This window comes from Allocellulophaga tsushimaensis (assembly GCF_055383085.1).
The window spans coordinates 4,325,355-4,440,697 of record NZ_AP039451.1 but is presented as its reverse complement, the minus strand read 5'-3'; the positions used below and the strand labels follow the sequence as shown (position 1 = coordinate 4,440,697).

Genomic DNA, 115,343 nt, shown 5'->3' with positions numbered 1-115,343 from the left:
TATTTATTTAGATACCAATGGTGCTGGCTATTCCATACACCATAATGTGGTGTGGAATACTGAATGGACAGGAATTCAGATTAATTGGGACGGCGCAGATAATGATATTTTTAACAATACCTTTTATAATAATGAAGGGGGGGTTATGGGAGCTTGGCATAAAGAAGGTACCGCTTTTAGTAATATAAAAGTTTGGAATAATTTAGCCAGTGATACAAATTTTGAACCACAATCTGATAAACGAAATAACTTAACGGTAAACGCATCAGTATATACAAATGTAGCCTTAGGAGATTTTAGATTACAGTCTGGAACATCACCTATAGATCAAGGATTAGAAATACCTGGAATTACAGATGGTTTTGTTGGTGATAATCCAGATGTTGGAGCCTATGAGTTAGGAACAGATTGGGTAGCGGGTATCGATTGGGATCCTCAACTTGGACCAGCTGGTTTAGGATGCTATGGTTTACCAGGAGAAAACTGCATCCGTTTACCACAGAACGATGCCGATAATGACGGGGTAAGTGATGAAAATGATGTATGCCCGGATACTCCAGAAAATACTACAGTGGATGCTACAGGTTGCCCTGTGTATACACTACCAGTAGATAATTTTACACTATTAGGAACAGGAGAAACCTGTAGAAATAGTGATAACGGAACAATAGAGATTTCTGCAAAAGAAAATTTAACCTATACAGCAACTATTGAAGGGGGTGCATCTAAGACTTTTACCAGTACTGAAAATGCTTTGTTTCAAGAGATGGCTTCTGGAACGTATACAGTTTGTATTACAACAACGGCAGATGCTAATTATGAGCAATGTTTTACTATAATTATTGATCAGCCAGAAGACCTATCAGTAACTTCAAAAGTAAACTTATCAGGAAAATCGGTAACATTACAATTAGCAGGAGCTGCTAACGATCTTTATCGTATAGAATTAAATGATGTTGTAACCGTAACAGATCAAAAAGAAATTACCTTAGCATTAAAAGATGGAGCAAATAATTTATTGGTAAAAACAGGTAAAGACTGTCAAGGAATACATGAAGAAAAAATTATTATATCAGATGAATCTGTACTTCATCCAAATCCAGTAAAAGACATTCTAACAATTACTATTCCGAGCATTGTAGCGAAGGAACTAACGTATACAGTGTATACAGTTACTGGCCAATTAGTAACTTCAGAGAAAATTAATTTAAATGGGACTGCGGTATCCTTAGATTTTTCTAATTATACAAGTGGCTTATATATTGTTTCTCTAAGTTCAACAAATTATACACTTAAATCAAAAATTATTAAGGAATGAAAAATATAGTAAAAATTATAGCTTATAGTGTATTAGCAACATTGTTTAGTTGTGGCAGTAAAGGGGGAGATGGTGTTGATATGCCTGGAGTAGACCCTACAGTAGAAGCACCAAATGCAGTTACCTTAGTGTTTCCGTTAAAGGATGCAGAATGTAATGAAGGAACCATACTTTCGGATCAAGAAAGTGATGTGCCTTTTGAATGGAATGCAGCGGAAGGTGCGGAGAGTTATACAGTAGTATTAACGAATTTGAATACCAATGTAGAACAATCTATAAATACAACAGAACTAGTAGAAACTATTAGATTGCTAAGAGGAGTTCCCTATTCATGGAGTGTGATTTCTAAAACGAGCAAAACAACCGAGACGGCTACTAGTGAAACTTGGAATTTATATAATGCTGGACCTGGAGAAGAGCGTTATGCTCCTTTTCCAGCAGATGTAATAAGCCCGGTAATGGGAAGTTCGGTTGATACTTCAACCAATTTAAGATGGGAAGGTGCAGATGCTGATAATGATATTGTAGGTTACGATGTATATGTATCAACCACATCACCTCCAACAGATTTATTGGGGAATACGAGCACTACAGAAATGGCAGCCTCTAATTTAGCTGTAGGTAGTATTTATTATTGGCAAGTAATCACTATTGACGGTCATGAAAATAGAACTGCCTCTCAAATTTTTGAATTCCGAACACAATAAATATAATTTCTAGTTCTGAATGAGCCTTTGTGTTGTTCATTTAGAACTAGAAAATATATGTTACAGCTTTAGAGACAAGCCAAATATAATTTGCGAAGGTCTAGCATCAATTCTTCCGCTGTCTACATTTGTAATATTATTATTGATAAAGGCAGCTTCATTAGAAGTAAAACCTCGTTCATAACGGACATCTAAACCAATATTACCAAGGTTTACAGCAGCACCTAAATGAATACCTAATGTAAAATCATTTTCAATATCGCTTAATACTACATCTTGTAAATCTGTATTGAGTAAATATTGAAAAGAAGGTCCAGCAAAGACACTCAAAGGACCAATAACTTGATAGCCTAATAAAACAGGTAAATCAATTTTAGAGATATCATAATCAGTATTCGTTCCATTAAGGCTATAACTACTATTTGTTTTTGTGTAAACCAACTCAGGTTTTAAATAAATTTTGCCTAAATCTAATTTTCCAAAAAAACCAACATGGAAACCAACTTTACCTTCAGACCCAGCAATAAGGTCTTCAGTAGCTGTTTGTACTTGTCTAAAATTTAAATTACCATTTTGGTTGTAGTTAAGACCAGCTTTAATCCCAAAACCAGAATCATTTTGTGCAAATGCAATACAACTTACTAAAGCTAGTATTGCGGTAAAAATTGTTTTTTTCATATAGTTTCATTTTGTTCGTAGATATGTATCAAAGACAATACCAATTCGCTTTTGTTACATATGTGAAAAACGATTTCATAGAATCTTTATTGTTTTCGGGTATTTTAAATATGATTTATTTAAGTCAACTTTATTTTTTTCTTAAGTAATATCCTTTACTAGTTAACTATATTTGTGCACATTTATATTTTTAAAATTTTGAAGTTTACATTAAAACATACTGATCCAAAAAGCAAAGCAAGAGCAGGAGAAATGCTTACCGATCATGGTAAAATAGAAACCCCTATTTTTATGCCAGTAGGTACTGTAGCATCAGTTAAAGGCGTACATCAAAAAGAATTAAAAGAAGAAATTAACCCCGACATTATATTAGGAAACACCTATCATTTATACTTAAGACCAAAAACAGCTATTATAGAAAAAGCAGGAGGACTTCATAAGTTTATGGGATGGGATCGTAATATTCTTACAGATAGTGGAGGATATCAGGTATATTCCTTGTCTGGTAGAAGAAAAATTAAAGAAGAAGGGGTGAAGTTTAAATCTCATATAGATGGATCCTATCATTTTTTTACTCCAGAAAATGTAATGGAAATACAGAGAGTTATAGGAGCGGATATTATTATGGCTTTTGATGAATGTACGCCCTACCCTTGTGATTATAAATATGCACAACGCTCTATGCATATGACACATAGATGGTTAGAACGTTGTATAAAACACTTAGAAAAAACGCCACTAAAGTACGATTATGCACAAACTTTTTTTCCTATTGTACAAGGCTCTACCTATAAAGATTTAAGAAAGCAATCTGCGGAATATATAGCAGGAGTAGGTGCCGAAGGGAATGCAATAGGCGGACTTTCTGTAGGAGAACCAGCGGACGAAATGTACGCGATGACAGAGGTAGTTTGTAATATCTTACCAGAAGATAAACCAAGGTATTTAATGGGCGTAGGAACACCTATTAATATATTAGAAAATATTGCATTAGGTATTGATATGTTTGATTGTGTTATGCCTACCCGTAATGCTAGAAATGGAATGTTATTTACTGCGCATGGAACCATCAATATAAAGAATAAAAAATGGGAAGATGATTTTTCTCCTTTAGATGAAATGGGAACTACTTTTGTAGATAGAGAATACTCAAAAGCATATTTAAGGCATTTATTTGCTGCAAATGAATATTTAGGAAAACAAATAGCAACCATACATAATTTAGGCTTTTATTTATGGCTCACTAGAGAAGCTAGAAAACATATTTTAGCAGGAGATTTCTACGAATGGAAAAATATAATGGTAAAACAAATGGATAAAAGATTATAGCCTTGACTATTTTAGATAAATATATATTAAAGCGATATTTAGTGACTTTTTCGGTCATGATTGCATTATTTGTTCCAATTGGTATTATGATTCATTTGGCGGAACAACTAGGTAAAATGCAAGACAATGATGCACCTTTAAATGAAATATTAATTTATTTAGGAAACTTTTCTATTTATATCGGAAGTTTATTATTTCCAATTTTTCTTTTTTTATCCGTAATCTTTTTTACCTCTAAACTGGCAAGTAATACAGAAATTGTAGCGATATTAAGTTCAGGTGTTTCTTATCTTAGGTTTTTAAGACCCTATTTTATTGGAGCAACTATAATAGCATTGTTAATGCTTTTAATGGGTATGTTTATTGTACCAGCTGCAAGTAAAGGTTTTAATGAATTTAAATACAAGTATTTAAAAAAGAATAAGAAGGATAGGATAGATAAAAATATCTTTAATCAACTTAATGAAAATGACTTTATGTATGTCAGTAGTTATGAAGCTGCACGTCAATTGGGGCATAATTTTACATTTGAGCATTTTAATGAAGATAATAAACTAGAATATAAAATATCTGCATCAAACATCAGATGGTCTGCTAAAGACAGTACATATAAATTAACGAATTATTTAAAAAGGACGTTACATTCAGATAATACAGAAACCATAGAAACAAAAAGAAATTTAGATACTATTTTTCAATTTAATATAAATGATCTTGCTCCAGTATCCTATATCGCGGAGACTAAAAACCTTTTTGAGTTAGATGAATTTATAACCAATCAAAGGCGTAAAGGTGCCACAAATATTAATTCTTATGTTTTAGTAAAATACCGGCGTTGGTCATTACCAATTACTGCCATTATTTTAACTTTAATAGCAGTGGCGGTATCTTCTCAAAAACGTAGAGGAGGTATAGGTGTAAATTTAGCTTTTGGTATTATGGTAGCATTTATCTACATATTTTTCGATAAAGTTTTTGGCACCCTAGCAGAACAATCTGGGTTTTCACCACTTTTAGCGGTAACCATACCAAATGTAGTTTTTGGCGTATTTGGTGTGTATCTCCTTAACAGGGCAAAACGATAAGTATAATAGCGTGTTTTAGTTATGAATACGAAGTTAAAAAACTACCTACACTTACATTTTTTAGTTTTTATTGCAGGTTTTACAGCTATATTAGGCAAATTAATTAGCATAGAGGCTGTCTCTTTAGTATGGTACAGAATGTTAATAGCTGCTATTTTAATGTATGTATACATTAAAATAAAGAAGGTTGATATTCGTATTTCAAGAAAATCATTTTTAAAATTAGCGTTAGCAGGAATAGTTATAGCATTGCATTGGATTACTTTTTTTGGAGCAATAGATGCTTCTAATGCATCAATAGCCTTAGCAATGTTTTCTACTGGAGCTTTTTTTGCCTCATTTATAGAACCTATTATATTTAAACGAAAGTTAATTTGGTACGAAATTGTTTTTGGAGTAATCGTAGTTTTTGGGATCTATATTATTTTAGAAAGTGAAATACGCTATGTAAAAGGAATGATTTTAGGGGTTTTATCCGCTTTTTTATCTTCCTTATTTGCAGTATTAAACGGAAAATTCTTAGAAAAACATTCCGCTACCAAAATATCATTTTATGAATTTATCAGTGGCGTTTTATTTATAACCCTTTTTCTTTGCTTTTATAATGATGGTTTTACTATAGAATTCTTTCAATTAAAAGCACTAGATCTAGTATACTTATTTATTTTAGCCTCAATATGTACAGCTTATGCTTTTATAGCGTCTACCTATGTAATGAAACAAATTACACCATATACAGTGGTCCTAACGTATAATTTAGAGCCTATTTATGGTATTATTTTAGCATTACTCTTATTTCCTAAGACCGAAAAAATGTCTTCTAATTTCTATTATGGAGTAGCCATTATTTTAGGAGTAGTGGTTTTAAATGGAATATTAAAAAACATGAAATTCCTTAAAAAAAAGGATTAGGAATTAGACGAAGCTATTTTATATTTTATATTTGTCTGTTGATTTAAATAAAAGAACAATACGCATGGAATATTTAGATTTTGAACTTCCCATTAAAGAACTAGAAGAGCAATTAGATAAATGTATGATTATTGGCGAAGAAAGTGATGTTGATGTTACTGAAACCTGTAAGCAAATTGAAAAGAAATTAGCGGACACACGTAAAGATATCTACAAAAACCTTACAGCTTGGCAAAGAGTACAATTATCTAGACATCCAAATAGACCATATACCTTAGACTATATTAATGCTATTTGTGGCGATACGTTTTTAGAATTGCATGGCGATAGAAATGTAAAGGATGATAAAGCTATGATTGGTGGTTTAGGAAAAATAAAAGACCAGAGCTTTATGTTTATTGGGCAGCAAAAAGGCTACAATACAAAAACACGTCAATACCGTAATTTTGGTATGGCAAATCCTGAGGGCTATAGAAAGGCCTTGCGTTTAATGAAATCTGCAGAAAAATTTAATGTTCCAGTAATATGTTTGGTAGACACCCCAGGTGCTTACCCAGGTATTGAAGCAGAAGAACGTGGGCAAGGAGAGGCAATTGCCCGTAATATTTTAGAAATGACGCGTTTAAAAGTGCCCATAATTGTAATGATTATAGGAGAAGGTGCTTCAGGTGGTGCATTAGGTATTGGTGTAGGAGATAAAGTATTAATGTTAGAGAATACATGGTATTCTGTAATATCTCCAGAATCTTGTTCCTCTATTTTATGGAGAAGTTGGGAATATAAAGAAATTGCAGCAGAAGCTTTAAAATTAACCGCTTCAGATATGAAAAAACTGAAGTTAATTGATGAAATTATTAGAGAGCCAGCAGGTGGCGCGCATACCGATAGGGATAAGACATTTACTACAGTAAAAAATAAAATTATGTTGCATTTTGAAGAGCTAAAAAAGTTATCACCAAAAGAATTGGTTAAACAGCGAATGAATAAATATGCAAATATGGGAGTCTATAATGGGTAACACCTAGCTTCAATACATTTATAAAATCTGAAAACTTAAACATTTCAGATTTTTTTTTGTTATCAACATAAATTTGTAACTTATCAACAGTGTAATTGTTGATTACCTGTGGATAGTCAAAATCATAATCTTGATGTTATCTAAAGCTTAATTGCATACATTCGCAAACATGGAGAAACCGAGTCCAACTCTTGGAAGAAAAATAGATAAGACCACAATCATTAATTTAGAGCGAGGAAAAATACCTCCTCAAGCTACTGATTTAGAGGAGGTTGTACTAGGTGCAATGATGATAGATAAAAAAGGTGTAGATGAAGTAATAGACATCCTACATCCAGATGTTTTTTACAAAGATTCACACAGATTAATTTACGAAGCAATTTTCAAATTATTTGAAACTTCTGAACCAGTAGATTTATTAACCGTTTCTTCTCAATTAAAGAAAGATGGAAACCTAGAAGCTTGTGGAGGTGATTTTTACCTTATAAAACTAACCCAAAAGGTAGCTTCTTCCGCACATATTGAGTTCCATGCGCGTATTATTTTACAAAAATTTATTCAGCGTAGTTTAATCAAAATTTCAAACGAAATTATTACAGAAGCTTATGATGATGGAACTGATGTTTTTGATTTATTAGATGCTGCGGAATCTAAGTTATATGACGTAACTCAAGGAAATTTAAAACGTTCCGCAGAAACCGCTCAAAACTTAGTGATACAAGCTAAAAAAAGAATTGAAGAAATTGCTGGTAAAGAAGGTTTAAGTGGCGTTTCGTCTGGTTTTACAAAATTAGATGAATTAACGTCTGGTTGGCAACCCAGTGATTTAATAATTATTGCGGCACGTCCAGGTATGGGAAAAACAGCACTTACCCTATCAATGGCGCGTAATATGGCAGTACAATCTAATACACCGGTAGCCTTCTTTTCATTAGAAATGTCTTCTGTACAACTTATAACCCGTTTAATTTCTTCAGAAACAGGTTTGTCTTCAGAAAAATTAAGAACAGGGAAACTAGAAAAACATGAGTGGGAGCAATTAAATGTAAAAGTAAAATCATTAGAAAGCGCCCCTCTATTTATAGATGATACCCCTTCTTTATCCATTTTTGACCTGAGAGCAAAAGCAAGGAGATTAGCTTCACAACATGGTATAAAAATGATTATGATTGATTACTTGCAGTTAATGACTGCTGGAGGTAGCCAAAAAGGCGGTGGGAATAGAGAGCAAGAAATATCAACAATTTCTAGGAATCTTAAAGCATTAGCAAAAGAATTAAATGTGCCTGTAATAGCACTTTCGCAGCTATCACGTGCTGTAGAAACACGTGGCGGTACAAAAAGACCCATCCTATCAGATTTACGTGAATCTGGAGCTATAGAACAAGATGCCGATATTGTATCATTTATATACAGACCAGAATATTACAAAATAGATGAATGGGATGATGATGAACGTTCACCAACTGCAGGACAAGGGGAGTTTATTGTAGCTAAGCATAGAAATGGTGGCTTAGAGAACATAAGATTAAAATTCGTTGGGCATTTAGGAAAGTTCGATAACCTTGATGATTTTGATTCTCCATTTGAGTTCCAATCTAAAATGAATGATGGAGAAGATAACCCATTTATCACTAAAAATCTTCCAAATGCAAATGAAGCTTTTGGAAGTTCTATGAATACACCAGACGATGATGATGTACCCTTTTAAACACTAAAAAAGTGCTAAATAAACATAAGCGTAAAGTATATTTTAAGATTTAGTTGTAAATTTAGATAGTATATCTAATGCCCTAGCCTTATCAAAACCTAGGGATTGACTTTAAGTTTATGCGTAACACACTTTTTTCATTTCTTTTCTTTCTTTTTTCGACATCTCTTTTTGCTTCATCGATACTAATACCCATGGATGCAGAGAGCCAGCAAGATCATCTAAAAGCATATGGTATAACGTATTGGGTGTTAGCCAAACAGCAAAAAGTGCAGTGGCTGCTGAATTATAGAGGCGGTTCTTTTTTACTGCCCGATGGTGATGCCATCCGTAAAGAGTGCCAAATAAGAGGTGTTTCTTTTGAAGTGCTTTCAGATAGTCAAGCAAATGCTGTTTTAGACCAAATAAGTAGCCCTTCTAAAAACCAAGAAGCCGTAATTTTAGAAAAAGCCCCTAAAATAGCAGTTTATTCCCCAAAAGGCAATCAGCCTTGGGATGATGCTGTAACCATGGTCCTATCCTATGCCGAAATTCCTTATGAAACCATTTATGATGAGGAAGTGCTAGAAGATAAATTGGTTTTATACGATTGGCTGCACTTACATCATGAAGATTTTACAGGGCAATACGGTAAATTCTATGGTGCTTATAAAGCAACCCCTTGGTATATAGAAGGAAAGAAAAATGCAGAAGCTTTAGCAGCTAAATTAGGATATAGTAAAGTATCAGAAGAAAAAAGAGCAGTAGCGCTTAAAATTAGAAATTACGTTATTGGTGGTGGGTTTATGTTTGCTATGTGTTCTGCTACAGATAGTTTTGATATTGCGCTTGCCGCATCGGACGGCGTAGATATTTGTGAACCAATGTTTGATGGAGATGCATCGGATGCCAGTTATCAGTCTAAATTAAATTTTCAAAAAACCTTTGCCTTTTCAAATTTCACCCTAGAACGAAACCCATTGCGCTATGAGTTTTCTTCAATAGATATGACAAATAAAAGAAGAATACCCAAAGAGAATGATTATTTTTCTTTGATGGATTTTTCTGCAAAATGGGATCCCGTGCCCACCATGTTATGCCAAAATCATACGGCTTTAGTAAAAGGTTTTATGGGGCAAACCACATCTTTTTCTAGAAACGAGGTAAAGCCTACAGTTTTGGTTTTAGGAGAAAATAAAGTTAATGGAGAAGCACGTTATATCCATGGGATAAAAGGAAAAGGCTTTTTTACCTTTTATGGCGGTCATGACCCGGAAGACTATCAGCATAGAGTAGGGGATCCAAAAACAGAATTAGAATTGCATCCCTCATCACCAGGCTATCGGTTAATATTAAACAATGTATTGTTTCCTGCAGCAAAGAAAAAGAAACAGAAAACCTAAAGAGAAATATTAATTTTAATTTTCGATTACATTCTTAGCTGCTACCATTTTTTCTAAAATAAGCTCCACTCCATATGCATTATTACTAAGCGTATTAAAATTAGCAGCTTCTTTAACATTAGCATGTGCATTTTCCATAGCAAAACTAAAATAGGCTTTGCTTAGCATTTCAAGATCATTGTTATAATCTCCAAAAACCATAGTTTCGGAAGGTCGTATTCCATATTGTTGCTGAATTTTTTCAATGGCAAAACCTTTGTTCGCATCCATTTCAGAAATATCAACCCAATTTTCACCAGAAACTTTAACCTTTAAGTCATTCTCTAAATGAGCAACAGCAGGATAAATATATTTTTCAGAACTCTCAAAATGATAAATAGCAATTTTTAGAATTTCATCATTATAAGCAGTCAAATCGTCTATAACTTCAAAACCTGCGTAAAACTCTCTTAACATGCCAATAAACTCAGGCGATTCGCCAGTGACATAGGCATTATCCTTGGAGCAAAGAACTGGGTGGATGTTAGGAACATTTTTAATGCTATTTAACACTATTTTTTTAAACTGATTTCGCATAGGAGTGGCTAATAGTTCTTCGTCCTTATGTTTTGCAAAACCACCGTTTTCAGCAACGATAATAATATCATTTTTTATGGTGTGTAATTTTTCTAAAATACTGCTGTATTGCCTTCCACTTGCAGCAACAAATAGAACACCTTGCTTTTTTAAGGCTTTAAAAACGGTAAAGAAACGATCACTAACTTCATGTTTAGAATTTAGTAAAGTCCCATCCATATCAGTGACTACTAATTTTACTTTAGATAAATCCATGCATTGTAATTATATAAAACAAAGGTATAAGAAGTAAAGACAACAAATAAAAATAAAAAGAATAAGTTTGTGTTAGCATTTTATAGGAGCTAATAACAATATTTTATATAAATACAATGCATTTTTACCAATACGAATTACGCTTGCCAAGATTTTCAAGAGGTTTCCATCTCATTACTGAAGAAATAGTAACTATTTCTAAAGACCTCAAACATATTAAAAAAGGAATGTTACAAGTTTTTATAAAACATACTTCGGCAAGCCTAACTATAAATGAGAACGCAGATCCTACGGTACGTTTAGATTTTGAAAGTCATATGAATAAAATGGTACCCGAAAATGCGCCATATTACATTCATACTTACGAAGGTCCAGACGATATGCCGGCACATATAAAGGCTTCTTTAATGGGAGCATCGGTTCAAATACCCATTACCAATGGAAAATTAAATTTAGGGATTTGGCAGGGTATTTATTTATGCGAACACAGAAACCATGCTTCAGGAAGAAATGTGGTCATTAGTTGTTATGGCGTTTAAATGTATTCTTAAGGATACCAATTGTGCATTTAGGCACTATTAATTTTTAGTGTATGAATATTGCTATTAAAAAGGACTTATTAATTGGGCTAAGGCTTTTCATTGGACACGTTGTTATGCATATAGTTATTTATAATATTTAATTTTCCGAATCTTTTTTCTGAAAAGTTTACCATTTTCGATTAACTTTCTTTCAATCCAATTGCCTTTTTCGTCATATACATAATAAACATACTGTTGATGATTTTTCAAAGACCCAAAGGTGTTTTTTTCCTCTATGACATCATGATGTTTATTATACTTAAAAACCCTAATTTCTTTAAGAGAACCATTAGACCATAATGTTTTTTGTTCTATCAAGTTACCAAATTCATCTCTTGTATATTCGTAATCATAAAATATTGATTTGCCATAATTTAATTTGGTCTCTCTGATTTTAAATCCATTTTCATCAAATTCTTCTACAACAGTGTATTTTTTTGTTATTCGTTTCGCTTTATTTTTTTCGTACTCATACTTAAATGTGCCAGTTATTTTACCATTACTTGAATAGTCTATTGCTTTAATTCTTTTGCCTTCATTATTATAAAAATATTTCACATAACTAATAGTAGTTGTATCTCTAACTAGTTTAAATTCAGTCTTAAGGCCTTGTTTATTATAAATTGAAATGTTTTTTACATTAGAACCACCAGATATGAATTGTGTTTCATTTCCATCTTTATTGAAATGTCTTGTCAGTTTATTGTAATCATTAGTCCTTAAATCATTTATATTTCCGTTAAATGGTTGGAATGTATTAATTTCAATTGTTTTTACTTTTCCTTTTAAATTAGATTTTTCCCAATCATTTTTTTGTCCTTGCGCAAATAATACGTTTGAATGTACAATAAGAAATATTAGTATAATTCTATAATGCATAAAATATTGTTGTCAATTTGTTTTTAATTATGCCTAACGGCTGTCTGTCTCAAAACTCATTTTTGACTCCTGAGAATTCGATATTTGGAATTTTTCAAAGACACCTACCCGAATACGATAACTAACTTATTTCCATTTTTAAATTCCGCAGTAAAACTTGGTTTGTTTCCTTCTTCTGAAGCCAAACCATATAGATCACAATTGCAGACTTGTGCCTTAACATTAAAATGAATAAAAATTAAAATTATTGATTTCATTTTTCTCTTTTGTTTAATTATCTACAAAGGCTTGCGCTATGCGTGGTGCAATAAGACAGGGAAACGTTACGTTTTCGCTGTAGTACGAAGCTAAAGCTTTTGGTTTTGATTTGTTTTTTATTTTATCAAAAAACTAAATCCAATAGATTTGGCGACACTATAAATATACACAGGCCTTTGGACTTAGCTCTAAACTCCGCATTAGGTTTAGGCTTTGTTGTGCAACATGATTATTCCACTTTAAATTTCAAAGGGAAAATTAAAGTGTTTTTATATGCTTTTCTATTTTGGTCAACTAATTTAATTCGATTTTGAAATAACAATAATGTTTTTTCCAATTCATTATTCAGCTCTGAATATTCACTTTTTACAGTAACTTTGGAAATTTCGCCATCTTCAGCAATTTTTAGATATATTCTGATTTCATAATTACCATTAGGTAAATTATCTTCTAAAGACCATTTTAAATTTTTGTTGATGAATTGGGTGATTTCCTTACTAACGCATAAATCATTTTCATATGCGTTATCCAAATCAGAACAATTATCCGTTATCCAATGAGTAGATTTTACAATGATATTTTCATTATTCAATTCAGTTTCGTTCTGTCCATAGGACATTTCGAAAATCATTAAAATCATTATGAGGATTAGTTTTTTCATATATTGCGCAACGTTGAGCTACACGTAGTGCGGAAGCAGAAAATCTCTAGTTTCCGGATTAGCACTTAGGCAAAGTTTATATTTTGTTTTTATCTTTTCTAAGATACTAAATTTAATACTTTGGCTATAAAATCAAATAGACAATAACTTTTCGATTAAACCAAAACCCGTATCATCTTATAGGTGTTGTTAGTATATGTTTTTTATTTCCGCTAAATAGGATTTTATTTCAGAATTTTCGTCCAATTCCGCAACACGTTTTTCAAATTCCGATTTATTCAGCATTTCTAAATCAATATTAGTAAAGCCTTGTGGTCCGCGGTTTTCTTCTGTAAAATATGTTCCGTTCTCAAGCTCAATATATGCTTTAGAATCAAAATCTTGTTCATTGTAACAATAACAAAAGTGAATATCCACTATTTTTTGATTTTCAATCCGTTTAGTACAGTCTTTATTCGGTGTTTTTGCTTCATTAAATATTTGATTCCTTTCCGTACTTTCATTAAGTTCCAAATCAGAATACTGTGGGATTTCAATTATCAATTCATTTGAGAGTTTTAGATAAGCATAAAATTCTTGCATATCATATTCATTCTGATAAGTATATGTATATCGAATTTCTGTTATCGTAAGTCCAATAATATCAGATATGTTCATTTAACGTACCAAATGTTTTACAGCGGTCAAGGTATAAAGCGAGTAGGGCGTCTCTCTCTGTTGTGCTTTACCTTTAGTTATTTCATATTTTATAAAAGTATGCTAATTTTTTGGAATAAAACGCACCAAAGTTCTCGGCCATGAGTAGTTGTATGGGGTGCACTTAACTTTGCAAGTATACACCAAACTGAAAACTCTGAAGGATTTTTCAGAAGTAGGAGAGAACAGGCAGTTACTCAGATTCATTGTTGTACAATGTACTTTTTTAGCATATAGTTTCTTCAATTTCGTCTTTGTAAGTTTCCTTATGTCTTGTCGAGCACTTACTTATATACTTTTTGCTCGGTTCAAGCTTAAATTCAAATCCGAGTTGTGCAACGGTTACCGTTATTATGTAAAGTTTTATTAATAATAACCTTAATATACTTTTTTGGATAGACTATTATTTCAGATTTTGTTTAAATGTTTGCCATTGATTCCCGTCATACACCGCAATATCAGATTCTCCAACAGACCAAAACCCACTAGGGCCAACAAACAGATTCATTGTAGTTCTCATGTCTGAACTTAATTTTTTAAACAGAGTAAGTTTATCATCTTTGAGCCTTAAGATTCCATTCACAGTAGCAAAATAGATAGAATCACCATAAGATTGAACAGACCAAATGTCATAATCATTTTCATTGTTTGGAATAATCTCCCATTTGTCATTACGGCCTCTTAATATGGTTCCTGATTGCCCAGCTATATACACATCATTGTTGTGAACATCTCCATCATTTAATATGTATTTTGTTGGAGAAGAACTTTTTTTCCACTCTCCAGAACTATTTGTCCAAATAACACCTTTCCAACCAAAGGCATATAGTTCCTCTTTATGAAAACCAGTGATATTTTCAAAACTCATAGGAGCAGGCTCTTTACGCATAGCATCAATTCCGATTTCGGTCCATTTATTATTTGTAAAGCTAAATATATAGTTATTAGTACCTCCTGCATAAAGAGTGTCGCCAATGAGCTTAATAAATCTAAATGTTAACTCTAAATCAACATAATCTTCCAAAATGCTATTTCTAAGGTACTCTTCGTTAGATTGGTACTCTAAAAACTCGCCTTTTGGGTCAAGGGCAACAACACCATTATTAGTTATACTTCTTGTAATTCCGGAAGTTGCTCTTGTGTTATGTCCTAGATCTATTTCTTCTCCCTTTTTTGTGAAAACTCTATAAACCGTATGCGGATGTGTATTAAAATTAAATTCTTTGTATTGACAACAAATTAATACATTACCATCATGTACTTCTGCACCTGATATATAAGTTAAATTAGTCAAATCAAATTCATTTTCCATATTTCGGTATTTTTATGTAACATTACCCCAACGGTTTTGTATAAGATTAGTGTGGGAGGTAGGCAATCTTTGAATTGTCAGCCGAGCCACAAGCTTATACTTATTTTATGTTTTTATCTTGTCGATTTAAAAATACTCAAATAAGAATAAGCGACAATATAAACATACCTAAAACTTGGGAAACCATAAAACCCCACATTAATTTTATACAGTGTTGCCAACTTTTATTTTATTTTTTCTAACTCAAGAAGTTCTGTAAATAATCTCCCTTTTAGTAATGTTTTTAACTCTGATTTAGTTGGATTTATGTAATAACTTGATGAGAAGACTTGATTAACTTTATTATTATTTATTTCTTTTAATAAAAGCTCAATTTCTCCGTCTCTATCGTTTAATGAAGAGAGTTTCATATCATTACCATTTTTCTGAAGCTTTGCACCAATTGTACTTTTTATTATAAGATTTTTAGACTTATCTCTCTTTATCAAGTAAGTATCCCATTTTCCATCATCCGTTTTTAGATTAAAGAAATAAATATTTTTGTAACATTTAAGAATAGTCTTATCGGACAAATAAATTTTTCTACTAGAATCCAGATAATCCTTAAGTCCAAAAACATCTTCTTTTTCTTTAGAAAATTGCAGAAAATACTTGTCTATAATAATAGTATCATTAAAAAACACATATTCTCCTCTAATTTTTCGAGGAATCTTTTTAATTACTCTTTCTCCAATTGGCTGCGGTGCATCAAATTCTACACTCGTACAAGAGATAAAAGTCAATAAAACTAATAATAGAAAATTTAAGCTTCTCATCTTTAATTGTGGGCAGCGGTCAAGGTATAGAGCGAGTAGGGCGTTCCTTCTTGGTAAGCTTTATCTTGTTTAATTTATTGTTTTATAAAAATATGCTATTTTTTTGGAATAACTAGCTCTGCATACAGCTTTTGGAATGCCTTATTTGTTTTATATTTTGTTGTACACTGTTGTCTTTGGACAGCGAGAATTTAGCGGATTATCAGCTTGTTTGGTAAAGCGTTTCAGACCTTGATCGTTAGTGCTCATTTGGGCGGTGTGGGAATAAAATTAGTGTTTAGCATCCTTTCAGAAATAGGCTTACAGATGTTTTTAATGCTTGCTTTTTCACCTCAGTTTTTTGTTAGCAGATGTTTTTTTTTTTTTATTTAAAATCACTTTCACAATCAAAGCAGTGATGCTTTTTGGATAAAAATGGTAAAGGAATACCAATCAAAAGAATAGCTATTGCCATTGCTCCTCTAGATGGCTTTGGTTTTGAAATTTCTAAAGAACCACATACTGGGCATTTTAATTTTTTCATCGATAATTACCGTATCTTAAAATTGAACAATAAATTGTTAGTGAGTCAGATTTTAAAATTAATTCTCTCTGGTTAATAGTATATTCATATCTACTTTCAAGAAGTAAGTCTAACGTGTCAATTTCAGTGACTTTAATAAAATCGTTTTCTAATTTCCATTTTCCATTTATTCTAGACGAATTAAATCCAGGGAATTGTACATGTCCAGTGCTATCAAAACTTAGGTTTTCCGTACATTGGTCAATAAAGTTGAGCTTAACACCTTTAGCAACTGTATAAGGTACAAACTCTTCATTTTGATATACAAAATAATCTAAACACCAATTCCTTTCAGTTAACAATTCGTATTCAGAAGGTTGATTTAAATATCTATAAACAAACATTGTTAAAGCAAATAAGACTACAGTAGTTATGAGTCCAACAAGGCTATATTTGACTATTCTTTGAAATTTGGGATTACTTATTGTCTTTTCAACACTACTTTGTTTAGACTCACTCTCTTTTTGAACGAACCCATTTTCCTCAAGAATCATCCTAGCTTTTTCTAAATTTGATTTCTCTACTTGAAGTCGAACGCCACCCATTGCGTGTGAAAGAAAATTATGTACTTGAACGGTATGTTCATCAAGAACTTTACATTCAATGCCTTCAGATTCAAGTTTAGATTTGACCACAGCTACCTCTGTAGGGAAAGTGAATGTCATTAAGGTTTTAAAATTTTCCAATATTAAGATTTGTCTAGTTCTAATATGTGCTAACAGTCAAGATATAAAGCAGTAGGGCGTTCCTCTCTGGTAGGCTTTACCTTTTATAATTTCTTGTTCTATAAAAGTATACTAATTTTTTGGAATAACACGCACTACATAGCGCTTTTGGAATGCCTTATTTGTTTTATATTTTGTTGTGTGCTGTTGTCTTTGGATAGCAAGAATTTTGCAGATTGTCAGCTTGTTTGGTAAGGCGTTTCATACCTTTACCGTTGGTGGTTTTATAGTATAAAGTTAACGAATTACAGCTATAAATTATAACCCTTGTTAGCTTTAGTTTTTTCTATTATATGTCAGTTTCAATTCAAATCCATTGACATATTTCGCAAGTAGTACTAACTCATTTTTTGATAGACTATTTATTTTGAATAGGTTTATGAGTGTCGTTTTTTCTTTTGTTGTTAATGTATCTCTTCTTAACTGGTTTTTTGGCCAAGTAGCATCAGGTATTATGATGAGATTATTTTTACCTCCAAGAGTCCATTTTTTAATGGACTTAATATTCCCTCTTTTTATAAGAATACTGTCCTCTCCAATTTGGAGAAAATCCAGATTAGGCCTTTGATAATCATTTGGAAAAGGCATGAGTTCGTTGCCTATTATTGTATCACAAATTTTCAATGTCCAGTCTCCTAGAAGGTCTTTTGGAGTTTCAAGATTTTGCTCTTTAAACGAATAATTAAATTTCATCGCGCCCTGAATCGATAAATGTACTTTGTCATTTGTGAGAGAATCAACAGATAGGGTAATTATATTTAGCTTATCGAAAATCAAGAACAAATTGTCTCTTATATTGAAAGTATTCCAATGTCCAACAGAAACTTCTTCGATTTCAGGAAGATAATCAATATAAAGTCCATTCTCCAAAAACTTGGTTTTGACTATCGTGCTATTGCCTTGGAATTCGTATGATTTGCCACTTGGATTCCAATCAATTTTTGATTTGGGTTGATATTGCTTCTTGAAAACTTCTCTGGTGCTATTTTTAGTATTATAACTTATAAGAAGGCTATCATTTGAAATTTGATGAATAAATATCTTTTGAAAATTTTCATCTTCAGTTTCAATTCCGTCTGTAGTCCAACGGAATTTAGTTTTTATGTTAAGTGGGCTAAAATTCATTTTAGGTTCCCCAGTAGTTCTAAAAAATAGGCTATCTCCGTCTACTCTAATGAATTTTTTATAATCTGCGATTCCCAGATTCGGTTCCGTTTTAATTTGATATGCGCTTACCCAAAGTCCATCAAAATCTGACTCTGAGTTGATACAACTTGAGAAAAGGATTAAACCAAGTGTTAAGGATGTAAGAAATATTCTTTTCAAAATTAAAGCTAAGGTTTAATATATGTGTCGTAGCTGAGCAAATTGTTACCCAGCTTTTCGATTTTTCTGCGTATTGGTTGCTAATTTTTTCATTGTGCAAGCATTAGGCTTTAACAAAAATACAACAGTCATTCGATTCATCACTTAGCTACTATGAGCACGTATATGTTGTTAGCAGCTTTATTTTTTTATGTATTTATCCAAATCCTCAAGTTTTCCGTCAAATGGTTCTTGTTCCGTCAATTGATTCCATAATTCTGAGTTCATCAATTTTTCAGGAAGTCTACCCTTAAATACATAATATGGTTGAAGGCTTTGCCCTTTTTTTACAACTCTTGTATTATAGCCTTTTGTTTTGCTTAAATCCAAAAGTTCAATATATTCGATCTTATTTTTGAGTTTTCGTACTCCATCGAATTCTTGACCACCTATCATAATTAGTTTTTCGTCTCGTTCTATTATATAGTGATTTCCTTCGTCATTATAGCTATTAATCTTGGCATATCTATCTATGCTTATTTCACGAACTCTTGCAATTCCCGTATCAACAATGGCCACCTTTTCTTTTAAGAATTTAGGCAAACTAATTAGATCTTTTACTTCTATTATTAACATCCATATCATAAAGAACGAGATAATTAGTATTGGAATGATTAACCATAGATTTGGAAAATGATAAATAATAATTATGAATCCAAGTAGAATTGGAAGTTTAATAAGAACAGATCTTTTTGTCTTAGGGAAGTAAGATCTAATTTCCTGTACTTCCTTTAATATGATTTTCTTATCCGATTCAGATAACTCTCTTTCGTATTCTTTTATCAAACGCTATGATTTTTTACTTTAATTATTGCTAACGGTTTGGCTAAGTTTCGTTACTCTGATTCGTCTGAAGGACAATCCAGTCGAACCTAAAGATAGCTTTTGCGTGTGATTTCCGTTTAGGAAATCCGCAAGTAATGAATTTTAGGCTTTGTTGGTGGTAGTTTTTATTCTATTCATAAACCTTTTTTTTCGAATCCTTCTTTTTCTCTTTAGTAAAAGGCTTAAGTCACTGATATTTGCAATTCTATCGGGGATTACAATAGATTCCCCTGTTTTTAAAACTATTTCCATATAGGTAAAATCAGTAAAAGGAGGCCCATTGCCGTATGACTCAAATAGTTTTAGATGTCCAATTTCTGAAGGGAGAATTTCTTTTTCACACATTCCATCTTCAACAGTTAGTTTTGGAATCTCTTTGTCCAGAATAATCGTTTTTTTTTCAGCCTCTTTCAGATATTCTTTACGGTAAACAACAATTCTTATTAACGTAATCAAAATAAAGAGAAAAGGAGGAAAGACTAATAATATTTTCCAAAGTTGATATTGATTCCCGATAATTATTTTGGTGAAAATATAAGTTAAACCCCCACCATATATTACGGTAGATATTATCCAAAACCAAGTGTCCGTATGTTTTTTATATTTGAAATATTTGATTTGCATAAAGTACTGCCAATGTCTTGACTATGGTTAGTTGTATAGGCTAGGAACTAAGTTAGTAAAAGAAAACGAGCCTGAGGAAAATCCTTTGGATTTTCCGAGTACTCGCAAACTGAGCAATTAATTATATAAGTTGTTATGAGTAGTTTTGTTGCTAATCTTGATATCCACCAAATCGATATTTATCTTTTTCTATTTTTGTCCATTTAGGATATTTTAAAGAATCCAATCTTTTATTAGCTGGCAATTCTATTTCTACACTTAAGGAGTAGTCTCCTAAAAAATCATCTCTATAATAACTTATTTCAATATTCTTTGCGTTTTGCGGAGACTTTGGTAGCCAACTACTGTTCTTAATTAAATAATTGTATTCTTTTGCGGTGAATTTTTCTGCTTTATAATACCTACCATCATCACTTGATTTATTACAAATTGATTTGATTATCTTTCTTATTTCCTATTTTAATTGAGGGTTATTTTTTAAGAATATGGGTTTTGTCGATATTGTTTTCTTTTTGTTGTACTCTGTAACTTCTCACAGAACCATCGTCATTTAAGTTAAACGTGAAAGTAACTTCAGGTCTGAAACCAATAATTATAAATTTAGTCTTTGAAATTGGTTTTAATTCATACTGACCGCTATCCCACAGTCTTCCGAATTCAAATGTAATTTCAGTTTCTCGTCCGTCCCAAATATAAGTTCCTACATATTTTTTAAGTACTTCTTCAGGTAATGAAAACGGTATTTCGATTGGTTGTTCATATAAAATCTTACGCACATATTTAGCTGGACTTGTTGTGATTTTGTTTTCGATATTTATAAGTTGAATAATTGTTTTATCAGTATCTATATGTCTTTCAATAATTGTCAAATAACCAGCCCAACGACCTGTATGAATAACTCTTTCACCATATAGACTATCGTTTCTAACGAACCAGCCAAATCCATAACCTGTTTCTACACCACTATCTGTAGGATACGATGCGAAAATTAATTTTTTGTCTTCTTCGTTTATAAGTTCGTTGCCATATAGTGCTCTATCCCATTTAAAAAGGTCTATTACATTAGAATTGACCATCCCATCACCAACAATACCGTCTAAATAAATGACTTTACTATCTTCAGGCGATTCATCAGGTACTATATTTCGCTTCAAGCTATCTGAATAAATGTAGCCTAATGCATAATTATTAACCTTCTTCGGATTAAATCTTCTCCTGTAAACAAAGCTATTGTTCATTTCAAGTGGTTCGAATATCTTTTCTTTCAAATAGTCTCCAAATGATTTGCCACTAACTCTTTCTATTATAGTACCAAGTAGTAGATATCCAGTATTACTGTAACTATATTTTTGATTCGGCTCAAATTTCTTCTCAGGTTTTAGTTTTGCAAAAATTTCAATCACATCATCATTTGTAGCTATTTTTGATTTGCTCCAGCGCTCTTCCATAATACTCATATAGTCAGGCAAACCACCGGTGTGTATTAATAAATTCTTTAGGGTAACATTTTCGTAATATTTAAGTTCTGGAATGTACTTACTGATGAGGTCATTATATGAAAGCTTTCCTTCTTTTTGAAGTTGTACGATTCCCATCGCTGTAAATTGTTTTGAAACTGAAGCCAATTCAAAAGAAGTCTCAATATTCAATTTCTCATTGGTTTCTTGGTTAGCAATTCCAAAGCTTTTTTGAAATATAACTTTACCTTTTTCTGCCACAAGTACATTTCCATTAAATTCATTTTTTTCAAAATGGGCAGAATAAACGGAATCTAATCGTTGCGTTTTATCATTTTCTACGACCTTAAACTTATCCGTAGCTATTTCTGTGTTTTCCTTATTCTTACAGGCAATTATGAGAAATAATGCAGTTAAGAGAATTATTAATTTTTTCATTTTTAGATGGTTTTATTGTTTTTGGTGTATTACCTAGTTCAATGAGTAATTGTCTAGAAAACTATTTTTTCTTCAATATATCGCGTATAATCTTAAGGTGATGTTCTGTATGAATAGCAAGAAATTTAATGGTCTCGTCTCTATTCATAGTCCCAAGAATAGGATGATTAAAGTGCTTCTTTTCTGCAAGCGTTGGCAACTTTTCGACTGTAGCAAGCGCCTCATCATAATGCATTTGTAATGTATGGATAGTTATATTTCCTTTTGGTCTTACGGAATCTGGCGCAGTAACTTTTCCTCTAGGCAGCGTATTAGAAGTAAAGACATAGTCGCGTTTCATATTGGATTCCGCTTTGTAATTACTTTCATCAGAATACTTGAGCGCTTTGTGTAATTGATTTACCATTAAATAAATGTGATCCATATGCCACGCAACAGCAGCTTCCGATACTTTAAGGTTTATGGTATCCCTTACAGGAATATAGGATGCTACCTCATTAAGTTTTAATTTGAGATCAGAATTCCTTTTGCCTGACGCTAAACTTGCGGCGCTACTTAATAAAAGGATCCCTGCCATAAAGATGAAGATGATGTGAATACGATTTTTCATAAGTCTATTTTTAAAATTATTTAGCCCAAAAATAGCCTTGAAATCAGTACGTTACATAAAAATGGGATGGGTGTGCTTCTTTTGTGATGAATGGGAACCCTATTTAAAGTCAGCTTTTGAAAAAGATCTAGAAACAGGAATGCTTGTAGCAACTTTATCTAGTTGTATGGTAAGTGATCTCGCATTGCCATCAATAGCTATTATATGTTGGGTATTGATAAGGTAAGAGCGATGACAACGTTTTATTGGAGAAAGATTTTCTAATTGTATTTCAAGCTGTTTTAAAGAAAGTCTAATTAGCTTTCGCGAAAGCGCACTATCGTATAGATAAAATACCGTAACATAATTCCCTTCTGATTGTGCGTATACAAACTCTGATAATGACAATACAATAGGCGATGCCTTTACACTTTCTTCTTGTATTTGAACTGTAATGGCCTCTTCTACCACTGCAGGCGGTAATTGTTTAGAAAGTAATTGTGCTCTCTCGATATTGCGTTTTGAAAGTGTACGCTCTTTAAAAAAGATTAAACCTATGATAGGGAAAATCCCTATTGAAATAGTGATTTTAAGAAAATTAAAAAAGGTTTGATGTAAAACAATATCGGGCCACCAATTGTAATTGTGCAGGGAATTAAAAGCGCTTATTATCAGGATACAACAAGATTGTAATAGAATTTCCTTTCCTATGGTCCATTTTTCTGGGCAAAAAAAATCCCGAAATAGTTTAGGAAGAATAAAATAGGTGGTAGCCACACCAAGAAAAACTGAAACTCCAAAACCCGTCAAGAAAATATATTTATAAGCTATGGACTGTGCTGCGCCAAAAGGTTCAAAAACAATCAAAAATGTAAAAACAAAAAGGCCTGATAATAAAGCAAATAACCACTTGTGTCTAGCGTTTTGCAATAAAGGATATGGTGAGTTGAGCCACTTCATAAGGAACTACAATATATTAGTCTGTTTTTAATTTGTATTTTATTTGAGATTGTTTTTTCGCTTGTTGCCAACAGTTAATATATGTGTCGTAGGAGGGCAAATTGTTAGCTTGCTTTTCGATTTTTCTTGCGCATAGGTTGCTAACTTTTCCTTTCTGCAAGCATTGCGCCTTATCAAAAATACAACAACCATTCGATTTATTACCTAGCTGCTATGATCACATATATGGTGTTACCCACATTTATTTTTCCATTCGACTAAATTCAATTCTTTCCGTTTCGCAATTACCTAAGTTAGTTCTCCCCCAAACGTATTCCGTCAAGTTTTCACAATCAACGTATATTTTTCCGTTTAGGATTTTAAAACTTTTAAGTTTAGGTCTTTTTGATGGTAGAAAATTAGTTTCCAGTTCTGTTATTAAAATTTCATTGTCTTTTATGTTAATCGTTCCATTAACTGACATTTTACGGTTTTTGCTTTCCTCAAGAGTTACTTCAGAATCAGATATTGGCCATTCATTCAGGACAAAGATTTGTATTGAGTCCATTTTAGAATTTATATAAAGTTCATAAAACAAATCATTATTCTCCGCTTTGAAATTCCCTCCGTTTTTGAATTCTGTTTTATTGCAACTTTGAAGTAATAAAATCAGAAATAGTATTGACAATTTTCTTTTCATTCTACGTTTTGTCTAATTGTGGGTAACGATCAAGGTATAAAGTGAGTAGGGCGTTCCTCTCTGGTATGCTTTACCTTTAGGTATTTCTTGTTCTATAAAAGTATGCTAATTTTTTGGAATAACACGCACTACATAGCGCTTTTGGAATGCCTTATTTGTTTTATATTTTGTTGTGTGCTGTTGTCTTTGGATAGCAAGAATTTTGCAGATTGTCAGCTTGTTTGGTAAGGCGTTTTTGTTAATTCAAAAAAGTACGATTCTGTTGCTTTGAAACTTTCATAATCAACCTTTTTTAATTCAATTAATATTGTATTTTCATCAGTCCATCTAACTGCAAAAACGCCATAGTTTTCATTTGGAAAACGACATATTTCGTTTACAGAATTCTCAGTAAGTTCGTATAGGAATAGTTCGTTCTCTTCATATATTGGATGGTCGATGTAGTTAGAATACGTTGCTAACCAGTTTTGTTCGGGCGAAATCTCATATTCTGGACATAAAATCCAGTGCTTGTTTTCATTTAGATTTATCAGAATAGAATGCGCCTCTTCCCAATTTTTCCAGTCAAAAATTAATGTATTCGTTTTTTGTGAAAAACCTTTCAAGGAATATTTTTCGTGATATTCTCCATCGTCAAAGTCACAAAGTGTATCTTTTTCTTTTGAATTTAAAGTCAAATAGTAGCAAGAGTCTTTTCTAATCAAAAATTTGCTAGTGTTATTTTGTTCAAATGATGTAACTACTTGTTCCGTGATTTGAGTTTTAAAGACAAATTGGCTTATTTGTTTGAAAGTCAAATTCCAAGAATTAATAATTGTGTCTTTTGGGAAAATATTAATTGTGTCAAACCCTATTTCTCTTTTTTCTAATTCAACAGTCTTCTTCTTTCCTGTTTCTGTTCCAGTTTTTTTTAGTTCAACTATTTTTTTCGTTTTGACAACCGATTCCACATTCTCCTTCTTTCTCTGTTGACAAGAGAAAAATAAGATTACTAAAAGAATAAATTGGATTATCTTCATTTTTGTCAAATTGAGCACCAACGGTCAAGGTATAAAGCGAGTAGGGCGTTCCTTCCTGCTAAGCTTTATTTTGTTTAATTTATTGTTTTATAAAAGTATGCTATTTTTTGGAATAGCGCGCACTACATAGTGCTTTTGGATTTATATTTATGTTGTGCGCTGTTGTTTTTGGACAGCGAGAATTTTGCGGATTGTCAGCTTGTTTGGTAAAGCGTTTCACACCTTGACCGTTGGTGCTCATTTGAGCGGTGTGGGAATAAAATTAGCGTTTATAGGTTTACGGTATTTTTAAGATATACGCTTAAAATTAGTGTTGTGTAAACTGTTTGTAAAGCAGCCTACATGAAGTTCTTTTTTCTTAGTAATGTTCTTTATGTTATGAATGAAGAGCCTACTTCATGGATTTTATGGAACACTGCGGCTGAAGGCATGATCACTAACGGTTTGTGTATGGTGTAGTAGCATCCCGCAGGTTGCTATTCACTATACACCTCTTAAGTTTGATTTTCTTTAAATTCTTTTTCAATCAATTCTTGAAATTTTTTATCTCTACGAATATCTTCAAATAAAGGCCATTCTATAAAATTAACCTTCATTAGTTTGTCAACAATAATTGCTTGTTTAATTAATGGAATTGTTTCTTTGTGTTCATTTTTCAATAAATGCTTTGCTATTTTAAAAATAGGCGACATTGATCCTGTTCTAATACCTTTGAGTTTATTTGTTAAAATTTCATTTTTTTCTAGTCTTTTTAAGGCAATACAATTATTAATTTTTGCTCTTAAAATATATGATTCTTCGTCATCATTTCTTGGTTTGATATTTTTATCTATGTATTCACATATTTTTAAAACAAGTTCATTCTTATTAGTTAATAAAAGTTCAAATGTTAAATCCATCAGTTCTTTAATAGCTTCAGTAACATTATCTTTGCTCCATTTACCCCAACAGTTCATAATCAAAACAATTCCAGCTAATTTTATTTCTGCAATAGAACTTTTGAGATAATCTGCTTTAACTTCTAATTGATTATCAATCTCAACTTTGAAAGGATTTCCTGTTCTTGAAAGATATTTTTTATTTACAATTGAATTATTATGAACTATTAAATGTCTTCTTTCTCTGATTTCATTTATTAGTTCCCAGTCAATTAGTTTTTCAGAAAGACTTACATCTAATTTTTTAAAATAATTTTTAATTTCTTCAAAAGATAAATCTAATAGTATTTTTTCTACTTCTCTGAACAAGATATCATTATAAGCTTCCTCAACTGTTGAGTAATTTTTTAATTCATTAAGAGAAAAAGAAATGTTTCTTTCTTCTAAAACCTCTTTATTTGTTGTAAAATGAAAGGTTAATAAATCTGCAAATAGATATTCAAAATGATTGTTTAATATTAGAAAAGCTCCATTTGATAATATTTCGAAGTTTTTATCTTGAAGTTTTGGTGTTCTCGTAACTTGATATAAGAAATCTTCTAATTTCTCAACGGGCACTTCATTAGCTTTACTTTCTTCTTCTTTCTTTTCTACTACTTCCGTTTCTTCTTTTTCAATCTCTTTTAGAAATTCCTTAAGTCCTTCTTCTCCAAATGTTTTTAAAATAGCATTTTCTAGATGTGACTTTCTAGACTTTAAAATTGATAAATCTTCTTCTAGAGCTTTTAATTCAAATGTTTCAAAAAAAGCCTCAACACTTTCTATATTTCTGATGAATTGTTCGTAAATATTATTTATTGTTATCTTATCAGAGTGTTTGTCTTCTTCCTTAACTTTCATTTGTTGTTTTTTGTTTTCAAATTTGCCCTAACGGTAACGTATAAGAATAGTAGCGGATTTACAAGCGCTAACTTTTTGGTTTAACACAGACCTTTTCTATATATTATTACTTTCATTTTAGCGATTGAACCGCTATTATTTTATACATTGTTGGCGGTAGTTATTTTAATTCAACTAAATACCCTACTTCGATTTTCTTTTTTGGTTTTCCAGGTCGAGTAGGTTGCTCGATTCTAATTATGTTCGAACGAGTAGAATTTTTTTTTGACCATTTCAAGTTTAGACCTCCTACCAATATACTTATAGCTTTAAAATCCCCTAATGCTTTATCATAATAACCAAGTGATGGGGAAGATTCCAAATTTGGATTTAAAAATGGAATAAATGCTACATATTTGGAATTAACGTAATCATTTAATAACCTTAGTTTTTTGTCAGGTTTTGAGGAAAGTCTAAATTTCCAAAACCATTCAACTTTTATATCTTCAGCACGTTTATCTGGAATAAACCAAAACTCATCTTCTTGCAATATTTCAGGAATTGGAAATTTACTTGACCGAGGTCTTGGCAGTCTGTAAACAATGACATCATCATTTAATTTAGACTCATCTACATATGCTGAAATAATACCTGATTTAAGATTCTGAAAAACATGTTCATACAAGTCAATTGGGTCAGTATTATTTTTTAGAATAAATAACTTAGGTGCCTGGACACGTCTGATATCATTAAGTCGCTCTTCTATAAAATATGTTATATTTTCATCACAAGATTTATTTATTCCGAAATACGGTTCATTATTTTCATCTTCATAAGCTACTGCATAAAAATCAAATAAGTCGTCTATTAAAACTGACAATGTATCTTTAAACTTGTCTTCTTTTAAATCCAGTTCATATGTTAGGTTTATTTCAAAGGCATCTACTCTGTCAACAGAATTAGTTACGACAGTTTCGATATTTGATGTGCGATTTTTAACTTCTTCTAATTTTAATAAAGCATTTTCTGCTCGTAGCTTAAGAATTTCAGATTCTGTTTTTGTCAGTTCAAGTTGTTTTTTAAAATTTTCTTTCTGAATCTCAAAATTTGTGTTTTGAATAGAACTAATTTCGTTCAACGCCTCAATTTGATTTTTATATTTTTCGGCTTCTTTTCTAGCATTTTCTTCTGATTTTACTTTTTCATCATAACTAGAATATAGAGATATTCCGAAAGAGACTATTAATAGCACAAGTAATAGCTTACCAACCTTAGTTAGCTTTTTATTCAATGGCTTTGAAGACTTGCTATCATCTTCAGTATTATAAAGAAGTCCGATTATACCAATTACGGCAGTTATTATTATTGCTATATATGTCATTTTCTTAAATTACCGCCAACATAGTGATAAGCTAACTTAACCAAATAATTAGGAATAAACAACTATTTTATAGCAGTTATACTTACTTTTATATACGAATATCGATAATTTTAAAATAGGAGGTTATCATGATTTTTGTAAGTTTTATTATAAAAACGTTCTAAATGCACAACGGGTTTACGTATAGGAAGTAGTATATCGTAGCTTTTATTTTGTTTTTTATGAGTTGTATGACTAATTTAAAGATAGAAATATAATAAGCTTTACTTTATAAAATTAATCGTTAAAGGGTATTTATATAACTCACCTTTAGCTGCAGTACTACCTCCTAAGATTGGAGCAATAATACTAAGTAATGCCAATGGAATGGCTACTAGAATGAGTACAAAAAGAAGGATAAAGCCAATAAATATAAAAGTGAGGATAAAAGATACAAAGAAAAGAAAAGCAAGAATTAGACTATAAATAAGCAAACTTATTTGATAATTTACAACGTGTTTACCATGCGCATCCATTCCTTTTATCTCATGTTTTTTACCAGACCATAAAATAATGGGAACAATTAAACCAATAGGCCCTAAGAAATTTAGCAATTGCGAATAGTGCATTAAAGAAAGTGTAGAATTATCTTCTCTTAAAATAGGGGTGGTATTGTTTGGTGTAAGATTTGTTTCCATATCAATTAAAGTTAGGAATTAAAAACAAAAAATCCCGATTCTTTTGAATCGGGATTTTTATATAAAACGAGATGAATTATTAATACTATTTTACTTTGTTAACGATAGCTTTAAAAGCTTCTGGGTGGTTCATAGCTAAATCCGCTAAAACCTTACGGTTAAGCTCTATGTTATTAGCTTTTACTTTCCCCATAAACTGAGAATAAGACATTCCTTCTAATCGAGCACCTGCATTAATACGGGTGATCCATAAAGCACGGAAATTTCTTTTCTTATTTCTACGATCTCTATAAGCATATAACATTGCTTTTTCAACCGCATTTTTTGCTACTGTCCAAACGTTTTTACGTCTTCCAAAGTAACCTTTGGCTTGCTTCATCACCTTTTTTCTTCTGGCTCTAGAAGCTACTGAATTTACTGATCTTGGCATACTTTTAAATTGTTTTTGTAGTAGGCGGTTTAAAGTGTTGAGTGTTTAGTATTAAATTTTAAATAGTATTTCTACTTAAAATTTATAACTCATAACTTAAAACTCTTTTTGGCCCAACTCCATGGTGTTAATAAATTAATTTAATGACCTTAAGAATAATTACTTTAAACGCAATTGTTCTTTAATACTGTTAACATCAGACTCATGTACAAGACCTGAGTGTGTTAACGCAAGCTTACGCTTTTTAGATTTTTTCGTCAAAATATGACTCTTAAAAGCGTGCTTTCTTTTAATTTTACCAGAACCTGTAAGCTTAAAACGCTTTTTAGCACTGGATTTTGTCTTCTGTTTAGGCATTTTTCCTATTTTTTAATTATCTCGCTTATTTATGCTGAAACCTGCTTATAAAAATTACAAGCAGGCTTTCAGTATGCTATCTATGCTGAATAATGATCAGCATCAAGGTTTGTCTTCTAAATTACTTTAAAAAATAAACCTTTCTATTTTATTTTTTAGCCGTTTTAGGGGCAATGAACATCGTCATTCTTTTTCCTTCTAATCTTGGCATTTGTTCTACTTTCCCTAAATCTTCCAATTCTGATGCCAAACGAAGCAACAAAATTTCACCTTGATCTTTATAAACTATAGAACGACCTTTAAAGAAAACATAGGCTTTTAATTTAGCTCCATCTCTTAAGAACTTTTCAGCATGCTTCTTTTTAAATTCATAATCATGATCATCGGTCTGAGGACCAAAACGAATTTCTTTAACAACAACTTTAGTCGCTTTGGCTTTCATAACCTTCTCGCGCTTCTTTTGTTCGTATAAGAACTTCTTATAATCAGTAATCTTACAAACTGGTGGATCAGCTTTTGGAGAAATTTCTACCAAATCTAATTCTAGTTCGTTAGATTTATCCAGTGCTTCCCGTATAGGGTAAACACCTACCTCTACATTATCTCCTACCAACCTAACTTTAGGAGAAAGTATTTGCTCGTTGATTTTGTGAGGGTTTTTATTTTCCCTCCTAGGTTGTGGTCTAAATCTTTTACGTATTGCTATGACTTATATATTTTAATTAAACTTAATTTTAAAACGACTTTAAGGTACTATTTATTTCTTTAGTGACCAAGTCTGCAAAATCATTTAGCGAAATTGATCCTAAATCCTCACCGCCATGTCTTCTCACAGCAATAGTATTTTCAGATTCTTCATTCTCTCCAACGATCAACATAAATGGTAATTTATTCATTTCTGCTTCACGTATTTTCTTTCCTATAGTCTCACTTCTCTTATCAACGAGGGCGCGAATTTCGTGTTTTTCTAATGAATTTAAAACTTTTTCAGCATATTTTTCGTGTTTCTCGCTCACAGGCAGTATAATAGCTTGTTCTGGAGTTAGCCATAAAGGGAAATTACCACCAGTATGTTCAAGCAATAAAGCAATAAAACGTTCCATACTACCAAAGGGAGCACGGTGTATCATTACCGGCCTATGCAATTCATTATCACTACCTTTATACGTAAGTTCAAAACGCTCTGGTAAATTGTAGTCTACCTGTATGGTTCCCAATTGCCATTGTCTTCCCAATGCATCCTTAACCATAAAGTCTAGTTTAGGCCCATAAAAAGCAGCTTCACCACTTTCTATAACATAATTTAAGCCTTTTTCCTTAGCAGCATTTATAATTGCATTTTCAGCTTTTTCCCAATTTTCAACGCTGCCAATATATTTTTCAGGTTTGTCTAAATCCCGAACAGAAACTTGAGCCGTAAAATTATCAAAGCCTAAAGAACCTAAAACATATAAAGAAAGATCAATAACATTTTTAAATTCCTGATCTAACTGATCTGGAGTACAAAAAATATGAGCATCATCTTGTGTAAAACCTCTAACCCTAGTTAAACCATGTAATTCACCACTTTGCTCATAACGGTACACCGTACCAAACTCAGCAAAACGTTTTGGTAAATCTTTATAGCTAAAAGGTTTAGCATTGTATATTTCGCAGTGGTGCGGGCAGTTCATTGGTTTTAATAAAAACTCCTCATCCATTTTAGGTGTTTTTATGGGCTGAAAGCTATCCTCACCATATTTTGCATAATGTCCAGAAGTAACATATAATTCTTTCTGTCCAATATGCGGCGTCGCTACCATTTCATAACCAGCTTTTTTCTGTGCTTTTTTCAAAAAGTTTTCCAAACGTTCGCGTAAAGCAGCACCTTTTGGTAACCACAAAGGCAAACCTTGCCCCACTTTTTGCGAAAAAGTAAACAACTCTAATTCTTTCCCTAATTTTCTATGATCTCTTTGTTTTGCCTGTTCAAGCAACTCAAGATATTCTGTTAGCTCTTTTTGTTTCGGAAAAGAAATGCCATAAACACGAGTTAACTGAGGTTTGTTTTCATCACCACGCCAATAAGCACCAGCAACACTTAATATTTTTATAGCCTTAACAATACCAGTATTAGGAATATGTCCGCCACGGCACAAATCAGTAAAACTATCATGATCGCAAAAAGTAATAGTGCCATCTTCAAGGTTTTCAATAAGCTCTACCTTATATTCATTATTTTGTTCCTTATATATCGTTAAAGCTTCATCTTTAGAAATGGCACGCATTTTAAATTCATGCTTACCTCTGGCAATCTCAATCGCTTTTTTCTCTATAGTAGGGAAATCCTTATCAGAAATAGAGCGGTCGCCTAAATCAATATCATAATAAAATCCATTATCAATAGCAGGACCTATAGTTAATTTAACACCAGGGTATAACTCCTCCAAAGCTTGTGCAACAATATGAGAAGAAGAATGCCAAAAAGCTTTCTTACCTTCAGTATCATTCCAAGTATAAAGAATAAGAGATCCATCTTCATGTAAAGGCGTAACCGTTTCTACAATAGTGTCATTAAATTTTGCAGAAATAACATTTCTAGCCAAACCTTCGCTAATTCCTTTAGCAACATCTAAAACAGAGCTGCCTTTTTCATGTTCCTTAATACTACCGTCTGGTAAAGTAATTTTAATCATATCTATATATAAAGGAGGCAAAGATAGTGTCTTGTCGTGATGCAGGCAATAGTAATACCTCATTTTTGGGGCTTCCTCTTTCTTTAACAAGAAGAGGGCGGGCTATCCATTATATCCCAGACTACCGTCTGGGGATGCCATTGCTATCCCTAAGCTAAAAAAATATAAAAAAATCACCTGCTTAAAACACTGTGAATTAGAATGTTAAATAGTCTTTCAAAAAACCTTTAAAAAAAGCTTAAAAAATTCTTGTTGGGATAAAAAAGGTATGTATATTTGCACCCGCTTAGTTAAACAATAGTTTGGTTAGGGGTATTAAAAAGTTCATTGACATATAGAAAAGACAACGCGTATGATAGTTGTTGTTTGGTTTTTTAGGAATCAAATAATGGCCACATATAAGATATAAGATAAAGAGATATTAGGATTTAGAACAAGTTTTAATATAGTTACTGAGTTAGGATGATAATTTGAGTTATTGGTTAGTGAGTATATAATATTTACAAAACAACGATGAAGAGTTTGATCCTGGCTCAGGATGAACGCTAGCGGCAGGCCTAACACATGCAAGTCGAGGGGTAACATGAGTGCTTGCACTTGATGACGACCGGCGCACGGGTGCGCAACGCGTATACAATCTACCTTATACTGAGGGATAGCCTTTGGAAACGAAGATTAACACCTCATGGTATTATAAAGTCGCATGATTATATAATTAAAGGTTACGGTATAAGATGAGTATGCGTCCCATTAGTTAGTTGGTAAGGTAACGGCTTACCAAGACGATGATGGGTAGGGGTCCTGAGAGGGAGATCCCCCACACTGGTACTGAGACACGGACCAGACTCCTACGGGAGGCAGCAGTGAGGAATATTGGACAATGGGCGAGAGCCTGATCCAGCCATGCCGCGTGCAGGAAGACTGCCCTATGGGTTGTAAACTGCTTTTATACAGGAAGAATAAGGTGCTCGTGAGCACTGATGACGGTACTGTAAGAATAAGGACCGGCTAACTCCGTGCCAGCAGCCGCGGTAATACGGAGGGTCCGAGCGTTATCCGGAATTATTGGGTTTAAAGGGTCCGTAGGCGGGCTGTTAAGTCAGAGGTGAAAGTTTGCAGCTCAACTGTAAAATTGCCTTTGATACTGGCGGTCTTGAATTATTGTGAAGTGGTTAGAATAAGTAGTGTAGCGGTGAAATGCATAGATATTACTTAGAATACCGATTGCGAAGGCAGATCACTAACAATATATTGACGCTGATGGACGAAAGCGTGGGTAGCGAACAGGATTAGATACCCTGGTAGTCCACGCCGTAAACGATGGATACTAGCTGTGTGGTTTTCGGACTGCGCGGCCAAGCGAAAGTGATAAGTATCCCACCTGGGGAGTACGTTCGCAAGAATGAAACTCAAAGGAATTGACGGGGGCCCGCACAAGCGGTGGAGCATGTGGTTTAATTCGATGATACGCGAGGAACCTTACCAGGGCTTAAATGTAGTATGACAGCTTTAGAGATAGAGTTTTCTTCGGACATATTACAAGGTGCTGCATGGTTGTCGTCAGCTCGTGCCGTGAGGTGTCAGGTTAAGTCCTATAACGAGCGCAACCCCTGCCGTTAGTTGCCAGCATGTAAAGATGGGGACTCTAACGGGACTGCCGGTGCAAACCGTGAGGAAGGTGGGGATGACGTCAAATCATCACGGCCCTTACGTCCTGGGCCACACACGTGCTACAATGGCCGGTACAGAGAGCAGCCACTTAGTGATAAGGAGCGAATCTACAAAACCGGTCACAGTTCGGATCGGAGTCTGCAACTCGACTCCGTGAAGCTGGAATCGCTAGTAATCGGATATCAGCCATGATCCGGTGAATACGTTCCCGGGCCTTGTACACACCGCCCGTCAAGCCATGGAAGCCGGGAGTGCCTGAAGTCCGTCACCGTAAGGAGCGGCCTAGGGCAAGATCGGTAACTAGGGCTAAGTCGTAACAAGGTAGCCGTACCGGAAGGTGCGGCTGGAACACCTCCTTTCTAGAGAAGTTCACGACCAGTTATGCAGATAATGAGTAATTATTATCTATAGAATTTTTAGCTTAACTCATAGCTTTATTATACTTGTTCTAAATTTTGATAAGATTTTTTATTAAATGTCTAGTTGTCTTTTTTGATATGTTCATTATAAATATTGGAAGTTAGTATTGTTAGTTTTTTAAAAGTGAAGCAATAGTAACAAAAAAGTGAGAGTCTCATAGCTCAGCTGGTTAGAGCGCTACACTGATAATGTAGAGGTCGGCAGTTCGAGTCTGCCTGAGACTACAGCCTAAGGCTGATTTATTATTAGATATATTTAATAATAATTAAGTTTTAGAAATACGTTCATTAGTATAAATTGAAAGGAAATTTTAGAAGTTGAGAGACTTAGTTTTAAGTGTTGAGTGTTAAGTTTTAATTAACCCGGGCATCAACTAAAAACTCATAACTAATAACTCATAACTAAAACATGGGGGATTAGCTCAGCTGGCTAGAGCGCCTGCCTTGCACGCAGGAGGTCATCGGTTCGACTCCGATATTCTCCACGAGTGCTGAACTCGTTTCAGTACCTCTTTAAAGTTTGCGTCAATTTTACATTGGTGCTTTTATAAAGAGATCCTGAACTGAATTCAGGATAAAAAGTTCATTGACATATTGGGATAAAGGTTATATATAGGATCTACAGGATATCTATATATAACAGAATTAAAGAGAAACGAATTAGAGTAAAGAGAAGTACGATAAGTACAAAGATTAGAATTAAAAAAGGACTAGTGACAAGCTAGGAAAGGGCGTATGGGGAATGCCTAGGCTCTCAGAGGCGAAGAAGGACGTGATAAGCTGCGAAAAGCTACGGTGAGGTGCACACAACTTATGATCCGTAGATATCCGAATGGGGCAACCCAGCTGGTTGAAGGCCAGTTATGCCGCAAGGCAAGCAAACCCGGTGAACTGAAACATCTAAGTAGCCGGAGGAGGAGAAAACAATAGTGATTCCGTTAGTAGTGGCGAGCGAACGCGGATTAGCCCAAACCAATTATGTTTCGGCATAATTGGGGTTGTAGGACCACGCTATTTAATGCGCAATGAATTAGAACACTTTGGAAAGAGTGACCACAGAGGGTGATAGTCCCGTATAAGTAAAGAGCGTTATTGATAGTGGTATCCTGAGTAGTGCGGGGCACGTGAAACCTTGTATGAATTTGCCGGGACCATCCGGTAAGGCTAAATACTCCTGAGAGACCGATAGTGAACCAGTACCGTGAGGGAAAGGTGAAAAGAACCCTGAATAAGGGAGTGAAAAAGATCCTGAAACCATACGCTTACAAGCGGTCGGAGCGCATTTATGTGTGACGGCGTGCCTTTTGCATAATGAGCCTACGAGTTACTTTTACTAGCAAGGTTAAGATTTTAAGAATTGGAGCCGTAGCGAAAGCGAGTCTGAATAGGGCGTTTTAGTTAGTAGTAGTAGACGCGAAACCGTGTGATCTACCCATGGGCAGGTTGAAGCTTTGTTAACCCAAAGTGGAGGACCGAACCCGTTGACGTTGAAAAGTCTTGGGATGACCTGTGGGTAGGGGTGAAAGGCCAATCAAACTCGGAAATAGCTCGTACTCCCCGAAATGCATTTAGGTGCAGCGTATACATAGTTTTATAGAGGTAGAGCTACTGATTGGATGCGGGGGCTTCACCGCCTACCAATTCCTGACAAACTCCGAATGCTATAAAATGATTGTATGCAGTGAGGGCATGGGTGCTAAGGTCCATGTCCGAGAGGGAAAGAACCCGGACCATCAGCTAAGGTCCCCAAGTGTATGCTAAGTTGATATAACGCGGTGGAATTGCATAGACAGCCAGGATGTTGGCTTGGAAGCAGCCATTCATTTAAAGAGTGCGTAACAGCTCACTGGTCGAGCGATTCCGCATGGATAATAATCGGGCATAAGTATACCACCGAAGCTATGGCTTCTGTACACGGTACAGAGGGGTAGGGGAGCATTCTATAGGTGTTGAAGGTGTGTTGTAAGACATGCTGGAACGTATAGAAACGAAAATGTAGGCATAAGTAACGATAATGCGGGCGAGAAACCCGCACGCCGAAAGACCAAGGTTTCCCCAGCTATGCTAATCAGCTGGGGGTCAGTCGGGACCTAACGCGAACCCGAAAGGGGTAGTGGATGGACAAGCAGTTAATATTCTGCTACCTGCTCACATTAAAAGTGACGTGGATCTGGAGTTAGTGCGTACAGACGGAATAGTACGTTGAAGGGAGTGGTGACACCCCGATAGTACACTGCGACTTCGGTCAAGGTGATAATCTAGCGTAAGATCTACCGAGAAAAACAAGTGAAGCAGCCCGTACCGTAAACCGACACAGGTGGTTGGGATGAGTATTCTAAGGCGCTCGAGAGATTCATGGCTAAGGAACTAGGCAAAATAGACCCGTAACTTCGGGAGAAGGGTCGCCCACCTTTTAGGTGGGCCGCAGTGAAGAGGTCCAGGCGACTGTTTATCAAAAACACAGGGCTCTGCAAAATCGAGAGATGACGTATAGGGCCTGACACCTGCCCGGTGCTGGAAGGTTAAGAGGAGATGTTAGCTTCGGCGAGGCATTGAATTGAAGCCCCAGTAAACGGCGGCCGTAACTATAACGGTCCTAAGGTAGCGAAATTCCTTGTCGGGTAAGTTCCGACCTGCACGAATGGTGCAACGATCTGGACACTGTCTCGGCCATGAGCTCGGTGAAATTGTAGTATCGGTGAAGATGCCGGTTACCCGCAGTGGGACGAAAAGACCCCGTGCACCTTTACTATAGCTTCGTATTGACCTTGGTCAAGTAATGTGTAGGATAGCTGGGAGACTATGAAGTGGCATCGCTAGGTGTTGTGGAGTCATTGTTGAAATACCAGCCTTTACTTGTCTGAGGCCTAACTCTCTTGTGAGAGAACAGTGCGTGGTGGGTAGTTTGACTGGGGTGGTCGCCTCCAAAAGAGTAACGGAGGCTTCTAAAGGTACCCTCAGCACGCTTGGTAACCGTGCGTAGAGTGCAATGGCACAAGGGTGCTTGACTGAGAGGCATACAGGCCGAACAGGTTGGAAACAAGAGCATAGTGATCCGGTGGTTCCGTATGGAAGGGCCATCGCTCAAAGGATAAAAGGTACGCCGGGGATAACAGGCTGATCTCCCCCAAGAGCTCATATCGACGGGGGGGTTTGGCACCTCGATGTCGGCTCGTCACATCCTGGGGCTGGAGAAGGTCCCAAGGGTTGGGCTGTTCGCCCATTAAAGTGGCACGCGAGCTGGGTTCAGAACGTCGTGAGACAGTTCGGTCTCTATCTACTGCGGGCGTTAGAAATTTGCGTGGATCTGACTCTAGTACGAGAGGACCGAGTTGGACTGACCGCTGGTGCACCAGTTGTTCCGCCAGGAGCATTGCTGGGTAGCTATGTCGGGATTGGATAAGCGCTGAAAGCATATAAGCGCGAAACCAGCCACAAGATGAGATTTCTTTAAAGAGCCGTGGGAGATGACCACGTTGATAGGCCATAGGTAGAAGTGTAGTAATACATGTAGCCGAGTGGTACTAATAGCTCATAGGCTTGCACTCGCTGCTACTTCGAAAAGAGGTAGCAGTGGACACCTTTTTTATGCTGAATTAATTTTCAGTATCTAATACAAGTTAAACTTACTTTTCTTTAATCTACATTCATTACTTCGGCTACGCTTAAGTAACCGACTTCGGCTACTTTTTAAGTAAGCGAGTTTAAATTCTAAACAGTGGTCTTAGACCACCTTTATCCCTTTAATATGTTCACTTCGGCTACGCTCAGTAACCATATAAGTTACACACACTAAAAAAAAGTGATGCTAGTTAGAAGTTATTACAATATTGCCCTTATGATCTTTTCCCTTTGGGAGGATCGAGGGGAGAAAGTTTAAGGTGACCATGGCGATGGGGTTCACCCCTTACCATTCCGAACAGGGAAGTTAAGCCCATCAGCGCCGATGGTACTGCTATACCAAGTGGGAGAGTAGGTCGTTGCCTTTTTTATAAAAGTCCTTCATCATAACGATGAAGGACTTTTTTGTTTATATCTATCTTTCTTTGAAATCAATATTCTGAATCTTCAGTACAACTAAAACTTTATATATAGTAATTAATTTTTTTAATTTAGTTACTATAATATGAGTTTAGAATAGAGTTATATAGCCACAAAAAAATGAAATTATTAGCTAAAACGATATTAAGCCTAAAAATTAGAATTATGTTAGAAAGATTATATAAAAACTTATCAGAAAATGATCTAAAATCAGTTTTTAAAGTTTATTACGGACTTTTAATTGCATCAGTAATGCTCCCAATATTAATTTTGATTGTTGGATATTTTTTGAATGGTAAATTATATATTAATAAAATTCTGATTGTTTTTGTAATTATTTTTTTTTGGATTTTATTTAATATTGAATACTTAAAAAAAAGAATAAGCACAAATGATAAATCAGATTGAATTGATTTTTAAAACAAATGGATATGCTTTTATCATTCTTTTTAATTGATCAATACCAATTAAAATATTTTACTAATAACTCCTTTTTTAATGTAAAAATTGAAAAAATAAATTTTAAATCATCGATGAGTTACATCCTTTAAAAAAATAATTTGCTTTAAAAAGTGTGATACATCGAATTTATGATTTTAATACTATTTTAAAAACCTAGACTTTGTTAAGTATGTAAGGTATTGAAAATTAAATAGTTACATATTTATTTTTTTGAATTTAATAAGTAAAATTTGATTTTTGTATAAATTTAAGTGTAAGTAAAGACTTACTTTACGGTTGGAGCGTATATTTAAATACTATATCTTTGTTGCATATTAGGATGTATTTTACTTTGAATATAGTTACAAAATACCATCTTAATTAAGATAAAACTAAAACCCAAATCTATGAATAATTACTTTTACCTACAAAGTAACAAAAAAACCAATTTTGGTAACTACTTAATACCAAAATCACACAACTTTTCTTTTAGCGAAAAAAATATCCGCAATTTAAACGAAAATTAATACTTAGTTTTCTACGAGGTATTTAGCTTTTTTCTTGATAGTGTGTATTCTTTGTTATTGAATATATACTTTCCTATTGCTGCAATATGTTGATATTACAATCGAATTTAATGCTCTAAATTTTTTGAGTAGTAGTGATAACTATGATCATCTTAAATAGCATTCAAGAGCTGTTTTGTTCATCATATATTTTTATGAAAATAAGAATTAAGTTGTATTCAATACGATTAGCAATTGTGCGTATTATGGTATTTGAACAAATTAGTATAAAACTATAGCTGAGAAACTTTGCTATAATGAAACACGATATATAAGGCATCTATGATATAATCATAATTTGATTAGACCATTAAAATATTTAATGTTGATTGCTGCCAAAAAATCCCTGATAGCTAGTGTGGGTAGCTACAGGGATTTTATTAGTGAAACTTAATTTTGAGAAGTCTTTATTTATGACGTATTCAAAATTGTTAGTTGAACTAATCCCGCTTTTTCAGCGGGATCTTGTTTTAATCAGTATTTGTTAGTTTATTTTACTTCAGCTAACGTGTTATTTATCAAAGTTTTTAAATGTCCTTTGTGTGCTTTAGAGGATACATTACCATTAGTATTAGAAACCATTCTAGAAATAGCCTTTAAATTATAAAACGCCATTGATTTTGTAGCATTATTGTATCTGTTTTTAGATTTGCCTGTTAATATTTCAATTAGCATTTTAGTATATTCTACTTGTAAATTTTGTCTAAAAGAATTTACAGAACCATAAATATCAGAAGTAAATATTCCTTTGTTGAGTGCTGTCATAAATTCTGCTAAATCATAAGCATTGCCATATAACTCAGAATCAGAAATACGTTGTAATGTATTAGGATGTAAAATATGATTTAATACATTTTTTTGAAAACGTAAAACGGTAGCATGTATTTTAGGATCTTCTGATCTAGAAAAGAAATTAAAACCTCTTCGTTGCGGTGCCAGATAGTTATACAAATCATTTGAGATTTTAAAAGCATTTTCACCAAATATATAGGTGTTTATTGCAGTCATTGCTCTTTTCTGATCTTTGTAACTTACAGGAGTATAAGGCTGCGTAGCTCCTTTTTGTCCCGCCATAGCCCTATCTACATAAACACCTCCAATAAAACGAGACATTACATTACCAGATTGCGCATATTGCCCCATTAGAACATAAAAAGATCTTATAAGATCATTATAAAATTCCCCTTCTTTAGGATATCTGCTTTTTAATTTCCCCAACATTTTATTCACTAATTTTATACGATCTATAGAGTAGGTAATTTGATCATTAGACAAATCACCAGTATTTACTCTTGGATCTATAGCCTTCCCAGGCGCACGCATATCATCTGCATCATTACCGAAAATTAAATCAGATTGCGTAGACTTCGCTAATAAAGCTTTCATTTCGGCTTCATTAGAAAAGGGTTGATACCCAAATTGAATTGCCCAAACATCGTATGGGCCAGTTCTTGTGTCATAATAGTATACTTGGTTTTTAGGATCATTAGCAATATGAATGGCTGGATAATCCATTACTGAAGCCGTTAAGGTTTTTCCTTTTATAAAATCTGGATCATTTAATTGTTCAGGACTGTGTAATCGGCTAGCCTTCATATTGTGATTTAATCCCAAAGTATGTCCAACTTCATGCATAATCAGTCTGCGCATAGCTTCTTTTTTTAACCCTTCCATTTTCAAATCACTATTCCCCTCTAACGCTAAAGCAGTTTGTCCAAATTGCGTATTAAATTGCATCATATGTCCATAAGAACATGTAATTTGATGTTTGTTATTCTCCCATCCAAAATGGTTTTCTTTTCCTTCGGCAGTAATATCATCAAATAACTTTTCTATAAAAACTCTATTGGTATGATAAATAAATTCTAACATGATATCTGCTCCTAAAATCTGACCAGTATTTGGATTTACAAAGCTAGGACCATAACCTCCAAAAGGTGGGTTAGGAGAAGAAGTCCATCGTAATACGTTGTATCTAATATCTCCGGCATCCCAATCTGCATCATCTGGTTGTACTTTTACTACCATAGCATTTTTAAATCCAGCTTCTTCAAAAGCCTCATTCCATTTAAGTACTCCTTCCTTTATAGTTTCTCTAAATTCTACAGGAGTAGAATTCTCAATCCACCAAGTTATGGGTTCTACTGGCTCAGATATTTTGGCATTAGGGTCTTTTTTTACTAGGTCCCAACGATGTATCTTATCCCTAAAATTTGTGAAATCAGGTGAAGTCATATCATTAGATTGGGTCATAAAATAGCCTACTCTAGGATCATCATATCGAGGTTTATAATTATTTTTAGGCAGTTCTATAAAACTATGATATACCGTTATAGCTACATTTCTACCATCAGTAACCGCATTACTCCCACCGTTTAATATAGAAGGCTTAGAATACACATATGAAACAGAGATATCTGTATTTTCTGGGTAATTTCTAATTTCATTTATTTTGGTTTTTCCTTTATCTAAATTCCCTAAAGAAAAATCGGTTGGCTTACTACCAGGAAATCTAGGAGGTTTTATTTGTGATAAGGTTTCTTTTAAGAATAAATCGCTAGCTTTTATTAAATACAAGCCTTTTTCTGTATCAGTAGCTTCAATTTTAAAACTAGCTAGTGGTGCTTCACTAACATTTGCATCTTTAGATTTAGAAAGCGCACTTTCTGGATCAAAATAATAAGCTTTGTTTTGGTATGTAAATTCAATTTTATTATAATATTTTTCAATCTTAAAAATTCTTGATCCTCGGTAAGACCCTCTAAAACTAAAGGCATCTGTTACGCCATTAGAAACCTGACTAAAATAAATATATTCTTTATTGAGTTGATCTTCACGAATTAACAACTGAATAGAACCAGTAACAGTATCTCTATAGATATTAAAAAGACCGTCTATTTTTTCACTACTTTTTATAAAATCTGCTATTTTCTTTTTCTTTGATTTTGGTGGTTTTGGAATTTCTGTGCTTTGTTTTTTATTCTTTTTCTTTTTTCTGTTTTGCGCCATAGCATTTGTAGCACTAAGAAGTGTGACACAAATAACCAGAAGCATTGATTTTAGCATGATGGATTTCTTGTTCATTTTTTGAGTAATTTTAATTAAAAAAATAGTTTGCGGGGGATCACTAAATATACTATAAATCTTTATGTTCTAAAAGCTTTAGTGAAGGCTATTTTAAATGTGTATTATTTTATGAATTAGTTGTAATATTTAAGTTGATTTTGCTACTAATAAAAAAGATAAAAAGAAATATGAAAAGTAGTTTAACTAAAATAGTAGATTCTGATACTCCCGTATTAGTTGATTTTTTTGGTGAATGGTGTGGTCCATGTAAAACCTTAGCCCCCATCTTAAAACAGGTAAAAGAAGAGCTAGGTGATGCTGTAAAAATTGTAAAGATTGATATTGATAAAAACCAGCGATTAGCGCAACAATACCAAGTAAGAAGTGTGCCAACAATGATTTTATATAAAAAAGGAAAACCAGTATGGAGACAATCGGGTGTGGTTCAAAAAAATGATATTACCAGAATTATTGAATCCTATAGCTAATTGCTTATTATTTTTAGTAAAATATAATCCTCATTTTTTTAAATTAAGTAATCAAAGCGTTATATTTGTTTGGGAATAACGATAAGCATTCTCATGCAATTTTAAATAGTATGATTACCATAGCGCAAGCACAAGATCTTATAAAAGGAAATGTACTAAAAACGCAAAATGTAAAGCGAGTTTTACTTAGTGATGCTGTGAATTCTGTTTTAGCAGAAACACAATTCGCTGCTATAAATATGCCTCCCTTTAGACAATCTGCTATGGACGGCTATGCCATTTGTAGTAATGGTGCTAATACCTACAGTTTAATAGGTGAAGTACAGGCAGGAGATGCTGATCAACCTAAATTAGAAAAAGGACAAGCTATTCGTATTTTTACAGGAGCACCAGTTCCTGAAACGGCAGATGCGGTTATAATGCAAGAAAAAGTACTGGTTTCTGATGATACCATTACGCTACAGATGGAAATAAAACCACAACTGAATATTAGACCTGTTGGGGAACAAGTAAAAAAGGGTGATGCAGCTTTAAGAGAAGGTGCCGTATTAACACCAGCTGCAATAGGCTACTTGGCAAGTTTAGGGATTGCGGAAGTGCCTGTATATCAAAAACCAACTATAGCAATTGTTACTACTGGAAACGAATTAGAAGAGGCAGGAACTCCTTTAAAATATGGTAAAATTTACGAAAGCAATGCAAAAATGCTAGCAAGTGAATTGTACCGACAAGATTACAAAAACGTTTCGCTTCATAAAGTCATTGATGATTATAACAAAACAAAAGACACTTTAGAAAAACTGATAACAGAATATGATGTTGTATTGGTTTCAGGTGGTATTTCTGTTGGAGATTATGATTTTGTGGGTAAAGCTTTAAAAGAAATAGGAGTTGAGGAGATTTTTTATAAAATAAAACAGAAACCAGGAAAGCCATTATTTTTTGGGAAGAAAAAAAACAAATTTGTCTTTGCTTTACCAGGAAATCCAGCATCTACGCTCACATGCTTTTATATGTATGTATATCCAAGCTTACGAAAAATAGCAGGTTATGAAAAGTATTCTCTTTTACAACTACAAAGTAAATCACTTTCTCATTATATCAATAGAGGAGACAGGCCTGTGTTTTTAAAAGGGAAATTAAGTGAAGATGGTGTGGAAATTTTAGAAGGACAGAGTTCTGCAATGTTACAAACCTATGCATTGGCTAATGCATTAGTTTATGTTCCAGAAACAGTTTCAGAAGTACATAAAAGAACAACATTAACTGTTTATTGTTTGCCAAATTAAAAATAAAAAAATGACAGCATATCATGTAAAAAGTAGAATTTGGATAGAATCTGGTGATAAAGTATTATTAGGGCAGGGTAGGGTGTCCTTATTAAAAGAAATACAAGAAACAGGATCTTTATCTAAAGCAGCAAAGTCTTTAAAAATGTCATACAAAAAAGCATGGACTTTAATAGATGCTGTAAATAAATCTGCTAAAGAACCTGTTGTTATGATGAGTGTTGGAGGAGTAAAAGGAGGCGGCACAGAAGTAACAACTTACGGGAAAAAATTAATTGCTGTTTTTGAAGAAATTAATAGCGAATGTTGGGCGTTTTTAGAAAAACAAGAAGAGAAAATTAAAAATTTATGAGTTTTGATACCTCTTACTTTTGGTGGTTTTTAATGATACTACCTATTGTTTCTTTTCTTTATGCTGGTGTAGGCCATGGAGGAGCTAGTGGTTACTTAGCTTTAATGTCTTTATTTTCATTTGCACCAGAAACAATGAAACCCACTGCTTTAGTATTAAACTTATTTGTTGCAGGCATCTCATTTTATCATTTTTATAAAAGTGGCTATTTTAATAAGAAACTATTCATAGCATTTGCTATCGGATCAATTCCAATGGCATTCGTAGGCGGAATTGTAACCATAGATGCAACTATTTATAAAAAAATTTTAGCGGTTTTATTAGTATTTGCAGTTTTAAAAATGCTGAATGTTTTTGGGAAAGAAAGCAAAAGAGTAAAAGAAGTAAAAATTGTGCAAGGAATAGGTATTGGTGCTGTAATAGGTTTTTTTTCAGGTTTAATAGGTATTGGTGGTGGCATTATACTAAGTCCGGTAATTTTAGTTTTGCACTGGGGTAATATGAAAGAAGCTGCTGCAGTTTCGGCATTATTTATTTGGGTGAATTCAGCAGCTGGTTTATTAGGACAAATAAGCTCTGGAATAAGTTTTAGAGCAGAAGCATTTGTAATGGTGGGTGTTGCCCTAATAGGAGGTTTTGCAGGTGGTTATTATGGGAGCAAAAAAATGAGCAATATGAGATTACGCTATTTACTGGCTTGTGTACTTATTTTGGCGTCCGTTAAATTATTTTTTATTTAGAATGATCGCTAAAGAACATATAACAGGCATTATTCTCGCAGGTGGAAAGAGTAGTAGAATGGGAAGCGATAAAGGCTTTATGAAGTTAGAAAATAAACCTTTTGTTCAACATAGTATAGATGTTTTAAAACCGATAACAAGTAGTATCGTTATTGTTAGTAATAATAAAAATTATGATGCTTTAAAACACAAACGCATAGATGATAAGTTAGAAAATCAAGGACCTTTAGCAGGTTTGTATTCAGGATTAACATATAGCAATACGGAGTATAATTTTGTGCTCAGTTGTGATGTGCCTTTGATGAGTACTGCAGTTTTAGAACAACTAATAAGAGGATATGAAACTAACCTTGATGGTGTAATTGTAGAAGCAAATGGAAAACTAATGCCATTAATAGGCTTTTATAAAAAAAGTTGTGCAGCGCATTGCGATACATTATTAAGGCAAGGAGAAAGAAGAATGATGAAGCTTGTAGAAAAAATGAACACTAGAATAGTAAAATTGGAAAAATCTTTATGGGAAGCCACAAGAAATATAAATACACAAGAACAATTAAAAGCATTAGAGAATGAATATCCAAATTAAATATTTTGGAATGTTAACAGAAGTAACTTCTTGTACAGAAGAATTGCTTAGTTTTTCTAAAGTAACTATTAATGATTTATTAGTAAGTTTATTTGAAAAATATCCAAGTTTAAAAGATAAAGATTTTCAAGTGGCTCAAAATCAAGAAATTGTAACATTAGAAACTGAGGTTTCAGGTGCAGAAATAGCTTTATTGCCACCATTTTCAGGAGGATAGGGTGAAGAGTTTATGAGTTTATGCTGCACTAGTTTATAAGGTTATAAAATGTAATATCCCCTTGAGGGGATTATAGGGGTGTAAAATGAAAAGCATATTAAATTGAAATCAAAACCATAGAATTGAGCAGATATCTAAGACACATATCACTTCCAGAAATTGGAATAAAAGGACAAGAGAAACTCTCCAGTGCTAGAGTATTAGTTATTGGAGCAGGTGGTTTAGGTTGCCCTGTATTACAATATTTGGTTGCTGCGGGTATAGGTACAATAGGAATTGTAGATTTTGATGTGGTGGAAGAATCTAACTTACAACGTCAGGTGCTTTTTGGAGTTTCGGATCTAGGAAAAAGTAAAGTACTAGCTGCAAAAACCAGATTAGAGAATTTAAACCCAACATTACAAATTAATGCATACCAAGAGCAACTGAAAGCCACTAATGCAATGCGTTTTTTTGAAGGCTATGACATTATAGTAGATGGAACCGATAATTTTGGAACACGGTATTTAATTAATGATGCAGCTATACTTACGAATAAACCAGTGGTTTATGGTGCTATTTATAAGTTTGAGGGGCAAGTATCCGTTTTTAATTATAAAAACGGACCTAGTTATCGTTGTTTATTTCCAAAACCACCAGTAGAAGGTGCAATACCTAATTGTGCAGAGATTGGGGTTTTAGGGGTTTTACCCGGAATTATTGGAAGTATGCAAGCTAATGAAGTACTAAAAATAATTTTAGAATTAGGAGACGTATTATCTGGAAAAATGTATTATTTCAATACGCTTAACAATCAATCTAATACCATAAAAATAGCTAGAGTAGCTCAGGAAATTCAAAAAGTGATAGATAGAGGAACTCAATTTGAAATAGTACATCAGACTGCTACTTGTACAACAGAATTGAATACCATTTCTTTTGATGAGATTTTTGATGTCAATCAAGTGCAGTTTATAGATGTAAGAGAATTTGGAGAAATGCCAGAGGTAACCGGTATAGAAACCATTCAGTTGCCTTTAAGCAGTTTAAAAAATCAATTAGATAAAATCGATTTAAAAAAACAAAAAATTATCTTTTGTCAATCTGGTATAAGAAGTAAAAAAGCAGTTGCATTATTAGAAGAACAGCATATAACAAATTGTTATTCTTTAAAAGAAGGTGCTCCTTTTTTAGCAGAAGTGCTAATAGAAAAAGGACATGAATAATGATAACAGAGTTAAATGAATAAAAAGAATATGGATAAAAAAATAAAAAATGTTTTTAGAGAAGGTGCTATAAGTGCAGCATTTATTGGGAACTCAATAGAGAAACATCAGTCTAAAACAAATATAGGGGCGCATAATATTTTTTTAGGACAAGTGCGTGCCGATGAAATAGAAGGGAAGAAGGTAGTAGCAATAGATTATACGGCTCATACAGAAATGGCAAATAAGATGTTCCATGAAATACGTGAAGCTACTTTTGAGAAATATGATTTAACCTGTATGCATATATATCATAGTTTAGGAAGTGTTGCTTCGGGAGAGATTTGCCTTTTCGTTTTTGTATCATCTCCAAGAAGAAAAGTAGTTTTTAAAGCCTTGGAGTATGTTGTGGAACGCATTAAAGCAGAAGTTCCTGTTTACGGAAAAGAAATTTTTGAAGATGCATCACATCAATGGAAAGTGAACTCATGATAGTTATAACTTTGTAGAGTGTTTAATCGTGGAATTGTGTATATGTTAAATTGTCTAGCTGTGTAATTGTTTAGATAATTAAAAAAATCAACGAATCAACACATTAACAAATAAATATAAAAATATGCCATACTTGTTTTCTTTTGAAAAATTAAATGTTTGGGTTGATGCTAAAGAGTTAATTAAGTTGATCTACTCGGTTACTAAGAAGTTTCCTAAAGACGAGCGGTTTGGTTTAACAAGTCAATTACGGAGAGCAATGGTTTCTGTAGCATCAAATATTGCAGAAGGAACATCTAGAAGTACTAATAAAGATAAAGCTCGTTTTATGACTATAGCATATAGTTCTTTAATGGAAGTTTTAAATCAGGTTATTATAGGGTATGAGTTAGATTTTATGAATCAAAAAGAATACGATCAGATAAGAGTAGAAATTGAAAAAATTGCTAACAAATTAAATGCACTTAGAAAATCACAACTAAGAAATTGAATGATGTAACTGTTTAAATATGTTTAATCGTTTAATGGAAGTGATTTTAAAACTGTGTAATCGGTTATTTGTTTAATCATATTTACGTATCAACGAATAAATAATTAAACAATCATATCAATCAATACAGTTAAACATATTGACAAAAAACAGGCACACGAATAAATGATTAAACAAACACACAACAACAACTAAAGAGAACCAAATACAATGGTAGATATCACTCATAAAAATAATACACTACGAGTAGCAACGGCACAAGCAATTGTAAAGGTGAGCTCTGCAGATACTATAAAAGCTATAGAAGAAAAAAAAGTACCTAAAGGTGATGTTTTTTCAATGAGTAAGGCTGCTGGGTTATTGGGGGTTAAAAAAACGCCAGAGTTATTACCAGATTGCCATCCATTGCCTATAGAATATACTGGGATTTCTTATGAAATTAATGGGCTAGAAATTAAAGTTTTAGTCACTATAAAAACCATTTATAAAACAGGAGTAGAAGTAGAAGCAATGCATGGGGCTAGTGTTGTGGTGCTAAATATGTACGATATGCTAAAACCGATAGATAAAGGCATCGAAATTCATCAGATTAAATTGTTGGAGAAAACCGGAGGGAAGTCTAGTTATCAAGATAAATTTAGAAAAGGTTTAAAAGCTGCTGTAATTGTATGTTCAGATTCTATATCCGCAGGAGAAAAAGAAGACAGAGCAGGGAAGGCTATTATGGCGAAACTAGAAGAATGCGAAGTTACGCTTATGGATTATATTATTATTCCGGATGAAGTAGCTACTATTCAAGAAAAGGCAAATTATTATCAAGCTAATGGAGCAGATTTAATTATCTATACAGGAGGAACAGGTTTATCTGGAAGGGATGTTACACCAGAAGCTTTACAACCTTTATTAGACAGAACAATTCCTGGAATAGAAGAGGCAATTCGTAAATACGGACAAGATCGTATGCCCTATGCCATGCTATCTAGAAGTGTAGCAGGAACTATAAAAAACACCTTGGTGTTAGCATTACCAGGCTCTACCAAAGGAGCAAAAGAATCTATGGATGCTATTTTTCCGTCAGTACTCCATGTTTTTAGAATATTAAAAGGCGCAAGACACGACTAATGGAGAAACCAAATAATATATTAACAGACACTTTTGGTAGAGAACATAACTACCTAAGAATTTCGCTCACCGAGCGTTGTAATCTTAGATGTACCTATTGTATGCCAGCCGATGGGATACAATTATCTCCTAAGGCAAATATTATGACCTATGAAGAAATTTTTACGATAGCTAAAGAGTTTGTAGCGCATGGTGTTACTAAAATTAGACTAACAGGAGGTGAGCCATTAGTTCGGAAAGATGCGAAACTGATTATAGAAAAATTAGCAAGCTTGCCAGTTGAACTTACTTTAACAACCAATGGGATTTTAGTAGATAAATTTATTGATGTGTTTAAAGCCTGTGGTATTAAAAAATTAAATGTGAGTTTAGATTCTTTAAGCGAAGCTAAAAATACAAGTATTACCCGCCGTAATTATTTTGAAAGAGTTTACAATAATATTTTATTACTGGTTAAAGAAGGTTTTATTGTTAAAATAAACTGTGTTTTAATGAAAGACTTTAATGATAATGAAATTATAGACTTTATTAAACTTAGTAAGGCGTATCCATTGCATATTCGATTTATAGAATTTATGCCTTTTGATGGCAATAAATGGAATATGGAAAAATTGGTGTCTCTAGAAGAAATTTTAAAAGAAACCTACATAGAATATAAAACTAATGAAGTAGTGCGTTTAACTGATGCACCTAACGATACCGCTAAAAATTATCAAATAAAGGGCTATAAAGGTACTTTTGCAATCATTAGCTCTGTGACCAATCCGTTTTGTGATAGTTGCAATAGAATACGACTTACGGCAAATGGGCAATTAAAAAATTGTTTGTTTTCTACAGGAGAATCGGATTTGCTTACTCCTTTACGAACAGGAAAATCTATTGCTCCAGTAATTCAAAAACTAGTACTTTCTAAAAAGAAAATTAGAAATGGAATGGATACACTGGAAAAGTTTAAAGATACTGATGCACATGATGCTAATAGAAGTATGATTACTATTGGAGGATAGAATAGTTTTTATTGTAGTTTTTTAGAATTAGGATCAATTTAAAAACGATGTATACTTTAATATAAGTAAAATATTAGATTAGTAGTAGTGCCTAGATCATAATAAAACCCAATAAACTAAAAGTATTATAGAAACCCATAAAGTTCCTCCACAGCAAAACCCAATCCGTTTGCAAGACTACGGAATAGGTATTTTTACAACAATTTTAACCAAATCTGCTTTAAAAAAAGCCATCAAGAGAATGCAGATTGAAGTTGATGGAAAACTGACCACAACAGCACAATATATTAAAGGAGGCGAGACCATCATTTATCATCATACTAGGACTAGTATAAAACATAAGCCAATTCATTTAAACTTAGATGTGGTTTATGAGGATGATTATCTCGCTATTATACACAAACCAGCAGGAATTTTAGTAAGTGGTAATTCTTTTAAAACTATAGCGAATGCTTTAAACCAGAATTTAAAACCAAGCCTGCAACCAGATGCAGTACAACCAAGGCCAGTACATCGTTTGGATTATCAGACGACTGGACTTTTAATGATAGGAAAAACAAGTACGAGTATAGTAGCTTTAAATAAGATGTTTGAACATAGAGCAGTTGTGAAAACCTATAAAGCGGTTACTATTGGTAAAATGGAATTAAAAGGAGAAATTGATGAACCTATTGACGGTAAGGACGCAATATCTTTATATGAAGTACAAAAATCGGTAGTTTCTAAACGATTTCAGTATTTAAACCTAGTTAAATTATCCCCACAAACTGGTAGAAGGCATCAGTTGCGTAAGCATTTATATGCGATAGGGAATCCTATATTAGGAGATGCTGATTACGGCAAGGAAGGTCTTGTTTTAAAAGGAAAAGGATTATATCTGCATGCTTTTTCATTAGAGTTTGTACATCCTATAACCAATGAAAGGGTATATGTGGAAAGAGAATTACCCAAAAAGTTTATCCGTTTATTCACTTCGTTAGTTTAGGGGTTTAGTGAAAAATGTTTAATTGCTTAGCTGGTTTAATCGTTTAAGTGTTTATTAGTTTGATTTCTTTAGGGAAATCTAACCGACGATTTAGATTTTTTATAGGGTTTAGGTTTTTTTGCTTTACTGAGTCTATCAGTCTATTTATAAATGAATAACACAAATAAACGAATCAACAAACAAAAAAGAATCAACAATTTTATTCTCCTTCAATTTTAAAAACAAAAGCATGGTTGCCTTTTTTTTCTTTAGGAGGTATAATCAGTAATCCTTCCGAGGTCATTTTAAAATCTAATTGAACATCACTACCTAATAATTGAACAGATTTTACTTTTTTCTGGTATAAGTTTTTATTTGTAGCTAAAGCGGGTAAAATAATTGTGTCTTTTGGCCATCCTAAAACAGTAGCATAAAGCGTTTCTCCTTTAGTAGTATATCTAATATCTTTCTCTGTATTAGGATCATTAAAGCGTTCACTTAAATGGCCTTCTACAACTTTAGCAGGCCCTTCACCATATATTTTCCATGGTCTAGTACCGTAAATAGCTTCTCCATTAATCTTAAGCCAATCACCCATTTCTAATAATCGATCTTTCACCCTTTGCGGTATCTCTCCATTTGCTTTAGGCGTAATGTTTAAGAGTAGGTTTCCATTTTTACTTACAATATCTACCAATGCATCAATAAGGCGGTTGGTAGATTTGTAATCTGGATCTTTTATATCACTCCAAGATTTCCAATCTATAGAATCGTCTGTAAGCCAAGGAAATTCTTTACCTTCACTCATTCTTGCGCGTTCTACGTCTATAACGGCAGAACCAACTGCAAAATCTGTAAACTTATAAGTCGCTACCACTTCTCTATTTTGAGCTACTGCTGCATTATAATAATACGTTAGAAATTCTTTCCGGGATTGCTCATCAATAATATCCATTTTATTATCAAACCATACTAAATCTGGCTCATACTTATCTACTAGTTCTTTTAGCCTGTCTAACCATTCTTTATTAAAAGCTGCGTCTGGCAATGGCTTGGTAGGGATATCTGCCATTACAAAAGTATTTTCGGGAACCTTAGGACCATATAAACCACTATACTGAGGGTTACTGGCGTCTACAGTCTCATCCCAAGTAGGGAACCAAGCGTACATCCAATGTCTGTGATAGGTAGCAATAAATTTTAGGTTTTGCTTACGAAGAGCAACTGCCATTTCACCAACAATATCTCTTTTAGGGCCTTTGTCCATCGCATCCCAAGTCGTTAAATCGCTATCCCACATGGCAAAACCATCTGCATGTTCACTTACAGGGCCTCCAAATTTTGCACCAGCATCTTTAAAGAGCTTGGCCCACTCGTCTGCATTAAACTTCTCCGCTGTAAACATGGGGATAAAGTCTTTGTAACCAAACTCAGATAAATCACCATACGTTTTCTCATGATATGTTCTCTCTTCAGTTCCTTCAATATACATATAGTGCGAATACCATTCATTTTTGTAGGCTGGAACAGAGTATGGCCCCCAATGACAATAAATACCAAACTTTGCATCAAGAAACCAATCTGGAGTTTTATGTTCTTTTAGAGCACTCCAATCTAAGGTAAATGCTTGTTCAGGATTTTTTTGCTCTTCAACCTGTTTTGTATTCCTACAATAAAACAATGCTACTATTAAAATGAATACTAAAAATGTGTTTTTTATTTTAATCATAATTGCGATTCTTAATATGAAACTACAAAGCTATATGGTTTTATAACATAAAAAACGAATCAATATTAGTTTTTTGAATTTTAGCATCACATAAATTTACGATAGTTGACTGAAAATAAAGGTTTTTCGATAAAATAACCATTTGTTCTATTAAAAGGAACATATAGCAAACTTAACGATAAGTAAATTTTAGACATTAGCAATATCATAATATGATCGTGTAACCAACATTTACTTAAATTAACTATAATGCAAAAAACTAAACTCTTATTCGTATTATCATGTTTGCTTTTATCTGTTTCTTGTGGAGAGGAAAAGAAAGTTGAAACAAAAGAAACGCCTCAAATAGCGGCTGTTTACGAACCAAATTGGGAATCTATTCAAAAAAACTATAAAGATCCAGAATGGTTTAATCAAAAGAAATTTGGAATTTTTATTCACTGGGGCGCCTATGCTGTACCGGCTTTTGGTTCAGAATGGTATCCTAGAAACATGTATATGGATGAAAATAGGTTGAGTGCTACTTTAAAAGTAGAAAAACCTGGTGCTACTGTTGAATATTTACACCATATGGAAAACTACGGGAATCCTAAAGAATTTGGTTATAAAGACTTTATCCCTATGTTTAAAGCAGAAAAATTTAATGCGGCTGAGTGGATTGATTTGTTTAAAAAATCAGGTGCAAAATATGTAGTTCCTGTAGCTGATCATCATGATGGTTTTGCAATGTATAAATCTAATACAACAAGATGGAATGCCGCTGATATGGGGCCTAAAGTAGATGTACTAGGGGAACTAATGAAAGAAGGACGTAAAGCAGGTTTAATCATGGGAGCATCTTCTCATTACGCTTTTAACTGGTCTTTCTACAATAAAAAAGATCATTTTGATACTACAGATCCCCAATATGCTGATTTATATTCTAAAAAAGGAAAAGATCCTAAAGAACCTGTGTCAGAAGAATTTAAAGAACAATGGTGGAAAAGGACTAAGGATTTAATAGATAACTATCAACCAGATATTTTATGGTTCGATTTTATGTTAGATATGCCGGCCTTTAAAGAATACAGACCCAAATTAGCTGCTTATTACTACAATAAAGGCCTTGAGTGGGGTAAAGAAGTTGTTTTACAAGATAAAAACTTCGACCATGATGCATTTCCTGAAGGATCGGTAATTTATGATTTAGAAAGAGGTAAATTGCCTGGTATTCGTAAATTACCATGGCAAACAGATACATCAATCGGTAAAAACTCTTGGTGTCATGTTACCAATTGGGAGTCTAAAACGGCAAATCAATTGATTGATGATTTGGTTGATATTGTTTCAAAAAATGGAAACCTTTTATTAAATGTAGGCCCAAAGGCAGATGGTACTATTCCAGATGATCAAAAAGAAATATTATTACAAATAGGGGCTTGGTTAGATGTTAATGGAAAGGCTATTTACGACACTAAATATTGGAATACTTTTGGAGAAGGACCAACAGAAGTAGGAAAAGGACATCACTCAGAAGGAGGAAATAAAGCATTTACAGGTCAAGATATTCGTTTTACTCATAAGGATGATAAACTATATGCTATTATGATGGCTTGGCCAGAAAATGGAGAAGTAGCTATTAAATCTTTAGGTAATGACAGTGAATACGCTGAAGAGATTACAATTAAATCAGCTAAACTTTTAGGTAGTGATGCTACACTTAGCATTAAACAAAATAAAGATGCATTAGTTGTTAGCGGATTAGGAGAAAAATCTGGCGAGCATGCCCACGTCATAGAAATACAATTATAAAAATTATTTAGTTTTCGGTGAAACAATCACATTTGATTCACTCATTGATCAAGTATAAAATTTAAAATACGTGTATCTTTTACAGAGATGCACGTATTTATATTTATAAAATATAGCACGGAATGAAATATATTGTTTGTGAAAAGCCTGGTCTTTTTGAATTAAAGGAAAAAGAACAACCCATTAGAAAAGAAGGAGAAGCGCTTTTAAGAGTAAAAAAAGTGGGTATTTGCGGTACAGATTTACATGCATATTCTGGTAATCAAGCCTTTTTTACCTATCCAAGAATTTTAGGACATGAATTGGCTTCAGAAATTGTAGAAATAGGAACTAACGAAAGAGGGTTAAAAGCTGGAGATAAAGTTGTTATTATGCCCTATATAAGTTGTGGTACTTGTATTGCTTGTAGGTATGGCAAAACAAATTGCTGTTCTAATATTAGTGTATTAGGAGTACATTCGGACGGTGGTATGCAAGAGTATATAACGGTTAGACAAGATTTATTATTACCAGCAAATAATTTATCGTATGACGAAATGGCTATTGTAGAGCCATTAGCTATTGGGGCACATGCTATCCGTAGAGCTAATGTGCAAAAAGGCGAAACAGTAGTTGTAGTTGGTTGCGGCCCTATTGGTATTGGAATGATAAAACTTGCACAAATAGCAGGAGCTAAAGTAATAGCGCTAGATGTAAATGATGGCAGATTAGCTTATGCTAAAGATGAGATAGGTGCCGATTTTGTAATAAATGTAAATGATAATCCTGTTGATAAAGTGGCAGAAATTACAAATGGTGATATGGCTACAGCAGTATTTGATGCTACAGGCTTTAAAGGAGCACTAGAAACAGGGCCAGATTATATGGCGCATGGCGGTAGGTATGTATTAGTAGGACTTTCTAAAGGAGAACTCATCTTTACACATCCTAAAATTCATGCAAAAGAAACTACTATAATGTGTAGCAGAAATGCAACAACTGAAGATTTTGAGCATGTTATAAATGTTTTAAATGAATTTCCAACAGATTCTTTTATTACTCATAATGTACCTTATACAGATATGATTTCTAATTTTGATAGTTGGACAAAGCCAGAAACGGGAGTAATTAAAGCAACCGTAGATTTTTAAAAAGGTGTTATAATTAAAATACAAGCGTAAAAAGCAAGGAAATATGGTTAAACCTTATGCACAAATAGATGCAAAAGACAATATCATTGTAGCAATACAAAAATTAGCGAAAGATACTTTAATTGATGTTGCAGGAGAACATTTTAGTTTGCAAGAAGACATCAAACAAAAGCATAAATTTTCTTTACAAGATTTTAGTGTTGGCGATCCTATTATTATGTACGGGGTATTGGTAGGTAAAGCAGTTCAACCTATAAAAAAAGGAACCGCTATTACTACAGAAAATATTGTACATGCTTCAGCTGCTTATAATCCTGAGCAAGAAGCTTATCATTGGACAGCGCCAGATATATCTAAATATAAGAACAGAACTTTTAATGGGTATCACAGAGCTGATGGGCAAATAGGTACCCGTAATTATTGGCTGGTAATACCTTTAGTTTTTTGTGAAAATAGAAATGTAGATGTAGCACGTGATGCATTGTTAGATGCATTGGGTTATCAAACCAATAAAGATTTTTCTGTAGATACCTTAAAATTAGTTGAAGCCTATAAAAATGGTTCTACTACAGAAGAATTATTAGAAACACCTATAGTACACACTAAAGAAGAAGTTGCGAAAAATAGGCTATTTGCAAATGTAGACGGCATTAAGTTTTTAAAGCACGATGGCGGTTGCGGAGGAATTAGACAAGATGCGGAAACTTTATGCAATTTATTAGCAGGCTATATTACAAATGCCAATGTTGCAGGCGCAACCATATTTAGTTTAGGATGCCAGAATGCACAAATACAAATGCTACAAGATGCCATTGCTAAAAAAGATCCAAATTTTAGCAAACCCATATATTATTTAGAGCAACAAAAAATTGGTAGTGAGCGGAATTTCATAGAAACAGCTGTTAAGCAAACTTTTGTAGGCTTAGTTGAAGCGAATAAAGTAGAAAGAAAACCAGCACCTTTAAGTAAATTAGTTTTAGGACTAGAATGTGGTGGTTCCGATGGCTTTTCTGGAATATCTGCAAACCCGGCTTTAGGCTATGCATCAGATTTATTAACCGCATTAGGTGGCTCCCCAGTATTGGCAGAATTTCCAGAATTAAATGGAGTAGAGCAAGAATTGATTAATAGATGTGTAGAAAAAAACGATGCAGAAAAGTTTGCTACATTAATGAAAACCTATGCACAAAGAGCTGTTGAAGTAGGTTCAGGTTTTGAGAATAACCCATCACCAGGTAATATTAAAGATGGCTTAATAACAGATGCTATAAAATCTGCAGGAGCTGCAAAAAAAGGAGGAACCTCTCCCGTAACTGCTGTTTTAGATTATACAGAAAAAGTAGAAAAACCAGGTTTAAACTTATTATGCACCCCAGGGAATGATGTAGAAAGCACTACAGGTCTGGCAGGAAGCGGTTGTAATTTAATTGTTTTTACAACTGGTTTAGGAACACCAACAGGTAACCCAATCGCCCCAGTACTAAAAATGTCTAGTAACCATATCCTTTCCAAGCGAATGGAAGATATTATTGATATTAATTCTGGTACCGTAATAACAGGAGAAGATTCTATAATTACCATGGGCGAGAAAGTTTTAGAGGAATTAATACAGGTCGCCAGCGGCGAAAAAGTAGCAAAAGCAGAAATAAATAATCAGAACGATTTTATTCCTTGGAAAAGAGGGATTTCTTTATAAGAAAAATAATTTTAAGGGATTATCCTTAATAGCAATAGAACACAGTAAAGCAGAATGCAAAAACTAAATAGAACCACAAGAATAGATAGAAAAGCATTGCCATTAAAAGTAATGCAATTTGGAGGAGGAAATTTTCTGAGAGCCTTTGTAGATTGGATGATTCATGTACTCAATGAAGAAACTAATTTTAATGGAGGTGTAGTAGTAGTAAAGCCTACAGAAAGAGGAGATTATGTAGCATTAAAAGAACAAGAAGGTTTATTTACTGTAGTTCTGGACGGGATAAAAGATGGCGAATTAGTAGCTGAAAAGACTGTTGTAGATTGTGTACAGCAGGTAATACAACCCTATATTGAATGGGATGCCTATTTAAAATTAGCGGAAAACCCAGAGTTACGTTTTATTGTTTCAAATACTACTGAAGCCGGCATTAAATTTAATACTGAAGACAATTTAGAAGATCATCCACCAAAAGAGTTTCCTGCTAAGCTAACGATTTGGTTACACCATCGTTTTAATCATTTTAAAGGAGCTGCTACAAAAGGATGTATTCTATTGCCTTGCGAGTTAATCGAAAATAATGGAGAAGCCTTAAAAACGGCTATTATAGCCTATGCAAAGCAGTGGAATTTAAGTGAGGATTTTATAGCATGGATTCATTCCGCCAATCATTTTTGTAGTACGCTGGTAGATCGTATTGTTTCTGGTTATCCGTCTGATAGAGCAGATGCTATTCAAGGAGAAATGGGCTTTGAAGATCAGCTATTAGTAGCAGGAGAATATTATCATAGTTGGGTGATACAAGGTGCAGATATCGTACAAAAAGAACTTCCTTTTGCACAAACAAACCTAAATGTAGAATTTGTAGATGATTTGGTTTCGTACAGAGAAATGAAAGTTAGAATTCTTAATGGAGCGCATACATCAATGGTTCCTGTAGGCTATTTAGGAGGAATTAGATTAGTAAAAGAAGCGATGAAAGATGAGGTGATTAGTAGCTATGTAGCATCACTTTTGATGAAAGAAACCATAAAAACACTCAATTTTTCTGATGAAATAACGCATAAGTTTGTACAAGACGTTTTAGATAGGTTTAGAAATCCTCAGTTAAAACACCAGCTCATCAGTATTTCATTAAATAGCACTTCTAAATTTGTTGCACGTTTACTACCTACTTTAAAAGATTATTATGCAATTGACGGACAACTCCCAAAACATATTGTTTTTGGACTTTCTGCATTAATTCGTTTTTACAAAGGTTCGTTTAATGGAGAAGAAATCGACTTAAAAGATGATCAATCGGTACTAGATTTCTTTTCATTACAATGGAAAGCAGTAGAGGCAAAAACAATAACTATTCAGGATTTAGTAGAAACGATATTAGCAAACACTTCTATTTGGAAAGAAGATTTAACCCAAATAAATGGACTAGTTGCTAGTGTATCTCAAAATATCTTGAATATTGAAAATAAGGGAATCCATCATTCTCTTAAAGAAACTATTATATAAAGGGACTCGTATGAAAAAATTAAACGCTAAGCTTATTTTATGTCTAGTATTAACTTCTCTATTTCTTAGTTGCGAAGAAAAAAAAGAAGATAAAATTATAGCTGAAAATAATTCAGAAGTAAAAAAAGAAAAAAAATATACAGAAGATTGGGCGTCTTTAGGAAAGCATAACGAATCTCCAGAATGGTTTAAAAATTCAAAATTAGGAATTTACTTTCATTGGGGTCCATATTCAGTTCCAGCATTTTATAGTGAGTGGTATCCTCGTTATATGCATTTTAAGGATAATAAAGTGTATAAACATCATGTAGAAAAATATGGTGAACTATCAGAATTTGGATACCATGATTTTATACCAATGTTTAAGGCAGAAAAGTTTAATGCAGACGAATGGGCACAACTATTTGAGGATGCAGGAGCACAGTTTGCAGGTCCGGTTGCAGAACATCATGATGGTTTTGCTATGTGGGATAGTGATGTAACTCCATGGAATGCTATGGATAAGGGGCCAAAAAGAGATGTTACAGGAGAAATTGCAACAGCTATACGGAAAAGAGGAATGAAATTAATAACCACATTTCATCATTCTAAAAACTTGCAAAGAAGTACAGAATTAGGAAAAGAAGTATCAACAAGTCATTTCCCTAATTTTGAAGGAATGCCTCCAACTTCTGATGATCCAGAATTACAAATGCTTTATGGTAATATGGAACCAGAAAAATGGTACAAAGAAATATGGATGGCTAAGTTGAAAGAAGTAGTAGATAAATACAACCCAGATATTGTTTGGTTCGATTATGTTTTAGGTGATATCCCTGAAAAATATAGAAAAGAATTTGTGGCTTATTATTTAAATGAAGCGGATAAAAAAGGACAAGAAGTTGTTTTAGGAAGAAAACAACACGATTTGCCTTTATCATTAAGTGTTGATGATTTAGAACAAGCACGTAAAAATGTAATAGGCACAAAAACATGGATGACAGATGCTACTATTAGCGATGGGAGTTGGTGTTATACCGAAAATTTGGGGGTAAAACCAGCAGAAGATATTTTGCATATGCTTGTAGATATTACAAGTAAAAATGGGGTTTTATTATTAAATGTATCACCCAAAGCAGATGGGACTATTCCTGAGAACCAGAAAGATGGTTTGTTAAAAATGGGGGGATGGCTTAAAAAATACGGAGAAGCCATCTATGATACAGAAGCTTGGTATACCTTTGGAGAAGGGCCAACAAAAGAACCAAAAGGGCATTTTGGAAACCACAAGGCTTTTATAAAGTTAAAATATTCTAATAAAGATATTAGGTATACTACTAAAGACTATACCATTTATGGAATTGTTTTAGGAGCTGTAGAATCTAACAAAGAGATGCTTTTAGAGTCTTTTGCAAAGAAAAATATTTTGGACGAACCTAGTATAGAAAGTGTTTCTTTTTTAGGAAGTAATGAAAAAATAGATTGGGAATTAACAGAAGAGGGTCTTAAATTAAAAGCGCCATCAAAAACGATAGATGAAATGGCTACAGTAATAAAAGTTAATATATCGCAATAAATATATAATTTAAAAGATAATAGATTGAATATAGATGCACACCAACATTTTTGGCAATACGAACCTGTAAAACATGCATGGATAGATGATGAAATGGCGTTGATACGTAGGGATTTTATGCCAAATGATTTACAAAAAATATACGCTGAAAATAATATAGATGGTTGTGTAGCGGTGCAAGCAGACCAAACTTTAAAGGAAACCGATTTTTTGATAGACTTAGCTGAAAAGTATAGTTTTATTAAAGGTATTGTAGGATGGGTAGATTTACGTGGTGGAAATATAGGATCTGATTTAGAGAAATATAGTGATTATAATATTGTAAAAGGTTTTAGACATGTAGTGCAAGGAGAGCCAGATCATAATTTTTTACTGCGTTCTAATTTTACAAAGGGTATTTCGTATTTAGAAAAATATAACTTTGTGTATGATATTTTAATATTTCCGCATCAGTTGGGGGCTACATTAGAATTCGTAAAACAGTTTCCAAACCAGAAATTTGTTATAGATCATATCGCAAAACCTTATATAAAAGATGGTTATTTTGAAGGCTGGGCAACTTTAATGAAAGAAATAGCAAAACATAAGAATGTATACTGTAAAGTTTCTGGGATGATTACAGAAGCAGATTATAAAAACTGGACTACAGCGCAATTACACCCTTACATGGATTTAGTATTAGAAGCTTTTGGAACGGACCGTTTATTATTTGGTTCTGACTGGCCTGTTTGCAATGTAGCAGGAAATTATGGCCAAGTAAAGGATATTGTAACTACTTTTATAAAAGACTTAAGTGAAACAGAACAAAAAGCAATTATGGGGCAAAATGCCATTGCATTTTATAACTTATAACAGCAAGAATAAAAATATAGATTAAGATGGATTTAGGATTAAAAGATAAAATTGTAATTGTAACAGGAGCTGCAGGTGTAAAAGGGAGTATAGGAGAAACTATAGTACAAGCACTAGCAAACGAAGGAGCTGTTCCTGTAATTGTATGTAGAAATGATAGAGGTATTGGCTATGCAAAAGAACTTCAAGATCGTGGTATTGATTCTATTTTCGTAAAAACAGATTTATCAGATCATGTGCAAATAAAAGCAGCTGCAGAAGTCATTGAAAAAAAATATGGAAGAGTAGATGCGCTTATAAATAATGTAGGCGTAAATGATGGTGCAGGTTTAGATGCCTCTATGGAAGATTTTATGTGGTCTATAAAATTAAATATGGTAAGCTTTTTTGCAATGACAAAATATTGTTTACCCATGCTAAAAAAGGTGAAAGGAAATATTCTTAATATTGGCTCTAAAGTAGGTTTAACAGGGCAAGGAGGTACTTCTGGTTATGCTGCCTCTAAAGGTGGTGTTCTTGGGCTAACTAGAGAGTGGGCAGTAGATCTTATTAAAGATGGAATCCGTAGCAATGCCATTATAATTGCAGAAAGTATGACACCAGCATATCAAACATGGTTAGATACTCTGGAGAATGGAGAGGAAAAAAAGAAAGCCATAGAAAGTAAAATTCCATTAGGGAATAGAATGACAACTCCACAAGAAATAGCAGATCAATGTTTATTTACCATCTCCGATAAATCATCACATACTACAGGACAATTTATCACTGTAGATGGGGGGTATGTTAATCTAGACAGATCATTACTTACTGAATAAAACACATATTTATCCTTCTAACATAAGTATAGAAGGTATTTTTATAACATAATGAAAACCAACTAACTTTAAAATCAATATTTATGGATACTAAGAAAATACCAGTAGTTTCAAAACAACTCTTGGCGCCTTTTATCATTATTACTTCTCTATTTGCTTTATGGGGTATCGCTAATGATTTAACAAACCCAATGGTATCTGCCTTTAAAAAAGTAATGCCAGAGCTATCTAACATGCAAGCATCATTAGTACAGTTTGCTTTTTATATTGGTTATGCCTCTATGGCTATACCTGCAGCTTTATTTATAAGAAAATATAGTTACAAATCTGGAATTATTTTAGGTCTAGTATTATACGCTATTGGAGCTTTTCTTTTCTATCCAGCTGCTGAATATGAAGAATACACCTATTTTTTAGTATCATTATATATTATTACATGTGGTTTAGCTTTTCTAGAAACTACATCAAACCCATTAGTACTAGCTTTAGGAGCTAAAGAAACAGCAACACAAAGATTAAATCTAGCACAAGCATTTAATCCTATTGGGTCTTTAACCGGAATCTTTTTAGCACAATTTATTATTATTGATGCCTTACGATCAGATGACTATACAGCAGAAGCATATGCTGCTTTAACGTCAGAAGAGACTGCAGCTGTTAGGGAAAACGATTTAGGTATTATTAGCTATCCATATATAGGTCTTGGTATTCTTGTGGTAATTATTTTACTGATTATCTTAAAAACTAAAATGCCAAAAACTTCTGATGAAGATAAAATGCCACTTGGTGAAGCAGTGAAGAAATTATTTGCTAATAAAAGATATCCATTAGGAGTTGTTGCACAAGCATTTTATGTTGGTGCACAAATTATGTGTTGGACTTATATTTATCAATATGTAGATAATTTAAATATTGCTTTAGGAACAGAATTAACTGCTTCTTGGTGGCAAGTAGGAGCAATGTGTTCGTTCTTAATAGGAAGATGGATTGGTACTGCTTTAATGAAGAAAGTTAATCCATCTAAACTTTTAATGTATTTTGGTCTTGGTGGTATTATTTGTTGTGCAGGAGCTATGTTTTTACCTGGAATGGCGGGCTTATTTGCTTTAGTGGCAATATCTTTATTTATGTCTATTATGTTCCCAACAATTTACGGAATAGCTTTAAAAGATATGGGAGATGAAGCTAAAATAGGATCTGCAGGTTTGGTAATGGCTATTGTAGGTGGAGCTGTTATGCCGCTATTACAAGCATTGATTTTGGATATAGATGGCCCTGGTTTAGCAGATACTTTAATTGCAGGAGTTCCAGAAGTTAATTTTTCTTATATCCTACCATTAATATGTTTAGGAGTTGTAGCTCTTTATGGATATATTACCTCAAAACCTAATGCTTAAAAAGATGTCTAAAACAAAAAGATTTTGTCTTACCTGTGATTTAAAAGACGATCTAAAACTAATTGCAGAATATAAAGAATACCATGCGCCTGGAAATGCATGGCCCGAAATAACAGCAAGTATTAAAGATGCTGGTATCATAGATATGCAAATTTACCTTTCTGGTAATCGGATGTTTATGATTATGGAATGTGATGAAACTTTTGATCCTAATAAAAAGGCCGAAATGGATGCTAACAATCCTAAAGTCCAAGAATGGGAGCAATTAATGTGGAAATACCAACAAGGGCTCCCTTGGGCAAAAGACGGTGAAAAATGGATTGAAATGGAAAAAGTATTTCAATTATAGAAAATGCTAAAATATTGTGGTGCATTATGTCTTTTCCTAGTCACATTAGCTCTTAGTGCGCAAACCTATAATATTACAGATTATGGAGCTGTTGGTGATGGCAGTACCTTAAATACTACTGCCATACAAAATGCAATTAATACCTGCTTTAAAAATGGAGGAGGCAAGGTTATTATTCCTAGAGGTAATTTTGTTACAGGAACACTTTTATTAAAAGATAAGGTAATCCTGCATATCAAAAAAAGGGGACAGCTTTTAGGAAGCACAAATCCATTAGATTATAAAAGTATAGATACTTTTGTTGATGCAACGGGTCAAGAAAGGGGAAATTGTTTAATTGGCGCTATAGATGCCCACCATATCGGAATTATAGGAAAAGGTACAATTGATGGCAATGGAGCAGCTTTTAGTTATGATGCTATACAAGCTAAAAAGAAAGCTCTAGGTATTGCTGATACAGATACTACATTTGGAACCAACCGTCCTTTCTTATTACGTTTTGTACAAAGCTCAAATATTACACTTAAAGATGTTGTACTGAAACAGCCTGGGGCTTGGACATGTCATTTTTATCAATCTCACGACATAGAAGTGAAAGGTATTACAATTTACAGTCATGCAAATCATAATAACGATGGTATAGATTTAGATTCTAGTTATAATACAAGCATAAAGAATTGTACCATAGATACCGGAGATGATGCTATTTGTTTTAAAACAACAAGTCCATTACCAACGTATGCTATTAGCATTACTAATTGTACACTTAAAAGCGAATGGGGAGCTCTTAAATTTGGAACAGAATCTATGGGCGATTTTTATGATATCCATATAAAAAATTGCAAAATTGAAGATACTAAAGGTGGAGGGATAAAAATACTTAGTGTAGACGGTGCACATATTTATGATATTGAAATTTCTGATATTGAAATAAAAAATACAGATATGCCTATTTTTATTCGCTTGGGAGAACGACTTAGAACATACAGAGGAGCTCCTAAACAAACTACAGGAACTATAAACAATATCTATATCTCTAACATAAAAGCTTCTACTAGGAATTTATCTGAGTCTAGAGTAAATCCACCTTCCGGAATTTTAATCACTGGTACGCCTAATCATCGAATCGGAAAAATTAGTTTGGATAACATACAGCTTACTGTTGCCGGTGGAGGCAATGAAGAAGATACTTTGGTTACTGTGGCAGAAGATGAGGAGAAATATCCAGAGTTTAGTTTTTTTAAAATTTTACCCGCTTATGGAATATTTGCAAGACATATAGATAAATTACAGATCAATACATTAACCATACATACAAGAGAAAATGACAAGCGAAAAGCTTCTGTTTTTGAAGATGTAATCACTAAAAAAATAAGTAATTAAAAAATACTAATCATTCCAATGCGCATCAATTACTTTTTGAATATGCGGATAATTTTTGTCTGTCTCATTTAAATCTTCCCTCATTTTTATAAGCTGCGTTTTTAGCTCAGCTATAGTTTGCTTATAATTAGGATTATTATAGGCATTATTCATTTCTTTAGGATCTTTTTTTAAATCATAAAATTCCCATGCAACAGGAGTATGGTTTGTAAAATCATTTCCCCAACTATTTGTATTCCATTCGGCATCTGGATCATCGGTGTCTACCCAATACTTACCGTAAAAAAATACTAACTTATAGTCTTTGGTACGGATTCCAAAATGAGCAGGGTTTTGATGTTTATGTGCTAAATGCATCCAATATCTGTAATAAGTTGCTTGCTGCCAGTTTTCTGGTTCTTCTCCTGTTTCTAGAATAGTTTTAAAACTTTTCCCTTGCATATAATCTGGAGCGGTACCACCTGCAAGTTCAATTAGAGTAGGAGCAAAGTCAGTGTTATTTATAATAGCATCTGTGCGTGTACCCGCTTTTATTTTTTTTGGATATCGTATAAAAAATGGCATGCGCATGGCTTCATCATACATCCATCTTTTGTCTATATAGTCATGTTCACCAAGCATAAAGCCTTGGTCGCCAGTATATACTATAATGGTATTGTCTAATAAACCTTCAGCATCTAAGTAATCTAACAAACGTTTTACATTATCATCTACCCCTTTTACACATCGCAAATATCTTTTTAAATAATCTTGATAGGTTTTACTGGTGTATTCTTTTTCTTCTGGAGACATTTTCCATTTTACCAATTCATTTGCATTAATATTATTGGCTTCTCTATATTTTTTATAAATACTAGAATCTTTTGTATAGATATTCATTGCCTGATTTCGGATTAAATTTCTATGCGATACAGAAGACCCTAATACACGCGTTAAAGAATCGTTTAGACCTCTGGTAGCGATAGAGCCATTGTTTTGATTGTTGTACAAACTTTCTGGCTCAGGAATAAAAGTGTCTTTTAAATAAGCGTCGTATCGTGGCGCGTTTTCAAAATCATCATGAGGCGCTTTAAAATGATGCATCAAAAAGAAAGGCTTATCTGGATCTCTTTTTGTTTTTAACCAATCTAATGAAATGTCAGTAATCATATCGCTGGAGTGCCCATTGGTTTTGACTATATTTTTGGGCCATGATTTTTCTCCTCTAATTCTAAATTCAGGATTAAAATACTTTCCTTGAACAGGTAATACTTTGTAATAATCAAATTCATCGGGTTCATCGTGTAAATGCCATTTGCCTATTAATGCTGTTTGGTATCCTAGTTTTTTCATTTCTTTAGGTAAGTATTGCTTTTCTGGTGCAATAGCCCCTTCAAGATCTAATACTCCGTTAGTTTGTGCTCGCTGCCCTGTAATGATGGCGGCCCTGCTCGGTACGCAGATGGCGTTATTTACAAAACAATGATCAAATATGATGCCTTCATTTGCTAATTTATCTAAAGTTGGGCTTGGGTTTAAAGATGCCAATCTGCTATTGTATATTCCAAAAGCCTGTGTGGTATGGTCATCTGCCATAATGTATATAATATTTGGTTTTTGTTCAGGTTTTTGAGTTTTAGTACAAGAATTTAAAACTAAAATTGGAATACAAAAGAATTGTATTGCGATAGCTATTTTTAAAATTCTTTTTTTTGATAATTCTATCATGAACATAAGTTGTTTTTTAGGGCACTAATTTGTGCTGTCTAACCTAATATTATCATAAGTAGATTTTAGTTGTGATCAACTAAGTTCTTTGGAGTTGATAGGTACTTTTAATTACACCTTGTTCTTTCTTTTTTCTTCTACATACTCACTAGGCGTAGTGCCAAATTGCTTTTTAAAACATTTTGCAAAATAAGAAGCTGTATTAAACCCAGTCATATACATAATCTCTTTTACCGATAAATCACTCTGATCTAACAATTGTACAGCTCTTTTAAGTCTAATATTTCTAACAAATTCGCTAGATGATAAACCTGTTATTTCTTTTAGTTTTAGATATAAATTACTTCTGCTTAAGCCCATTTCTTTTACAAGCTGTTCTACACTGAAATCGGTGTTCATCATATTTTTTTCTACGACTGCCATAGCTTGTTGAAGAAATTTTTCATCTGTTGAGGTTACCGTAACTTCTTCTGGCTGAAGGAAAATATCTCTATTGAAACGTTTTCTAAGCTCATCTCTTTTATTAATTATATTCTGGAGCTTTAATTGTAATACCTCTAAGTTAAAAGGTTTTATTAAATAATCATCTGCACCACTTTTAAGCCCTTCTAACTTGCTTTTTTGAGTGTTTTTGGCGGTTAGCAAAATAAATGGAATATGACTAGTTTCTTCTGTTGATTTGCATTTTTTACTAAATGCTATCCCATCCATTTTTGGCATTACTAAATCGCTAATAATAATATTTGGAATAATTTTAAAGGCTATTTCATAGCCTTCTTCACCATTTTCTGCTTCATAAATGGTGTAATTATTTTGTAGGCTCTGTTTTATAAATTGCCTAATGTCTTTGTTGTCATCAACAACTAGAATAATGGGCAACTTAGACCTATTGTTAGTGATGTTTTCATCATCTTTTTCATCATTTACAGATACCATATAGGCATACGAATTGGATGGGTTTAAGATGGTATTATCACTACTTTCATCTTCGAAATCTATATTTGGATTGTCTCTATATACCTTTTTATCCATTGGTAGTGTTACTATAAATGTAGACCCTGTGTCACCCGTATTTGCAATGGCAATAGTACCTTGGTGTAAATCTACCAATGTTTTGGTGTAACTTAAACCAATACCAGTTCCCACCGTATTGGCTGCAGCATTAGCATTAGAACTATAAAAACGCTTAAAAATCCGTTCCTTTTTTGCTACAGATATTCCTGAGCCAGAATCAGTAACTTCTATAGATAAATCATGGACGTTGTTTTCAGTACTTTTTGTTTCTTTTATCGTTACTTGTATGTATCCGTTTTCGGGGGTGAATTTAAATGCATTAGAAAGTAAATTATTCATTATTTTTTCTACTGCATCTGGATCAAAATAAGTGTTAATTGTATCTTTTTCAGCACTGATACTATATTTTATATTTTTCTTTTCACTTATAAATTTATAAGGTTCACAAATTTCTTTTATAAAATCAATAATGTTTCCATTGTGAAGTGTTAACCTTAATTTGTTTTTATCAATTTTTTGAAAATCTAATAGTTGTGTTAGTAGTCTAAGTAAATATTTTGTGTTTTTTAGCATTAAGGCGTATTGATTTTCAACAACATGATAATTTAAATCTTTTCCTTGCTGTTGTAGGTATTCTAAGGGGCCTTTAATTAAGGTTAATGGGGTTCTAAACTCATGTGAGATATTGGTAAAGAAATCCATTTTCATCTGATAGAGTTCTTCATTTTTCTCTCTCTCAATATGTTCTATTTCTAAAACATGTTTTTTTGTAGTTTTGATTATAGTAAACTTAAGAACGCCTATTAATAAAGCAATAACCGAAAGTCCGTATAAGAAATAAGCAAAAGGTGTTTTCCACAAAGGTGGGGCAATTACTATTTTTAATTCTTTTGGAGTAGTATCCCAAAGCCCATCGTTATTAGTAGCTTTTACTTTAAAATAATATGTACCGGGTTCTAAATTAGTGTAACTTGCATATCTCCTTTCTGAAGTAGAGTTAATCCAATCCTTATCAAAACCATCTAACATGTATAAAAACATATTTTTAAGTGGAGCAGCATAATGTAAGGCAGCAAATTCAAAAGAAATATTATTTTGGTAATGTTTAAGTTTTATTTGATCTGTTTGGTTTATGGTTTGTTTTAATAAGACTTTATTTTCATACTCCTGATCAATTTTTATTTCTTCATTAGAGATTAAAAACTTGGTTAATACAGTTTCTGGCGGTATTGTATTATCTTTTATTTCAGAAGAGAAAAAGGCATCGATTCCGTTTACGCCACCAAATAGCATTTCTCCGTTTTTCCTTTTTAAAAAGGCGAGTTCTTGAAATTCATTATTATGCAGCCCATCATAATTATTATAATTTCTAAAAATATTTTTTTCAGGATCAAAACGTGCAAGGCCAGAGTTAGTTGAAATCCATAAAAAACCATTCTCATCTTCTAATATGCCTTTTACCACATTATTAGGTAATCCATCTTTTTCTGTATAAGATATAAATTGTTCAGGCGAGCTACTAGATGCAGGAATATATTTATTAAGCCCACCTCCAAATGTTCCAATCCAGATATTATGTAACTTATCTTCATGAATCACTAGAGCATAATTATGGCTTATACTTTTAGGGTTATTAAGATCATTTCTATAGACCTTAAAATTCGGCTTATCAAGCTCAATTTCTTCAGGTGTTAATATAGAAACACCATTAGCTGTGGCAAACCATAAATTCCCTTTGCTATCTTCAAATATATCTCTTACAATATTGTTAGATAATGTAGTTTCATTAGTCAGCTCATGTTTAAATGTTTTTTTAATAACACTATCTGTAAAAAAATTATTCCATTTTTTTAAACCACCGTCATAGGTACCAAGCCATAAGTTATTATTGCTATCATTTAATATGGAAAACACTCCGTAACTAATCTCTTCTATGGGTGTAATATCGTCTGTGGAAATGCTATTAGGTGCTGTGATATCTATTTTAAAAAGAGAAGGAGACCCTTCGGCTCCTACAAGTAAATATTTCTTGTCTCCCAAAGCTAACTCTTCAACAGCAAATGGTTTATTTATGGTTTCAAAGACTTCAAATTGACTATATGTGCCATCATCTTTATTTTTTTGAAGCATATTTAGTCCTCCTCCTTCGGTACCTATCCATAAGGTATTGTTACTGTCTTCATATATGGAACGTATTTTATCATAGCTCAAGCTATTTTTATTAGAGGTTTTTCTAATATGATTAAAAAGCTTGCGTTCAGGATCAAATTTATTAACACCGCCGCCATTGGTTCCTACCCAAATAATCCCCATATCATCTTTATATAAAGATGTAATAATATTTTTACTAATGCTTAAGGGGTTTATAGGATCATAATTAAAAAGGTTCATTACTTCTGGTATTGCACCATATTGATTTTTACTAAAAAATAATAAGCCTTTGTTAGTACCACCCCATAAGTGACCTTTATCATCTATAACTAATGCTTTAAAATTACCTTCAGAAATTTTTATGGCTTCTGTATACTTTTGATTTTCAAGAGAAGACATGAATAAGCCATTAGCCGTCCCAATGAAAATTCTATTGTACTTATCTTGTACAATAGCGTTTGTAATAACATTGCGTATCCCTAACTGATCACTTATATTAGTTACGATAAACTCATTATTGTTCTTAACTATTTTATTGATATAATTTTGGCTGCCTACCCATATGCTTTTATCATTACCCTCATAAATAGTATTAATTTTATTATTTGCTAAAGGTTCCCCTAGAGAGATTTTTTTAAATTTTAGATCACTAATGTTTTCTGTTTTGCTCAGGTCGGCTATATTAAGTCCGTTTAAAGTACCTACCCAAAGTAAATTAGTATCATTTACATGAATGGTAGTAACATTATTGTTACTTAGGCTATTAGGATCTTCTTCATGATGCTTAAAATGGTAAAACTTTTCTGCTTTATCATCAAAATAATTTAAACCACTTCCTGTCGTGCCGATCCATAAATTTCCTTTTACATCGCTATTTATGGCATAAGTTAAATTGCTACTAATTGAATTTTCTGAAGAAGTATTCGGTTTATAAACTGTAAAATCATATCCATCGTATTTATTAAGCCCATCGTGAGTAGCAAACCATAAATAACCAGTTTGATCCTGATAAATATCATTTACATCACTTTGAGATAAGCCTTCGTTTATTGTTATTCTTTCAAAATTAATAGGATTTTGAGCAAAACTAATAGCAGTATAAGTAATTGTGATAAGAAAGGGTATAATAGTTTTTAAAGAAACACTTACAATACTATTTTTAAGGGTTTCTAGGGAGTTTTTTTTCTTTACCATACGTATGCAAAGTAATAGACTTTCTTTAAACAAAATTTATATATGATCTAATATAATATTTAAAAACGAATAAGTTATACATGTAACTGATTTTATGATCTATTTTGTTAAAATCGGTTTATTTTTTAAGGGATTGTATTAATAAACGTAGTACAAAAGAATTTATTTTTTGTTATAAAGGATTCATTTTCAATATGTAGTAAAATATAAGAATAATTTTATGGCATATAATTATAAGTTATTTGCTTAAAATAGTATATTTGCACCCGCAAAGAAATAATTTGTTTAATGGTGGCATAGCTCAGCTGGATAGAGCACCTGCCTTCTAAGCAGGCGGTCGAAGGTTCGAATCCTTCTGCCATCACCACCTAAAAACCCCTATTTATAGGGGTTTTGTTGTTTTAGAAGCTTTTAGTACAAATAAGCTTATATTAAATAATGAATAGCTATATTTAACAAGTTATATGAAATTACAACTTCTAACAAGAATTAAAATCTTGAAAAATGGATGCACATTTTTTTACTATTATCAAGCCCATGAAAAGATTATATGTGCTGATTTTTGCGCTAGGATTTTTGATGATTTCCTGCGCATCTGCTAAATATAGCTATTTATTTGAGACAGGGAAATACCTTGATTTTAGTCAAGGTAAATGGCTAATTAATGATCCAATATCTAATTCCAAAATTTTTAATGCTGAATTAAGCAATGCAAGTATTGAAGAATTTTCAAAAATTCTAGGAAAATCTCTGACTAATATCGATGAAATCAGAAGAACCGAATTAATAAGACCTAAGATCGATTTTGACCTTGATACATCACAGTTAAAACAACTTTACGAAGATACTAAATGTGATTATCTGATTAATATTCAGGGCGAAGTTTTGAGTAATAGTGCTGGGACTTTAAGTTATCAATCAAATAATCCAAATTATTACACAGCTAATAGAGCAACTGTTAGCATAAAGATTTATAATCTTAAAGATGGTGTGTTAATTTCATCTTCAACTGTACAAGGTAAAGCAGTTGATCAAGGCAATGAATTTAACAGTACGAATCATAATTTACCTAAAATTTTATCAAGTGCAGAGACAATGATGGTTACAGGAGCAAAAAAGCTTATTCGTAAATACGAGAAATACAGCGTTAAAAAATAAAGGGCTTCACATGTAAAGCCCTTTAAATATAAATCGATTTTTGTGATTATCTTTTGCTCAAATTTAGGCCAATATTAAGTTGAATGTTAAGTGGAAAAAAACCACTATTTCCCTCAGTGTCAAAGTAATATTGTGGTCCAAAATCTAATAGAAAATGAATTTTCTTAAAGGCACGTTGAAAGCCCCATGTTGGACCGATAGCAAAGTCAATATCATCAGTTCTATTAACATTATCGTCAATAGATTTACCACGCACTACACTTCTGATTGAGAAAAAGTTTCCTGTATTATAGTTGACTTTTTTTCCTTGTGGCTGTCTATTTTCTCGATTATAGATCAATTTATATTGCATATCAAAAAACGAACTAATAATATAATTGAATCCATTGTTTGGAAAGTTTTCTAATTCCTTATATGAACCTCCATAACCAATGCCTAAGCCGATTGATAATACTGATTTATAACTGATAGCTAATTCATAATCCAATGCTGGGTTTAAAAAGTTTATCCGAAGATTATTTGTCAGCGAAACAGAAGTATTATGTTGAGAGAAGATAAATTGATTAGCTAAAATAAAAACTAAGATTGAAATCACTCTCTTTTTCATACTTTTCTGGTTTAGTTTGTTTTTCCTATAATTCTTTTTCCTTTCCAAACACCATTTCTAAGAGCTGCACCATACATGTCTATTTCTAAATTATCGTATTTTTCAGCATTTATTTGATCTGTAAATGTTTTGAAATTAAAGCCTGTACCATTATTTAAGGTCAATAAAAAATTGGTATCAAAGGTTACTTTAGCCTTTGAAGAATGACTTTTAAGGATGTCAGCCCTAACAATTTGAAAACTGTTTTCAAGGTATTTTGTAATATTAACACCAACTCTATCTTTTTCTAAATCAGGAGCGATACTTCTAAAGTTAGATCGTACTAAACTTAATAATTCATTTATGGACCTATTTGCATCCTTTCCAGTTAGAGGGTAATAAATATCATTACCAAATATAATGATATCAAGTTCAGCGACTGTTTCATTTTGTGGAAATGGCCAAGCTGTTGGATTAATTGGAAAGCTTTGTACAACTCTTCCAGAAATATCATAACTAACTCCCTTGTAGCTAATAACAACTCTTTTTGGGTCAAATGGATTGAAAGGAGATAAAGGGCTTTTGTATGTATATGTTGCATGATTAACTCCTAATCGGACACCATCCGATGTTCTCGATTCAGACCAGCCAATAAAACGTTTTTTCTGATATTTTGCAGATACGCCAGCTGTAGAAAATATAAGATAATTTTCGTTAAAAACTTTTGTTTGGATTCGGTGTTTGCTATCATGGTAATCATTACATTTTACAGTATTTCCAAAAATTTGTTGGAACAGACTATCTTCACTGTATCGACATTCACCAAAAGATTGTGGTATTAGAATCGGAATAGGCTTTGTTCCACCAGAACTACCACCAGAACTACCACCGCCATTACTTCCGCCGCCGCCGCCGCCGCAATCAGTAATACGTGTGAATCGATTTATTTTGCTATCTATAGAATTAACTTCTCCTTGTATTGGATTTAATCTGTCAATAGGACATCTTAATGTTAAGCCGAAACTTATGCCTTTGTTTGTAGCCTCTATTTCTAAGTCTTTTAAGTAATTTTTTAAATAATCTTCATCTTCTATTTTTGAAAAATAAAGACCATTCATTGTGTATATATAATAGGTGTCACCAATATAAACTTCCCTGTTTTCGTTTAATATTGAAGCAAATTTTTCACTTGATATAATTTCATCATCTAATTCTAGTTCATCATTAGATTGTTTAGAACTATAAAGCAATCCTTTTTTTGATATAAGCGCAGATTTTCTAGCTAGAAAAGCATCCATTGCTTCTTCATCTCCTTCATTGAAAACTGGTCTTAAAGGGTGAAACCCTTTTTGCATCACTGATTTAACTTTTTTTTGAAGGTTTTCTTCATTACTTTCATCTAAAAAAATGTTAAGTGCTTCTTGACTATCAAATTTCAGTTTATCTTCAATAATTGTGATGTTTTCTTGTAAAGAAATTTGATCTTTTTCTAATGTAATAGCTTCCTCTGTAATAATTTCATTTTGTGTACATGAAAAAAAAGAAAGTGCCAAGCATAATAATATGCAGAGTTTTTGATGTTTCATTTTTGTTTGTAATTTATTAGTTAAACATTTTCAGTTGTAGTTAAACTATAGAAATTAAACGTAATTATAGATTATAAGCATAAAAATAATATTTTAAATAAAATACTTCTTAATTAGTTTGTAATTAGATATTTTAATTTATGAAGTATTTAAATCTGTATTAAGATATTTTAATAAAGTTCAACTTTTCTGTTTTTTCAAAAATACAAAAATATAGTTTATAAACTATAATTAGAGTCAATTATTATTAATAATTTAATTATTTAATCCATTTTGTAATAATTTTAGAGTACATATTCTTCATATATTGTATAATAACTCAAAATTAGTAATTTAATAGTTATCGAATAAATAGGCTCAGCTACAAGTTATGATAGCAAGAAATACGATTTCCTGATTTAAAATTTAAAAAGCTGAGTTATAGTATGGTTAATTTTTATGGAATATGAGTTTTTATCCAAACAATAAAACATGAATTTTAATGTAATTAGATATTTTATGCCTTAATAAGACATAGAAAGCAAGAGTAGTGTTTCTAAAAAGCAAGCAATTGATAATATAAAATTATTATTATTTAAAAAGCATAACTCATTAGGTGGAATCTTAATCTTCTTAATTTACTTTTTCTTACCAAAAAGACCTTTTATCATAGTTCTAATACTATAAAACCCTAATGATATGGCAGTAATAGCGAGTGCTAAACCAATACTAAGTACAGGGAGATACCATGGATGATTTTCATTTTTAAAGGCCTGATAAATTACAATAGGTGCAATAAATAGAAGTCCAATAGTAATAAAGGCATATTTTAATCCTTTTTGTAGCAGTCTTTTATCTTTCATATTTCGCTGTGTTAGATCATCGAAATTTAAATGGTATAGAATATACCAGATTCTAAATTACTTTTGTATAGTTTCTGTTATGGTCTATTTCTTAGTGATTTTTTATTTACTGAATGGTAAGGCTCTCAGTAAAAAATTGGTTGACAGAAAAATACCCGAGTGCAAAATTCTCATTAGGGGTAATATCATTTAGATCATCGAGACTTAAATCTGAAATATCTCGTCCCATTAGATCCACATCGGTTACATTTATAATATTGCCTCTTACTGTACCACTTGGAGTTTGAAAAGGACCTTGACTGCCACCAGCCTGAACAATAACCTGATTTAAATAATTAAACAAAAGAAAATCAATACCAATGATACTCACATCAACAGTATCTCCAACCTGGATATCATCATCATAAAAAAAAGAAAATTCAAAAGTTTCATTTTTATAAAAAGTATCCTCTGAAACTAAAAACTGATCGAAATCAAAATCAAACAAATAAAAATTATCCTCATTAGCTATATCAGTAAAAGTAACTTGTACCTCTGTTTCATTATTATTAAATAAGGTGTTTTCTCCTTGAATAAGGCTGTCAATAGGTGGCGCAGCTGTGTATTGTGTAGCAGAAACATAGGTCTCCTCATTGTATTGAATCAATAATACTAAATTTCCGCTTGTTAAAAAATCTGTTGGTATATTAGCTTCATAAACTCCTGGAACGCTTTGGCCTAAGAATATAGTATTCTCCGTTTCTCGATCTATATTTCGGATAACAATTACATCTAATTCTGCAGGTTGTACCGCTTCAAAAAAAGAGCTTGTTAGGCTAGCATTTATTCTCATATTAGTAACAGGTTCAGCTTCATTAACACGTATTAACGCATCAATTACAAGTCGTGTTTCTGTCTCAGGTAAATCTACATCAATAACATCTTCACATCCAAAAGAAACAAGCAGGAGCAGTATGTAAATTCCTTTTTTCATTGCTTAAAATTTAAAATTATATGTTACAGAAGGTACCAAACCAAATATTGAGGTACGTACAGCCTCATTTACATCTGTATCTCGGTTACGGCTAAAATTAATAGAAGCTGCATTTCTACGATTGTACAGATTATAGATACTAAAAACCCATTCAGCCTGTAATTTTCTGTTTTTATTCTTTTTAGGCGTTAAGGTGGCAGAAATATCAATTCTATGATAACTTGGTAGCCGTTCTGTATTTCGTAATCCAAAGAAAGGAACGGTTAAACCTTGAAACTCAAACTGACCTACAGGAAAATTAGTAGGTTGCCCTGTTTGAAAGATGAAATTACTATTAAAACTCCATTTTTGATTTAATTCATAACTACCATAAACAGAAATGTCATGTGTTTTATCATATGGCGTATTGTACCATTCTCCAAAATTAATACCAGGTTCATCAGGTGTTCTACCTGGTGTTTGTTGTTCTGACTTTGATAGCGTGTAGGCTAACCAACCTTGAAATTTTCCTTCATTTTTTCTTAAAAGCAATTCTAAACCGTACGCTCGTGCACGGCCGTTCAATATAATTCTCTCTATGGCCTGATTGGCTATAAGATTTGCGCCATCAATATAATCTATTCTATTAGCAATATCCTTATAGTAAACTTCTGTTTCTAAAGCGTACTTGCCATCTTTAATGTTTTTAAAATACCCTAAAGCGTACTGATCTAGTAATTGTGGTCTGATAAAGGGGCCACTTGGTGCCCAAACATCTAATGGAGTAGGGGAATTGGTATTGGATATTAAATGCAAGTATTGCGCTAAACGAGTGTAGCTGGCTTTTAATGAACTGTTTTCATTAAGTGTGTAAGAGGCTGATAAACGAGGTTCTAAATTTGTATAAGTAGCTAATTTTTCTCCTCTAGATTCACTTCTAACCCCTATAATAATACCTTCTCTGTAGGTACGCGTAAAAGGATCAAATATAACAGGCTCGTCATTTAAATAACTGAACAAATCTCCTTGCCCAAACCTAATAAAGTTGCTAAACCTTAATCCGTATTCTAGACTAAGTTGATCAGTAACTTGATGTTCTAGATCTATATATGCAGCAAATTCATTTGCATATTTTTTAGCGAGCTGTTGTTCTACTATTCCAGAGTCTGGACCACTCGGAGAAATTTTACCAGGATTAAACTCATAATAAATATTATTTATACCGTAATTGAGTTTTAAGGTATTGTTTAAATAATTTTTAAAATCGTATTTAAGATTAAAATTTTCAATGCCGGATTCCCAATCAAAACCTACAAAGTCTAAGGTAAGTCCGTAAAAATAATTGGAGTAAATTAAAGATAGGTTTGAAAATAATTTATCTGAAAAAATATGATTCCATCTAAAATTGCCAACGGAATTGCCATAGGTATTAATAAAACTATCATTAACACTAAATACATCTCTACCAAAATAACCTGATAAAAAGATGTTGTTTTTTTCATTGATTTTATAATTTAATTTAGAGTTTAAATCATAAAAATATGCTCTGTTGTTGATATCGAAAAGAGGGAGAAATAAATGGGCATATGATGATCTGCCTCCTATTAAAAAAGCACCTTTATCTTTAACAATAGGGCCTTCTACTAATAATCTACTGGCCACTACGCCTATACCGCCATTAACTTTTATGTCTTTACTATTTCCTTCTTTTTGAAAAATTTCTAATACAGATGAAACACGACCACCATATCGTGATGGTATCCCCCCTTTGTATAGTTTTACATCTTTAATAGCATCGGGATTAAAAACTGAAAAGAATCCAAATAGATGAGAGGAATTAAAAATAGTAGCTTCATCTAATAATATCAGGTTTTGGTCTGCTGCTCCACCTCGTACATTAAAACCAGATGAACCCTCTCCTGCATTACTAACACCAGGTAGTAGGGTTATTGCCTTTAAAACATCTGCCTCGCCAAGAACTACAGGTACCTTTTTTATAGTGGCAACTGCTAAATTATTTACGCTCATTTGCGGCTCGCGAATATTTATTTTTTCTACATCTTCTGTAACAACAACCTCATCTAATTGCTCAGTTTGTTCTTTTAGCTTAAAGTTAATTTTTTTATTTTCTGATAATTCTACCGTAATAATCTCATCACGATAGCCTAAATAGTTTGTCTGTATTTGGTAGGTGCCTTGTGGTAATGTTATGGAGTAAAAGCCATATTCATTGGTAATCACTCCAGTATTTAATTCGGTAATAACAATGCTTACTCCAATTAATGTTTCATTACTAGAAGCTTCACTAATAATACCGCTAATGGTATATTTCTGTTGGGCGTGTGTTGTATGGAATAGGAATAGAAAGCCAACAAAAGCTAGCAGCTTTTTAAATAATTTCATTAAAGCGATTTTTTAGTAAATGTAATTGAAAATTCACTTATTTCTGATTTTTTTAACCTTTTAGAAACAAAAAATCTTTTTTTTACAAATTTGAAGCTTATATTTTTACATATAAGTATGTAAGAAAGGAATGTAATTACTATAATTTAATTAAGGCTTTATTAAATAGTATGTTCGGTGTATTTTGTGAAAAAAGCTTAATTAAAAAAATGGATTTTACAAATAATTTGTAAAATCCATTTTTTTAATTAAAAATTAATATTCGTTTTTAATTTTAGTGAGTGCATCCAGCGTCTTTCCATTTATTTATTGCATCTGCAAACCTTCCAAAGTCTCCACTATTTCTCCTTATTCTTTGTGATCTTCTATAGAGTCTTGAGCATCTATCACCACCTAGTATTGTTGCTGATTCTAATTTCGTAAGTATTTTCATAATTAAATATTTAAAATTATTTTCTACGTAAATATAGGATTTTTATTTTAATTAAAAAAAATTATTACTATTTTCTAAATAAACACAAATTTTTTATTTTAATTATTTAATTTTTAAATACTTGAAAGAATACTATTAAATGTGTTGCTAGGTCTCATCGCATCTGCAATGATAGCATCATCACCTTTATAATATCCTTTAATATCTTGTTTTTTATTTTGAGCATCATTCAATTCTTGAATAATTTTAGCTTCGTTAGTTTGTAAAGCTTTACTAATTGGAGTAAAAATTGTTTTAAGCTCTTGTTCTTTATCTTGATTGGCTAATGCTTCTGCCCAATACATGGTAAGATAAAAATGACTTCCTCTATTATCCAATTCGCCCACTTTTCTTGATGGAGATCTGTTATTGTCTAAAAATTTTTCTGTAGCTAGGTCTAAGGCATCTGCAAGCACATTTGCTTTACCATTGTTGTATTTTTCTCCATAATGCTCTAATGACACCCCTAATGCTAAAAATTCGCCTAGAGAATCCCATCTAAGATGTCCTTCTTCTATAAATTGCTCCACATGTTTTGGTGCAGAACCACCCGCTCCAGTTTCAAACAAACCACCTCCATTCATTAATGGAACTATAGAGAGCATTTTTGCACTAGTACCAACTTCTAAAATTGGGAACAAATCGGTTAAGTAGTCTCTAAGAACATTTCCTGACACAGAAATGGTATCTTCCCCGTTTTTAATTCTCTCTAGCGTAACTTTTGTAGCTTCTTCAGGAGATAGTATACGAATGTCTAAACCGGTTGTATCATGATTTGGAAGATATGCATTTACTTTTTTAATAATTTCTGCATCATGTGCTCTATTTTCATCTAACCAAAAAATTGTGGGTACTTTGGTTGCCTTTGCTCTAGAAACAGCAAGTTTAACCCAGTCTTGAATAGGTGCATCTTTTACTTGGCACATTCTCCAAATATCTCCTTTTGCAACTTCATGAGAAGTTAAGATATTGTTTTCACTATCAATTACATGTACTGTTCCATTTGCTTTAATTTCAAATGTTTTATCATGAGAGCCATATTCTTCTGCTTTTTGTGCCATAAGGCCAACATTTGGTACGGTCCCCATTGTAGTAGGATCAAAAGCTCCGTGTTCTTTACAAAAATCTATAGTAGCTTTATATACGCTTGCATAGCTACTATCTGGAATTACAGCTTTGGTATCATGCGCTTTTCCATTTTTATCCCACATTTTTCCAGAATTACGAATCATGGCAGGCATAGAAGCATCAATAATTACATCACTAGGTACATGTAAATTTGTAATCCCTTTATCAGAATTTACCATTGCTAAATCTGGGCCGTTTGTTATGGTATTTTCAATTGCTGATGCTATTTCTTTGTGCTGTGCATCTGGTAATTCATTCAACTTATTCAATAAGTTTTCTAAACCATCATTGGCGCTAATTCCTATTTCATCAAAAACGGCTGCATATTTACTAAATACATCAGCAAAATAAGCCTCTAGTACATGTCCAAAAATAATTGGATCAGAAACTTTCATCATTGTTGCTTTCATGTGTACAGAAAATAAAACACCTTGTTCTTTTGCGTCTTTAATTTCTTTTTGTAAAAATGCAATCAATGCTTCTTTTCGTAAAACAGTGGCGTCAATGATTTCTCCAGAAAGTAAAGCTATATTTTCTTTGAGATTTGTTTTGCTGCCATCTTCACTAATATGTTGAATGCTAACTATTTTTTTATCAGCTATAGTTACTGATTTCTCGTTAGATTTAAAATCATCTTTTCCCATAGTAGCTACATGGGTTTTAGAATCAGAACTCCAAGCTCCCATACTATGTGGGTTCTTTTTAGCATAATTTTTTACGGCTTTAGGAGCTCTACGGTCGGAATTACCTTCTCTAAGTACTGGGTTTACTGCGCTACCTTTAATTTTATCGTATCTAGATTTTATTTTGGTTTCAGCAGAATCTTCAGGCTCGTCCGGATAATCTGGTAAATTATAGCCTTTATCTTGTAATTCTTCTATAGCTTCTTTCAATTGCGGAATTGAAGCACTTATATTTGGTAATTTAATAATATTTGCATCTGGACTTTTTGCCAATTCACCTAGTTCAGCTAAATCATCAGATATGCGTTGTTCTTCTGTTAAAAAATCGGGAAAAGTAGCTATGATTCTTCCTGCAAGAGAAATATCTTTTGTTTCAATATCGATACCAGAGGTTTTAGTAAACGCTTTAACAATTGGTAATAAAGATTGGGTTGCCAAAGCTGGCGCCTCATCTGTCTTGGTATAGATTATTTTTGGCATTTTTATATCAGATTTTTTTATTTTTAGCGGTGCAAATATACAATATTTATGTGTGTCTAAAATAACGTGATTACGCAATACCTAATAATTAACAATAGCTTATGAAAACATCAAAAGCCATATCATTGCTGCGGCATGATATGGCTTTTCGTTAAATAGGTTAAATTATAATTTTTTTGTTTTGTATTACAATGCAGTAATATAAAACGGCAACCATTGATTGCTCTTATAATCAGCTATTTACAGTTATAAATTTAATAAAAAAATGAATATAAATATGTTAAAATCCTAAATAATTTTTAAAAAAGAAAACGCCTGCTTTTGGCAGACGTTTTATATATGGGATGTAAAAACTTAAAATTAAGAACGTACTTCTTTAATTCTAGCTTTTTTACCAGTAAGACCTCTAAAGTAGAAAATACGAGATCTTCTAACTTTACCTTTTTTGTTTACTTCAATTTTTTGTAATGCAGGCATATTTACTGGAAATATACGTTCTACACCTACCGTTCCAGACATTTTTCTAATAGTGAACGTTTCTGAAGCACCAGAACCTCTTCTTTGTAAAACTACGCCTCTAAAAAACTGAGTACGTTTTTTTTCACCTTCTTTAATTTCATAATACACGGTAATTGTATCACCAGCAGAGAATTTTGGAAATTCTTTTTTTGCAACAAACTCGTCTTGAACAAATTTTAATAACTCTTCCATTACTTTGATTTACTGTTAGTTATAAATCAACATTCACGATTATCGTCAGAGGTTAATTTAATAGTTTGCAAAAGTAATTAATAATTAAGAGATAACAATGCTATAAAGACTCTTTTTTATTATTGTAATTAGAAGCAAACAAAATAAACCCTATAGCAAAAACTAAATAACTAATATTTGATATTATTGATAAGATGCCTATCGTCTTTACTAAACCATCGGTATCTGAAGAGAAAAAAGCATATATAAAAGGAGTAAGAATAGTACATATAATTGTTAAAGTAGATCCTGAAACCATTAATAAGGTTGCTGTTGTTTTTTCTTTTATTAAAAATATTATAGAAGCTATGATCATTAAGATATGTCCAACAAAAGATATGCTGCTAGCTATATAGTTGTAAATTTCAGTTTCATTTATCATTTTCTTTATCTAAAAGGTCAGGTCTCAATTTTTCGGTACGCTCCATGGCTTTTTCTTCTCTCCATTTTTCAATCTTAGGAAAATTACCACTTAATAAAATTTCTGGAACTTCTATTCCTTTATAGTTTGCTGGCCTCGTGTATACAGGTGGTGCCAACAAATCGTCTTGAAAAGTATCGGTAAGTGCCGAGGTTTCATTATTTAGTACACCAGGAATCAATCTAATAATAGTATCGCATAAAACAGCAGCTCCTAATTCTCCCCCAGAAAGTACATAATCTCCAATAGAAATCTCTTTTGTAATAAATAAATCGCGTACACGCTGGTCTACTCCTTTATAATGACCACATAAAATAATAATATTTTTTGCTAATGATAAGCTATTTGCTTTTTTCTGATTTAAGGTTTCACCATCTGGTGTCATGTAAATAATTTCATCATAAGTACGCTCCTTTTTTAGCGCTGTAATACATTTGTCTATGGGGCCTATCATCAATACCATTCCCGCACCACCTCCAAATTGATAATCATCTACTTGGTTATAGCTGAGGTCTGTATAATCTCTAAGATTATGCAGATGTACTTCAACAAGTCCTTTGTCTATGGCACGTTTAAGAATACTTGCGTCAAAAGGACTTTTTAAAAGTTCAGGGAGAACGGTAATAATATCAATTCGCATATTTTACTTTTTTAAAGATGCTAATTTAAAAAAGTAAAGACCCTTTTGTCAAAGAGTCTTTACTTTTTATGCTAATAAATATAATGTATTATAATTATTTAGACTTTTTATATTTATTTATTTCGTCTTGTAATTGCCTGCTTATTCTTTGTTCTCTCTCTAAAGCTCTTCTTCTATGCTCTTCGTATTCAATTTCTAACTCAGATAAATTTGTTTTAGCTTCTTGGGTAAGGATATTACTATTTCTGAATTTATAAATAAAAAATAATAAAAAGAGTAAAAGCCCACCAATTAGTGACCATAAAATAAAATTGTAAGTAGTTTTAGATACCAAAGCTCCAAAGAAAGACATGCTATCTTTTTCTTCTGTAACAGCGGTTAAATTTTCAGAAGTTTCGCTAAGCTTTGTGTTAAGAGAGTTAATGTTTTTCTCATTTTCTACGATGGTAGCTTTTAAATCTGTTGTTTTTTTATTGATGACTTTGAGCGTGTCAAGCACATTTTGCTTTAATTTATTGAAGCTAACAACCTTTATTACTTCATATCTTACGCCTTGAGCTCTGTAGTTTCCAGATTTTTTTGCCAAATAGTCAAATTGCCCATTAATACTAGCATCATTAGAGGTGTTATCATCTGTTGTGTTTTGTGCAAACTGAATATTAAAACATAGCATGGCAAAAGCCAATACAATTAATTTATAACTTTTCATTTATGTAGTGGTTAATTTGTTATTTGCTTAGAAAAACGAAAGTACTTTAATATTATTAAAAACTAAAGAAAAATACACTTAAGCTTATCTAATGTTCTCATATACGATGAAAGTACACAAATTAGACGTTCAAAAATTGTTAATTTGTGTACAATACAAAACTTCTTTTTTTAGGAGTAGTTTTATACCTTTTTTATAAGGCGCAAAAAATTAATAATAGGTATATCTTCTAACATTTGTTATGTATTTCGCTAACCGAATAACTTGATGCGAATACCCATATTCATTATCATACCAAACATACAAAACAATATTTTTACCATCTTCTGATACTATAGTTGCTTTGCTGTCATAAATAGATGGAGCCGAAGTTCCTATAATGTCAGCAGAAACTAATTCGTTATTTAAAGAATATTTTATTTGTTCTACTAAATTACCTTCTAAGGCGTGTTTCTTAATGAGATTATTAATAGTGTTAACAGATGTTTTGTTATTCACTTCTAAATTTAGAATGGCTAAAGACCCATTAGGTACAGGAACTCGTATCGCATTTGATGTTAATTTATCTTTTAATTGGGGTAATGCTTTTGTTACTGCTTTTCCTGCTCCAGTTTCTGTAATAACCATATTTAGAGCAGCAGCTCTACCACGGCGGTATTTTCCATGCATATTATCTACTAAATTCTGATCATTGGTATAGGCGTGTATGGTTTCTATATGTCCTTTAACAATTTCAAAAGAATCTTGGACAACTTTTAAAATAGGCGTTATTGCATTTGTAGTACAAGACGCAGCAGAATAAATGTGATTACTTTTGGGGTCATATTCAGTATGGTTTACACCATGAACAATATTAGGAACTTCCTTACCAGGGGCAGTGAGTAATACTTTACTAACTCCTTTTGCTTTTAAGTGTCTAGATAATGCTTTTTTATCTCTAAAAACACCTGTATTGTCAATTATTAAAGCATCGGTAATGCCATAGCTTTTGTAATCGATATCTTCTGGTTTTTCTGCGCTTATAATGTGAACAGTGGTGCCATTTATAAGAAGAGCATTTTTTTTGTGATTTACGGTAACACTTCCATTAAATGGCCCGTGTATAGAATCTGCTTGTAATAGGCTAGCTCTTTTTTCTAAGCTTTCCTTAGTTACTGCTCCTCTAACTACAATGCCTCGCAATCGCATCTGACTCCCTTTTCCAGTTTTTGCCATAAGTTCTCTGGCAACCAAACGCCCAATTCTTCCAAAACCATAAAGAATAACATCCTTCGGTTTTATTTTTTTAAAACTTTCAGCATTTTTTAATTTGTCATAGACAAAGGCTTTTATGGTATTGCTATTCCCTTCATGATATTCATAAGTGAGTTTACCAATATCTAATTTAGAAGGTGGTAAAGAAATATCATTAATGGCCCTTAATAGCTCAACAGAATCGAATATTGAAATCGGTTTTTGAACAAATTCCCCAGCATACTGATGTAAATTAATAATATCACTTACATTTTTATCAATAACTTGGTTTTTAAATAATACAATTTCTATTGCTTTATCATACCAAAGATCACTTACAATCTTTATAAATTCAGTAGTAGCTTTTCTTCTGTCTGCCTGAAAAGCTAATTCTTTTTCATAATCATTATTGTTGTGCATAACTCAACTTGTTGATGTATTGTTTTATATGCAACAAAAGTACTTTTTTAAAATACGTTACAATACCATTTTATAAAAAAAATGCTCCTTTTCTAAGGAGCATTTAAAAATTCTATAATAAAAAGGTCTTACTGTAAAATAAAGATCACTTTTTCACCATCTTCATTCAGCATGCTAATGCTAGATTTACTGTATCTAGAAATTTTTCCAAATACATATTTTGCATCATTTATGTTTCTTATTTTTTCGTCATCAACACCAATAATAACTTTATCTTCTAAACCATAACCCCTATATAGTTCTGGAACTCCAACGATTTTAACACCATATTCCGTATTATATTTTTTCATGTCTTTTTCAGTTAAATTTTTAACATCTAAGCCCATGACTGGAATTTCTAATATTTCTTTTTTCTTAAGCTTCACAGGAATCACAAATGCTTTATTGTCTCTTTCTACACTAATATTTACTTCATCTCCAGGTCTTTTTGAGGATAAATAACCTGTTAAGTCTTGGGATTTACGGACTTTAATATTGTCAACAGCTTTAATAATATCGCCTAATTCAAGACCAGATTCATCTGCTCCGGAATCTTCTTGTATACTTTCTATAACTACACCATCAATTTCATTGTATCCTTTTTCTATAGCTTCTTTAGAATTAATAGGTAAAAAGGATATTCCAATAATACCATTCTGAACATTACCATAAACTAAAATATCATCTACTATTTTTTGAGCAATATTACTTGGTACAGCAAAAGAATAGCCAACATAGGAACCCGTTTGCGAAGTAATAGCTGTATTGATACCAATTAAATCTCCATTGGTATTTACTAAAGCACCTCCACTATTTCCAGGGTTTACAGCTGCGTCTGTTTGTATAAAAGACTGATTGATTTTGCTTAAAGATCTGGCTTTAGCACTTATTATGCCAGCCGTAACAGTGGAGGTAAGGTCAAAAGGATTGCCAACTGCTAGTACCCATTCTCCAATTTTAGCATTGTCAGAATCACCAAAAGCAAGGTAAGGTAACTTTTTATCAGCTTCTACTTTTATCAAAGCAATATCCGTATTTGGATCAGTGCCAATAACTTCAGCATCATAAGTCTGATTGTTATTTAAAGTAACCTGAAGTTGTGATGCTCCATCTATTACATGATTGTTTGTTACAATATACCCATCTGATGATATGATTACTCCAGAGCCTGCACCACGTAATTGAGGTTGGGGATTAGATTCGTGCCCGTAAAAGAATTCTGCAATACTTCTAGGACCAGATTGTAGCGCTATATTTTTAACATGCACCACAGCATTCACTGTTTTTTCTGCAGCTGAAGTAAAATCTACCTCGCCAATAGGCGCACTTGTTGCAGTATAACTTGCTTTTACAAATTTATTCTCTGGGGTTTTTTCTGAAACAACATAAACTGGTTTTTCAATAAAAATTTTGTAGGTTCCTAAAGTAATTGCTCCTGCAAAAATTGAAACCAATAATAAACTTCCTATTTTCTTCATAATTATCTAAGGTTTTAACTTTAACATTATAAAATTAATTTTTTTTATGATTTAATATTCCAATTTAACGTCTTTTTAACTGTAAAAAAAAGACTAATAAAATACTACCTTTGTATTTAATTTGATTTTAAATGGCACTCACTTTTTTTAAATTTCAAGGTACTGGTAACGATTTTGTAATGATTGATAATCGTACGAATACTTTTAACAAAGATAATACCAAATTGATTTCTTTTTTATGTGATAGAAAATTTGGCATTGGTGCTGATGGTCTTATCCTTTTAGAAAACGATGCTGCTGTTGATTTTAAAATGGTGTATTACAACTCCGATGGAAATGAGAGTACCATGTGTGGTAATGGCGGTAGATGTTTAGTTGCTTTTGCAAAATATTTAGGTATTATTTCTAATACGGCGACTTTTACAGCCATAGATGGGCTGCATTATTCTGAAATAAATGAAGAAGGAATTGTAAGCTTACAAATGCAAAATGTTGATACCATTACAGAAAATAACGATGCTATTTTTTTAGACACTGGTTCTCCTCATCATGTAGAACTTGTAAAAAACCTTGAAAAGTATAATGTGTTTGGAGAAGGCAAAAGGATACGTTATGGTGAGTATGGTGAAAAAGGGAGTAATATTAATTTTGTAGAACAACTTGAGGATGCTGTTTTTGATGCTCGAACCTATGAAAGGGGTGTAGAAGATGAGACGCTTTCTTGTGGTACAGGAGTAACTGCTGTAGCAATAGCCATGCATAAAACTGGAAAAACTAAATCTGACCACATAAAAATTAATACTTTAGGAGGAGAGCTGAAAGTTACTTTTTCTAAAAAAGAAGAAACTTATAAAGATGTTTTTCTAATTGGCCCAGCAAAATTTGTTTTTAAAGGAGAAATAGATGCTTAATTTAAAAGGAAAACATATTTATTTGCGTGCTTTAGAACCTTCAGATTTGGACTTTTTATACCAATTAGAAAATAACACATCTGTTTGGGAAATTAGTGGGACGATAACACCTTATTCTAAAAATGTATTACAATTGTATTTAGATAATGCGCATAGAGATATTTATGATGTTAAGCAATTACGCTTAGGAATTTGTACTTTAGATAATACCTTAATAGGTTTAGTAGACTTATTTGATTTTGATCCTAAAAACCATAGAGCAGGAGTAGGTATCGTTATAGAAGACCAAAAAGATAGAAATGCTGGCTTTGGGTCTGAAGCGCTAGTAATTTTAGCTGAATATGCAAAAAACACCTTAAATTTAAAACAACTGTATTGTAATATATTAGAAGAAAATAAGCCTAGCATTCACCTTTTCGAAAAGTTAGGCTTTCAAAAAGTAGGTTTAAAAAAGAGTTGGATATTTTTTAACGGAACATATAAAAACGAAATTTTATTTCAAAAAATACTTAAATAATGTATTTAAAAAAGATTATAGGGGCAATAGTAATCATTGGTTTAATTATAGGCGCGTTTTTTGCTTATATGGTCTATGGTACCTTTTTTACGCCTAATACTAGTTTTAATAATGACGAAGCTTTTGTTTTTGTAGCTTCTGATGCAAGTTTTGAAGAGGTGAAGTCTTCATTAATACCATTATTAAAGGATATGGAGAGTTTTGAGTCGACTGCAAAAAGAAAAGGATATGCTGCAAATATAAAAGGGGGTAAGTTTTCTATTAAAAAAGGAATGAATAATAATGAAATTGTTGGAGCGCTCCGTTTTAGAAATACCCCAGTTAGAGTGTCTTTTAATAATCAAGAAACCATTGAAGATTTGGCTGGCAGAATAGCTTCCCAGATAGAAACCGATAGTGTAGCTTTAGTAAAAGCTTTTAGCGATTCTGAATTCTTAGAAAAAAATAATTTTACTACAGCAACTGCATTAGCAATGTATATACCTAATAGTTATGAGTTTTTCTGGAATACATCAGCAGAAAAATTTAGAGATAAAATGCTGGTAGAATATAATAGGTTTTGGAATGATAAAAGGAAGGCAAAAGCAGAAGCCTTACAAATGTCTAAAAATGAGGTGATAACCCTTGCTTCTGTCGTACATAAAGAAACCGTTAAAATAGATGAAAGGCCAAGAGTAGCAGGTGTTTATTTAAACAGGTTAAAAAAAGGAATTTTATTGCAAGCAGACCCTACTGTGATTTATGCCATAAAAAAGAAATCTGGAGATTTTAAACAAATTATAAAACGAGTTTTGTATAAAGATTTAGAGCTAGACTCACCTTATAATACCTATAAATATGCTGGTTTGCCTCCTGGACCAATTATGATGCCAGATATTTCTGCAATTGATGCTGTGCTAAACCCAGAAGAGCATAGTTATTATTTTTTTGTGGCCAATGTAGAGAATTTTGGGTATCATAAGTTCGCAAAAACACTTGCGCAACATAACCGAAATAAAGAACAATATATCCGATGGATAAATGGGAAAAACATTAAAAGATAGGCAAATTATCTTAATTTAAGTGCATTTTAACTAAAATTAATACTTTTTTAGATAAAAAAAACGGCTCCTTACTAAACTTGGACATATCTTTGCCAAAGAAATTTAAGCAAATCTTTGATTATGAGATAGTAAGTCTTAAGAAAACAATAATATGAGAAAGTGGCTAAGCATTTGTTTACCTCTTATCATGATATTTATTTTTACTAGTTTTGATTTAGATACAACTACATCAGTAGAAGTGCCTAAGTCCTTAAAAATAAAAGAACCTACTTTGGTTTCGTTTCCCAAAAACGAGACTTTAGAAATTGAAATTGAAATGCCTGTAATAACAGCTCCTTATTTAGGAAGTAGTTATGTTGGCTTTAAGGAGGCTTTAGCCTTTAAAGAGTCACAAGGTAATTATTCTGTAATAAATACTTTAGGGTATTTAGGGAAGTATCAATTTGGTGTTGGAACTTTAAAATTGGTTGGGGTGTATAATCCAAGTTATTTTATTAACAGCCCTGAATTGCAGGAAAAAGCTTTTTTAAAAAATATTGCTCGTAATAAGTGGATTTTACGAAAGGATATTAAAAAGTTTAATGGTAAAAAAATAGGAAGAATTAAAATTACAGAATCTGGTATTGTAGCTGCGGCGCATCTAGCAGGTCCAGGAAATGTAATTAAGTACTTAAGATCTAATGGTAGTTATAATACTAATGACGCTTATGGTACAAGTATCAGTGATTATATTTCAAAATTTTCTGGATATGATATCTCTGATGTTTCTGCAAAAAGAAACGCTAGAATTTAAAATAATATTTAGAATTTAGTAAAGTTGATCAAAACTCTAACTTAGGTTAGAGTTTTTTTATGCATAAAAAAATCCTATGAAAATAGCTTCACAGGATTGATTAAATTATTTTAAAATGATAAGTCTAATCTAAATTAAACCTTAAACCGCCAACCAAATTTATCTTCAGCTCTGTTGTATTGTATATCAGTAATACGCTTTTTCAATTTTTCGGCATAATTATGTTCAATCTCAGGTAAATCATAATCTGTATCCTTATAACCAAAACTTGCTATTGGCGATACTACTGCGGCTGTACCTGCACCAAACATTTCCTTTAAAGAACCATTTTTAGCAGCTTCAACAACTTCTTTCACAGTTATTTTACGGACTTCTACAGGAATCCCTTCATCTTCAGCAATACTAATAATACTTTTACGTGTAATTCCATCTAAAATCCTATCACTAGTAGGTCCAGTAATTAGAGTATCATTAATTCTAATAAATATATTCATGGCTCCAGCCTCTTCTATATATTCGTGCGTATTATCATCGGTCCAAATAACTTGGTTATATCCTTTTTTTACCGCAAGCTGGGTTGGATAAAATTGCCCAGCATAATTACCACCAGCTTTTGCAAAACCAACTCCACCGTTTGCAGATCTTGAGTAGGTCTCTTCTATTAATACTTTTACTTTTCCAGAAAAGTATGCTCCAGAAGGCGCTAAGCAGATCATAAATTTATATTCATCGGCAGGAGAAGCATGAAAACCTTGTCCAGATGCAAACATAAATGGACGGATATACATGGAACTCCCCGCTTTTTTTGGAATCCATTTCTCTTCAAGTTTTAGTAGAGCAGTCAAACCCTCCATAAAATATGCCTCAGAAATTTCAGGGATAGCCAAACGATGCGCAGAAATATTTAATCTTTTGTGATTATCTAAAGGTCTAAACAACCAAATGTCATCTGCTTCATCTTTGTAAGCTTTCATGCCCTCAAAAATAGATTGACCGTAATGAAAAATTTTAGCTGAAGGATCTAAAGTGATGGGCTGATAAGGCACAATCTGAGGTTGTTCCCATGCTCCATTTTTAAAATCACAAACAAGCATATGATCTGTAAATACACTTCCAAATGATAGGTTGTCAAAATCTACTTGATCAATTTTAGAGGTTTTAGCCTTTTCAATACTAACTAAGCTATTCGCTGTACTTTCCATTATTTATAATTTGTAGCGTTAAAATTAATGAATTATCATCATTAGGACTTCTTTTTTAATAAAAAATAACCAACTTTGTATAGAACAGATCATAAAATAAGAATTATGAAAAAGATTAACATTTTACTTGCATTTCTGTTATCTATTTATCTTGGTAATGCGCAATCGGAGCTCAGTGAAATTAAAGATAAACCTGTTTTTGATTCCTTTGGAGTTAAAATAAATCATAAAAATGCAATGAGTACAGCAGAAATTACTAAAAAATACAAAATACTGAAGGCATCAGATACCCTACAATTAAAATTCACCGCTACAGTAGATCAGGTATGTAAGGCTAAAGGTTGTTGGATGAAGCTAAAACTAGAAGATGGAAGTGTTGCTATGGTAAAGTTTAAAGGTTATGGGTTTTTTATGCCCACTGATATTGTGGGGAAAGAGGTAACCGTAAATGGTTTGGCTTTTATAGAAGAAATGTCAGTTAAAGCACAAAAACACTATGCAAAAGATGCTCAAAAAAGTGCGGCTGAAATTGCGGCAATAAAAAAACCAAAAAAAACATATAAGTTTGAAGCTGATGGTGTTTTAATAAAAAATTAATTTTTGAAACGAAAAATAATTACCACAGCTGATGGTTCTAAGACCATACAAATAGTGGATTGGAATGAACAGTATCATTCAATTCATGGAGCCATACAAGAAGCCTATCATGTTTTTATTAAATATGGGCTCTCCTTATTTAAAGATGATAAAGTTTCTATCTTAGAAATAGGTTTTGGAACAGGCCTTAATGCTTTGATTACAGCTATTGAAGCAAAAAAAATGAATTTGGATATCAAGTATACTGCGGTAGAAGCATACCCTGTACAGCTGAAAGAAATTAGAGAATTAAACTATATTGAAGAATTATCTGCAACAGATTATAGCGATCAATTTTTAAAAATGCATAGTTCTAATTGGGATGAACCTATTTTAATCTCCAAGCAATTTAATTTACTTAAACAGCAAAAAGACTTTGTTACTATTGATGATGTTAATTTGTTTAACCTTGTATACTTTGATGCTTTTGGGGCTAGGGTGCAACCAGAATTGTGGACAGAAGTTATATTTTCTAAAATGTATACAGCTATGAAAACTGGTGGAGTTTTGGTTACATATGCTGCCAAGGGGAGCGTAAGAAGGGCAATGCAAGCAGCAGGATTTATAGTAGAACGCCTTCCTGGACCACCTGGTAAGCGAGAAATGTTAAGGGCAGTAAAGCCTTTTGCATAAAAAAAGAATAAAACTTAATGTTGTAATTTAATTTTAAACCTAAACAATAGTGTTAAACCTAAACTAAAATGTATGGTTAGGTCTTAAAAAACTAATATCTTTAAAATAAAAAGTATATGGCTATTCTTATTACTGGAGCAACTGGGCTTATTGGAAATGAGATTGTCTTGGAATACCATAAAAATAATGTCTGTGTACATTACCTAACTACTTCTAAACGTAAAATTGTAACAGAAGCACTTTATAAAGGTTTTTATTGGGATCCAGAGCATAACGAAATAGATTTAAATTGCTTTACTGGTGTAACAGCAATTATAAATTTAGCAGGTGCTTCTATATCTAAAAGATGGACAGCCAATTATAAAAAACAAATTCTTAGTAGTAGAATTAATAGTTTAGATACTTTGCATAAAGGCTTACAGAAAGTTGATGTCTCTGCAATTACTTCTTTTGTATCTGCTTCTGGAATAGCAACATATCCTAATTCATTGAGTGGTTTTTACGAAGAAGATACAGCAACTATTGACGATAGCTTTTTAGGAGAAGTTGTACAAAAATGGGAACAAAAAATAAACACTTTTAAGGAATTTAATATAAATGTTGCCACTATTAGAGTAGGTTTGGTACTCTCTAATAAAGGAGGCGCTTTACCTGCGATGGTTAAACCTATAAAATATTTTATGGGAGCAGCTTTTGGTTCTGGGAAACAATGGCAATCTTGGATTCATATTAATGATTTAGCACGTATTTTCTTATTTGCTATAGAAGAAGAAATTACGGGTGTCTATAATGGAGTTGGGTCAAATCCTGTAACTAATACAAAATTAACTTTAGAAATTGCAAAAGTTTTAAAAAGACCTTTATTCCTACCAAATATTCCACCATTTTTTTTAAAACTCATTTTGGGCGAAATGTCGTATCTCCTGTTTTCGAGTCAAAGAGTGAGTAATAAAAAAATTATAAACGAAGGTTTTGTTTTTGAATATCAAAATGTTTGTAAAGCATTAGGAAATCTTTATGGTAATGAGCAAGAAGAGAAAGTAACTTCTGGGGATCATATCAATTCTTGTGCATAATAATTTATGTTGTTTTAATTCAAATTAAGCGGCTTTCCTATACCAATTCCCTTTCCTAAAAGACTTAGTTTTTTATCATTTTTCCATAACTACAGTTATTTTTATTTTTTTCAATGACATTTTGACATTTTTAAAGAATTGGCAGTACTTTTGCCAACTTTAAATTTAGATTGCAAAATGGAATCAAATGAGTAAGAAAAACAAAGAACAAAAGACAACTACAGAGGAGACACATAATGCACAAGATGTTATAGAAAACCCAGTAGAAGATGCTACTCCAAAAGCAGATACAGAAGAAGTAGACAAAACCGTTGAAGCCGAAGCAATTTCGGAAGAAGAGCAACTTAGAATAGATTTAGCAAAAGAAAAAGACAAATTTTTAAGACTTTTTGCTGAGTTTGAAAATTATAAAAAAAGGACTTCAAAAGAGCGTATGGATTTATTTCGTACTGCTGGGCAAGAAGTAATAGTAGCTTTATTACCAGTTTCTGATGATTTTGATAGAGCCATGATAGAATTGGCTAAGTCAGAAGATGAAGAAATGTTTAAAGGAGTAGAACTTATTCAAAATAAATTTAGACAAGTTTTAAAAGCAAAAGGTTTAGAAGAAGTAGAAGCAAAAGCAGGAGATGTTTTTGATGCTGAGTTGCATGATGCTATTACCCAAATTCCTGCCCCAGATAAGAAGTTAAAAGGTAAAATTATAGATGTTATTGAGAAAGGCTTTAAGCTTGGCGATAAGATCATCCGTCATCCCAAAGTGGTGGTTGGTAACTAATAAAATCGGTTATGAAGGAAGATTATTATGACATTTTAGGTATTTCAAAAGGGGCAACTGCTGCTGAAATAAAAAAAGCATATCGTAAGAAAGCTGTTCAGTACCATCCAGATAAAAACCCTGGGGATACTAAAGCTGAGGAAATGTTTAAGAAAGCAGCTGAAGCCTATGAGGTATTGAGTGATGAAAATAAAAAAGCACGTTATGATCAATACGGTCATGCAGCTTTTGAAGCTGGCGGCGGAGGCGGTGGCTTTGGAGGCGGTATGAATATGGATGATATTTTTAGCCAATTCGGTGATATCTTTGGTGGCGGTGGCTTTAGTGGTTTTGGCGGTGGCGGAGGTCAGCGCAGAGCTAAAGGCAGTAATCTTAGAATTCATGTTAACCTTACCCTAGAAGATATTGCCAATGGGGTAGAGAAAAAAATAAAGGTTCGTAGAAAAGTACAGGCTAGTGGAGTAAGCTATAAAAACTGTGCTACTTGCGGCGGTCGTGGTCAGGTTACCAAAATAACCAATACTATTTTAGGGAGAATGCAAACCGCAGCAACCTGTAGCAGCTGTAGTGGAAGCGGTCAGATTATAGACAAAAGGCCTTCTGGTACAGATGCACAAGGTTTAGAAGTAAAAGAAGAGACCGTTTCTGTAAAAATACCTGGAGGCGTTGAAGACGGGATGCAATTAAAAGTTTCTGGGAAAGGTAATGATGCTCCAGGAAATGGTGTCCCAGGAGATTTAATTGTAGCTATAAGTACTAAAGAACATCCTACTTTAAAAAGAGAAGGCGATAATTTGCATTATGATTTGTATGTGAGCATTTCAGAAGCCGTACTTGGAACCTCAAAAGAAATTGATGCTGTTACTGGAAAAGTTAGAATAAAATTAGAATCAGGAATCCAATCTGGTAAAATTTTGCGCTTACGTGGAAAAGGGATTAATAGTTTAAATGGTTATGGAGCCGGAGATTTATTGGTTCATGTGAACGTTTGGACGCCTAAAACATTAAATAAAGAACAGAAAGAGTTTTTTGAAAAAATGAAGCATAATGAAAATTTTATTCCCAATCCTGAAAAATCTGATAAGTCTTTCTTCGAAAAAGTAAAAGATATGTTTTCTTAATTAAAAATAAAATGTATATTTGACTAACATTGGGAAACCGATGTTAATTTTCTTTTTCATAGCAATTTTTTTCCCATCCTTAAATTTTATTGAGGGTGGGTTTCTTTTTTAACAAAATTTATTTTTTTATAGATTTTACAATTCGTTAAACAAAATTGTTAATAAACTAGAGATTTGATTTTCAGCTGTATGCGTAATTTTCACTTTTTTTTACCCTAAATCATACAAATAAAAGATAGTAGGGTGTCTAGTTTTTCTTTTAAAAGGGTTTCTATATCTTTGATAAAATTGTTTTCATGAACAACATCTTGGAAGCTAAAGAGGTCTCTAAAAGATATGGAGACTACTTAGCTCTTAATAACATTTCTATAGAAATACCTGAAAATAGTATCTATGGTCTTTTGGGACCAAATGGAGCAGGAAAAACTACTTTAATTAGAATTATAAATCAAATTACATATCCAGATTCTGGAACTGTTTTATTTAATGGGAAACCATTAAATTCTGAACATATTAGTATGATTGGGTATCTTCCAGAAGAGCGGGGTTTGTATAAAAGTATGAAAGTTGGTGAACAAGCACTTTATCTTGCACAACTTAAAGGAATTTCAAAAAAAGAAGCAAAGAAAAAACTTAAATATTGGTTTGATAAATTTAATATAGGAGACTGGTGGAATAAAAAAGTGCAAGAACTTTCAAAAGGAATGGCACAAAAAATACAATTTATAGTTACTATTTTACATGAGCCAAGATTATTAATTTTTGATGAGCCTTTCAGTGGTTTTGATCCTATAAATGCAAATTTAATTAAAGAAGAAATTCTTCAATTACACCAGAATGGAACTACCATTATTTTTTCCACACATCGTATGGAATCTGTTGAAGAGCTATGTGAGTATATTGCCTTAATACACAAGTCAGAAAAAATACTTGATGGGAAATTAATGGATATTAAAAAACAGTACAAGAAAAATATTTTTGAGGTAGGGATGCAAGTTGAAGATAGAAAAACAATTGTGAATACGCTTAAAGAAAAGTTTTTAATTACAAATGATTTTTTTGATGAAACTGAAAAGCAATTGAACTTTAATATTCAACTTTCTTCAGAAAACACACAGGAGATTTTAACAAATCTATCTTCTTTAGGAAGATTAAATCATTTTTTAGAAACCGTACCTACTGCAAATGATATTTTTATAAGAACTATAGAAAGTAAAAATTCTCATGAGTAAATTACCACTAATTATAAAACGAGAATATATTGCAAAAGTTCGCAATAAATCTTTTGTAATCATGACTTTTTTAAGTCCTATTTTAATGGTAGGAATGATTGTTTTAATTGCTTTTCTAACAAAATTAAATGATAACGAAAAACAAGTTATTACGGTTTTAAATGAAAGTAATTATTTTAAGAATCAATTTGTAACCAACCCTAATATATCTTATATTAATTTTAAAAATATAAGTTTAGAACAGGCTATAGATTCTACTACTAATTTAGGTTACTACGGACTTTTGTATATTCCTAAAGCTATAGATTTAGAGCAGACAGCAACCGAGAGTTTTTTTTACACAAAAGAAGTTCCAAATACCGCTATATTAAACAAGTTAGAAACAATTTTTGGAAATAGACTTCAGGAAAATAGACTTTTAAGTTTAGGAGTTTCTGCAGAAGAGTATGCTCAAGTAGAACAAAAGTTTACCATACATACAGCAACATTTAAGGGGCAAGAGAATGTAAAAGGGTATAATGAAATTAGAGCTTTTGTAGGTGGTGCATTCGGTTATTTTATAATGATGTTCATTATCATTTATGGTAATTTTGTAATGCGTAGTGTTATCGAAGAAAAAACAAGTAGAATTATTGAAGTAATTATATCATCAGTAAAACCATTTCAACTGATGATGGGAAAAATTATAGGAACCTCTTTTGCAGGTATTACGCAGTTTATAATTTGGATTATTTCTGGTGGGATTCTCATAACCATAGCGTCTTTAATCTTTGATTTAGATATGAGTTCTTTAGCAGCGGGGCAAGAAATGCCAGCTGTTGCTGTATCAGAAATGCCTAAAGCATTAGAAGGCAGTGAAGATTTAATAGCAGAATTATTTAAATTACCTATTGTATTACTATTAGGTATGTTTTTAATTTACTTTATATTAGGTTATTTAATTTACAGTTCTATTTATGCTGCTATTGGTGCTGCGGTTGATAATGAATCGGATACGCAGCAATTTGTATTTCCCGTTATTTTACCATTAATGCTAGCCATTTATGTAGGTTTCTTTTCTGTTTTTAATAACCCACATGGTCCTATAGCGGTTGGTTTTTCGCTATTTCCATTAACTTCGCCTATAGTAATGTTAATGCGTTTGTCTACAGGCATAGGAGAAGGAGGAGTTCCAATTTGGCAGTTAATATCTTCTATTTTATTGTTAATTGTTACTTTTATGGGTATTGTATGGTTAGCAGCAAAAATATACAGAGTAGGTATTTTAATGTATGGCAAAAAACCAAGCTATAGAGAAGTATTTAAATGGTTAAAATATTAGAAGTATGCCCCAGAAAGATACAACTGAAAAAGTACAAGAGATTATTCAGAAAGATATTTGGGGTACAATTGTAGATTTTTTAAACCTTGGGTTTCATTTTGGAGAAGGTGATAAAACAATACATGTTACCATAGGCCTTGTTCTAATTTTATTAGGGGCTATGATCGCTACTGGTTGGGTGTTAAAGTGGTTGCGCATGCTTTTTACCCGTAAAATGGAAACTGAAGATAGGCTAAAGTTTGTCAGCGTTTTTAAATTTATAAAATATGTGGTATACATGATTGTTATTGTGTTTACCATGAGTGCGGCAGGTATTAATATTACAATATTAATAACGGCATCTGCCGCTTTATTTGTAGGTTTAGGACTTGCATTACAAGAATTGTTTCAAGATGTATTAGGTGGTATTTTTATAATTGTTGATAAATCTTTAAGTGTAGGAGATATTGTTGAGGTAGATGGGAAAGTCGGCAAGGTATTTGAAATAAAACTAAGAACAACAAGAAGTATTACAAGAGATGATAAGGTAATTATTATTCCTAATCATAAATTTTTAACAGAAACTGTATATAATTATACGCAAAACCACAAAACAACAAGAGAAACCATTCGTTTAGGAGTTGCATATGGGAGTGATATAGAATTGGTAACAACTCTTTTGATTAAAGCAGTAGAAGAACAAAAAGGAGTTTTAAAATCGCCGAAACCTTTTGTTTTATTCGAAGATTTTGGAGATTCAGCACTCATATTTGCAATTAATTTTTACATTAATGATAGTTTTTCTGATCCTAAAATTAAAAGTGCTATTAGATATAAAATAGAGAAAACGTTTAGAGAACATAACATTAGTATACCATTTCCGCAAAGAGATGTTCATATTAAGAACTCGATTTAAGAAAATAAAAATAAATAGATGTCAAGAATATTAGTTATCGAAGATGAAGCCGCTATTAGAAGAGTTTTGGTAAAAATTCTTTCAGAAGAGAGTGATAAATATCAAGTAGATGATGCTGAGGATGGGCTAAAAGGAATTGAAATTTTAAAAAAAGAAGATTATGATTTGGTGCTATGCGATATAAAAATGCCTAAAATGGATGGTGTTGAAGTATTAGAAGCTGCTAAAAAAATAAAACCAGAAATACCTTTTATTATGATTTCTGGTCATGGAGATTTAGATACTGCAGTAAATACGATGCGTTTAGGAGCTTTTGATTATATCTCCAAACCACCAGATTTAAATAGACTGCTTACTACTGTTCGCAATGCTTTAGATAGAAAAGAATTAGTAGTTGAAAATAAAATTCTTAAAAAGAAAGTAAGTAAGAATTATGAAATGGTGGGAGAGAGTAGCGCTATTGGGGCTATAAAAGATATGATAGAAAAAGTTGCTCCAACAGATGCACGTGTGCTTATAACTGGTCCAAACGGAACAGGAAAAGAGTTAGTAGCGCATTGGGTACATGAAAAGAGCCCAAGAAGTGCAGCACCTTTTATTGAAGTTAACTGTGCTGCAATTCCATCTGAATTAATAGAAAGTGAGCTTTTTGGTCATGTTAAAGGCGCTTTTACTTCTGCAGTGAAAGATAGAGCTGGTAAGTTTGAAGCCGCTAATAATGGTACTATTTTTTTAGATGAAATTGGAGATATGAGTTTGTCCGCACAAGCAAAAGTATTAAGAGCTTTGCAAGAGAGCAAAATATCTAGAGTAGGTACAGATAAAGATATTAAAGTTAATGTAAGGGTATTAGCTGCTACCAATAAAGATCTGAAAAAAGAAATTGCAGACGGTAAATTCCGTGAAGATTTATACCACAGATTAGCTGTAATTCTTATAAAAGTACCATCGTTGAATGATAGAAGAGATGATATTCCCTTACTAATTAATTATTTTGCAAAGAAAATTGCCGCAGAGCAAGGTACCGCTACAAAACAGTTTACTACTAAGGCTATAGATTTATTAAAAGAGTACGATTGGACTGGGAATATTAGAGAATTACGCAATGTTGTAGAGCGACTAATTATCTTAGGTAATACTGAAGTAGATGTTGAAGACGTAAAACTTTTTGCTAGTAAATAATTAGTTTTACTCGATAATAGAGATTTAAATGCTCCCGAGGCTTGTCTCGATATTTTTAGTTATATCCATACAAATACCTCGTGGGCTTGTTTCGTGATTGTTTATCATCAAGATTCAAAGTATTTTTCAATAGCATTATCTCTTGGATTTAGCTGAAGTAGTGAATTTCAGAATTTGCGCTGCTATTTTTTACGTATCGTTTTACTTAGTATTAGTTTTATTACTATTACAATTTTCTAATTTTTTCAATGCAGCTGCTGTGATAGCTTTTGTACGTAATTGATAGTATTTTTTACCTTCAGTAAGGTCTTTTCTTAAGAGTTCTTTTTCGCACTTGTTATATATACCAGTTGCAAAATCTTTCGCTTCTTTGCAATCAACTGTGGTAACAACATCATTTAAAGAATTTTCAAATTTTTCTAAAGCAAGATCAATTTTTTGCCTTAAAATACGCTCATTCAATTCGGTTTTAGAAAGCTCTTTTTCTTCTGTAGTGCTTGTATTTAAAGTTAATACATCTTTCTGATACTTACTTTGGTGTAAATGATGTTCTTCTAAAGACTCTAAGCTATTCTGTATATCCTCTAAGGCTATATTAAGAAATATTTTGGCAGCGTTTGTAGAAGATGTTTTAGTAGCTTTTATGAGGTTTTTTAATGCATCATATAAGTTTCTAGTGGCATAATCACATCCGCATTCTTTTAATTTTTCTTTAGTATTTTCAATAGCATTAATTGCCTTGTAGATCTGATATTTTGTTTTATGTATATCGGTCTCTTTAATTGCTTGCTTTGTTTGATCGTTAATATACGAGATATTAGAACCAACATATTCACATTCTCTGCCATTAGAAAACGACAATAAAAAGAAAAAAGTAAGTATGTATATAGGTAGAAAATAAACTTTCATAGGTTAAGATTTATAGTTTATTGTAATATTTGGGCTATTACATTAATAAAGATACTAACTGTATGAGTATGTTTCATTCTATTTTCGATAAAATGCTTTTTTGTTAGTTAAGATTTATAAAGTGTGTAAATTTAACGGTTAAAAGGTTAATTTTTTTGAGGTTTAGATGGTAACTTACATGCAAAATTAAAAATATAATGGATTATATAGACACAAAAGCTTATAAAGTTATAAATAATATTAAATTAAAAGATCGTACTGCAGTTGAAAATTTTGGATTAGAAAATAAAATTTTAAAAAAGCAACTTTCCACAGTTAGAAGAGCCTTAGGAGAATTTCAAGATATCATGTATGCGCACGGAAAATATAGCGTGTTGATATGTTTGCAAGGTATGGATACTTCTGGTAAAGACAGTTTGATAAGAGAAGTTTTTAAAGATTTTAATGCTAGAGGAGTAGAAGTGTACAGTTTTAAAGTGCCTACGGAGTTAGAATTAAAACACGATTATTTATGGCGCCATTATATAGCACTACCTGCAAAAGGCAAAGTAGGTGTATTTAATAGAACTCATTATGAAAATGTATTAGTAACTCGTGTACATCCGGAGTATATAATGGGTGAAAATATCCCAGGAGTAAATTCTGTTAAAGATATTGATGATGCTTTTTGGGCAAAAAGATTTGAACAAATTAATAATTTTGAGAAGCATATAACCGAAAATGGTACTTTAATATTTAAATTTTTCTTGCATTTGTCTAAAGAGGAGCAGCGTAAACGTTTACTAAGACGTTTAAATTTAAAAAGTAAAAATTGGAAATTTTCTCCTGGAGATTTAAAAGAACGTAAGTTATGGGGTAAATATCAAGAATGTTATGAAGATGCTATAAATAAAACATCTATGCCTCATGCGCCATGGTATATTATTCCTGCTGATAATAAAAAAGCGGCAAGACTTATAGTGGCTACTACCTTGTTAGAAGAATTAAAAAAATATAGGGATATTAAGGAACCTGAGTTAGATGATAAAATAAAGCTTAATTTAGAAAATTATAAACAAGAATTAAATTCTGAAGAAAATTAAGATAAAATTGTACTAAAAAATTAATATAAAATGAAAGGAAGTCTAAAAATAATGATGTTGCTATTAGGGTGTTTAAGTGTACATTGTGCTGCGCAAACTAAAGATGAAGAACAATTAAAAGCAATATATAATACAGCGTTAACAGAAAGTAAAGCGTATGCATGGTTAGATCATTTGTCTAACCAGATTGGAGGTAGACTTTCTGGTTCTGTTGAAGCGCAACAAGCAGTAGATTATACTAAAAAACAATTAGAACTTTTAGGTTTAGATAAAGTATGGTTACAACCAGTAATGGTACCGAAATGGGTTAGAGGAGCTAAAGAATATGCTTATTTTGAAGAACCTTCTGGTGCTACTACTAATGTACCTATTTGTGCCTTGGGCGGTTCAGTTGCTACACCAAGTTTAGGTATAAAAGCAGAAGTAATAGAAGTAAAAGGGTTAGAAGATTTAAAGGCTCTAGGTAAGGAAAAAATTAAAGGTAAAATTATTTTTTACAACAGACCAATGGATCCTACTAATATCAATACATTTGATTCATATGGCGGCTGTGTAGATCAGCGTTATTCTGGTGCAGCTGAAGCAGCTAAATTCGGAGCAGTTGGTGTTATTGTACGTTCTGTAAACCTCCGTTTAGATGATTTACCTCATACTGGTTCCATGGGGTATGGTGATACGGCTGTTTCAGATAGAATACCTGCAGCGGCAATTAGCACTAATGGAGCAGAATTATTAAGTGCAAAGTTAAATTTAAGCCCAAGTCTAAAGTTTTATTTTAAACAAAGCTGTGAGCAACTCCCAGATGTACAGTCGTATAATGTTATAGGTGAAATAGCAGGGACTACTCACCCTAACGAAGTAATGATTATAGGTGGGCATTTAGATTCTTGGGATTTAGGGGATGGCTCCCATGATGATGGCGCTGGTAGTGTGCAAAGTATGGAAGTGTTACATTTATTAAAGCAAACTGGCTATAAACCTAAAAGAACTATTAGGGTAGTATTGTTTATGAATGAAGAAAATGGATTAAGAGGCGGAAGTAAATATGCCGAAATAGCTGCTACAAAACAAGAAAAACATGTTTTTGCTTTAGAAAGTGATAACGGCGGGTTTTCCCCACGTGGTTTTTCTTTTGATTGTAGTGAGGCTAATTTTGAAAGAGCAAAAAGTTGGAAAAGTTTATTTGAACCTTATCTTATACATTCTTTTAAAAAAGGTTATGCAGGTGCAGACATTGGTCCTCTAAAAAGTTCGGAAATGGTCTTAGCAGGATTAAAGCCAGATTCACAACGGTATTTTGATCATCACCATGCAGCAAATGATACGTTTGAACATGTGAATAAAAGGGAATTAGAACTGGGAGCAGCTACTATGGCAAGTTTGGTATATTTATTTGATACCTATGGAATAGTACCATTACCTAAGAAGATAAAAGGATAATAGATAATTTAAAAGAAGTTAAATTTTATATAGTTTATAATGAAAACAATGACTTGCAGACAATTAGGTGGGGCTTGCGATATAGAGTTTAAAGCAAATACCTTTGAAGAAATAGCAGAAATGAGTAAAAAACATGGGATGGAAATGTTTCAGAAAGGAGACAAGCCGCACTTAAGGGCAATGAGTGAAATGAAAGCACTGATGCAATCTCCTAATGCAATGCAAGCTTGGTTTGAAAATAAACGGAAAGAGTTTAATGCGCTTCCATAATTTTTTACAAATATTAGATATCGCAAAAAAAATTAAAAGAAAGCTTATATTCAAATAGTATCATACAATCGATTCTATAAGTATATTTTTTGTGTGATGCATAAATAATAATGTAACAGAATCTATTCATTAGATAAATACGTGGTTATTCTAAGAAGTAGAAATGATGAAGTAACAATTCTATTTTTTCATAACAAAACTGTACATTTGCCGTTCACAAAAAAAGAGTACAATGAAAGACGGAATCTACGCAAAATTCAATACTTCAAAAGGAGAAATAGTAGTTAAACTTACACATGACAAAACACCAGGAACTGTTGGTAATTTTGTTGCATTAGCAGAAGGAAATTTAGAAAATAAAGTAAAACCTCAAGGTACCCCATATTATAATGGATTAAAATTCCATAGAGTAATTCCAGACTTTATGATTCAAGGGGGTTGCCCATTTGGAACTGGAACTGGAGATCCAGGTTATAAATTTGATGATGAATTTCATCCAGATCTAAAGCATGATGCGCCTGGAGTGTTATCTATGGCAAATTCAGCAAATCCAGGAACAAACGGAAGTCAGTTTTTTATTACGCATATTGCAACACCTTGGTTAGATAATAAGCATACTGTTTTTGGACATGTAGAAACTGGTCAAGACATTGTTGATGCAATAGCCCAGGGAGATGTGCTAGAATCTTTAGAAATAGTTAGAGTAGGTAAAGAAGCTGAGGATTGGAATGCAGTTGAAGCTTTCAGAACATTTGAAGGCGCAAGAGAAAAAAGAATTGCAGAAGAAAGAAAAAAACAAGCTGCCGAATTAGATAAAGTCTCTGCTGGTTTTGAACAAACGGCAAGCGGACTTCGTTACAAAATAATTCAAAAAGGAAACGGACAACAAGCAGAAGCTGGGAATAATGTATCTGTACATTATGAAGGTTCTTTAATCAGTGGAACTATTTTTGACTCTTCTTATAAAAGAAAACCAAAAAAACCAATTGACTTTCAAGTAGGAGTAGGGCAAGTAATTCCTGGATGGGATGAAGGTATTTGTTTGTTGCAAGTAGGAGATAAAGCACGTTTTGTAATACCTTCAGATTTAGGTTATGGTAGCCAAGGAGCAGGAGGGGTAATTCCACCAAATGCCACTTTAATATTTGATGTAGAATTAATGGCTGTTACTAAATAATAATATTTTCAAGAGCATAAAAAAAGAGGTGAGTACAATATATATTCACTTCTTTTTTTATGCTTTCTTATTTCTATTAACACTTAGTGCTAAAAACAATAAATTTACACTAACTAACAATAAAATGATACTGAAAAATGTAATCATTGTCAAATTTGTTTAATAATTATTTATATTAATAAAACAATTTAGTCTTCAAAAACCCTACCAAAATTTCTTTTTTAATTAAAAATTATTTTTAGAATTACTATTTTAGACATCATAATTCAAAAAACTTACTTCTAATAGCTCATAAATTTTAGAAAATGTTTGGGTTTACACATTCTGTTTAATTGTTAGATACTACACTTGTACAATGGTTGCGTGTAATTAGTAACAAAATTTAGGTAAATGTAAGAAATGTTTGTAAGTGATAAAAAATTATTGTAGAAAATAATTTATTTTTTATTTAAAACAGAGTAAATAGTAATAAAAAAGCTCAGCCGTATGGCTGAGCTTCTGTTTCAAAAAAAAGTTGTTACCGTATGTTAAAGTACTTTTACATTTACTGCGTTCAATCCTTTTTTACCTTGTTGTAATTCAAATTCTACAACATCACCTTCACGAATTTCATCGATTAAGCCAGAAATGTGTACAAAATGATCTTCGCTTGAGCCTTCTTCAGTGATAAATCCAAAACCTTTAGAATCATTGAAGAATTTTACTGTTCCTTTGTTCATTATAAAATATTAAAAAAATTAATTAAGTAGTAAAGATAGTACAATAAAATTAACTAAGTGATTTTTTGATAGTTATATTAATTTATTAACGATAAATTTACACTATAGTATCATATAGAAATTTGACTTAATTCTTCTGTAAAAATTTCATTCTCATTGTTTAGTGATAGGTTGTATTGAAATAGCCCTGTTTCACCTATAGCTATTAATAAATCATTAGAAATAATCACATCAAATGCACTTTTATCAATACTTTTTACAAGCTTAGAGTTTATAGGATCTGTAACATCAAATATTTTTATTTCATCATCACAAACAATTAAAAAATTATGGTACAGACCTAAACCTCTTGGGAATATTAAATTTCTTGAGTTTAATAGAATAGGGTTTTTAACATCAGTTACATCATAAACTTCTAAAACATTAATGTTATTTCCACAAAATGTTTCTGAGTGTAATGTTACATAAGCATGCGTGTCATTAGCAACAACAGGATCACAGGAAGTAAAATGTTGAACACTAGATAGTCTTGTTGGAAATTCTGGATTTTGCAAATCATAAATAAACATTCCGTTTTGTGAACCTATATAAAGAAACTCTTTGTAACTAAATAAAGTCTCAATATTAAAACCAATAGGTACTTTGTTTACAATAACAGGTTCTTCAGGATTAAAAATATTAAAAACATTTAAGTCCATATTATCTACAGTGTATAAATAATCTCCTTTAAGAGTAAAACGGGCCAAAGAACCCCCTTGACCATCATTACTTGGAGAAGCAATCTCACTATTTGTAGAATCCGAAGAACATCCTATCATAAAAATTAACACAAATACTAGTATAAAATTATTTTTCATCATTATTTAGTTTTTTAATTTCCAATCTATTACAACACTATTAGCAGGTATATTATTTGCATAAAAACCATCTGGAGATAATAACTCTGGAAAAGTATTAGGAATTCTTTTTGTTAGATTAATAGTGTTTTCTGTTTGATTGTATTCTAATGCAATCAGATCCGTAGCTTGGTTTATATAGATCATATTATTACGTATAGCAAGATCTGTTGCTCCAAGAGTTTCTAAAAAACGAATTGCTTTAGGATTACTAGGATCACTATTATCATACACATGAAAACCTTTGTTTACTTCATTAATAAATAATAAGTTATCCTTTATATATATTTTACCAGATGTATTAATAGGTATTGTATTTTTAAGCTGTACAGCGGTATCAAAAATTTCTCTACTTAAATAAATAGGTTCATATAAAGAACTAGTAGGATCAGGTTCTTCTATTTCTTCACTATCAATAAACCAGCAACTTTGTAAAAGCAATGCCAAAAGCATTACAGTAATTAGATTTGTATTTTTCATATATTAGATTGTTTTATATTTATTAAGATTAAATATAAATAAAAAGGTTGCGTATAGTTTACTATTTTTTTTGATAACCTTTCTCCTTTAAATATGAAATACGCTATATTTTCTTGTTAATGTGGTTAATTGACTGAAGTTTTCTATAATTTTTATAAGCTAGTCCTGTGAAATAGATTTGGAGAAGAAGGGAGTTCTTTAATTTGAACTACTGTTAATCCTTGAAAATTTGACTTAGTTACTTTTGATGCAGTAGCTCCTGATAAAGAAGCAAAAGTTTTGAAAAAAAGTTACCTTGAATGAATAATAACCGAAGAATTACTTAAGATTAACATTTTAAAATATAAATTCAAAAAAACCGACTTGTAAAGTCGGTTTTTTGAATTTATCAGGTACTAAAAATTATTTTTTCATTGCTACTATGGCACCCTCTGGTTTTGCATAAAAACGTGCTTGTTTGGCTGTGGTACTTAAACTTACGTTTTCAAAAAGGCGTTCACTTGCTAATTCTAAAATAGTACGGCCTTCAGTTTTATACCAGGAAATAGATTTAGGTAAAACCATACCATCAATAGTTTGCCAATTGTTATATCTAATCCAACTGATACGGTCTGATTTTTCACCACTTCTGTACGTTACGGTATAGCCTAACCACGCCATTTGACTTGTTTCTGCATCGTAATGAATAAAATATTCATCTTTAGAAGACACCCCAACTCCATCATTATAACTGATGCGTATACCGGGAAATTTCTTGCCTTCAAACTCTAAATCTTCTGTTTCCCCATATACAATACCATCATCTGCTAAGACAAAAGGCATTGCATAAAAATAAAACATCAAATTATGATAAAAAATAGGATCTCCTTTATATTTGCCTTCTTTATCTAAAGACCAAAAATCTGTGCCATCATATCCTAGTTCAAAACCTGAAGTAGTAATTTTTTCATGTCTGGAATATAAGTCTATCGTTTGCGTTTCTGGCGATTCTTTTGGCATGGTATAACTTAACGTTCTTTGTTTTTTCCATAGATCCAATCCGCCATGTTTTTTAAAAATTTTCTGAAGTATTTCTGGATATTTGCTAATTTCTTCTTTTGAAGTTACTTTTTCTGGCATTTCTGATGCCGTCTCCTTTGGTGTTTCTTTACAGTTAAAAGTAAATAATAATGTAAGTAGTATAATGAAATGTTTCATAATTTATGTTCTTTTAATTTTGCGTTTTGTCGAGTTATCGATAAGTAATTTACAAGATTAAGTTATTTTTGTGTAGATGAGCGAAGTTAAGCATATTAGTAGTTTACAAAATACTTTCATAAAAAAACTAATTGTATTAAAAGAAAAGTCTAGAGAACGTAAAAAAGAGTCTCTTTTTGTTATTGAAGGTTATAGAGAAATTATGCTAGCAATAAAAGCAGCTTATACCCTTAAAACAATTTACTATTACGCTGATATTCTAAGTTTAGAAAGAGTCCTTAAGTTAGTTGCTCCATTAAAAAATCCTCCAGAAATTATTGAAATTTCTAAAGAGGTGTATCAAAAAATAGCCTACAGGGAAACTACAGAAGGTATTATAACCATTGCAGAGGCAAAACCTCATAAATTATCTCATTTAGAATTTAAAACTAAAACACCACTTGTTCTAGTTGCTGAAGCCCCAGAAAAACCTGGTAATATTGGTGCTTTGTTACGAACTGCTGATGCTGCTAATATTGATGCTGTTTTGATTGCAAACCCTAAAACAGATCTATATAACCCAAATATTATACGTTCTAGTGTAGGCTGTGTTTTTACAAACCAGATTGCAACAGGAACTTCAACAGAAATCATCAGCTATTTAAAAGAGCATCATATTACTATAAACTGCGCTGCCTTAACCGCTTCTAAAAATTATTTAACTGTAGATTTTAAGAAATCAACGGCTTTAATAATGGGTACCGAAGCAACTGGCCTTTCTCAAGAATGGTTATTAAATTCCGATCAGAATATTATTATTCCTATGGAAGGAGAAATAGATTCTATGAATGTATCCGTTTCTGCTGCCATTCTTATTTTTGAAGCTAAAAGACAGCGAAGTTATAACGTTAAACTATAAATTTTATCAAAAAAAAGCAGTAATCCACTCCTAAAAACGTAAATTTCAGCATCAAACAACCAACAAACCCAAGTTCCGATGACCTTATTTTATAGTATAATTTTAATTTTAACGCTACAATATGTACTAGAAACAGTGTTAGACTATTTAAATTCTAAACGGTATCAAGATCCTATTCCACAAGATTTAAATGATGTCTTTGATGCACAAGAATATGAAAAATCGCAAGCATATAAAAAAGTAAATTATAAATTTGGTTTCATATCTTCTACATTTTCTTTTGTATTACTACTCTCTTTTATCTTTTTAGGCGGATTTGAATTTATCGATAACATTGCTAGAAGTTATACCGAAAATCCAATAGTAGTGGCTTTATTATTCTTTGCTCTTATAATGATAGGGAGCGACCTCCTAAATACACCATTTTCTTACTATGCTACTTTTGTTATTGAAGAGAAGTTTGGCTTTAATAAGACAAGTAAAAAACTTTTTTTTATAGATAAAGTTAAAGGTTGGTTAATGATGCTTGTTTTTGGTGGTGCAATCTTGGCATTGATCATTTGGTTTTTTCAATGGGCAGGGAACTATTTTTGGTTATATGCTTGGGCAGTTGTTGCTATATTCTCCTTATTTATCAATTTATTTTATAGTAAACTTATTGTTCCTATTTTTAATAAACAAACTCCATTAGAAAATGGGTCTTTAAAAGAAAAGATCGAAGATTACGCCAAAACAGTTGGTTTTGAATTAAGTAATATTTTTGTGATAGATGGTTCCAAGCGTTCTACTAAAGCTAATGCTTATTTTTCTGGTTTGGGAAAAGAAAAAAGAGTGACTTTATATGATACTTTAATTAAAGATTTAGAAGAAGAAGAAATTGTTGCTGTTCTTGCGCATGAAGTAGGGCATTACAAAAAAAAGCATATTATTTTTAACCTTATCAGCTCTATTTTGCTTACCGGAGTAACACTTTTTGTGTTGTCGCTTTTTATTAATAACCCAAATTTTTCTCTTGCAATAGGTGTATCGCAACCAAGTTTCCATGCCGCTTTAATTAGTTTTGGGATTCTATATAGTCCAATTTCTGAAATTACAAGTTTATGGATGAATATGATGAGTCGTAAATTTGAGTATCAAGCAGATGATTATGCTAAAAATACATTTAATGCTAAAGCTTTAATAGGTTCTTTAAAAAAACTATCTAAAAAGAATCTGAGCAACTTAACACCACACCCTGCTTATGTATTTATGCATTATTCTCATCCGCCATTAAGTGCTAGAATTAAAAACTTAAAGGCATAATTTTTGTTGCTTAGTAACTAGTATTATATTATTTTTAGTTTATAATGACAGAAGCTGCAATAGAATTAGAGAATAAACAAATTGCAAAGCAATACAAAGAATTGCTGCGCATTAGTTATCAAACGCTTTCTAGTGAGGACAAAAAATTAATTCGTTCTGCTTTTGATACAGCTGTAGATGCGCATAAAACTCAGCGTAGAAAATCTGGAGAAGCTTATATTTTTCACCCTATCGCTGTAGCAAAAATTGTGGCATCAGAAATTGGTTTAGATGCTGTTTCAATTGCTTCTGCACTATTACATGATGTAGTAGAAGATACAGAGTATACCTTAGATGATATTGAGCAAATGTTTGGAGAAACTGTAGCTCGGATAGTAGATGGACTTACTAAAATTGCACACCTTAAAAAAGATACCAAAATATCGCAACAGGCCGAAAATTTTAGAAAAATGCTACTTACTTTAAATGATGATGTAAGAGTTATTATTATAAAAATTGCAGATCGGTATCATAATATGCTCACAATGGACGCTATGCCAGAGCATAAGCAAGTTAAAATTGCATCAGAAACACTGTATATATACGCACCATTAGCACATAGAATAGGCTTATATAATATAAAAACGGAACTTGAAGATCTTAGTCTTAAATATACAGAACCTGAAGTCTACAATGACATTTTTGGAAAAATAGAAGAATCAAAAGAAGAGCAAATACAGTATATAGATGACTTTTCTGCTGTTATTCGTGATGCTTTAGATAAAGAAAAATTAGATTATTATGTAAAAGGGCGTATGAAATCTATTTTTTCTATCCGTAGAAAGATGGTAAAGCAAAATGTTAATTTTGATGAGATTTATGACAAGTTTGCCATCAGAATTATTTATGAATCTAATAAGGAGAACGAAAAGTTTTTAGCTTGGAAGATATATTCGATCGTTACAGACCATTTTACACCTAATCCAGTGCGTTTGCGAGATTGGATTTCTTCTCCTAAATCTACGGGTTATGAAGCCCTACATATTACTGTAATGGGCCCAAAAGGGAGATGGGTAGAAGTGCAAATTAGAAGTGAGCGAATGCACGAAATAGCAGAAAAAGGCTATGCAGCTCATTTTAAATACAAGCATGGAGACCAAAAAGAGCAAGGTATAGAAGAATGGTTGAACAAATTACAAGAAGCATTAGAAAATACAAATACAAATGCCGTAGATTTTGTTGAAGAGTTTAAACTAAATCTTTATTCCAAAGAAATCTTTGTATTTACCCCTCAAGGAGAATTAAAATCTTTACCAAAAGGAGCTACCCCATTAGATTTTGCTTTTAATATCCATACCGAAATAGGTATGCGTACTAGAGGTGCAAAAGTTAATGGAAAATTAATGCCTTTAAATACCATACTGCAAAGTGGTGATCAGGTAGAGATTATGACTTCTAAAACCGCAAAACCCAATCAAAGTTGGCTAGATTATGCTACTACTGCAAGAGCAAGGGCTAAAATAAAATCTTCTTTAAGAGAAGAGAAAAAAGCAGTTGCTTTAGAGGGGAAAGAAATATTACGTAGAAAATTAAAAACACAGAAAATTAGTTTTAGTGAAGATACCATTAACAAAATGGTATCATTTTTTAAGCTAAAAACTAGCCTAGATTTATTTTATAGAGTAGGCATAAGTGCAATAGACAATCAAAAAATAAAAGATTTTGCTGCGTCTTACAATAACGCTTTCATAAGTTTCTTTAAAAACAGAATGCGTAAACCACAAACCCCAGAAGATATCAACAAAGAAGAAGTTACTTCTAAGTATGATATGTTGGTGTTTGGAAAAGAAGAAGAAAAATTACCTTATACCTTATCTCCATGTTGTAATCCAATTCCTGGTGATGAGGTATTTGGTTTTATAAGTGTAAGTGAAGGCTTAAAAGTACATACAAAAAATTGCCCCAATGCCATTTCTCTACAATCTAATTACGCATATAGAATTATGTTTGCAAAGTGGGTAGATTCATCTCAGCAAGAATTTACAGCAGAAATTAGTTTAACCGGAATAGATAATTTAGGCCTTATAAGTAATATTACAAATATCATTTCTGGTAATATGCATGTTAACATGAGAAACTTAAATTTTAGTACAGATGGAGGAACCTTTAGAGGTAGCATTACGGTATTAGTAAAGAACAATGAAATTCTAAAAAAACTTATTAACAATTTAAAGGGGATTAACGGAATAGACAAAGTGTCCAGAATTTAAATTTAAGCTGTACATTTGCAATTGATTGATGTAAAAGTTCTTATGAAAAACAACAAGAACCAAGATATCGTAAAAAATGTCTTTACTACCTTTTTAGAAGAAAACGGGCACCGTAAAACACCCGAGAGATACGCTATACTCCAAGAAGTTTATGATAGCGATGAACACTTTGATATAGAAAGTCTCTACATTAATATGAAGAATAAAAATTACAGAGTTAGTAGAGCAACTTTGTACAATACCATAGAACTTCTTCTTGATTGTAAATTGGTTCGGAAACACCAATTTGGTAAAAATCAAGCACAGTACGAAAAATCTTATTTTGATAGGCAACACGACCATGTGATTCTAACCGATACTGGAGAAGTAATTGAATTCTGTGATCCAAGAATACAATCTATCAAAAAAACAATAGAAGAAGTGTTTGATATTAAAATTAACAATCATTCGCTATACTTCTATGGCATAAAAAATAAAGAAGAAAATACAAACAATTAACTAATTACTAATGGCAGTAGATTTACTACTAGGATTACAATGGGGAGACGAGGGAAAAGGAAAAATCGTTGATGTACTCACTAAAAATTATGACATCATTGCTCGTTTTCAAGGCGGTCCAAATGCAGGACATACTTTAGAATTTGATGGAATAAAACATGTTTTACATACAATTCCTTCTGGTATTTTTCATAAAAATGCAATGAATATTGTAGGTAACGGAGTTGTAATAGACCCAGTTATCTTTAAAAAAGAATTAGATAATTTAAAACAGTTTAAATTAGATATAAACGCCATATTATTAATATCTAGAAAAGCACATTTAATCCTTCCTACGCATCGCTTATTAGATGCTGCATCAGAAGCCGCAAAAGGAAAAGCTAAAATTGGTTCTACACTAAAAGGGATTGGCCCCACTTATATGGATAAGACGGGTAGAAACGGAATGCGTGTTGGGGATTTAGAATTTGCAGATTGGAAAGAAAAATATAGAGTTTTAGCAGACAAGCACGAGGCTATGATTAGCTTTTATGATGTAGACATTGAATATGATTTACAGGAGTTAGAAGCAGATTTCTTTAATGCAGTTGAAACATTAAAGCAGCTTACTTTTATTGATAGCGAAGAATATTTATTTAAAGCACAGCGTGAAGGTAAAAAAATATTAGCTGAAGGAGCTCAAGGTTCTTTGTTAGATATAGATTTTGGGACTTATCCATTTGTAACTTCATCTAATACTACAGCTGCTGGTGCTTGTACTGGTTTAGGTGTTGCACCAAATAAAATTGGAGCAGTAAAAGGAA

The 115,343-nt window shown here is 32.3% G+C and carries 102 protein-coding genes, 3 tRNA genes and 3 rRNA genes (2 of these 108 cut by a window edge); 61 read left to right on the top strand and 47 right to left on the bottom strand.

The window, feature by feature from the left end; translation table 11 throughout:
• Together ACZ451_RS19090 and ACZ451_RS19085 are read left to right on the top strand one after the other, a co-directional pair.
• Nucleotides 1–1,318, top strand: the end of a protein-coding gene (locus tag ACZ451_RS19090) for a T9SS type A sorting domain-containing protein (protein WP_464215006.1). 1,394 nt of this gene lie to the left of the window's left edge; only the last 1,318 of its 2,712 coding nucleotides appear in the window; the start codon falls outside the window, past its left edge; the stop codon is at nt 1,316–1,318.
• Nucleotides 1,315–2,025, top strand: coding sequence for a hypothetical protein (locus ACZ451_RS19085; RefSeq protein ID WP_464215005.1), 711 nt, complete (start codon nt 1,315–1,317; stop codon nt 2,023–2,025). The genes ACZ451_RS19090 and ACZ451_RS19085 overlap by 4 nt, the downstream gene beginning before the upstream one ends.
• A 60-nt stretch (nt 2,026–2,085) precedes the next feature.
• Here the strand turns inward: ACZ451_RS19085 and ACZ451_RS19080 are convergent, their stop codons facing one another.
• On the bottom strand, nt 2,086–2,703 hold the full coding sequence (locus ACZ451_RS19080; protein ID WP_464215004.1) for a porin family protein: 618 nt from the start codon (nt 2,701–2,703) through the stop codon (nt 2,086–2,088).
• Nucleotides 2,704–2,901: 198 nt separating this feature from the next.
• Between ACZ451_RS19080 and tgt the strand changes: the two genes are divergently transcribed.
• The 6 genes from tgt to ACZ451_RS19050 all read left to right on the top strand — a co-directional run bounded on the left by tgt (nt 2,902) and on the right by ACZ451_RS19050 (nt 10,140).
• On the top strand, nt 2,902–4,032 hold the full coding sequence (gene tgt / locus ACZ451_RS19075) for a tRNA guanosine(34) transglycosylase Tgt (protein ID WP_464215003.1): 1,131 nt from the start codon (nt 2,902–2,904) through the stop codon (nt 4,030–4,032).
• Nucleotides 4,033–4,034: 2 nt separating this feature from the next.
• Nucleotides 4,035–5,117, top strand: a complete 1,083-nt coding sequence (locus ACZ451_RS19070; RefSeq protein WP_464215002.1) for an LptF/LptG family permease — start codon at nt 4,035–4,037, stop codon at nt 5,115–5,117.
• 21 nt (nt 5,118–5,138) lie between these two features.
• Complete coding sequence (locus ACZ451_RS19065) at nt 5,139–6,029, top strand: DMT family transporter (protein ID WP_464215001.1); 891 nt, start codon at nt 5,139–5,141, stop codon at nt 6,027–6,029.
• Nucleotides 6,030–6,093: 64 nt separating this feature from the next.
• Nucleotides 6,094–7,047, top strand: coding sequence for an acetyl-CoA carboxylase carboxyltransferase subunit alpha (locus ACZ451_RS19060; protein WP_464215000.1), 954 nt, complete (start codon nt 6,094–6,096; stop codon nt 7,045–7,047).
• A 169-nt stretch (nt 7,048–7,216) separates the two neighbouring features.
• Nucleotides 7,217–8,758: a replicative DNA helicase gene (gene dnaB / locus ACZ451_RS19055; protein ID WP_464214999.1), complete on the top strand. Its 1,542-nt coding sequence runs from the start codon at nt 7,217–7,219 to the stop codon at nt 8,756–8,758.
• Nucleotides 8,759–8,877: 119 nt separating this feature from the next.
• On the top strand, nt 8,878–10,140 hold the full coding sequence (locus tag ACZ451_RS19050) for an asparagine synthetase B (protein WP_464214998.1): 1,263 nt from the start codon (nt 8,878–8,880) through the stop codon (nt 10,138–10,140).
• A gap of 15 nt (nt 10,141–10,155) precedes the next feature.
• Here ACZ451_RS19050 and ACZ451_RS19045 read toward each other — a convergent pair whose 3' ends face one another.
• A complete protein-coding gene (locus tag ACZ451_RS19045; RefSeq protein WP_464214997.1) occupies nt 10,156–10,971 on the bottom strand; it encodes an HAD family hydrolase in 816 nt (271 codons plus the stop codon).
• A 116-nt stretch (nt 10,972–11,087) separates the two neighbouring features.
• Here ACZ451_RS19045 and ACZ451_RS19040 point away from each other — a divergent pair, with 116 nt between their 5' ends.
• Nucleotides 11,088–11,510, top strand: a complete 423-nt coding sequence (locus ACZ451_RS19040; RefSeq protein ID WP_464214996.1) for a secondary thiamine-phosphate synthase enzyme YjbQ — start codon at nt 11,088–11,090, stop codon at nt 11,508–11,510.
• A gap of 126 nt (nt 11,511–11,636) precedes the next feature.
• Here ACZ451_RS19040 and ACZ451_RS19035 read toward each other — a convergent pair whose 3' ends face one another.
• From ACZ451_RS19035 to thrS, 23 genes are all read right to left on the bottom strand, one after another.
• Nucleotides 11,637–12,431 carry a hypothetical protein gene (locus ACZ451_RS19035; protein WP_464214995.1) on the bottom strand — a complete coding sequence of 265 codons (795 nt, stop codon included), beginning with the start codon at nt 12,429–12,431 and terminating at the stop codon, nt 11,637–11,639.
• 104 nt (nt 12,432–12,535) lie between these two features.
• On the bottom strand, nt 12,536–12,688 hold the full coding sequence (locus tag ACZ451_RS19030; protein ID WP_464214994.1) for a hypothetical protein: 153 nt from the start codon (nt 12,686–12,688) through the stop codon (nt 12,536–12,538).
• A gap of 230 nt (nt 12,689–12,918) precedes the next feature.
• Nucleotides 12,919–13,350 carry a hypothetical protein gene (locus ACZ451_RS19025; RefSeq protein WP_464214993.1) on the bottom strand — a complete coding sequence of 144 codons (432 nt, stop codon included), beginning with the start codon at nt 13,348–13,350 and terminating at the stop codon, nt 12,919–12,921.
• Between the two features lie 189 nt (nt 13,351–13,539).
• Nucleotides 13,540–14,007: a hypothetical protein gene (locus ACZ451_RS19020; protein WP_464214992.1), complete on the bottom strand. Its 468-nt coding sequence runs from the start codon at nt 14,005–14,007 to the stop codon at nt 13,540–13,542.
• A gap of 442 nt (nt 14,008–14,449) precedes the next feature.
• Entirely contained in the window at nt 14,450–15,358 is a 909-nt protein-coding gene (locus tag ACZ451_RS19015; RefSeq protein ID WP_464214991.1) for a WD40/YVTN/BNR-like repeat-containing protein, read from the bottom strand.
• Between the two features lie 224 nt (nt 15,359–15,582).
• Nucleotides 15,583–16,173 carry a hypothetical protein gene (locus ACZ451_RS19010; RefSeq protein ID WP_464214990.1) on the bottom strand — a complete coding sequence of 197 codons (591 nt, stop codon included), beginning with the start codon at nt 16,171–16,173 and terminating at the stop codon, nt 15,583–15,585.
• A gap of 364 nt (nt 16,174–16,537) precedes the next feature.
• On the bottom strand, nt 16,538–16,696 hold the full coding sequence (locus tag ACZ451_RS19005; protein WP_464214989.1) for a hypothetical protein: 159 nt from the start codon (nt 16,694–16,696) through the stop codon (nt 16,538–16,540).
• Entirely contained in the window at nt 16,693–17,421 is a 729-nt protein-coding gene (locus tag ACZ451_RS19000) for a putative signal transducing protein (RefSeq protein ID WP_464214988.1), read from the bottom strand. Before ACZ451_RS19000 ends, ACZ451_RS19005 begins: the two co-directional genes overlap by 4 nt.
• 315 nt (nt 17,422–17,736) lie before the next feature.
• Nucleotides 17,737–18,786 (bottom strand): hypothetical protein, encoded by a 1,050-nt coding sequence (locus tag ACZ451_RS18995; RefSeq protein ID WP_464214987.1) that lies wholly within the window; start codon nt 18,784–18,786, stop codon nt 17,737–17,739.
• Nucleotides 18,787–18,966: 180 nt separating this feature from the next.
• The gene (locus ACZ451_RS18990; protein WP_464214986.1) at nt 18,967–19,611 is read right to left on the bottom strand and encodes a hypothetical protein; all 645 of its coding nucleotides are present in this window, start codon (nt 19,609–19,611) and stop codon (nt 18,967–18,969) included.
• Nucleotides 19,612–19,752: 141 nt separating this feature from the next.
• Entirely contained in the window at nt 19,753–20,274 is a 522-nt protein-coding gene (locus tag ACZ451_RS18985) for a hypothetical protein (protein WP_464214985.1), read from the bottom strand.
• A gap of 470 nt (nt 20,275–20,744) precedes the next feature.
• Complete coding sequence (locus ACZ451_RS18980) at nt 20,745–22,169, bottom strand: serine hydrolase domain-containing protein (RefSeq protein ID WP_464214984.1); 1,425 nt, start codon at nt 22,167–22,169, stop codon at nt 20,745–20,747.
• 61 nt (nt 22,170–22,230) lie between these two features.
• Complete coding sequence (locus ACZ451_RS18975) at nt 22,231–22,746, bottom strand: DinB family protein (RefSeq protein ID WP_464214983.1); 516 nt, start codon at nt 22,744–22,746, stop codon at nt 22,231–22,233.
• 132 nt (nt 22,747–22,878) lie between these two features.
• Nucleotides 22,879–23,718 carry a LytR/AlgR family response regulator transcription factor gene (locus tag ACZ451_RS18970; RefSeq protein ID WP_464214982.1) on the bottom strand — a complete coding sequence of 280 codons (840 nt, stop codon included), beginning with the start codon at nt 23,716–23,718 and terminating at the stop codon, nt 22,879–22,881.
• A gap of 241 nt (nt 23,719–23,959) precedes the next feature.
• Nucleotides 23,960–24,397, bottom strand: coding sequence for a hypothetical protein (locus ACZ451_RS18965; protein WP_464214981.1), 438 nt, complete (start codon nt 24,395–24,397; stop codon nt 23,960–23,962).
• 212 nt (nt 24,398–24,609) lie between these two features.
• Nucleotides 24,610–25,416 carry a hypothetical protein gene (locus tag ACZ451_RS18960; RefSeq protein ID WP_464214980.1) on the bottom strand — a complete coding sequence of 269 codons (807 nt, stop codon included), beginning with the start codon at nt 25,414–25,416 and terminating at the stop codon, nt 24,610–24,612.
• Nucleotides 25,417–25,910: 494 nt separating this feature from the next.
• Nucleotides 25,911–27,194, bottom strand: a complete 1,284-nt coding sequence (locus tag ACZ451_RS18955; protein ID WP_464214979.1) for a hypothetical protein — start codon at nt 27,192–27,194, stop codon at nt 25,911–25,913.
• 160 nt (nt 27,195–27,354) lie between these two features.
• Entirely contained in the window at nt 27,355–28,554 is a 1,200-nt protein-coding gene (locus ACZ451_RS18950; protein ID WP_464214978.1) for a hypothetical protein, read from the bottom strand.
• Nucleotides 28,555–28,817: 263 nt separating this feature from the next.
• Nucleotides 28,818–29,231 (bottom strand): DUF4870 domain-containing protein, encoded by a 414-nt coding sequence (locus ACZ451_RS18945; protein WP_464214977.1) that lies wholly within the window; start codon nt 29,229–29,231, stop codon nt 28,818–28,820.
• 85 nt (nt 29,232–29,316) lie between these two features.
• Nucleotides 29,317–29,661: a 50S ribosomal protein L20 gene (rplT, locus tag ACZ451_RS18940; protein WP_464214976.1), complete on the bottom strand. Its 345-nt coding sequence runs from the start codon at nt 29,659–29,661 to the stop codon at nt 29,317–29,319.
• A 159-nt stretch (nt 29,662–29,820) separates the two neighbouring features.
• Nucleotides 29,821–30,018: a 50S ribosomal protein L35 gene (gene rpmI / locus ACZ451_RS18935; protein WP_110358095.1), complete on the bottom strand. Its 198-nt coding sequence runs from the start codon at nt 30,016–30,018 to the stop codon at nt 29,821–29,823.
• Between the two features lie 148 nt (nt 30,019–30,166).
• Complete coding sequence (infC, locus tag ACZ451_RS18930) at nt 30,167–30,724, bottom strand: translation initiation factor IF-3 (protein ID WP_464216943.1); 558 nt, start codon at nt 30,722–30,724, stop codon at nt 30,167–30,169.
• 28 nt (nt 30,725–30,752) lie between these two features.
• Entirely contained in the window at nt 30,753–32,693 is a 1,941-nt protein-coding gene (gene thrS, locus ACZ451_RS18925; protein WP_464214975.1) for a threonine--tRNA ligase, read from the bottom strand.
• 510 nt (nt 32,694–33,203) lie between these two features.
• Here thrS and ACZ451_RS18920 point away from each other — a divergent pair.
• The 6 genes from ACZ451_RS18920 to ACZ451_RS18895 all read left to right on the top strand — a co-directional run bounded on the left by ACZ451_RS18920 (nt 33,204) and on the right by ACZ451_RS18895 (nt 39,232).
• A 16S ribosomal RNA gene (locus tag ACZ451_RS18920) occupies nt 33,204–34,723 on the top strand.
• Between the two features lie 211 nt (nt 34,724–34,934).
• Nucleotides 34,935–35,008 (top strand) — tRNA-Ile (locus ACZ451_RS18915).
• A 186-nt stretch (nt 35,009–35,194) separates the two neighbouring features.
• Nucleotides 35,195–35,268 (top strand) — tRNA-Ala (locus ACZ451_RS18910).
• Between the two features lie 228 nt (nt 35,269–35,496).
• Nucleotides 35,497–38,331, top strand: a 23S ribosomal RNA gene (locus tag ACZ451_RS18905).
• Between the two features lie 329 nt (nt 38,332–38,660).
• Nucleotides 38,661–38,772: ribosomal RNA gene (gene rrf, locus ACZ451_RS18900) — 5S ribosomal RNA — on the top strand.
• Together the 16S, 23S and 5S rRNA genes with 2 tRNA genes alongside form the textbook arrangement of a ribosomal RNA operon.
• Before the next feature lie 172 nt (nt 38,773–38,944).
• The gene (locus tag ACZ451_RS18895) at nt 38,945–39,232 is read left to right on the top strand and encodes a hypothetical protein (protein WP_464214974.1); all 288 of its coding nucleotides are present in this window, start codon (nt 38,945–38,947) and stop codon (nt 39,230–39,232) included.
• A 1,088-nt stretch (nt 39,233–40,320) separates the two neighbouring features.
• Here ACZ451_RS18895 and ACZ451_RS18890 read toward each other — a convergent pair.
• The gene (locus tag ACZ451_RS18890; protein ID WP_464214973.1) at nt 40,321–42,915 is read right to left on the bottom strand and encodes a zinc-dependent metalloprotease; all 2,595 of its coding nucleotides are present in this window, start codon (nt 42,913–42,915) and stop codon (nt 40,321–40,323) included.
• Between the two features lie 170 nt (nt 42,916–43,085).
• On the opposite strand from ACZ451_RS18890, the gene trxA reads away from it, so the two are divergent.
• The 12 genes from trxA (at nt 43,086) to ACZ451_RS18830 (ending at nt 51,849) form a co-directional block, all read left to right on the top strand.
• Complete coding sequence (gene trxA / locus ACZ451_RS18885) at nt 43,086–43,385, top strand: thioredoxin (RefSeq protein ID WP_464214972.1); 300 nt, start codon at nt 43,086–43,088, stop codon at nt 43,383–43,385.
• A gap of 110 nt (nt 43,386–43,495) precedes the next feature.
• On the top strand, nt 43,496–44,674 hold the full coding sequence (locus tag ACZ451_RS18880; protein WP_464214971.1) for a molybdopterin molybdotransferase MoeA: 1,179 nt from the start codon (nt 43,496–43,498) through the stop codon (nt 44,672–44,674).
• A gap of 10 nt (nt 44,675–44,684) precedes the next feature.
• Complete coding sequence (locus ACZ451_RS18875; RefSeq protein WP_464214970.1) at nt 44,685–45,026, top strand: winged helix-turn-helix domain-containing protein; 342 nt, start codon at nt 44,685–44,687, stop codon at nt 45,024–45,026.
• Nucleotides 45,023–45,766 carry a sulfite exporter TauE/SafE family protein gene (locus tag ACZ451_RS18870; RefSeq protein ID WP_464214969.1) on the top strand — a complete coding sequence of 248 codons (744 nt, stop codon included), beginning with the start codon at nt 45,023–45,025 and terminating at the stop codon, nt 45,764–45,766. Before ACZ451_RS18875 ends, ACZ451_RS18870 begins: the two co-directional genes overlap by 4 nt.
• A 1-nt stretch (nt 45,767) precedes the next feature.
• Nucleotides 45,768–46,352 (top strand): molybdenum cofactor guanylyltransferase, encoded by a 585-nt coding sequence (gene mobA / locus ACZ451_RS18865; RefSeq protein ID WP_464214968.1) that lies wholly within the window; start codon nt 45,768–45,770, stop codon nt 46,350–46,352.
• On the top strand, nt 46,336–46,569 hold the full coding sequence (locus ACZ451_RS18860) for a MoaD/ThiS family protein (RefSeq protein ID WP_464214967.1): 234 nt from the start codon (nt 46,336–46,338) through the stop codon (nt 46,567–46,569). Before mobA ends, ACZ451_RS18860 begins: the two co-directional genes overlap by 17 nt.
• A gap of 122 nt (nt 46,570–46,691) precedes the next feature.
• Nucleotides 46,692–47,774 carry a molybdopterin-synthase adenylyltransferase MoeB gene (moeB, locus tag ACZ451_RS18855; RefSeq protein WP_464214966.1) on the top strand — a complete coding sequence of 361 codons (1,083 nt, stop codon included), beginning with the start codon at nt 46,692–46,694 and terminating at the stop codon, nt 47,772–47,774.
• Nucleotides 47,775–47,804: 30 nt separating this feature from the next.
• Entirely contained in the window at nt 47,805–48,245 is a 441-nt protein-coding gene (locus ACZ451_RS18850) for a molybdenum cofactor biosynthesis protein MoaE (RefSeq protein ID WP_464216942.1), read from the top strand.
• Nucleotides 48,246–48,369: 124 nt separating this feature from the next.
• Nucleotides 48,370–48,735 (top strand): four helix bundle protein, encoded by a 366-nt coding sequence (locus ACZ451_RS18845; protein ID WP_464214965.1) that lies wholly within the window; start codon nt 48,370–48,372, stop codon nt 48,733–48,735.
• Nucleotides 48,736–48,945: 210 nt separating this feature from the next.
• Nucleotides 48,946–49,857: a bifunctional molybdenum cofactor biosynthesis protein MoaC/MoaB gene (moaCB, locus tag ACZ451_RS18840; RefSeq protein WP_464214964.1), complete on the top strand. Its 912-nt coding sequence runs from the start codon at nt 48,946–48,948 to the stop codon at nt 49,855–49,857.
• Nucleotides 49,857–50,864, top strand: a complete 1,008-nt coding sequence (gene moaA / locus ACZ451_RS18835; protein WP_464214963.1) for a GTP 3',8-cyclase MoaA — start codon at nt 49,857–49,859, stop codon at nt 50,862–50,864. Before moaCB ends, moaA begins: the two co-directional genes overlap by 1 nt.
• Nucleotides 50,865–51,033: 169 nt before the next feature.
• Nucleotides 51,034–51,849 carry an RluA family pseudouridine synthase gene (locus ACZ451_RS18830; protein ID WP_464214962.1) on the top strand — a complete coding sequence of 272 codons (816 nt, stop codon included), beginning with the start codon at nt 51,034–51,036 and terminating at the stop codon, nt 51,847–51,849.
• Nucleotides 51,850–52,048: 199 nt separating this feature from the next.
• On the opposite strand, the gene ACZ451_RS18825 is transcribed toward ACZ451_RS18830, so the two are convergent.
• Nucleotides 52,049–53,557, bottom strand: coding sequence for an alpha-L-fucosidase (locus ACZ451_RS18825; RefSeq protein WP_464214961.1), 1,509 nt, complete (start codon nt 53,555–53,557; stop codon nt 52,049–52,051).
• Nucleotides 53,558–53,806: 249 nt separating this feature from the next.
• Between ACZ451_RS18825 and ACZ451_RS18820 the strand changes: the two genes are divergently transcribed.
• From ACZ451_RS18820 to ACZ451_RS18775, 10 genes are all read left to right on the top strand, one after another.
• Complete coding sequence (locus ACZ451_RS18820; RefSeq protein WP_464214960.1) at nt 53,807–55,348, top strand: alpha-L-fucosidase; 1,542 nt, start codon at nt 53,807–53,809, stop codon at nt 55,346–55,348.
• Nucleotides 55,349–55,470: 122 nt separating this feature from the next.
• Nucleotides 55,471–56,478 carry a zinc-binding alcohol dehydrogenase family protein gene (locus tag ACZ451_RS18815; protein ID WP_464214959.1) on the top strand — a complete coding sequence of 336 codons (1,008 nt, stop codon included), beginning with the start codon at nt 55,471–55,473 and terminating at the stop codon, nt 56,476–56,478.
• A 43-nt stretch (nt 56,479–56,521) separates the two neighbouring features.
• Nucleotides 56,522–58,174, top strand: coding sequence for a UxaA family hydrolase (locus ACZ451_RS18810; protein ID WP_464214958.1), 1,653 nt, complete (start codon nt 56,522–56,524; stop codon nt 58,172–58,174).
• 54 nt (nt 58,175–58,228) lie between these two features.
• Complete coding sequence (locus tag ACZ451_RS18805; protein ID WP_464214957.1) at nt 58,229–59,683, top strand: tagaturonate reductase; 1,455 nt, start codon at nt 58,229–58,231, stop codon at nt 59,681–59,683.
• A gap of 10 nt (nt 59,684–59,693) precedes the next feature.
• Nucleotides 59,694–61,238: an alpha-L-fucosidase gene (locus ACZ451_RS18800; protein ID WP_464214956.1), complete on the top strand. Its 1,545-nt coding sequence runs from the start codon at nt 59,694–59,696 to the stop codon at nt 61,236–61,238.
• 24 nt (nt 61,239–61,262) lie between these two features.
• Nucleotides 61,263–62,090, top strand: a complete 828-nt coding sequence (locus ACZ451_RS18795) for an amidohydrolase family protein (RefSeq protein ID WP_464214955.1) — start codon at nt 61,263–61,265, stop codon at nt 62,088–62,090.
• Between the two features lie 26 nt (nt 62,091–62,116).
• A complete protein-coding gene (locus tag ACZ451_RS18790) occupies nt 62,117–62,908 on the top strand; it encodes an SDR family oxidoreductase (protein ID WP_464214954.1) in 792 nt (263 codons plus the stop codon).
• An 83-nt stretch (nt 62,909–62,991) separates the two neighbouring features.
• Entirely contained in the window at nt 62,992–64,305 is a 1,314-nt protein-coding gene (fucP, locus tag ACZ451_RS18785) for an L-fucose:H+ symporter permease (protein ID WP_464214953.1), read from the top strand.
• 4 nt (nt 64,306–64,309) lie between these two features.
• Complete coding sequence (locus tag ACZ451_RS18780; RefSeq protein WP_464214952.1) at nt 64,310–64,654, top strand: L-rhamnose mutarotase; 345 nt, start codon at nt 64,310–64,312, stop codon at nt 64,652–64,654.
• Nucleotides 64,655–64,657: 3 nt separating this feature from the next.
• Nucleotides 64,658–66,037 (top strand): glycoside hydrolase family 28 protein, encoded by a 1,380-nt coding sequence (locus ACZ451_RS18775; RefSeq protein ID WP_464214951.1) that lies wholly within the window; start codon nt 64,658–64,660, stop codon nt 66,035–66,037.
• A 6-nt stretch (nt 66,038–66,043) separates the two neighbouring features.
• On the opposite strand, the gene ACZ451_RS18770 is transcribed toward ACZ451_RS18775, so the two are convergent.
• Both ACZ451_RS18770 and ACZ451_RS18765 read right to left on the bottom strand, forming a co-directional pair.
• Nucleotides 66,044–67,744, bottom strand: a complete 1,701-nt coding sequence (locus ACZ451_RS18770; RefSeq protein ID WP_464214950.1) for a sulfatase family protein — start codon at nt 67,742–67,744, stop codon at nt 66,044–66,046.
• A gap of 111 nt (nt 67,745–67,855) precedes the next feature.
• Nucleotides 67,856–72,103, bottom strand: a complete 4,248-nt coding sequence (locus tag ACZ451_RS18765) for a hybrid sensor histidine kinase/response regulator transcription factor (RefSeq protein ID WP_464214949.1) — start codon at nt 72,101–72,103, stop codon at nt 67,856–67,858.
• A 290-nt stretch (nt 72,104–72,393) separates the two neighbouring features.
• Between ACZ451_RS18765 and ACZ451_RS18760 the strand changes: the two genes are divergently transcribed.
• A tRNA-Arg gene (locus tag ACZ451_RS18760) sits at nt 72,394–72,470 on the top strand.
• A 137-nt stretch (nt 72,471–72,607) separates the two neighbouring features.
• Nucleotides 72,608–73,261, top strand: coding sequence for a hypothetical protein (locus ACZ451_RS18755; RefSeq protein WP_464214948.1), 654 nt, complete (start codon nt 72,608–72,610; stop codon nt 73,259–73,261).
• 46 nt (nt 73,262–73,307) lie between these two features.
• On the opposite strand, the gene ACZ451_RS18750 is transcribed toward ACZ451_RS18755, so the two are convergent.
• The 12 genes from ACZ451_RS18750 to ACZ451_RS18695 all read right to left on the bottom strand — a co-directional run bounded on the left by ACZ451_RS18750 (nt 73,308) and on the right by ACZ451_RS18695 (nt 88,083).
• Complete coding sequence (locus ACZ451_RS18750; protein ID WP_464214947.1) at nt 73,308–73,868, bottom strand: hypothetical protein; 561 nt, start codon at nt 73,866–73,868, stop codon at nt 73,308–73,310.
• An 11-nt stretch (nt 73,869–73,879) separates the two neighbouring features.
• Complete coding sequence (locus ACZ451_RS18745; protein WP_464214946.1) at nt 73,880–75,433, bottom strand: hypothetical protein; 1,554 nt, start codon at nt 75,431–75,433, stop codon at nt 73,880–73,882.
• Nucleotides 75,434–76,050: 617 nt separating this feature from the next.
• A complete protein-coding gene (locus ACZ451_RS18740; RefSeq protein ID WP_464214945.1) occupies nt 76,051–76,275 on the bottom strand; it encodes a DUF6095 family protein in 225 nt (74 codons plus the stop codon).
• Between the two features lie 106 nt (nt 76,276–76,381).
• Entirely contained in the window at nt 76,382–77,248 is an 867-nt protein-coding gene (locus ACZ451_RS18735) for a DUF4249 family protein (protein ID WP_464214944.1), read from the bottom strand.
• Between the two features lie 3 nt (nt 77,249–77,251).
• Nucleotides 77,252–79,630, bottom strand: a complete 2,379-nt coding sequence (locus tag ACZ451_RS18730; protein WP_464214943.1) for a TonB-dependent receptor — start codon at nt 79,628–79,630, stop codon at nt 77,252–77,254.
• A gap of 546 nt (nt 79,631–80,176) precedes the next feature.
• On the bottom strand, nt 80,177–82,393 hold the full coding sequence (locus tag ACZ451_RS18725) for an NADP-dependent isocitrate dehydrogenase (RefSeq protein ID WP_464214942.1): 2,217 nt from the start codon (nt 82,391–82,393) through the stop codon (nt 80,177–80,179).
• Between the two features lie 360 nt (nt 82,394–82,753).
• Complete coding sequence (gene rplS / locus ACZ451_RS18720; protein ID WP_464214941.1) at nt 82,754–83,104, bottom strand: 50S ribosomal protein L19; 351 nt, start codon at nt 83,102–83,104, stop codon at nt 82,754–82,756.
• A gap of 100 nt (nt 83,105–83,204) precedes the next feature.
• Nucleotides 83,205–83,525 carry a hypothetical protein gene (locus ACZ451_RS18715; protein ID WP_464214940.1) on the bottom strand — a complete coding sequence of 107 codons (321 nt, stop codon included), beginning with the start codon at nt 83,523–83,525 and terminating at the stop codon, nt 83,205–83,207.
• Complete coding sequence (trmD, locus tag ACZ451_RS18710; RefSeq protein ID WP_464214939.1) at nt 83,515–84,204, bottom strand: tRNA (guanosine(37)-N1)-methyltransferase TrmD; 690 nt, start codon at nt 84,202–84,204, stop codon at nt 83,515–83,517. The genes ACZ451_RS18715 and trmD overlap by 11 nt, the downstream gene beginning before the upstream one ends.
• Nucleotides 84,205–84,298: 94 nt before the next feature.
• A complete protein-coding gene (locus tag ACZ451_RS18705; protein WP_464214938.1) occupies nt 84,299–84,913 on the bottom strand; it encodes a tRNA (guanine-N1)-methyltransferase in 615 nt (204 codons plus the stop codon).
• A gap of 210 nt (nt 84,914–85,123) precedes the next feature.
• Entirely contained in the window at nt 85,124–86,566 is a 1,443-nt protein-coding gene (locus tag ACZ451_RS18700; protein ID WP_464214937.1) for a glyceraldehyde-3-phosphate dehydrogenase, read from the bottom strand.
• Between the two features lie 128 nt (nt 86,567–86,694).
• Complete coding sequence (locus tag ACZ451_RS18695; RefSeq protein ID WP_464214936.1) at nt 86,695–88,083, bottom strand: trypsin-like peptidase domain-containing protein; 1,389 nt, start codon at nt 88,081–88,083, stop codon at nt 86,695–86,697.
• Nucleotides 88,084–88,214: 131 nt separating this feature from the next.
• Here ACZ451_RS18695 and dapF point away from each other — a divergent pair, with 131 nt between their 5' ends.
• From dapF to ACZ451_RS18675, 4 genes are all read left to right on the top strand, one after another.
• Nucleotides 88,215–88,994, top strand: coding sequence for a diaminopimelate epimerase (gene dapF, locus ACZ451_RS18690; protein WP_464214935.1), 780 nt, complete (start codon nt 88,215–88,217; stop codon nt 88,992–88,994).
• On the top strand, nt 88,987–89,511 hold the full coding sequence (locus ACZ451_RS18685) for a GNAT family N-acetyltransferase (protein WP_464214934.1): 525 nt from the start codon (nt 88,987–88,989) through the stop codon (nt 89,509–89,511). The genes dapF and ACZ451_RS18685 overlap by 8 nt, the downstream gene beginning before the upstream one ends.
• Nucleotides 89,511–90,554: an endolytic transglycosylase MltG gene (gene mltG / locus ACZ451_RS18680; protein WP_464214933.1), complete on the top strand. Its 1,044-nt coding sequence runs from the start codon at nt 89,511–89,513 to the stop codon at nt 90,552–90,554. The genes ACZ451_RS18685 and mltG overlap by 1 nt, the downstream gene beginning before the upstream one ends.
• A 187-nt stretch (nt 90,555–90,741) precedes the next feature.
• A complete protein-coding gene (locus tag ACZ451_RS18675; protein ID WP_464214932.1) occupies nt 90,742–91,347 on the top strand; it encodes a lysozyme family protein in 606 nt (201 codons plus the stop codon).
• A 134-nt stretch (nt 91,348–91,481) separates the two neighbouring features.
• On the opposite strand, the gene ACZ451_RS18670 is transcribed toward ACZ451_RS18675, so the two are convergent.
• The gene (locus ACZ451_RS18670; RefSeq protein ID WP_464214931.1) at nt 91,482–92,549 is read right to left on the bottom strand and encodes a branched-chain amino acid aminotransferase; all 1,068 of its coding nucleotides are present in this window, start codon (nt 92,547–92,549) and stop codon (nt 91,482–91,484) included.
• A 105-nt stretch (nt 92,550–92,654) separates the two neighbouring features.
• On the opposite strand from ACZ451_RS18670, the gene ACZ451_RS18665 reads away from it, so the two are divergent.
• The 9 genes from ACZ451_RS18665 to ACZ451_RS18625 all read left to right on the top strand — a co-directional run bounded on the left by ACZ451_RS18665 (nt 92,655) and on the right by ACZ451_RS18625 (nt 101,423).
• The gene (locus ACZ451_RS18665; protein ID WP_464214930.1) at nt 92,655–93,146 is read left to right on the top strand and encodes a DUF4920 domain-containing protein; all 492 of its coding nucleotides are present in this window, start codon (nt 92,655–92,657) and stop codon (nt 93,144–93,146) included.
• 3 nt (nt 93,147–93,149) lie between these two features.
• Nucleotides 93,150–93,818 carry a tRNA (5-methylaminomethyl-2-thiouridine)(34)-methyltransferase MnmC2 gene (gene mnmC2, locus ACZ451_RS18660; RefSeq protein WP_464214929.1) on the top strand — a complete coding sequence of 223 codons (669 nt, stop codon included), beginning with the start codon at nt 93,150–93,152 and terminating at the stop codon, nt 93,816–93,818.
• Between the two features lie 116 nt (nt 93,819–93,934).
• Nucleotides 93,935–94,894: a TIGR01777 family oxidoreductase gene (locus tag ACZ451_RS18655; protein WP_464214928.1), complete on the top strand. Its 960-nt coding sequence runs from the start codon at nt 93,935–93,937 to the stop codon at nt 94,892–94,894.
• 187 nt (nt 94,895–95,081) lie between these two features.
• Complete coding sequence (locus ACZ451_RS18650; protein ID WP_464214927.1) at nt 95,082–95,672, top strand: nucleotide exchange factor GrpE; 591 nt, start codon at nt 95,082–95,084, stop codon at nt 95,670–95,672.
• An 11-nt stretch (nt 95,673–95,683) separates the two neighbouring features.
• On the top strand, nt 95,684–96,793 hold the full coding sequence (gene dnaJ / locus ACZ451_RS18645) for a molecular chaperone DnaJ (RefSeq protein ID WP_464214926.1): 1,110 nt from the start codon (nt 95,684–95,686) through the stop codon (nt 96,791–96,793).
• 296 nt (nt 96,794–97,089) lie between these two features.
• On the top strand, nt 97,090–98,025 hold the full coding sequence (locus tag ACZ451_RS18640; protein ID WP_464214925.1) for an ABC transporter ATP-binding protein: 936 nt from the start codon (nt 97,090–97,092) through the stop codon (nt 98,023–98,025).
• Complete coding sequence (locus ACZ451_RS18635) at nt 98,018–99,346, top strand: ABC transporter permease (protein ID WP_464214924.1); 1,329 nt, start codon at nt 98,018–98,020, stop codon at nt 99,344–99,346. The genes ACZ451_RS18640 and ACZ451_RS18635 overlap by 8 nt, the downstream gene beginning before the upstream one ends.
• A gap of 4 nt (nt 99,347–99,350) precedes the next feature.
• A complete protein-coding gene (locus tag ACZ451_RS18630; protein ID WP_464214923.1) occupies nt 99,351–100,241 on the top strand; it encodes a mechanosensitive ion channel family protein in 891 nt (296 codons plus the stop codon).
• 18 nt (nt 100,242–100,259) lie between these two features.
• A complete protein-coding gene (locus tag ACZ451_RS18625; protein WP_464214922.1) occupies nt 100,260–101,423 on the top strand; it encodes a sigma-54-dependent transcriptional regulator in 1,164 nt (387 codons plus the stop codon).
• Nucleotides 101,424–101,624: 201 nt separating this feature from the next.
• Here the strand turns inward: ACZ451_RS18625 and ACZ451_RS18620 are convergent, their stop codons facing one another.
• On the bottom strand, nt 101,625–102,332 hold the full coding sequence (locus ACZ451_RS18620; protein ID WP_464214921.1) for a hypothetical protein: 708 nt from the start codon (nt 102,330–102,332) through the stop codon (nt 101,625–101,627).
• 197 nt (nt 102,333–102,529) lie between these two features.
• Here ACZ451_RS18620 and ACZ451_RS18615 point away from each other — a divergent pair, with 197 nt between their 5' ends.
• From ACZ451_RS18615 to ACZ451_RS18600, 4 genes are all read left to right on the top strand, one after another.
• On the top strand, nt 102,530–103,414 hold the full coding sequence (locus ACZ451_RS18615; protein WP_464214920.1) for a PPK2 family polyphosphate kinase: 885 nt from the start codon (nt 102,530–102,532) through the stop codon (nt 103,412–103,414).
• A gap of 30 nt (nt 103,415–103,444) precedes the next feature.
• Complete coding sequence (locus ACZ451_RS18610) at nt 103,445–104,854, top strand: M20/M25/M40 family metallo-hydrolase (RefSeq protein WP_464214919.1); 1,410 nt, start codon at nt 103,445–103,447, stop codon at nt 104,852–104,854.
• 39 nt (nt 104,855–104,893) lie between these two features.
• Entirely contained in the window at nt 104,894–105,124 is a 231-nt protein-coding gene (locus ACZ451_RS18605; protein ID WP_464214918.1) for a DUF1059 domain-containing protein, read from the top strand.
• Between the two features lie 232 nt (nt 105,125–105,356).
• Complete coding sequence (locus tag ACZ451_RS18600) at nt 105,357–106,301, top strand: peptidylprolyl isomerase (RefSeq protein ID WP_464214917.1); 945 nt, start codon at nt 105,357–105,359, stop codon at nt 106,299–106,301.
• 527 nt (nt 106,302–106,828) lie between these two features.
• On the opposite strand, the gene ACZ451_RS18595 is transcribed toward ACZ451_RS18600, so the two are convergent.
• The 4 genes from ACZ451_RS18595 to ACZ451_RS18580 all read right to left on the bottom strand — a co-directional run bounded on the left by ACZ451_RS18595 (nt 106,829) and on the right by ACZ451_RS18580 (nt 109,593).
• Nucleotides 106,829–107,020 carry a cold-shock protein gene (locus tag ACZ451_RS18595; protein ID WP_215956506.1) on the bottom strand — a complete coding sequence of 64 codons (192 nt, stop codon included), beginning with the start codon at nt 107,018–107,020 and terminating at the stop codon, nt 106,829–106,831.
• Between the two features lie 110 nt (nt 107,021–107,130).
• Nucleotides 107,131–107,880, bottom strand: coding sequence for an LVIVD repeat-containing protein (locus tag ACZ451_RS18590; protein ID WP_464214916.1), 750 nt, complete (start codon nt 107,878–107,880; stop codon nt 107,131–107,133).
• A 3-nt stretch (nt 107,881–107,883) separates the two neighbouring features.
• Nucleotides 107,884–108,396, bottom strand: coding sequence for a hypothetical protein (locus ACZ451_RS18585; RefSeq protein WP_464214915.1), 513 nt, complete (start codon nt 108,394–108,396; stop codon nt 107,884–107,886).
• Between the two features lie 402 nt (nt 108,397–108,798).
• On the bottom strand, nt 108,799–109,593 hold the full coding sequence (locus ACZ451_RS18580; RefSeq protein ID WP_464214914.1) for a DUF6503 family protein: 795 nt from the start codon (nt 109,591–109,593) through the stop codon (nt 108,799–108,801).
• 76 nt (nt 109,594–109,669) lie between these two features.
• Between ACZ451_RS18580 and ACZ451_RS18575 the strand changes: the two genes are divergently transcribed.
• From ACZ451_RS18575 to ACZ451_RS18555, 5 genes are all read left to right on the top strand, one after another.
• Nucleotides 109,670–110,491 (top strand): TrmH family RNA methyltransferase, encoded by an 822-nt coding sequence (locus ACZ451_RS18575; RefSeq protein ID WP_464214913.1) that lies wholly within the window; start codon nt 109,670–109,672, stop codon nt 110,489–110,491.
• A 78-nt stretch (nt 110,492–110,569) separates the two neighbouring features.
• On the top strand, nt 110,570–111,793 hold the full coding sequence (locus tag ACZ451_RS18570) for a M48 family metallopeptidase (RefSeq protein ID WP_464214912.1): 1,224 nt from the start codon (nt 110,570–110,572) through the stop codon (nt 111,791–111,793).
• A gap of 44 nt (nt 111,794–111,837) precedes the next feature.
• Nucleotides 111,838–114,042, top strand: a complete 2,205-nt coding sequence (locus ACZ451_RS18565; RefSeq protein WP_464214911.1) for a RelA/SpoT family protein — start codon at nt 111,838–111,840, stop codon at nt 114,040–114,042.
• Nucleotides 114,043–114,084: 42 nt separating this feature from the next.
• On the top strand, nt 114,085–114,540 hold the full coding sequence (locus tag ACZ451_RS18560) for a Fur family transcriptional regulator (RefSeq protein ID WP_464214910.1): 456 nt from the start codon (nt 114,085–114,087) through the stop codon (nt 114,538–114,540).
• A 10-nt stretch (nt 114,541–114,550) separates the two neighbouring features.
• Nucleotides 114,551–115,343, top strand: partial view of an adenylosuccinate synthase gene (locus tag ACZ451_RS18555; RefSeq protein ID WP_464214909.1) — the 5' portion only. Its footprint extends 479 nt past the window's final position; the window shows 793 of its 1,272 coding nt (coding positions 1–793); the start codon lies at nt 114,551–114,553; the stop codon falls past the right edge of the window.

Coding starts and splice junctions, on each gene's coding strand:
- rpmI (WP_110358095.1), bottom strand. CDS start 30,018: ATGCCTAAACAGAAGACAAAATCCAGTGCTAAAAAGCGTTTTAAGCTT.
- ACZ451_RS18740 (WP_464214945.1), bottom strand. CDS start 76,275: ATGAAAGATAAAAGACTGCTACAAAAAGGATTAAAATATGCCTTTATT.
- ACZ451_RS18705 (WP_464214938.1), bottom strand. CDS start 84,913: ATGAAAAGTTATAAATTAATTGTATTGGCTTTTGCCATGCTATGTTTT.
- ACZ451_RS18750 (WP_464214947.1), bottom strand. CDS start 73,868: ATGAAAAAGAGAGTGATTTCAATCTTAGTTTTTATTTTAGCTAATCAA.
- moaCB (WP_464214964.1), top strand. CDS start 48,946: ATGGTAGATATCACTCATAAAAATAATACACTACGAGTAGCAACGGCA.
- dnaJ (WP_464214926.1), top strand. CDS start 95,684: ATGAAGGAAGATTATTATGACATTTTAGGTATTTCAAAAGGGGCAACT.
- ACZ451_RS18790 (WP_464214954.1), top strand. CDS start 62,117: ATGGATTTAGGATTAAAAGATAAAATTGTAATTGTAACAGGAGCTGCA.
- ACZ451_RS18960 (WP_464214980.1), bottom strand. CDS start 25,416: ATGAAGATAATCCAATTTATTCTTTTAGTAATCTTATTTTTCTCTTGT.
- ACZ451_RS18850 (WP_464216942.1), top strand. CDS start 47,805: ATGGATAAAAAAATAAAAAATGTTTTTAGAGAAGGTGCTATAAGTGCA.
- ACZ451_RS18815 (WP_464214959.1), top strand. CDS start 55,471: ATGAAATATATTGTTTGTGAAAAGCCTGGTCTTTTTGAATTAAAGGAA.
- ACZ451_RS18980 (WP_464214984.1), bottom strand. CDS start 22,169: ATGAAAAAATTAATAATTCTCTTAACTGCATTATTTCTCATAATTGCC.
- ACZ451_RS18970 (WP_464214982.1), bottom strand. CDS start 23,718: ATGAAGTGGCTCAACTCACCATATCCTTTATTGCAAAACGCTAGACAC.
- ACZ451_RS18615 (WP_464214920.1), top strand. CDS start 102,530: ATGGATTATATAGACACAAAAGCTTATAAAGTTATAAATAATATTAAA.
- ACZ451_RS18580 (WP_464214914.1), bottom strand. CDS start 109,593: ATGAAACATTTCATTATACTACTTACATTATTATTTACTTTTAACTGT.
- ACZ451_RS18950 (WP_464214978.1), bottom strand. CDS start 28,554: ATGACATATATAGCAATAATAATAACTGCCGTAATTGGTATAATCGGA.
- ACZ451_RS19010 (WP_464214990.1), bottom strand. CDS start 16,173: ATGAGAAGCTTAAATTTTCTATTATTAGTTTTATTGACTTTTATCTCT.
- ACZ451_RS18870 (WP_464214969.1), top strand. CDS start 45,023: ATGAGTTTTGATACCTCTTACTTTTGGTGGTTTTTAATGATACTACCT.
- ACZ451_RS18625 (WP_464214922.1), top strand. CDS start 100,260: ATGTCAAGAATATTAGTTATCGAAGATGAAGCCGCTATTAGAAGAGTT.
- ACZ451_RS18610 (WP_464214919.1), top strand. CDS start 103,445: ATGAAAGGAAGTCTAAAAATAATGATGTTGCTATTAGGGTGTTTAAGT.
- ACZ451_RS19065 (WP_464215001.1), top strand. CDS start 5,139: ATGAATACGAAGTTAAAAAACTACCTACACTTACATTTTTTAGTTTTT.
- ACZ451_RS18635 (WP_464214924.1), top strand. CDS start 98,018: ATGAGTAAATTACCACTAATTATAAAACGAGAATATATTGCAAAAGTT.
- ACZ451_RS18630 (WP_464214923.1), top strand. CDS start 99,351: ATGCCCCAGAAAGATACAACTGAAAAAGTACAAGAGATTATTCAGAAA.
- ACZ451_RS18745 (WP_464214946.1), bottom strand. CDS start 75,433: ATGAAACATCAAAAACTCTGCATATTATTATGCTTGGCACTTTCTTTT.
- trmD (WP_464214939.1), bottom strand. CDS start 84,204: ATGCGAATTGATATTATTACCGTTCTCCCTGAACTTTTAAAAAGTCCT.
- ACZ451_RS18620 (WP_464214921.1), bottom strand. CDS start 102,332: ATGAAAGTTTATTTTCTACCTATATACATACTTACTTTTTTCTTTTTA.
- ACZ451_RS18700 (WP_464214937.1), bottom strand. CDS start 86,566: ATGCACAACAATAATGATTATGAAAAAGAATTAGCTTTTCAGGCAGAC.
- ACZ451_RS19030 (WP_464214994.1), bottom strand. CDS start 12,688: ATGAAATCAATAATTTTAATTTTTATTCATTTTAATGTTAAGGCACAA.
- ACZ451_RS18945 (WP_464214977.1), bottom strand. CDS start 29,231: ATGGAAACAAATCTTACACCAAACAATACCACCCCTATTTTAAGAGAA.
- ACZ451_RS18800 (WP_464214956.1), top strand. CDS start 59,694: ATGAAAAAATTAAACGCTAAGCTTATTTTATGTCTAGTATTAACTTCT.
- ACZ451_RS18975 (WP_464214983.1), bottom strand. CDS start 22,746: ATGGCAGGGATCCTTTTATTAAGTAGCGCCGCAAGTTTAGCGTCAGGC.
- ACZ451_RS19060 (WP_464215000.1), top strand. CDS start 6,094: ATGGAATATTTAGATTTTGAACTTCCCATTAAAGAACTAGAAGAGCAA.
- ACZ451_RS18575 (WP_464214913.1), top strand. CDS start 109,670: ATGAGCGAAGTTAAGCATATTAGTAGTTTACAAAATACTTTCATAAAA.
- ACZ451_RS18770 (WP_464214950.1), bottom strand. CDS start 67,744: ATGATAGAATTATCAAAAAAAAGAATTTTAAAAATAGCTATCGCAATA.
- ACZ451_RS18880 (WP_464214971.1), top strand. CDS start 43,496: ATGATTACCATAGCGCAAGCACAAGATCTTATAAAAGGAAATGTACTA.
- dnaB (WP_464214999.1), top strand. CDS start 7,217: ATGGAGAAACCGAGTCCAACTCTTGGAAGAAAAATAGATAAGACCACA.
- ACZ451_RS19080 (WP_464215004.1), bottom strand. CDS start 2,703: ATGAAAAAAACAATTTTTACCGCAATACTAGCTTTAGTAAGTTGTATT.
- ACZ451_RS19020 (WP_464214992.1), bottom strand. CDS start 14,007: ATGAACATATCTGATATTATTGGACTTACGATAACAGAAATTCGATAT.
- moaA (WP_464214963.1), top strand. CDS start 49,857: ATGGAGAAACCAAATAATATATTAACAGACACTTTTGGTAGAGAACAT.
- ACZ451_RS18670 (WP_464214931.1), bottom strand. CDS start 92,549: ATGGAAAGTACAGCGAATAGCTTAGTTAGTATTGAAAAGGCTAAAACC.
- ACZ451_RS18725 (WP_464214942.1), bottom strand. CDS start 82,393: ATGCCAAAAATAATCTATACCAAGACAGATGAGGCGCCAGCTTTGGCA.
- ACZ451_RS18600 (WP_464214917.1), top strand. CDS start 105,357: ATGAAAGACGGAATCTACGCAAAATTCAATACTTCAAAAGGAGAAATA.
- mobA (WP_464214968.1), top strand. CDS start 45,768: ATGATCGCTAAAGAACATATAACAGGCATTATTCTCGCAGGTGGAAAG.
- ACZ451_RS18730 (WP_464214943.1), bottom strand. CDS start 79,630: ATGAAATTATTTAAAAAGCTGCTAGCTTTTGTTGGCTTTCTATTCCTA.
- ACZ451_RS18805 (WP_464214957.1), top strand. CDS start 58,229: ATGCAAAAACTAAATAGAACCACAAGAATAGATAGAAAAGCATTGCCA.
- ACZ451_RS18570 (WP_464214912.1), top strand. CDS start 110,570: ATGACCTTATTTTATAGTATAATTTTAATTTTAACGCTACAATATGTA.
- ACZ451_RS18560 (WP_464214910.1), top strand. CDS start 114,085: ATGAAAAACAACAAGAACCAAGATATCGTAAAAAATGTCTTTACTACC.
- ACZ451_RS19085 (WP_464215005.1), top strand. CDS start 1,315: ATGAAAAATATAGTAAAAATTATAGCTTATAGTGTATTAGCAACATTG.
- ACZ451_RS18695 (WP_464214936.1), bottom strand. CDS start 88,083: ATGAAGAAAATAGGAAGTTTATTATTGGTTTCAATTTTTGCAGGAGCA.
- ACZ451_RS18675 (WP_464214932.1), top strand. CDS start 90,742: ATGATATTTATTTTTACTAGTTTTGATTTAGATACAACTACATCAGTA.
- ACZ451_RS18775 (WP_464214951.1), top strand. CDS start 64,658: ATGCTAAAATATTGTGGTGCATTATGTCTTTTCCTAGTCACATTAGCT.
- ACZ451_RS19040 (WP_464214996.1), top strand. CDS start 11,088: ATGCATTTTTACCAATACGAATTACGCTTGCCAAGATTTTCAAGAGGT.
- ACZ451_RS18655 (WP_464214928.1), top strand. CDS start 93,935: ATGGCTATTCTTATTACTGGAGCAACTGGGCTTATTGGAAATGAGATT.
- ACZ451_RS18650 (WP_464214927.1), top strand. CDS start 95,082: ATGAGTAAGAAAAACAAAGAACAAAAGACAACTACAGAGGAGACACAT.
- ACZ451_RS18780 (WP_464214952.1), top strand. CDS start 64,310: ATGTCTAAAACAAAAAGATTTTGTCTTACCTGTGATTTAAAAGACGAT.
- ACZ451_RS19025 (WP_464214993.1), bottom strand. CDS start 13,350: ATGAAAAAACTAATCCTCATAATGATTTTAATGATTTTCGAAATGTCC.
- ACZ451_RS19050 (WP_464214998.1), top strand. CDS start 8,878: ATGCGTAACACACTTTTTTCATTTCTTTTCTTTCTTTTTTCGACATCT.
- ACZ451_RS18605 (WP_464214918.1), top strand. CDS start 104,894: ATGAAAACAATGACTTGCAGACAATTAGGTGGGGCTTGCGATATAGAG.
- ACZ451_RS18665 (WP_464214930.1), top strand. CDS start 92,655: ATGAAAAAGATTAACATTTTACTTGCATTTCTGTTATCTATTTATCTT.
- ACZ451_RS18860 (WP_464214967.1), top strand. CDS start 46,336: ATGAATATCCAAATTAAATATTTTGGAATGTTAACAGAAGTAACTTCT.
- ACZ451_RS18985 (WP_464214985.1), bottom strand. CDS start 20,274: ATGCAAATCAAATATTTCAAATATAAAAAACATACGGACACTTGGTTT.
- ACZ451_RS18965 (WP_464214981.1), bottom strand. CDS start 24,397: ATGAAAAGAAAATTGTCAATACTATTTCTGATTTTATTACTTCAAAGT.
- ACZ451_RS18875 (WP_464214970.1), top strand. CDS start 44,685: ATGACAGCATATCATGTAAAAAGTAGAATTTGGATAGAATCTGGTGAT.
- ACZ451_RS19045 (WP_464214997.1), bottom strand. CDS start 10,971: ATGGATTTATCTAAAGTAAAATTAGTAGTCACTGATATGGATGGGACT.
- ACZ451_RS18735 (WP_464214944.1), bottom strand. CDS start 77,248: ATGAAAAAAGGAATTTACATACTGCTCCTGCTTGTTTCTTTTGGATGT.
- ACZ451_RS18820 (WP_464214960.1), top strand. CDS start 53,807: ATGCAAAAAACTAAACTCTTATTCGTATTATCATGTTTGCTTTTATCT.
- ACZ451_RS18595 (WP_215956506.1), bottom strand. CDS start 107,020: ATGAACAAAGGAACAGTAAAATTCTTCAATGATTCTAAAGGTTTTGGA.
- ACZ451_RS19005 (WP_464214989.1), bottom strand. CDS start 16,696: ATGAAAAAATTAAAATGCCCAGTATGTGGTTCTTTAGAAATTTCAAAA.
- thrS (WP_464214975.1), bottom strand. CDS start 32,693: ATGATTAAAATTACTTTACCAGACGGTAGTATTAAGGAACATGAAAAA.
- ACZ451_RS18585 (WP_464214915.1), bottom strand. CDS start 108,396: ATGAAAAATACAAATCTAATTACTGTAATGCTTTTGGCATTGCTTTTA.
- fucP (WP_464214953.1), top strand. CDS start 62,992: ATGGATACTAAGAAAATACCAGTAGTTTCAAAACAACTCTTGGCGCCT.
- ACZ451_RS18895 (WP_464214974.1), top strand. CDS start 38,945: ATGAAATTATTAGCTAAAACGATATTAAGCCTAAAAATTAGAATTATG.
- ACZ451_RS19015 (WP_464214991.1), bottom strand. CDS start 15,358: ATGGAAAATGAATTTGATTTGACTAATTTAACTTATATATCAGGTGCA.
- ACZ451_RS18715 (WP_464214940.1), bottom strand. CDS start 83,525: ATGATAAATGAAACTGAAATTTACAACTATATAGCTAGCAGCATATCT.
- ACZ451_RS18825 (WP_464214961.1), bottom strand. CDS start 53,557: ATGATTAAAATAAAAAACACATTTTTAGTATTCATTTTAATAGTAGCA.
- ACZ451_RS18890 (WP_464214973.1), bottom strand. CDS start 42,915: ATGAACAAGAAATCCATCATGCTAAAATCAATGCTTCTGGTTATTTGT.
- ACZ451_RS18640 (WP_464214925.1), top strand. CDS start 97,090: ATGAACAACATCTTGGAAGCTAAAGAGGTCTCTAAAAGATATGGAGAC.
- ACZ451_RS18755 (WP_464214948.1), top strand. CDS start 72,608: ATGGATGCACATTTTTTTACTATTATCAAGCCCATGAAAAGATTATAT.
- ACZ451_RS18810 (WP_464214958.1), top strand. CDS start 56,522: ATGGTTAAACCTTATGCACAAATAGATGCAAAAGACAATATCATTGTA.
- ACZ451_RS19035 (WP_464214995.1), bottom strand. CDS start 12,431: ATGCATTATAGAATTATACTAATATTTCTTATTGTACATTCAAACGTA.
- ACZ451_RS18955 (WP_464214979.1), bottom strand. CDS start 27,194: ATGAAAGTTAAGGAAGAAGACAAACACTCTGATAAGATAACAATAAAT.
- mltG (WP_464214933.1), top strand. CDS start 89,511: ATGTATTTAAAAAAGATTATAGGGGCAATAGTAATCATTGGTTTAATT.
- ACZ451_RS18765 (WP_464214949.1), bottom strand. CDS start 72,103: ATGGTAAAGAAAAAAAACTCCCTAGAAACCCTTAAAAATAGTATTGTA.
- ACZ451_RS18845 (WP_464214965.1), top strand. CDS start 48,370: ATGCCATACTTGTTTTCTTTTGAAAAATTAAATGTTTGGGTTGATGCT.
- ACZ451_RS18565 (WP_464214911.1), top strand. CDS start 111,838: ATGACAGAAGCTGCAATAGAATTAGAGAATAAACAAATTGCAAAGCAA.
- rplS (WP_464214941.1), bottom strand. CDS start 83,104: ATGGAAGAGTTATTAAAATTTGTTCAAGACGAGTTTGTTGCAAAAAAA.
- ACZ451_RS18685 (WP_464214934.1), top strand. CDS start 88,987: ATGCTTAATTTAAAAGGAAAACATATTTATTTGCGTGCTTTAGAACCT.
- rplT (WP_464214976.1), bottom strand. CDS start 29,661: ATGCCAAGATCAGTAAATTCAGTAGCTTCTAGAGCCAGAAGAAAAAAG.
- trxA (WP_464214972.1), top strand. CDS start 43,086: ATGAAAAGTAGTTTAACTAAAATAGTAGATTCTGATACTCCCGTATTA.
- dapF (WP_464214935.1), top strand. CDS start 88,215: ATGGCACTCACTTTTTTTAAATTTCAAGGTACTGGTAACGATTTTGTA.
- ACZ451_RS18590 (WP_464214916.1), bottom strand. CDS start 107,880: ATGATGAAAAATAATTTTATACTAGTATTTGTGTTAATTTTTATGATA.